At 69.9% G+C, this 111,922-nt stretch carries 111 protein-coding genes and 3 tRNA genes (2 of these 114 cut by a window edge); 51 read left to right on the top strand and 63 right to left on the bottom strand.

The features are described 5' to 3' along the window. The 3 genes from J2X63_RS07800 to J2X63_RS07790 all read right to left on the bottom strand — a co-directional run. Positions 1-514: the 5' end (the start) of a sugar ABC transporter substrate-binding protein gene (locus J2X63_RS07800; RefSeq protein ID WP_309975796.1), read on the bottom strand. 782 nt of this gene lie to the left of the window's left edge; only the first 514 of its 1,296 coding nucleotides appear in the window; the start codon lies at positions 512-514; the stop codon falls past the left edge of the window. A gap of 58 nt (positions 515-572) precedes the next feature. Further along, positions 573-1,379, bottom strand: a complete 807-nt coding sequence (locus J2X63_RS07795; RefSeq protein WP_309975794.1) for a carbohydrate ABC transporter permease — start codon at positions 1,377-1,379, stop codon at positions 573-575. Positions 1,380-1,485: 106 nt separating this feature from the next. Then, positions 1,486-2,436 (bottom strand): sugar ABC transporter permease, encoded by a 951-nt coding sequence (locus tag J2X63_RS07790; RefSeq protein WP_309975791.1) that lies wholly within the window; start codon positions 2,434-2,436, stop codon positions 1,486-1,488. Positions 2,437-2,634: 198 nt separating this feature from the next. Between J2X63_RS07790 and J2X63_RS07785 the strand changes: the two genes are divergently transcribed. After that, positions 2,635-3,408, top strand: a complete 774-nt coding sequence (locus J2X63_RS07785; protein WP_309975789.1) for an IclR family transcriptional regulator — start codon at positions 2,635-2,637, stop codon at positions 3,406-3,408. A 30-nt stretch (positions 3,409-3,438) separates the two neighbouring features. Here J2X63_RS07785 and J2X63_RS07780 read toward each other — a convergent pair whose 3' ends face one another. Both J2X63_RS07780 and J2X63_RS07775 read right to left on the bottom strand, forming a co-directional pair. Next, the gene (locus J2X63_RS07780; RefSeq protein ID WP_309975787.1) at positions 3,439-4,167 is read right to left on the bottom strand and encodes an SDR family oxidoreductase; all 729 of its coding nucleotides are present in this window, start codon (positions 4,165-4,167) and stop codon (positions 3,439-3,441) included. A gap of 67 nt (positions 4,168-4,234) precedes the next feature. Further along, on the bottom strand, positions 4,235-4,936 hold the full coding sequence (locus J2X63_RS07775) for an RraA family protein (protein WP_309975784.1): 702 nt from the start codon (positions 4,934-4,936) through the stop codon (positions 4,235-4,237). A gap of 103 nt (positions 4,937-5,039) precedes the next feature. On the opposite strand from J2X63_RS07775, the gene J2X63_RS07770 reads away from it, so the two are divergent. Then, entirely contained in the window at positions 5,040-6,230 is a 1,191-nt protein-coding gene (locus tag J2X63_RS07770) for an enolase C-terminal domain-like protein (protein WP_309975782.1), read from the top strand. 92 nt (positions 6,231-6,322) lie between these two features. On the opposite strand, the gene J2X63_RS07765 is transcribed toward J2X63_RS07770, so the two are convergent. Genes J2X63_RS07765 through J2X63_RS07750 form a run of 4 tightly spaced genes read right to left on the bottom strand, consistent with a single transcriptional unit; the run spans position 6,323 to position 8,629 of the window. Then, the gene (locus tag J2X63_RS07765; protein WP_309975780.1) at positions 6,323-7,087 is read right to left on the bottom strand and encodes an ABC transporter permease; all 765 of its coding nucleotides are present in this window, start codon (positions 7,085-7,087) and stop codon (positions 6,323-6,325) included. After that, positions 7,084-7,905: an ATP-binding cassette domain-containing protein gene (locus tag J2X63_RS07760; RefSeq protein ID WP_309975778.1), complete on the bottom strand. Its 822-nt coding sequence runs from the start codon at positions 7,903-7,905 to the stop codon at positions 7,084-7,086. Before J2X63_RS07760 ends, J2X63_RS07765 begins: the two co-directional genes overlap by 4 nt. Further along, positions 7,902-8,276: a DUF1048 domain-containing protein gene (locus J2X63_RS07755; protein WP_309975776.1), complete on the bottom strand. Its 375-nt coding sequence runs from the start codon at positions 8,274-8,276 to the stop codon at positions 7,902-7,904. The genes J2X63_RS07760 and J2X63_RS07755 overlap by 4 nt, the downstream gene beginning before the upstream one ends. Before the next feature lie 2 nt (positions 8,277-8,278). Further along, the gene (locus J2X63_RS07750; protein ID WP_309975774.1) at positions 8,279-8,629 is read right to left on the bottom strand and encodes a PadR family transcriptional regulator; all 351 of its coding nucleotides are present in this window, start codon (positions 8,627-8,629) and stop codon (positions 8,279-8,281) included. A gap of 182 nt (positions 8,630-8,811) precedes the next feature. Here J2X63_RS07750 and J2X63_RS07745 point away from each other — a divergent pair, with 182 nt between their 5' ends. Both J2X63_RS07745 and J2X63_RS07740 read left to right on the top strand, forming a co-directional pair. Beyond that, positions 8,812-9,702 (top strand): LysR family transcriptional regulator, encoded by an 891-nt coding sequence (locus J2X63_RS07745; RefSeq protein WP_309975772.1) that lies wholly within the window; start codon positions 8,812-8,814, stop codon positions 9,700-9,702. A gap of 57 nt (positions 9,703-9,759) precedes the next feature. Further along, on the top strand, positions 9,760-10,374 hold the full coding sequence (locus J2X63_RS07740) for a dihydrofolate reductase family protein (RefSeq protein ID WP_309975770.1): 615 nt from the start codon (positions 9,760-9,762) through the stop codon (positions 10,372-10,374). Here the strand turns inward: J2X63_RS07740 and J2X63_RS07735 are convergent. From J2X63_RS07735 to rpsF, 7 genes are all read right to left on the bottom strand, one after another. Then, positions 10,371-12,311 carry a family 43 glycosylhydrolase gene (locus J2X63_RS07735; RefSeq protein WP_309975768.1) on the bottom strand — a complete coding sequence of 647 codons (1,941 nt, stop codon included), beginning with the start codon at positions 12,309-12,311 and terminating at the stop codon, positions 10,371-10,373. The two genes, J2X63_RS07740 and J2X63_RS07735, sit on opposite strands and share 4 nt — an antisense overlap. Positions 12,312-12,453: 142 nt before the next feature. Further along, a complete protein-coding gene (locus tag J2X63_RS07730) occupies positions 12,454-12,900 on the bottom strand; it encodes a YkvA family protein (protein ID WP_309975766.1) in 447 nt (148 codons plus the stop codon). Positions 12,901-12,916: 16 nt separating this feature from the next. Further along, on the bottom strand, positions 12,917-14,287 hold the full coding sequence (dnaB, locus tag J2X63_RS07725) for a replicative DNA helicase (protein WP_309977856.1): 1,371 nt from the start codon (positions 14,285-14,287) through the stop codon (positions 12,917-12,919). Between the two features lie 572 nt (positions 14,288-14,859). After that, the gene (rplI, locus tag J2X63_RS07720; protein WP_159601043.1) at positions 14,860-15,312 is read right to left on the bottom strand and encodes a 50S ribosomal protein L9; all 453 of its coding nucleotides are present in this window, start codon (positions 15,310-15,312) and stop codon (positions 14,860-14,862) included. Positions 15,313-15,323: 11 nt separating this feature from the next. Beyond that, the gene (gene rpsR / locus J2X63_RS07715) at positions 15,324-15,584 is read right to left on the bottom strand and encodes a 30S ribosomal protein S18 (RefSeq protein ID WP_056727560.1); all 261 of its coding nucleotides are present in this window, start codon (positions 15,582-15,584) and stop codon (positions 15,324-15,326) included. 63 nt (positions 15,585-15,647) lie between these two features. Next, positions 15,648-16,166 carry a single-stranded DNA-binding protein gene (locus J2X63_RS07710; protein WP_309975761.1) on the bottom strand — a complete coding sequence of 173 codons (519 nt, stop codon included), beginning with the start codon at positions 16,164-16,166 and terminating at the stop codon, positions 15,648-15,650. A gap of 5 nt (positions 16,167-16,171) precedes the next feature. Further along, entirely contained in the window at positions 16,172-16,585 is a 414-nt protein-coding gene (rpsF, locus tag J2X63_RS07705) for a 30S ribosomal protein S6 (RefSeq protein ID WP_159601047.1), read from the bottom strand. A gap of 187 nt (positions 16,586-16,772) precedes the next feature. Between rpsF and J2X63_RS07700 the strand changes: the two genes are divergently transcribed. After that, positions 16,773-17,411 (top strand): class I SAM-dependent methyltransferase, encoded by a 639-nt coding sequence (locus J2X63_RS07700; protein WP_309975757.1) that lies wholly within the window; start codon positions 16,773-16,775, stop codon positions 17,409-17,411. Between the two features lie 14 nt (positions 17,412-17,425). On the opposite strand, the gene J2X63_RS07695 is transcribed toward J2X63_RS07700, so the two are convergent. Next, positions 17,426-18,856 (bottom strand): CCA tRNA nucleotidyltransferase, encoded by a 1,431-nt coding sequence (locus J2X63_RS07695; RefSeq protein ID WP_309975755.1) that lies wholly within the window; start codon positions 18,854-18,856, stop codon positions 17,426-17,428. 97 nt (positions 18,857-18,953) lie between these two features. Between J2X63_RS07695 and J2X63_RS07690 the strand changes: the two genes are divergently transcribed. The 6 genes from J2X63_RS07690 to J2X63_RS07665 all read left to right on the top strand — a co-directional run bounded on the left by J2X63_RS07690 (position 18,954) and on the right by J2X63_RS07665 (position 27,027). Next, positions 18,954-21,425, top strand: coding sequence for a DUF6049 family protein (locus J2X63_RS07690; protein WP_309975753.1), 2,472 nt, complete (start codon positions 18,954-18,956; stop codon positions 21,423-21,425). Then, positions 21,418-23,046 carry a murein biosynthesis integral membrane protein MurJ gene (murJ, locus tag J2X63_RS07685; protein WP_309975750.1) on the top strand — a complete coding sequence of 543 codons (1,629 nt, stop codon included), beginning with the start codon at positions 21,418-21,420 and terminating at the stop codon, positions 23,044-23,046. Before J2X63_RS07690 ends, murJ begins: the two co-directional genes overlap by 8 nt. 129 nt (positions 23,047-23,175) lie before the next feature. After that, on the top strand, positions 23,176-24,150 hold the full coding sequence (gene trxB, locus J2X63_RS07680; protein WP_309975748.1) for a thioredoxin-disulfide reductase: 975 nt from the start codon (positions 23,176-23,178) through the stop codon (positions 24,148-24,150). 37 nt (positions 24,151-24,187) lie between these two features. Beyond that, positions 24,188-24,511 (top strand): thioredoxin, encoded by a 324-nt coding sequence (gene trxA / locus J2X63_RS07675; protein ID WP_309975746.1) that lies wholly within the window; start codon positions 24,188-24,190, stop codon positions 24,509-24,511. Positions 24,512-24,703: 192 nt separating this feature from the next. Continuing rightward, the gene (locus J2X63_RS07670; RefSeq protein WP_309975744.1) at positions 24,704-26,026 is read left to right on the top strand and encodes a PLP-dependent aminotransferase family protein; all 1,323 of its coding nucleotides are present in this window, start codon (positions 24,704-24,706) and stop codon (positions 26,024-26,026) included. A gap of 17 nt (positions 26,027-26,043) precedes the next feature. Then, the gene (locus J2X63_RS07665) at positions 26,044-27,027 is read left to right on the top strand and encodes a D-alanine--D-alanine ligase (RefSeq protein ID WP_309975742.1); all 984 of its coding nucleotides are present in this window, start codon (positions 26,044-26,046) and stop codon (positions 27,025-27,027) included. Between the two features lie 48 nt (positions 27,028-27,075). On the opposite strand, the gene J2X63_RS07660 is transcribed toward J2X63_RS07665, so the two are convergent. The 8 genes from J2X63_RS07660 to rpmH form a co-directional block, all read right to left on the bottom strand. After that, entirely contained in the window at positions 27,076-28,059 is a 984-nt protein-coding gene (locus J2X63_RS07660; protein WP_309975740.1) for a ParB/RepB/Spo0J family partition protein, read from the bottom strand. Beyond that, positions 28,059-28,985, bottom strand: a complete 927-nt coding sequence (locus J2X63_RS07655; protein WP_309977855.1) for a ParA family protein — start codon at positions 28,983-28,985, stop codon at positions 28,059-28,061. Before J2X63_RS07655 ends, J2X63_RS07660 begins: the two co-directional genes overlap by 1 nt. A 3,370-nt stretch (positions 28,986-32,355) precedes the next feature. Beyond that, the gene (gene rsmG / locus J2X63_RS07650; protein ID WP_309975738.1) at positions 32,356-32,985 is read right to left on the bottom strand and encodes a 16S rRNA (guanine(527)-N(7))-methyltransferase RsmG; all 630 of its coding nucleotides are present in this window, start codon (positions 32,983-32,985) and stop codon (positions 32,356-32,358) included. A 16-nt stretch (positions 32,986-33,001) separates the two neighbouring features. Beyond that, a complete protein-coding gene (locus tag J2X63_RS07645) occupies positions 33,002-33,499 on the bottom strand; it encodes a R3H domain-containing nucleic acid-binding protein (RefSeq protein WP_309975736.1) in 498 nt (165 codons plus the stop codon). Positions 33,500-33,502: 3 nt separating this feature from the next. Next, positions 33,503-34,471, bottom strand: coding sequence for a membrane protein insertase YidC (yidC, locus tag J2X63_RS07640; RefSeq protein WP_309975734.1), 969 nt, complete (start codon positions 34,469-34,471; stop codon positions 33,503-33,505). Positions 34,472-34,479: 8 nt separating this feature from the next. Beyond that, positions 34,480-34,935 carry a membrane protein insertion efficiency factor YidD gene (gene yidD / locus J2X63_RS07635; RefSeq protein ID WP_309975732.1) on the bottom strand — a complete coding sequence of 152 codons (456 nt, stop codon included), beginning with the start codon at positions 34,933-34,935 and terminating at the stop codon, positions 34,480-34,482. Position 34,936: 1 nt separating this feature from the next. After that, positions 34,937-35,317 (bottom strand): ribonuclease P protein component, encoded by a 381-nt coding sequence (gene rnpA / locus J2X63_RS07630; protein WP_309975729.1) that lies wholly within the window; start codon positions 35,315-35,317, stop codon positions 34,937-34,939. Positions 35,318-35,325: 8 nt separating this feature from the next. Further along, positions 35,326-35,463: a 50S ribosomal protein L34 gene (rpmH, locus tag J2X63_RS07625; RefSeq protein WP_022889115.1), complete on the bottom strand. Its 138-nt coding sequence runs from the start codon at positions 35,461-35,463 to the stop codon at positions 35,326-35,328. Between the two features lie 416 nt (positions 35,464-35,879). On the opposite strand from rpmH, the gene dnaA reads away from it, so the two are divergent. From dnaA to J2X63_RS07570, 11 genes are all read left to right on the top strand, one after another. Next, on the top strand, positions 35,880-37,313 hold the full coding sequence (dnaA, locus tag J2X63_RS07620; RefSeq protein WP_396133120.1) for a chromosomal replication initiator protein DnaA: 1,434 nt from the start codon (positions 35,880-35,882) through the stop codon (positions 37,311-37,313). 475 nt (positions 37,314-37,788) lie between these two features. Beyond that, positions 37,789-38,940, top strand: a complete 1,152-nt coding sequence (gene dnaN / locus J2X63_RS07615) for a DNA polymerase III subunit beta (RefSeq protein WP_309975714.1) — start codon at positions 37,789-37,791, stop codon at positions 38,938-38,940. An 88-nt stretch (positions 38,941-39,028) separates the two neighbouring features. Then, complete coding sequence (gene recF, locus J2X63_RS07610) at positions 39,029-40,252, top strand: DNA replication/repair protein RecF (RefSeq protein WP_309975712.1); 1,224 nt, start codon at positions 39,029-39,031, stop codon at positions 40,250-40,252. Next, entirely contained in the window at positions 40,245-40,736 is a 492-nt protein-coding gene (locus tag J2X63_RS07605) for a DciA family protein (RefSeq protein ID WP_309975710.1), read from the top strand. The genes recF and J2X63_RS07605 overlap by 8 nt, the downstream gene beginning before the upstream one ends. Before the next feature lie 123 nt (positions 40,737-40,859). Beyond that, positions 40,860-42,872 (top strand): DNA topoisomerase (ATP-hydrolyzing) subunit B, encoded by a 2,013-nt coding sequence (gyrB, locus tag J2X63_RS07600; protein ID WP_309975708.1) that lies wholly within the window; start codon positions 40,860-40,862, stop codon positions 42,870-42,872. Positions 42,873-42,954: 82 nt separating this feature from the next. Then, entirely contained in the window at positions 42,955-45,477 is a 2,523-nt protein-coding gene (gene gyrA / locus J2X63_RS07595; protein WP_396133147.1) for a DNA gyrase subunit A, read from the top strand. Between the two features lie 6 nt (positions 45,478-45,483). Further along, positions 45,484-45,888, top strand: coding sequence for a DUF3566 domain-containing protein (locus J2X63_RS07590; protein WP_159601224.1), 405 nt, complete (start codon positions 45,484-45,486; stop codon positions 45,886-45,888). A gap of 65 nt (positions 45,889-45,953) precedes the next feature. Then, positions 45,954-46,027: transfer RNA gene (locus J2X63_RS07585), tRNA-Ile, on the top strand. Positions 46,028-46,069: 42 nt separating this feature from the next. Then, positions 46,070-46,142: transfer RNA gene (locus J2X63_RS07580), tRNA-Ala, on the top strand. 116 nt (positions 46,143-46,258) lie between these two features. Next, positions 46,259-47,146, top strand: coding sequence for a hypothetical protein (locus J2X63_RS07575; protein ID WP_309975706.1), 888 nt, complete (start codon positions 46,259-46,261; stop codon positions 47,144-47,146). 39 nt (positions 47,147-47,185) lie between these two features. Next, positions 47,186-47,653 (top strand): NUDIX hydrolase, encoded by a 468-nt coding sequence (locus J2X63_RS07570; RefSeq protein ID WP_309975704.1) that lies wholly within the window; start codon positions 47,186-47,188, stop codon positions 47,651-47,653. 162 nt (positions 47,654-47,815) lie between these two features. Here J2X63_RS07570 and J2X63_RS07565 read toward each other — a convergent pair whose 3' ends face one another. Together J2X63_RS07565 and J2X63_RS07560 are read right to left on the bottom strand one after the other, a co-directional pair. After that, the gene (locus J2X63_RS07565; RefSeq protein ID WP_309975702.1) at positions 47,816-48,064 is read right to left on the bottom strand and encodes a hypothetical protein; all 249 of its coding nucleotides are present in this window, start codon (positions 48,062-48,064) and stop codon (positions 47,816-47,818) included. Positions 48,065-48,675: 611 nt separating this feature from the next. After that, positions 48,676-49,218, bottom strand: a complete 543-nt coding sequence (locus J2X63_RS07560; protein ID WP_309975700.1) for a hypothetical protein — start codon at positions 49,216-49,218, stop codon at positions 48,676-48,678. 119 nt (positions 49,219-49,337) lie between these two features. Here J2X63_RS07560 and J2X63_RS07555 point away from each other — a divergent pair, with 119 nt between their 5' ends. After that, positions 49,338-49,877 (top strand): peptidylprolyl isomerase, encoded by a 540-nt coding sequence (locus J2X63_RS07555; protein ID WP_309975698.1) that lies wholly within the window; start codon positions 49,338-49,340, stop codon positions 49,875-49,877. A gap of 7 nt (positions 49,878-49,884) precedes the next feature. Next, positions 49,885-50,748, top strand: coding sequence for a rhomboid family intramembrane serine protease (locus tag J2X63_RS07550; RefSeq protein WP_309975696.1), 864 nt, complete (start codon positions 49,885-49,887; stop codon positions 50,746-50,748). 157 nt (positions 50,749-50,905) lie between these two features. Here J2X63_RS07550 and J2X63_RS07545 read toward each other — a convergent pair whose 3' ends face one another. Continuing rightward, positions 50,906-51,145, bottom strand: coding sequence for a cell division protein CrgA (locus J2X63_RS07545; protein ID WP_148733012.1), 240 nt, complete (start codon positions 51,143-51,145; stop codon positions 50,906-50,908). Positions 51,146-51,216: 71 nt separating this feature from the next. Here J2X63_RS07545 and J2X63_RS07540 point away from each other — a divergent pair, with 71 nt between their 5' ends. Genes J2X63_RS07540 through J2X63_RS07530 form a run of 3 tightly spaced genes read left to right on the top strand, consistent with a single transcriptional unit; the run spans position 51,217 to position 52,817 of the window. Next, positions 51,217-52,020, top strand: a complete 804-nt coding sequence (locus J2X63_RS07540; RefSeq protein WP_309975692.1) for a class E sortase — start codon at positions 51,217-51,219, stop codon at positions 52,018-52,020. Positions 52,021-52,023: 3 nt separating this feature from the next. After that, on the top strand, positions 52,024-52,182 hold the full coding sequence (locus J2X63_RS07535) for a hypothetical protein (protein ID WP_309975690.1): 159 nt from the start codon (positions 52,024-52,026) through the stop codon (positions 52,180-52,182). Next, positions 52,179-52,817 carry a glutamine amidotransferase-related protein gene (locus J2X63_RS07530; protein ID WP_309975688.1) on the top strand — a complete coding sequence of 213 codons (639 nt, stop codon included), beginning with the start codon at positions 52,179-52,181 and terminating at the stop codon, positions 52,815-52,817. The genes J2X63_RS07535 and J2X63_RS07530 overlap by 4 nt, the downstream gene beginning before the upstream one ends. 69 nt (positions 52,818-52,886) lie before the next feature. Here the strand turns inward: J2X63_RS07530 and pknB are convergent, their stop codons facing one another. The 9 genes from pknB to J2X63_RS07485 all read right to left on the bottom strand — a co-directional run bounded on the left by pknB (position 52,887) and on the right by J2X63_RS07485 (position 65,126). After that, positions 52,887-54,581 (bottom strand): Stk1 family PASTA domain-containing Ser/Thr kinase, encoded by a 1,695-nt coding sequence (gene pknB / locus J2X63_RS07525; RefSeq protein WP_309975686.1) that lies wholly within the window; start codon positions 54,579-54,581, stop codon positions 52,887-52,889. Positions 54,582-54,634: 53 nt separating this feature from the next. Continuing rightward, the gene (locus J2X63_RS07520; RefSeq protein ID WP_309975684.1) at positions 54,635-56,332 is read right to left on the bottom strand and encodes a protein kinase domain-containing protein; all 1,698 of its coding nucleotides are present in this window, start codon (positions 56,330-56,332) and stop codon (positions 54,635-54,637) included. Beyond that, positions 56,329-57,783 carry a penicillin-binding protein 2 gene (locus J2X63_RS07515; RefSeq protein WP_309975681.1) on the bottom strand — a complete coding sequence of 485 codons (1,455 nt, stop codon included), beginning with the start codon at positions 57,781-57,783 and terminating at the stop codon, positions 56,329-56,331. The genes J2X63_RS07520 and J2X63_RS07515 overlap by 4 nt, the downstream gene beginning before the upstream one ends. Continuing rightward, positions 57,780-59,114, bottom strand: coding sequence for an FtsW/RodA/SpoVE family cell cycle protein (locus J2X63_RS07510; protein ID WP_309977851.1), 1,335 nt, complete (start codon positions 59,112-59,114; stop codon positions 57,780-57,782). Before J2X63_RS07510 ends, J2X63_RS07515 begins: the two co-directional genes overlap by 4 nt. 70 nt (positions 59,115-59,184) lie before the next feature. After that, a complete protein-coding gene (locus tag J2X63_RS07505) occupies positions 59,185-60,417 on the bottom strand; it encodes a protein phosphatase 2C domain-containing protein (RefSeq protein WP_309975680.1) in 1,233 nt (410 codons plus the stop codon). A 5-nt stretch (positions 60,418-60,422) separates the two neighbouring features. After that, positions 60,423-60,995 carry an FHA domain-containing protein gene (locus J2X63_RS07500; RefSeq protein WP_309975678.1) on the bottom strand — a complete coding sequence of 191 codons (573 nt, stop codon included), beginning with the start codon at positions 60,993-60,995 and terminating at the stop codon, positions 60,423-60,425. Next, positions 60,992-61,738: a DUF3662 and FHA domain-containing protein gene (locus J2X63_RS07495; RefSeq protein WP_309975676.1), complete on the bottom strand. Its 747-nt coding sequence runs from the start codon at positions 61,736-61,738 to the stop codon at positions 60,992-60,994. Before J2X63_RS07495 ends, J2X63_RS07500 begins: the two co-directional genes overlap by 4 nt. 65 nt (positions 61,739-61,803) lie before the next feature. Then, positions 61,804-64,320 (bottom strand): glycosyl hydrolase family 65 protein, encoded by a 2,517-nt coding sequence (locus J2X63_RS07490; RefSeq protein ID WP_309975675.1) that lies wholly within the window; start codon positions 64,318-64,320, stop codon positions 61,804-61,806. Continuing rightward, positions 64,317-65,126 carry a beta-phosphoglucomutase family hydrolase gene (locus J2X63_RS07485; protein ID WP_309977850.1) on the bottom strand — a complete coding sequence of 270 codons (810 nt, stop codon included), beginning with the start codon at positions 65,124-65,126 and terminating at the stop codon, positions 64,317-64,319. Before J2X63_RS07485 ends, J2X63_RS07490 begins: the two co-directional genes overlap by 4 nt. Before the next feature lie 413 nt (positions 65,127-65,539). On the opposite strand from J2X63_RS07485, the gene J2X63_RS07480 reads away from it, so the two are divergent. The 3 genes from J2X63_RS07480 to J2X63_RS07470 all read left to right on the top strand — a co-directional run bounded on the left by J2X63_RS07480 (position 65,540) and on the right by J2X63_RS07470 (position 67,291). Further along, positions 65,540-65,626: transfer RNA gene (locus tag J2X63_RS07480), tRNA-Leu, on the top strand. Between the two features lie 135 nt (positions 65,627-65,761). Next, positions 65,762-66,208, top strand: a complete 447-nt coding sequence (locus J2X63_RS07475) for a DUF3237 family protein (RefSeq protein ID WP_309975673.1) — start codon at positions 65,762-65,764, stop codon at positions 66,206-66,208. A gap of 39 nt (positions 66,209-66,247) precedes the next feature. After that, a complete protein-coding gene (locus J2X63_RS07470) occupies positions 66,248-67,291 on the top strand; it encodes a LacI family DNA-binding transcriptional regulator (RefSeq protein WP_309975671.1) in 1,044 nt (347 codons plus the stop codon). Between the two features lie 8 nt (positions 67,292-67,299). On the opposite strand, the gene J2X63_RS07465 is transcribed toward J2X63_RS07470, so the two are convergent. Then, positions 67,300-68,307, bottom strand: coding sequence for a LacI family DNA-binding transcriptional regulator (locus J2X63_RS07465; RefSeq protein WP_309975669.1), 1,008 nt, complete (start codon positions 68,305-68,307; stop codon positions 67,300-67,302). A gap of 287 nt (positions 68,308-68,594) precedes the next feature. On the opposite strand from J2X63_RS07465, the gene J2X63_RS07460 reads away from it, so the two are divergent. From J2X63_RS07460 to J2X63_RS07435, 6 genes are all read left to right on the top strand, one after another. Continuing rightward, positions 68,595-69,911 carry an extracellular solute-binding protein gene (locus J2X63_RS07460; RefSeq protein ID WP_309975667.1) on the top strand — a complete coding sequence of 439 codons (1,317 nt, stop codon included), beginning with the start codon at positions 68,595-68,597 and terminating at the stop codon, positions 69,909-69,911. A gap of 79 nt (positions 69,912-69,990) precedes the next feature. After that, positions 69,991-71,034 carry a sugar ABC transporter permease gene (locus J2X63_RS07455; RefSeq protein WP_309975665.1) on the top strand — a complete coding sequence of 348 codons (1,044 nt, stop codon included), beginning with the start codon at positions 69,991-69,993 and terminating at the stop codon, positions 71,032-71,034. After that, a complete protein-coding gene (locus J2X63_RS07450) occupies positions 71,031-71,849 on the top strand; it encodes a carbohydrate ABC transporter permease (protein ID WP_309975663.1) in 819 nt (272 codons plus the stop codon). The genes J2X63_RS07455 and J2X63_RS07450 overlap by 4 nt, the downstream gene beginning before the upstream one ends. A gap of 35 nt (positions 71,850-71,884) precedes the next feature. Beyond that, complete coding sequence (locus J2X63_RS07445) at positions 71,885-74,401, top strand: glycosyl hydrolase 2 galactose-binding domain-containing protein (RefSeq protein WP_396133119.1); 2,517 nt, start codon at positions 71,885-71,887, stop codon at positions 74,399-74,401. Then, positions 74,398-74,562 (top strand): hypothetical protein, encoded by a 165-nt coding sequence (locus J2X63_RS07440; protein ID WP_309975659.1) that lies wholly within the window; start codon positions 74,398-74,400, stop codon positions 74,560-74,562. Before J2X63_RS07445 ends, J2X63_RS07440 begins: the two co-directional genes overlap by 4 nt. Beyond that, the gene (locus tag J2X63_RS07435) at positions 74,559-75,548 is read left to right on the top strand and encodes a BadF/BadG/BcrA/BcrD ATPase family protein (protein ID WP_309975657.1); all 990 of its coding nucleotides are present in this window, start codon (positions 74,559-74,561) and stop codon (positions 75,546-75,548) included. The genes J2X63_RS07440 and J2X63_RS07435 overlap by 4 nt, the downstream gene beginning before the upstream one ends. Before the next feature lie 51 nt (positions 75,549-75,599). On the opposite strand, the gene J2X63_RS07430 is transcribed toward J2X63_RS07435, so the two are convergent. Together J2X63_RS07430 and J2X63_RS07425 are read right to left on the bottom strand one after the other, a co-directional pair. After that, a complete protein-coding gene (locus J2X63_RS07430; RefSeq protein WP_309975654.1) occupies positions 75,600-76,022 on the bottom strand; it encodes an arsenate reductase ArsC in 423 nt (140 codons plus the stop codon). Positions 76,023-76,082: 60 nt separating this feature from the next. Continuing rightward, positions 76,083-77,429, bottom strand: a complete 1,347-nt coding sequence (locus J2X63_RS07425) for an NAD(P)-binding domain-containing protein (protein WP_309975652.1) — start codon at positions 77,427-77,429, stop codon at positions 76,083-76,085. An 88-nt stretch (positions 77,430-77,517) separates the two neighbouring features. Between J2X63_RS07425 and J2X63_RS07420 the strand changes: the two genes are divergently transcribed. Then, positions 77,518-77,889 (top strand): metalloregulator ArsR/SmtB family transcription factor, encoded by a 372-nt coding sequence (locus tag J2X63_RS07420; RefSeq protein WP_309975650.1) that lies wholly within the window; start codon positions 77,518-77,520, stop codon positions 77,887-77,889. Positions 77,890-77,911: 22 nt separating this feature from the next. Here J2X63_RS07420 and J2X63_RS07415 read toward each other — a convergent pair whose 3' ends face one another. Then, positions 77,912-80,302 (bottom strand): cellulase family glycosylhydrolase, encoded by a 2,391-nt coding sequence (locus J2X63_RS07415; RefSeq protein ID WP_309975648.1) that lies wholly within the window; start codon positions 80,300-80,302, stop codon positions 77,912-77,914. A 136-nt stretch (positions 80,303-80,438) separates the two neighbouring features. Between J2X63_RS07415 and J2X63_RS07410 the strand changes: the two genes are divergently transcribed. Further along, the gene (locus J2X63_RS07410; RefSeq protein WP_309975646.1) at positions 80,439-80,681 is read left to right on the top strand and encodes a DUF1653 domain-containing protein; all 243 of its coding nucleotides are present in this window, start codon (positions 80,439-80,441) and stop codon (positions 80,679-80,681) included. Positions 80,682-80,700: 19 nt separating this feature from the next. On the opposite strand, the gene J2X63_RS07405 is transcribed toward J2X63_RS07410, so the two are convergent. After that, positions 80,701-80,913, bottom strand: a complete 213-nt coding sequence (locus J2X63_RS07405) for an SCO4848 family membrane protein (RefSeq protein ID WP_309975645.1) — start codon at positions 80,911-80,913, stop codon at positions 80,701-80,703. A 55-nt stretch (positions 80,914-80,968) separates the two neighbouring features. Then, on the bottom strand, positions 80,969-81,526 hold the full coding sequence (locus tag J2X63_RS07400; RefSeq protein WP_309975643.1) for a TetR/AcrR family transcriptional regulator: 558 nt from the start codon (positions 81,524-81,526) through the stop codon (positions 80,969-80,971). Between the two features lie 134 nt (positions 81,527-81,660). Here J2X63_RS07400 and J2X63_RS07395 point away from each other — a divergent pair, with 134 nt between their 5' ends. Both J2X63_RS07395 and J2X63_RS07390 read left to right on the top strand, forming a co-directional pair. Then, positions 81,661-84,234, top strand: a complete 2,574-nt coding sequence (locus tag J2X63_RS07395; protein ID WP_309975642.1) for an MMPL family transporter — start codon at positions 81,661-81,663, stop codon at positions 84,232-84,234. Between the two features lie 57 nt (positions 84,235-84,291). Continuing rightward, complete coding sequence (locus tag J2X63_RS07390) at positions 84,292-84,642, top strand: three-helix bundle dimerization domain-containing protein (protein WP_309975640.1); 351 nt, start codon at positions 84,292-84,294, stop codon at positions 84,640-84,642. A 19-nt stretch (positions 84,643-84,661) separates the two neighbouring features. Here the strand turns inward: J2X63_RS07390 and J2X63_RS07385 are convergent, their stop codons facing one another. Next, complete coding sequence (locus J2X63_RS07385) at positions 84,662-85,039, bottom strand: DUF2255 family protein (RefSeq protein WP_309975638.1); 378 nt, start codon at positions 85,037-85,039, stop codon at positions 84,662-84,664. 138 nt (positions 85,040-85,177) lie between these two features. Here J2X63_RS07385 and J2X63_RS07380 point away from each other — a divergent pair, with 138 nt between their 5' ends. Together J2X63_RS07380 and J2X63_RS07375 are read left to right on the top strand one after the other, a co-directional pair. After that, positions 85,178-85,579, top strand: a complete 402-nt coding sequence (locus J2X63_RS07380; RefSeq protein WP_309975636.1) for a cupin domain-containing protein — start codon at positions 85,178-85,180, stop codon at positions 85,577-85,579. Between the two features lie 2 nt (positions 85,580-85,581). Further along, on the top strand, positions 85,582-86,382 hold the full coding sequence (locus J2X63_RS07375; protein ID WP_309975634.1) for an alpha/beta hydrolase: 801 nt from the start codon (positions 85,582-85,584) through the stop codon (positions 86,380-86,382). Positions 86,383-86,405: 23 nt separating this feature from the next. Here the strand turns inward: J2X63_RS07375 and J2X63_RS07370 are convergent, their stop codons facing one another. Further along, entirely contained in the window at positions 86,406-87,119 is a 714-nt protein-coding gene (locus tag J2X63_RS07370; RefSeq protein WP_309975631.1) for an SOS response-associated peptidase, read from the bottom strand. Between the two features lie 210 nt (positions 87,120-87,329). Between J2X63_RS07370 and J2X63_RS07365 the strand changes: the two genes are divergently transcribed. Beyond that, positions 87,330-88,802: an SPFH domain-containing protein gene (locus J2X63_RS07365; RefSeq protein ID WP_309975629.1), complete on the top strand. Its 1,473-nt coding sequence runs from the start codon at positions 87,330-87,332 to the stop codon at positions 88,800-88,802. Positions 88,803-88,906: 104 nt separating this feature from the next. Here the strand turns inward: J2X63_RS07365 and J2X63_RS07360 are convergent, their stop codons facing one another. Together J2X63_RS07360 and J2X63_RS07355 are read right to left on the bottom strand one after the other, a co-directional pair. Further along, a complete protein-coding gene (locus J2X63_RS07360; RefSeq protein WP_309975627.1) occupies positions 88,907-89,476 on the bottom strand; it encodes a YbaK/EbsC family protein in 570 nt (189 codons plus the stop codon). Positions 89,477-89,731: 255 nt separating this feature from the next. After that, the gene (locus J2X63_RS07355) at positions 89,732-90,796 is read right to left on the bottom strand and encodes an SDR family NAD(P)-dependent oxidoreductase (RefSeq protein ID WP_309975625.1); all 1,065 of its coding nucleotides are present in this window, start codon (positions 90,794-90,796) and stop codon (positions 89,732-89,734) included. Positions 90,797-90,860: 64 nt separating this feature from the next. On the opposite strand from J2X63_RS07355, the gene J2X63_RS07350 reads away from it, so the two are divergent. Together J2X63_RS07350 and J2X63_RS07345 are read left to right on the top strand one after the other, a co-directional pair. Then, positions 90,861-91,439 carry a helix-turn-helix domain-containing protein gene (locus J2X63_RS07350; RefSeq protein WP_309975623.1) on the top strand — a complete coding sequence of 193 codons (579 nt, stop codon included), beginning with the start codon at positions 90,861-90,863 and terminating at the stop codon, positions 91,437-91,439. Positions 91,440-91,514: 75 nt separating this feature from the next. After that, positions 91,515-91,919: a pyridoxamine 5'-phosphate oxidase family protein gene (locus J2X63_RS07345; RefSeq protein ID WP_309975621.1), complete on the top strand. Its 405-nt coding sequence runs from the start codon at positions 91,515-91,517 to the stop codon at positions 91,917-91,919. Positions 91,920-91,943: 24 nt separating this feature from the next. Here the strand turns inward: J2X63_RS07345 and J2X63_RS07340 are convergent, their stop codons facing one another. From J2X63_RS07340 to J2X63_RS07310, 7 genes are all read right to left on the bottom strand, one after another. Beyond that, positions 91,944-92,117 carry a hypothetical protein gene (locus J2X63_RS07340; RefSeq protein ID WP_309975619.1) on the bottom strand — a complete coding sequence of 58 codons (174 nt, stop codon included), beginning with the start codon at positions 92,115-92,117 and terminating at the stop codon, positions 91,944-91,946. Then, a complete protein-coding gene (locus J2X63_RS07335; protein WP_309975617.1) occupies positions 92,110-92,298 on the bottom strand; it encodes a hypothetical protein in 189 nt (62 codons plus the stop codon). Before J2X63_RS07335 ends, J2X63_RS07340 begins: the two co-directional genes overlap by 8 nt. A 114-nt stretch (positions 92,299-92,412) precedes the next feature. Further along, entirely contained in the window at positions 92,413-93,483 is a 1,071-nt protein-coding gene (locus J2X63_RS07330) for a diacylglycerol kinase family protein (RefSeq protein WP_309975614.1), read from the bottom strand. Between the two features lie 129 nt (positions 93,484-93,612). Beyond that, entirely contained in the window at positions 93,613-94,629 is a 1,017-nt protein-coding gene (locus J2X63_RS07325; protein ID WP_309975612.1) for a manganese catalase family protein, read from the bottom strand. Between the two features lie 139 nt (positions 94,630-94,768). Next, positions 94,769-95,971 carry a low temperature requirement protein A gene (locus J2X63_RS07320; RefSeq protein ID WP_309975610.1) on the bottom strand — a complete coding sequence of 401 codons (1,203 nt, stop codon included), beginning with the start codon at positions 95,969-95,971 and terminating at the stop codon, positions 94,769-94,771. Positions 95,972-96,072: 101 nt separating this feature from the next. Then, on the bottom strand, positions 96,073-96,984 hold the full coding sequence (locus J2X63_RS07315) for an NAD(P)H-hydrate dehydratase (RefSeq protein ID WP_309975608.1): 912 nt from the start codon (positions 96,982-96,984) through the stop codon (positions 96,073-96,075). Then, positions 96,968-97,699, bottom strand: coding sequence for a histidine phosphatase family protein (locus tag J2X63_RS07310; protein ID WP_309975606.1), 732 nt, complete (start codon positions 97,697-97,699; stop codon positions 96,968-96,970). The genes J2X63_RS07315 and J2X63_RS07310 overlap by 17 nt, the downstream gene beginning before the upstream one ends. Positions 97,700-97,823: 124 nt before the next feature. Between J2X63_RS07310 and J2X63_RS07305 the strand changes: the two genes are divergently transcribed. After that, on the top strand, positions 97,824-98,741 hold the full coding sequence (locus tag J2X63_RS07305; protein ID WP_309975604.1) for a DNA-3-methyladenine glycosylase 2 family protein: 918 nt from the start codon (positions 97,824-97,826) through the stop codon (positions 98,739-98,741). A gap of 54 nt (positions 98,742-98,795) precedes the next feature. Here the strand turns inward: J2X63_RS07305 and J2X63_RS07300 are convergent, their stop codons facing one another. After that, positions 98,796-99,194 (bottom strand): helix-turn-helix domain-containing protein, encoded by a 399-nt coding sequence (locus tag J2X63_RS07300; protein WP_309975602.1) that lies wholly within the window; start codon positions 99,192-99,194, stop codon positions 98,796-98,798. Positions 99,195-99,301: 107 nt separating this feature from the next. On the opposite strand from J2X63_RS07300, the gene J2X63_RS07295 reads away from it, so the two are divergent. Then, positions 99,302-101,608 (top strand): LLM class flavin-dependent oxidoreductase, encoded by a 2,307-nt coding sequence (locus J2X63_RS07295; RefSeq protein WP_309975600.1) that lies wholly within the window; start codon positions 99,302-99,304, stop codon positions 101,606-101,608. A gap of 5 nt (positions 101,609-101,613) precedes the next feature. On the opposite strand, the gene J2X63_RS07290 is transcribed toward J2X63_RS07295, so the two are convergent. Then, entirely contained in the window at positions 101,614-102,477 is an 864-nt protein-coding gene (locus tag J2X63_RS07290; RefSeq protein WP_309975599.1) for a carbohydrate kinase family protein, read from the bottom strand. Between the two features lie 55 nt (positions 102,478-102,532). Then, positions 102,533-102,877, bottom strand: a complete 345-nt coding sequence (locus J2X63_RS07285) for a cupin domain-containing protein (RefSeq protein ID WP_309975597.1) — start codon at positions 102,875-102,877, stop codon at positions 102,533-102,535. A 260-nt stretch (positions 102,878-103,137) separates the two neighbouring features. On the opposite strand from J2X63_RS07285, the gene J2X63_RS07280 reads away from it, so the two are divergent. The 3 genes from J2X63_RS07280 to J2X63_RS07270 all read left to right on the top strand — a co-directional run bounded on the left by J2X63_RS07280 (position 103,138) and on the right by J2X63_RS07270 (position 106,352). After that, positions 103,138-104,220, top strand: coding sequence for a ThuA domain-containing protein (locus tag J2X63_RS07280; RefSeq protein WP_309975595.1), 1,083 nt, complete (start codon positions 103,138-103,140; stop codon positions 104,218-104,220). A gap of 222 nt (positions 104,221-104,442) precedes the next feature. Then, positions 104,443-105,423 carry an acetylxylan esterase gene (locus tag J2X63_RS07275; RefSeq protein WP_309975593.1) on the top strand — a complete coding sequence of 327 codons (981 nt, stop codon included), beginning with the start codon at positions 104,443-104,445 and terminating at the stop codon, positions 105,421-105,423. A gap of 5 nt (positions 105,424-105,428) precedes the next feature. Beyond that, positions 105,429-106,352, top strand: a complete 924-nt coding sequence (locus J2X63_RS07270; RefSeq protein WP_309975591.1) for a BadF/BadG/BcrA/BcrD ATPase family protein — start codon at positions 105,429-105,431, stop codon at positions 106,350-106,352. Positions 106,353-106,499: 147 nt separating this feature from the next. On the opposite strand, the gene J2X63_RS07265 is transcribed toward J2X63_RS07270, so the two are convergent. The 6 genes from J2X63_RS07265 to J2X63_RS07240 form a co-directional block, all read right to left on the bottom strand. Next, positions 106,500-106,964, bottom strand: a complete 465-nt coding sequence (locus tag J2X63_RS07265; RefSeq protein WP_309975589.1) for an SRPBCC domain-containing protein — start codon at positions 106,962-106,964, stop codon at positions 106,500-106,502. Beyond that, positions 106,961-107,317: a metalloregulator ArsR/SmtB family transcription factor gene (locus J2X63_RS07260; RefSeq protein ID WP_159606068.1), complete on the bottom strand. Its 357-nt coding sequence runs from the start codon at positions 107,315-107,317 to the stop codon at positions 106,961-106,963. Before J2X63_RS07260 ends, J2X63_RS07265 begins: the two co-directional genes overlap by 4 nt. Before the next feature lie 134 nt (positions 107,318-107,451). Continuing rightward, positions 107,452-107,625 carry a ricin-type beta-trefoil lectin domain protein gene (locus J2X63_RS07255; RefSeq protein ID WP_309975586.1) on the bottom strand — a complete coding sequence of 58 codons (174 nt, stop codon included), beginning with the start codon at positions 107,623-107,625 and terminating at the stop codon, positions 107,452-107,454. Next, on the bottom strand, positions 107,625-108,851 hold the full coding sequence (locus J2X63_RS07250; protein ID WP_309975584.1) for a cellulase family glycosylhydrolase: 1,227 nt from the start codon (positions 108,849-108,851) through the stop codon (positions 107,625-107,627). The genes J2X63_RS07255 and J2X63_RS07250 overlap by 1 nt, the downstream gene beginning before the upstream one ends. A 178-nt stretch (positions 108,852-109,029) precedes the next feature. Further along, positions 109,030-109,893: an SDR family oxidoreductase gene (locus J2X63_RS07245; protein ID WP_309975582.1), complete on the bottom strand. Its 864-nt coding sequence runs from the start codon at positions 109,891-109,893 to the stop codon at positions 109,030-109,032. A gap of 146 nt (positions 109,894-110,039) precedes the next feature. After that, positions 110,040-111,425: an aminotransferase class V-fold PLP-dependent enzyme gene (locus J2X63_RS07240; RefSeq protein WP_309975580.1), complete on the bottom strand. Its 1,386-nt coding sequence runs from the start codon at positions 111,423-111,425 to the stop codon at positions 110,040-110,042. Between the two features lie 264 nt (positions 111,426-111,689). Between J2X63_RS07240 and J2X63_RS07235 the strand changes: the two genes are divergently transcribed. Continuing rightward, a protein-coding gene (locus J2X63_RS07235) for a DNA/RNA non-specific endonuclease (RefSeq protein ID WP_309975579.1) crosses the window boundary here: on the top strand, positions 111,690-111,922 show its 5' portion. It continues 610 nt past the right edge of the window; only the first 233 of its 843 coding nucleotides appear in the window; the start codon lies at positions 111,690-111,692; its stop codon lies beyond the right edge, outside the window.

Genomic DNA, 111,922 nt, shown 5'->3' with positions numbered 1-111,922 from the left:
CGGCGGTCTCGAAAGCGGTCGTGTTGTAGATGATCGGATGCGTCGTGCCGGCGAACGGGTAGCCGTAGAGTTCTCCGTCCTCGCCCTCCAGCGCGCTGAGGAGGTTGGGGATGATGTCGCCGTACGCCCAGTCCTCGTCGTCCTCGAGCGAGCTGACGTCGGCGAGCGCACCCGAGTCGACCCAGGCCGGCGTCGCGGACTCGACGATCCAGCCGAGGTCGGGCGCCTCGCCGCCGCTGAGCCGGATCGCGAGCTGGGAGTTGTACTCCGCGAACGGGATGGTCTCGATGGTGAGCTCGCCGAGCTCGGGGTTGTCATCGCGGAACTCGTCGGCGAGCGCCTGGAACTGCCCGATGATCTTCTCGTCGGCCGTCCAGACCGTCATGGTGAGGTCGACGGGCTCGTCGTACTCGACTTCCGTCGGTGTGGGGGTGTCGGCGCTCGGCGAGCAGCCGACGAGCAACAGTGCTGCGGCGGATGCCGCGGCGATGCCCGCTCGCTGTGTGCTTCTCATGGGTGGTGCCTCTCTCTTCATCGAGGGTGCGGGCGCCTCTGCGGCCGCGAGGACGGGGTCACTTGATGCCGGTGCCGGCGATGCCCTGGACGAACTGGCGCTGCGCGACGAAGAACACCGCGAGCACGGGCAGGACGCTCAGGGTGGTGGCCGCCATCTGGATGTTCCAGATGGGGATGCCCGTGATCGGATCCGTGAACGACTGCAGCGCGATCGGCACCGTCCAGAGCTCCCGGGTCCGGAGGAAGACGAGCGGCTCGAGGAAGTCGTTCCAGCTGTTCAGGAACGTCAGGATCGCGAGGGCCGCGAGCGGAGCCTTGGCGAGCGGGAGGGCGACGCGCGTGAACAGGCCGAAGCGGCCGAGTCCGTCGACGCGACCGGCCTGTTCGAGCTCGATCGGCAGGGCGAGGAAGAACTGGCGCATCAGGAAGACGCCGAGGACGGCGGGCACGCCGAAGATCGCCGGCACGATGAGCGCGAGGTGGGTGTCGATCCAGCCGAACGCCGAGACGATGCGGAAGAGCGGGATGATCGTCACCTCCGGCGGTATCAGCAGCGCGCTCAGCAGCATGACGAAGAGCACCGACCGTCCGCGGAACTCGATGCGGGCGAACGCGTACCCGGCCAGTGAGGCGACGGCGAGCACGCCGATCGTCGTCACCGATGCGATGTAGATGCTGTTGAGGAACTGCTGCAGGAACGGTCCCGTGATGAAGGGCACGAGGTAGTTGCCCCATCGCGGGTCCTCGGGCCAGAGCACCGGCGGGTTCTCGAACACGTCGCCGTAGGTCTTGAGCCCGGTGGAGAACATCCAGAAGACGGGGAACACGAATGGCACCGCGACGAGTGCGAGCAGCAGGTACATGCCGACGGTGCCGAGGCGACCTCGCCCGCCCGCCCCACCTGATCGTGGGAGGCGGCGGCGAGGGGCCCGTGTGCGGGGCGATGCGGCGACCGCGGCCGTGGTCAGCTCAGGACTCATTGAAGACCCACCGCTTCCGCGACCACCACTGCAGCAGTGTCAGCACCAGCACGATGAGGAAGAGGAACACCGCAGCGGTGCTCGCGAAGCCCACCTGGAACGCCTTGAACGCCTGCTCGTAGATGAAATAGCCGAGGATGTTCGTCGACAGCCCCGGACCACCCTCGGTGAGCAGGAACACCTGCGCGAAGGCTTTCAGCGAGTTGATGGTGGCGAGGATGGCGACCATCATGATCGTCGGCGTGATCAGGGGCACGACCACGCTGCGGAACGATTGCCAGGGGCCCGCGCCGTCGATCCTCGCGGCTTCGAGCAGTTCACCGGGCACCTCCTGGAGCGCCGCGAGGAACAGCACCATGCTCACGCCGACTCCCTTGAGCACCTGGACGAAGATGATCGAGGTCATCGCCCAGTCGGGGTCGGCGAGCCAGTTCGGGCCCTCGATACCGATCATCGCGAGCCATCCGTTGATCCCGCCGGAATCCTGGAGCATGACGTCCCAGACGAGCGACCACGCCACGAGGGAGATGACCACCGGCACGAAGTAGGCGGTGCGGAAGACGGAGATCGCGCGGATCCGCTGGTTGACCAGCACGGCCATCAGGAGGCCGATGACCAGGTTGGCCGGGATCACGAAGGCGGAGAACACCGCCGTGTTGCGGAGCACGGTGCCGAACACGTCGCTCGTGAGCAGCCGCTCGTAGTTCTCCATGCCGACGTAGGTCGAGCGGCCGGACAGGCTGTTGTAGTCCTGGAAGCTGAAGAGGAAGACCCCGGCGATCGGCAGGGCGACGAACACGAGGAATCCGAGGACGGCGGGGGCGATGAAGGCGTACCCGTATGCCGCGTCGACGCGACGCAGGTGGCCGCGACGCGGGGGCCGGCCCGCGGCCGGCCGCGTGGACCGACGCCCGGAGAGCTGCGATCGTGGATCCGGCACTCCCGGATCCACTGTCGAGTCCATGAGAATCGCCATGACCCCTTGTCTCTCATCGTCGAGCCGGCCATCCGTACGTTGCATTTGCTAAAACAACGTTGTGTAGAATGAATCAAGGATGAGTCGTGACGCCAGCAAAGTCAAGAGACGGGGCCGAGTAGTCTCGGTTGCATTCCCATTCATCGACGAAGGGAGAGCGTGGTGACGCTCGCAGAACCACCGGCGGTCGCGGCCACCTCACGAACGCTCGTGCGCGGCCTCTCGATCCTCGAGATCGTGGCCGAAGCGGGCGGCGGCATCGGCGTCACCGAGATCGCATCGGCGGCGGGCCTCGACAAGGGCACCGTCTCCCGCCTGCTCTCGACCCTGCGGCAGATGGGGTACGTGCAGCAGCGTGCCGGCGACCGGCGCTTCGTCCTCGGCAGTCGGTGCCTGTGGCTCGCTCGCGAGTACGGTTCGCGTCAGGAGGACCTCAGCAGCCGTGCCAGGCCGTTCCTCGCAGCGCTTCGCGACGTCACGCACGAGACCGTCCACCTCGCCATCCGCGAGGGCAGCTTCGTGGTCTTCATCGCCCAGGAGCAGCCCGACCGATCGATCCGGGTGCGATCCGCGGTCGGCTCCCGGCTCCCGCTGCATCGCACCGCGATGGGGCGGGCCATCCTCGCAGCCCTCGAACCGGCCGAACGCGAGATCCTGCTCACCTCGCTGCACGACGAAGCCGCCGCCGCCGGCGACGAGTTCGACCTCTCCCTCATCCGCTCCGATGTCGAGATGGCCGTGGCGAGGGGCTGGGCGGCGGTCGACCGCCACGACGACGTCACCCGACTGGCGGCGGCGATCGTCGACGCGGCCGGCGAGCCGATCGCGGCCATCACGCTCTCCGGGCCGACCTACCGCGTCGAGCCCGACATCGATCGGCTCGGGCACGAGGTCATCGCGGCCGCGGCCGCGGTCAGCGAGTCGCTGGGGCACTGACCGCCGCCGTCTCCGCGGGAGGTCGCGCCGCTAGAGCAGGTAGCCGCCGTCGACCACGAGGTCGCGGCCGGTGATGTACCCGCCGTCATCGGAGCAGAGCAGAAGCGCGAGCGGCACGCAGTCGGCCGGCGTCCCGATGCGCCCGAGGGGGATCTGGCCGACCACCCGGCGGTGGTACTCGTCGGATGCGAGCGCGTCGCGGTTGCGGGGGGTGTCGATCACGCCCGGCGAGAGGCTGTTGACGGTCACGCCCCGCGGCGCCAACTGCTTGGCGAGGTTCGACACGAGATTCGCCTGCGCGGCCTTCGAGGCCGCGTATGCCGCCATCTCGGGATGGGGTCGCGCCTGCTGCACGCTGCCGATGGCCAGGATGCGACCCCAGCGACGCTCGGCCATGTCGGGCGCGAGGCCCTGCACCAGTTCGAGGAATGCGACGAGGTTCACCCGGAGTTGCCGTTCCATCTGCTCGGCGGTGATCGAGTGCCACGGCTCCCGGATCTGCACCGACGCGGAGTGCACGAGGATGTCCACCGGCCCGAGGTCGCGCGCCGCGCTCGCGAGCCGCGCACCCGCCCCGGCGACGGCGAGGTCCTCGGCGAGCGACGGCGGACCGGCATGGTCGACGGGTTCCAGTCCGTGACGGATGACCCGCGCCCCGGCTCGCTCGAGCGCGTCGGCGATCGCGGCGCCGATGCCGCTCGTCGACCCGGTGACGAGCGCGGTACGGCCGTCGACAGGCGGCTTCGACGCGGCATCCATCTCGGCTCCCTCCACGGTGCGCTCGGCGCGATCGACGCCAGCCTAGAGCGGATGCGGCGCCGTCCGGCTAGAGCCGGCCGTGACGCCGGTAGACCCCGACCGGGTCGTCGCTCACGAGGAACTCGGCCCGCACCACGTCCTCGTGGGCGATCAGTTCCTCGGTGCGCTGCAGCACCTCGACGACGAGCTCGCGCGGCACGACCACCACCCCGTCGAGGTCGCCGACGAGGAAGTCGCCGGGTGAGACGGAGACCGTCGTGGTCAGTGCCCCACGCAAGGACACGGTGTTCTGCCAGTCGTAGTAGCTCCACCGCTTGACCGCCTCAACCGGGGAGAGGTAGCGGCAGAACAGGGGGAAGCCGCGCTCGAGGAGGAAGCGGGTGTCGCGGGATCCGCCGTCCACGACGGCTCCGATCACTCCGCACGCGGATCCGACCGTGGCATTCATCTCGCCGTAGTGCGCGACCTGGGTGTCGAAGCTGCAATCGCGCACGTCGATGATCGGGACGCCCGTGGCCTTCATCGCCTCGAACATGTGGATGCGGCGCGCCCGCAGGTCGGGGTCGCCGGTGGGTTCGGGGATGCCCTTCATGGTGAAGGCCGGGCCGGCGATCGTCCACTCGGGGTCGACCGGCTTGATGTCGGGCGCGAGCGCCTGGTTCGGGAACCCCAGTTCATCCAGCACGTCGTACACCGCGCCCGAGTAGGTGTCGCGGAAGCGCGCGATGAGCTCGGGCACCGGAAGCGGATAGGCATAGGGGTTCGGCATGAGCATCCTCGATCATCGCGGCCGCGGAGGTCCGAAGCGTTGCACTTGATGCTACTAGCGTTGCAACTGACAAAACAAGTATGCTCGGCCGCGGAGGAACAGCATGAAGATCGTCGACCTGCGCGTGCGTACCGTCGCCATCCCGACCGACGCGAAGCTTCGGCACAGCAGCGGCGTGCACCCTGGGTACTTCATCCGCACGATCCTCGAGCTCATCACGGACGAAGGCCTGATCGGGCTCGGCGAAGTGGGTGGCGGCGACCAGCGCGGTGCCCTGCTCAAGCTGAAGCCGCGCATCCTCGGGCTGGATCCGTTCCATCTCGAGGTGATCAAGCTCAAGGTCCTCCGCTCCATCTACTACCTTTCGAATGCGCGGCTCTACGCCGCCATCGAGATGGCCTGCCTCGACATCCAGGGCAAGGCCGCCGGGAGGCCGCTGAGCGACCTGCTCGGCGGGGCGGTGCGCGCCGAGATCCCCTTCATCGCCTACTTGTTCTGGCGCTACGACCGACCGGGCGGCGGTGATGACACCAGGGCCGAGGACCTCGCCGACGAGTCCGAGGCGCTGCACGAACGCCTCGGCGTCAACGCCATGAAGATGAAGGCCGGCGTCGAGCGCCCCGAGGAGGAAGCCCGCGTCCTGGAGCTGTGCCGCGACCGGCTCGGCGACGGGTTCGGCCTCCGCATCGATCCGAACGGGGTGTGGTCGGTTCCGACCGCGGTGCGGATCGGACGCCGGCTCGAGGCCATTGCGCCGGAGTACTTCGAGGATCCCGCCTGGGGTCTCGTCGGCAACGCCGCGGTCCGCGAACAGGTGCGCATCCCCATCGCGACGAACATGTACCCGGCGAAGTTCGACGACCTCGGCCCCGCGATTCGCCTGGGGGCCGTCGACGTCGTGCTGACCGACCTGCACTACTGGGAGGGACCGCGCGGCGTCAAGGATCTCACGGCCGTCTGCCGCACCTTCGGACTCGGCGTCGCGATGCACTCGGGCACCGAGTTCGGCATTGAGCTGGCCGCCATGCTGCACACGGCGAGCACCATTCCCGAGATGATCACCGCCGGAGACGCGCACTACCACTACCTCACCGACGACATCATCGCCGGCGGCCTCATGGAGTATCGCGACGGATCCATCGCCGTTCCGACCGGCGCGGGGCTCGGGGTGGAGCTCGACCCCGAGAAGATGGACAAGTACGAGCGGTACTTCGAGGAGCACGGCGACTACTACGCCCGGTTCCATGTCGACGACCGAAAGCCCGACTGGGTTCCCACGGTCGGCGGATTCTAGTCCTCGCTGCACCACGACGAATGCCGCCCGCATCCCCAGGGGGAGGCGGGCGGCATCCGTCACTCGGTGTGTGGTTCGCGAACGATCGCGGCTCAGCTGAACTTGCGGCGGTAGATGGAAACCGCCCAGATGTAGGCGATGACCAGGATGCCGACGAGCCAGGCGAGCGCGACCCAGATGTCGCTGCCGACGGGCTGGCCGGCGAACAGGGCACGGGTCGTGTCGACGATCGAGGTCACGGGCTGGTTCTCGGCGAACCAGGCCACCGGCGCCGGCATCGACTCGGTCGGCACGAATGCCGAGCTGATGAACGGCAGGAAGATCAGCGGGTAGCTGAACGCACTCGCCCCGTCGACGGTCTTCGCCGAGAGTCCGGCGACCACGGCGAGCCAGGTCAGCGCGAGCGTGAACAGCACCATGATCCCCACGACCGCGAGCCAGGCACCCACGGATGCCCCGGTGCGGAACCCCATGATCAGGGCGACGCCGATCACGATCGCGATCGAGATGAGGTTCGCGACGAGCGAGGTGAGCACGTGCGCCCAGAGCACGCTCGACCTGGCGATCGGCATGGACTGGAACCGCTCGAAGATGCCGCCCTGCAGGTCGAGGAACAGCCGGTACGAGGTGTACGCGACGCCCGACGCGATCGTGATCAGCAGGATGCCGGGGAGCATGTAATTGATGTACGACTCGTCGGACCCCGTGTTGATCGCACCGCCGAGCACGTACACGAACAGGAGCATCAGCGCGATCGGCGTGACCGCGGTGGTGATGATCGTGTCGGGACTGCGGAGGATGTGGGTCAGCGACCGGCCGGTGAGCACCCGGGTGTCGCCGAGGACGTGCGTGGTCATCGGGGTTCCTTTCCTGCCGGAACCGTGCCGTCGGCGCGGTCGGTGTCTGCGTTGTCGGTCTCGCCGGTGTCGCCGACGAGGGCGAGGAAGACCTCCTCGAGGGTGGGCTGCTTCTCGACGTACTCGACGGTCGTCGCCGGGAGAAGCTGCTTGAGCTCGGCCAGGGTCCCGTTCTGGATGATCGTGCCCTTGTGCAGGATCGCGATGCGATCCGCCAGCTGCTCGGCCTCGTCGAGGTACTGCGTCGTGAGCAGCACGGTCGTGCCACCGTCCGCCAGCTCCTTCACCGTCTGCCACACCTCGATGCGCGCCTGCGGATCCAGGCCGGTGGTCGGCTCGTCGAGGAAGATGATCGGCGGGTTGCCGATCAGGCTCATCGCGATGTCGAGCCGGCGTCGCATGCCACCCGAGTACGTCCCCGCGCGCCGGCCACCGGCATCCGTGAGGGAGAATCGGGCCAGCAGGTCGTCGGCGATCGCCCCGGGATTCTTCAGGTGGCGGAGCTTCGCGACCAGCGCCAGGTTCTCCCGGCCGGTCAGCACTTCATCGACCGCCGCGAACTGGCCGGTCAGGCTGATCGACTCGCGGACGTCGCCAGGCGCGCCGGCCACGTCGAAGCCGTGGACGGTGGCCGTGCCGGCGTCGGCCTGGAGCAGCGTCGACAGGATCCGCACGAGGGTGGTCTTCCCTGCGCCGTTCGAGCCGAGCAGCGCGAAGATGCTGCCCGCCTGGACGTCGAAGTCGACGCCTCGCAGCACGTGCAAGTCCTTGAACGACTTCTCGATGCCCTGTACCCGAATCGCTGTTTCGGTCGTCATCGCTCTTCCTTTCCTTCGAGGTTCTGGATGGTCTCGGTGAGGCGGTTGCGCTCCTTGTCGATCCAGCGCTTGCCGGCGTAGGCCGAGGCGAATGCCTCGGCGAACTCGACCGGGTCGTCGCCGACGATGTCCTCGACCGGCGTCCCGTCGACGGCGGCCCGCTCCCACAGATCGGCGGAGTCGTTCAGCATCGTGATCATCACCGTGGAGTCGCCGTCGGTGATGCCGCCGTTGTACATGAAGTACCGCTCGAAGGCCTTCGCGGCGGTGCCGTAGGGCTCGGGCAGGGCCGCGATGCGGGCCTTGTACTGGCGGTACGCCTTCTTGTCGTCGAGCGATCCGGTGATCATCTCGTACCACTTCGCGGCCATGACTACTCTCCTTCTTCCTTCACTGATTCGATGCGGTGGTGGAGCTGTTCGATCCGTTCGGCGAGGAAGCTCCACGTCCTCCAGAACTCGTCGAGGTACTCGCCGCCCTGTGCGTTGAGCGAGTACACCTTGCGCGGCGGCCCCTTCTCGGACGGCACCTTCTCGACGTCCACGAGGCCGCGCTGCTCGATCCTGACCAGGAGCGCGTACACGGTGCCTTCGACGATGTCGGTGAAGCCCTCGTCGCGCAGGCGCGCGGTGATCTCATACCCGTACGCCGGCCGGACGGCCAGGATCGCGAGGACGATGCCTTCGAGCGTGCCCTTCAGCATCTCGGTCGACTGCTTGCCCATGAACCCCTCCTTCAACTACTCGGTGTTGCTGACTACCGGTACATAGTAAGCACAAGTACCGGTAGATAGCAACACTGAATACCGATCGGCGGCCACGTCCAGCCTGATCGGCGTCGAGACGCGGATCAACGAGCGATCGCGGTACGCTCGTTGACCTCTGGGTTCACGATGGAGGGAGGGCGATGGAGCTTCGCGAGATCGAGATCTTCCTCACGCTCGCCGACGAACTGCATTTCGGTCGCACCGCCGAGCGCCTGCACGTCTCGGTGTCGCGCGTCAGTCACGCCATCCGCGTCCAGGAGACCGCCATCGGCGCGCCGCTGTTCACCCGCACGAGCCGGCGTGTCGAGCTCACCCAGGTGGGGGAGGTCCTGCTCGAGGGCCTCCGGCCGGCTTTCGACGGCATCCAGCACTCCGTCGCTGCTGCCACGGCACTCGCTCGTCAATCGGTGGGCACCGTCACGATCGGCGCCATGGGCGCACAGGTGCACGACCTCGCGCCCGTGCTCGACACGTTCCGGGCGTCGCATCCGTTCGCCGAGGTCCGCTTCCGCGAGGTGTTCTTCACCGACCCGTTCGACCTGCTCCGCCGGGGCGAGGTGGATCTCGTGACCGCATGGCTGCCTGTCGACGAACCCGACCTGGCCGTGGCCTGCGTGCTGCGCGAGGAGCCGCTCAACCTGATCGTCTCCTCGCGAGGACCGCTCGCGGGTCGTTCCTCGGTCGACTTGGAGGAGCTCGCCGACTTCGCGGTGCCGGCCATCGCGGGGTCGGCGGACTGGTTGTCGGGCGTCGTCCCCTTCTCCACTCCTTCGGGGCGGCCGATCCCACGTGCGGGGCAGGTCTCGACGTACCCGGAACTCCTCGCCCTCGTGGCCTCCGGCCACGTCGTCTGTCCCGTCCCCGACGAGGGACGGCGCTACTTCCCGTGGCCGGGCGTGGAGTACATCCCCTTCGGCGATGCCGCGCCGGTGCGGTGGGCGCTGATCCGTCGGCGCGGTCGAACTGCCCCGATCGTCCGCGCGTTCACCGACGCGGCGCAGGCAACGGGTGCGTCAGCGGACACCGTCTGATCGAACGCGAGGAACCTGCGTCGCACCCGGTGATGGGCCACCGCTAGCGTTGCCCTCATGCGCACGCTGACCGTCTGCAATTTCGTCACCGTCGACGGACGGTACGAGGACGACGACCACGACATCGTCTCGTTCTTCGAGCACCAGCACCCCGACTACCACGGGGTCGACACGTTCGATCACCACACCACGAGCCTGCTCGCCGCCGCGGACACGCTCCTGCTCTCGGGACGGCGGTCGTCGCTCGGCAACCTCGAGTACTGGGCCGGCGTTCGCCGGGACCCCGACGCCACCGCGATCCGGCGACGGTTCGCCGAGCTGTTCGACCGGGTGGAGAAGGTCATCGTGTCCGACACCGTCACCTCGGCCGACCTAGAGCCGTACGAGCGGACGCGGATCGTCGCGGTCGCCGATGCGCGCCAGGAGGTCGCGTCACTCAAGCAGGCGGACGGACGTGGCATCCTGATCCTGCTCGGCCGCGTCCTGTGGAACGACCTGATGCGGGCCGGGCTCGTCGACGAGTTGCAGCTCGTCACCTTCCCGCTGATCGGCGGCGGCGGCGTCTCCCTCTTCGACTCGCGGCCCCCGATCGCGCTGAAGCTCCTGGAGACCCGTGCGTGGCAGGAATCGGGGAACGTGCTGATGCGCTGGAGGGTCGACCCGGTGTCCTAGCCCCGCGGGCGCTCCTTCACCGTGGACACTCGCACGTAGTCGAATTCGGCCGTCAGCTGCAGCGATGCATCCTGGAGACCGTAGGCGACCAGGGCGATCTGCATGTCGTCACCGAGCGAGTGGGTCCACGTGCCGCCCTTCACCCACGTCTGACCGTCCCGACTCGTGTACGCCGTGTACTCGTGGGTGTCGCCGCCCGCCTCTGGTCGCTCGGTGCCCGAGAGGCGTTGCACGACGATCCGCAGGTAGGTCCAGTCGTCGCCCGGAGGGCCCACCACAGTATTGCCGTAGCGTGCCCAGCCTTCCGGTGCCACGGGGATCTCCTTCGCGAACTCGGTCTGCCGGGTGTTCCAGATGGCCGTCTCGGTGAGCTTGATGTAGGCGTCGTCGCTCGCATACACCAGCATTCCTGCCTGCGCGTAGTTGAAGCAGCATCCGCCGGGCACGTCCATGCGCACCTTCGTCTCGACGACGAAGTCGCCCTTCGGGGCCTCGCGGAGGAGGACCGCCGCGGTGTCGACGTCGACGTAGAGGTCGGCTGCCTGAATGGGAAGGCGCAGCACGCCGCCGGACACCGTCGCCGTCGGCGCGACGTCGGCGCGCTGCCAGGTCCACGCGTCGTCGAGCGTGTCTCCGTCGAACTCGTCGGAGTACTCGGGCAGCTCGCGCTTCGGCTCCTGCGTGGCGACGGGCTGGTAGCGATGGCGGGAGTCCTGGCCCGGTTGCCCGGCGGGGGCCGGTTGCCGGTCGTCGGATGCCCCTGCACCACCGTTCACCGTGGGCCATCCGTCGACCCAGTCGATCGCGTCGAGCAACGCGGGACGCTTGGTGAACCCGGGATCGAAGGCGAAGAACGGGTCCTGCTGGTCGACGGCGTGGTAGATCGTCCACCAATCGCCGTTCGCGTCCTGGAACACGGTGTTGTGGCCGGTTCCGACCCAACGGTTGCCGTTCATCGTGAGGAACGGCGTGCCGCCGGTGTTCTCGGCGAGGAGCGAGACGCCCTCTCGGTCCACGAACGGGCCGAACGGGCCGGTCGATCGGCCCACGAACACGCTGTAGCCGGTCAATGCGCCGTTGCAGCAGTTGGTCGCCGAGACGAACAGGTAGTAGTAGCCGTCCTTCTCGATGACGTTCGCGCCCTCGTACTTGTTGTCGATCGCCACCATGGTGGCGCCGGCGGTGTCGGCCGTCGCGCCGTCCTCCGTGAGCTGGAGCGACGTGCCGAAGATTCCGCCGTAGTAGCTGCCGTAGTAAAGGATGCCCGAGTCGGTGATGGTGTCGCCGAGCACATCGGGATCGTAGGTCCACAGGAAGTTGCAGCCATCGCCGTTCTGGCGCGGTGCCACGACCGGCGTGTTGGAGAAGGTCCACGGGCCGGTCGGATCCGCGCTCGTCGCAACGCCGATGGCGCTGTCGCTTGCGCACCCGTCGACGCCGCTCACCGCGCTCGTCGTATTCGTCACCACGACGAACATGTAGTACTGGTCGAAGGTGCTCGAGTAGACGACCTCGGGCGCCCAGAGCGCCGCTCCAGGCTCCGCCCAGCTCGGGAGGTCCGTGAACGACTCGCCCACGTAGGTCCAATCGACGAGGTTCTCCGAGGTCATGACCGGCACGCGACGGAAGATCGGGGCGCCGTTCGCGTCGACGTCCTCGTCGTTCAGGGGATCCGTCGTGCAGTACAGGTACCAGGTGGTGTCACCCGGGCGCTGGCCGTGCAGCACCGTCGGGTCGGCGCAGCTCTCGACGACTCCGTCCCCGGGAATCTGCGGCGTGAGCGGATTCGTGTAGCTGCCGGGGTTGCCACCTCGGCGCTCGATGGTCGGCGGAGCCTGGGCCGTGCCGGCTGCGGCGATCCCGGCGGGAGCGGCAATCGCGAGCAGCGATGTGAACACGGCCAGGGCGATCATCCGGATTCCACGGGACTTCTTCATCGAAGGCTCCTCTACCTCGCACGGCGCGCGGCGGTGCCCTATTCCAGCGAAGGACGCGGCGCCTCGTGCCACGCTATTCGCAGCATTCGGATGCACGACAGGGGGTTGCGCACGCGCTCGGACGCGATCGGGGCACGTCGACTCAGGCGCCCGCTGACCCGCCTCGGGGCTTGGCTCCCGTGATGGCGAGCAGCCCGGCAAGCCCGGCAGGCGTGCCGGGCCAGTTCCGCTGCAGCGCCTCCACGCCGGCGTGCTTGACCGCGAAGCGGAGGGCGACGGCGACGATGATGGCGTCGTCGAGGTACCCGATCACCGGAATGAAGTCGGGGACCAGGTCGATCGGCATCAACAGGTAGGCGAGCAACCCGATGAGCCACCAGCGAGTACCGCGTGGCACCGTCCGGTCCTTGGCGAGGCGGGTGATGAGTCGCACGACATCGGGGGCGAGACGGGCCACCTCGCGCCAGTCGATGCTTCGGCCGGTGCGTCGGTACTGGATGACGAGCGCGATGATGAGCGCGCCCCAGAGCAGCACCAGCCCCCCGACGACGCCGAGCAGGATCTCGAGCCAGGTCGGCATGGCGCTCATGCACCCTGCTCGGGAGCTAGACCTGCACCATGTCGGTGAACCGCGAGAAGTGCCCGTGGAACGCCACGGTGATGGTGCGGGTGGGACCGTTCCGGTGCTTCGCCACGATGAGGTCGGCCTCGCCTGCGCGAGGGCTGTCGCGCTCGTAGGCCGACTCGCGGTGCAGCAGGATCACCATGTCGGCGTCCTGCTCGATCGAGCCCGACTCTCGCAGGTCGGAGAGCGCCGGCATCTTGTCGGCGCGCTGCTCGGGGCCGCGGTTCAGCTGGGAGAGCGCCAGCACCGGCACCTGCAGCTCCTTGGCGAGCAGCTTCAGCGCACGCGAGAACTCCGACACCTCCTGCTGACGGCTCTCGACGCGCTTTCCGCTCGTCATGAGCTGCAGGTAGTCGATGATGACCATCTTCAGGCCCACGCGCTGCTTGAGCCGCCGGCACTTCGCCCGGATCTCGACGAGGGTCATGTTGGGCGAGTCGTCGATGTAGAGCGGCGCGTCGTTGATGCGGCCACGGGTCGCCGCGATGGTCGTCCAGTCGCGGGAGTCGACGGTGCCCTTGCGCATCATCTGGAGGGGCACGGATGCCTCGGCCGAGAGCAGGCGCATCGCGATCTCGCTCTTGCCCATCTCCAGCGAGAAGAAGATCGACGGCAGGTCGTGGCCGATGGAGGCGGCGCGCGCGAAGTCGAGCGCGAGCGTGGACTTTCCCATCGCGGGACGCGCCGCGACGATGATCATCTGCCCGGGATGGAAGCCGTTGGTCAAGTCGTCGAGGTCGGCGAAGCCGGTGGGCACCCCGGTGAACTTGCCGTCGGTGTGCTTGGCGGCCTCGATCTCGTCGATGGCCGCGGTGACGGCCTCGGTGAGCGGCACGTAGTCTTCGCTCTCGGTGGAGCCGGTGACGCCGTAGATCTCGGCTTGGGCGTGGTTGACGAGCTCGGTGACCTCGCCCTCGCCGGCGTAGCCCATCTGCACGATGCGGGTGCCCGCCTCCACCAGGCGTCGCAGCAGTGCGCGCTCGGCGACGATGGAGGCGTAGTACCCCGCGTTGGCGGCGGTCGGCACGAGGCTGGTGAGGGTGTGCAGGTACTCGACGCCGCCGGCGCGCTGCAGTTCGCCGGTCTTCGTGAGCTCGTCGGTGACGGCGATCACATCGGTCGGTTCGCCGTGCGAGTACAGCGTGAGGATGGCGTTGAAGACGACCTCGTGCTTCGGCACGTAGAAGTCGACGCCGCGCACGGTCTCGATGACGTCGGCCACCGCGTCCTTCGAGAGCATCATGCCGCCGAGGGCGCTCTGCTCGGCCAGGAGGTCGTGCGGCGGTGTGCGTTCACCCCGGCGGTCACCGTCGTCGTGCGGCTCGGCGAGTCCGATGTGCGCGATCGACAACTCAATGACCTCCCAGTGGTCTTCGGGCATGCAAAGCGCCCACTCCTCAGTGTGATGGGAGGAGCCGACATTGTGATCGCGGGCCGGGTAACACCCGCTGATTCGGACGCTGCTTCACGATATGGAAGCCCCGCCCACAGCACAACCCAGCCTGTGGATAAGTCTGGGGACAATCTGGGCGAAACGCCGCGGAAGCTGTGCACCCAGCCTGTGGAGAACTGTGGAATTCTTGTGAATTACACGAGTTGAATTCCGCATCGATCAGGCATTCCCTGTTTCCACACCTGTGGGGGAAAACTTCTTCAGAAGTCCACGGATGCCGCATGCACACCTGTGCACAACCATCTCAGGAAACTCCGAAGCTCAGCTTGCGGGCGAGTGCTCCGGAGTGGTAGACCGGTGCGGGCAGTACCTGGGGGAACCCGGTCGTCGAGGGGGACGGTCGGGCGTCGGACGACGCTCCGAACGCGGGCACCGGCGGCCCGACCGTGCCGCCCGCGCGACGGTCCTCCGGAAGACGAGAACGGCGGCCCGAGCCGAAGCCCGAGCCGCCGTCTGCGTGCCGATGCGAACTACTTCGCGGCGACCACCTGGAGGGTGATCGTGGCGGAGAGCTCGTCGCGGAGGCGAACCGTCGCCTCGTGCTCGCCGATCGACTTGATCGGCGTCGAGATCTCGATCTTGCGCTTGTCGACCTCGCCGAGGCCGGCGGCCTGCACCGCAGCCGCGACATCCGCCGTCTTGACCGAGCCGAAGAGGCGGCCGCCGTTGCCGGCCTTGACCGTCAGCTTCACCTTGGTCGACTCGAGCTTGGCCTTGAGGGCCTGCGCGTCCTCGAGGGAGTGCAGCTCGCGAGCCGTGCGGGCGGCCTTGATCTGCTCGACCTGCTTTTCGCCGCCACGGGTCCACGGCGTCGCGAAGCCCTGGGGAACCAGGTAGTTGCGTGCGTAGCCGTTCTTGACCTCGACCACGTCGCCGGCGGTGCCGAGGCCGGTGACCTCGTGCGTGAGAATTACCTTTGCCATTGTCGTGCTCCTTAGCGGCCGGAGCCCGAGTAGGGGAGGAGCGCCATCTCACGTGCGTTCTTCACGGCACGGGCGATGAGGCGCTGCTCCTGCACGGAGACACCGGTGATGCGACGGGCACGGATCTTCCCGCGCTCCGAGATGAACTTGCGAAGGGTCGCAACGTCCTTGTAGTCGATGACGCCGACCTTGATCGACTTCGCCGGGGCGGCGTTCTTCGCGCCCTTCCCGCGGCTCGGCTTGCGGCGGTCGCCGCTGCTCTTTCCAGCCATTGGTTTTCCTGTCTTGTGGATGCGAGTCGGTCGTGCTCGAGGCGTGGACCGGCCCGCTGAATATTAGAAGGGGGTCTCGTCGCCGTAGCTCGTGCCCGGCGTGTTCCAGACGTCGCCGCCGCCGCCCGACTGGGCTGCGGGAGCGCTGGGCGCCCACGCGTCGTCGGACTGGCCGCCCCCGAAGGAGCCGCCCGCGCCGCCGACCGCACCGCGGCTCGACTGCGCACGCGTGACCGAGGCGGTCGCGTACCGGAGCGAGGGGCCGATCTCGTCGACCTCCAGCTCGATGCTGGTGCGCTTCTCGCCTTCCTTGGTCTCGTAGGAACGCTGCTTGAGACGCCCGGAAGCGATGACCCGGGAACCCTTGGTGAGTGAACCGGCGACGTGCTCGGCGAATTCACGCCAGCAGCTCGCGCGCAGGAACAGCGCTTCACCGTCCTTCCAGTCGTTCGCCTGACGGTCGAACGTGCGAGGAGTGGACGCGATGGTGAAGTTGGCAACCGCGAGGCCGTTCTGCGTGTAGCGCAGCTCGGGATCTGCAGTGAGGTTGCCCACCACGGTGATGATGGTCTCGCCGGCCATGAGGACTAGGCGTCCTTCGAGGCGGGGGCCTTCGCGGCGGCAGCAGCCTTCGCGCCGGCCTTGGCGGAAGCGGCGGCCTTCTTGGCAGCCTTCTCCTCCTGGGCCTTCGCGTGAGCGGCGACCTGGGCGATGGCCTCTTCGGCGCGGAGCACCTTGGTGCGCATGACGGCCTCGCTGAGGTTCAGCTGGCGGTCGAGCTCATTGGTGGTCTTGGACTCGGCGGTGAAGTCGACGACGGCGTAGATGCCCTCGTTCTTCTTGTTGATCTCGTAGGCCAGGCGACGACGTCCCCAGATGTCGACCTTGTCGACAGTGCCGCCATCGTTTCGGATGACGTTGAGGAACTTGTCAAGGCTGGGAGCAACGGTGCGCTCGTCGATCTCGGGATCGAGGATGACCATCAGCTCGTACTGGTGCATGACTAACCCACCTCCTTTGGACTCAAACGGCTGCAGTATTTCTGCAGCAGGAGGGTTGTGCATACGTCGCTCCGAGGAGGCCGCACAATCGCGGCGCACGGGCAACCTTGAAAGTCTAACGGATTCCTCACGTTCTTCGCGAACCGGGCCTTGACCCGAGATCGGGCGCCGGGCCTACGCTGGCCTCGTGGAGACGCCTGCAGAGCTGGCCGACCGGTTCGACCGTCGTGCACCCGAGTACGACGGGTCGGCGATGCACCGCGGGCTCGCCCAAGCGGTCGCCGACTTCGTGCGACTGGGCGGGGTGCGCGATGTCCTCGACGTCGGCACGGGCACCGGCCTGGTGCTCCGCTCCTTGCCGGCGGGGCCGTGGCGCCTCAGGGGCGTCGACCTGTCGCCCGGCATGGTCGACGTCGCACGCGCGGCCCTGCCCGACGCGGAGTTCGCGGTCGCGGATGCCACGAGCCTCGACCTTCCCGACGCATCGGTGGATCTCGTCACCTGCGTCACGATGCTGCACCTCGTGCCCGATGCTCCGGCCGCGATGCGCGAGTGGCGGCGGGTGCTCAGGCCGGGCGGATGCCTCGTACTGGCGACCTTCGCCGACGACAGCCCCTCGTGGCACGGCCCGGCACCCGAACCCGGGCACTCGCCGGCCGAGGCGCACGCGCCACTCGGGTCGTCGGAGGCACTCGAGCGGCTCGCCGCGGCATCCGGATTCGTCGTGAGCCGCATCGCCGAGTGGGAGCTCCGCTCGAACGGCGGCGCACCCGAGTACCGCTGCCTGATCACCGAGTTCGCGCCCGTCGACGACCGACGGGCCTGAAGCGCGGGGCGACGTCAGGCGTCGCGCGCCGCCCACCAGTCGAGCAGGCGCTCGCGGGCGGCATCCGGACCGATGGGTCCCTCGTCGAGCCGCACCTCGAGCAGGTAGCGGTAGGCCTCGCCCACGACCGGACCCGGCTTCACGTCGAGGAGCCGCATGATCTGCTCGCCGTCGAGCTCGGGCCGCACGGCCGCGAGCTCCTCCTCCTCGGCGAGCACGGCGATGCGCTCCTCGAGGTCGTCGTAGGCGAAGCCCAGGCGGTCGGCCTTGCGCCGGTTGCGCGTCGTGACATCGGCCCTCGTGAGGATGTGCAGGCGTTCGAGCTGGTCGCCGGCGTCGCGAACGTAGCGGCGCACCGCCGAGTCGCTCCACGCGGCATCCGCGTACCCGAAGAACCGCAGGTGCAGCTCGATCAGCCGGGAGACCGCGGCGATCGTGTCGTTGTCGAAACGCAGCGCGCGCAGGCGCCTGCGGGCGAGCTTGGCACCGACCACGTCGTGGTGGTGGAACGACACGAGGCCGCCCGCCTCGAGCTTGCGCGTCGCCGGCTTGCCGATGTCGTGCAGCAGCGCCGCGAGGCGCATGACCAGGTCGGGGGAGTCCAGGTTGCCGCGCGAGACCTCGTAGTCGATCGCCTGGTCGAGCACCGTCAGCGAGTGCTCGTACACGTCCTTGTGGTGGTGGTGCTCGTCGACCTCGAGCCGCAACGCCGCGATCTCGGGCAGCACCCGGTCGGCCAGGCCCGAATCCACCAGCAGACGGATGCCGCCGCGGGGCGACGCCGTCAGGAGGAGCTTCGACAGCTCGTCGCGGACCCGCTCCGCGGAGATGCGGTCGATCTCAGGGGCGAGCGCGGACATCGCGTCGCGGGTGCCCTCCTCGACGTCGAAGCCGAGCTGCGCCGAGAAGCGTGCCGCACGCAGCATCCGCAGCGGATCGTCGCCGAACGACTGCTCGGGAGCCGCCGGGGTCCGCAGCGTCTTCGCGATCAGGTCCTCGACCCCGCCCGACGGGTCGACGAGCGCGAGCTGGGGGAGCCGGAGGGCGAGCGCGTTCACGGTGAAGTCGCGCCGGGCCAGGTCGTCCTCGAGGCTGGAGCCGAACACCACCTCGGGCTTGCGCGACTCGCCGTCGTAGGCGTCGGCGCGGTACGTCGTGATTTCGACCGTCTCGCCGGCGATCTTCGCGCCGATCGTGCCGAACGCCCGGCCGATGTCCCAGTGGGCGTCGGCGATCGGCTTCACGATGGCGAGGATCTCGTCGGGCGTGGCATCCGTCGTGAAATCGAGGTCGTTCGTGGCCCGGCCGAGGAACGCGTCGCGCACCGGGCCGCCGACGAGGGCCAGCTCGTGGCCCGCCGCATCGAACGCCGCCGCCAGCTTCGACACGGTCGGCGAAGCAGCCAGCTCGCCCAATCGGTCGAGGGCCGCCGCGACACTCTGCATGCCCCTATGTTAAGGGGACCCGTCGAGCGCGTCCGTGCGCGGCCCCGCCTGTGGAGGCCGAGCGGATGCCCCGGGGCCACGCCGTAGAATCGCCTGCATGGTGGACGAGTCGATCCCTGCGCGCCCGCGCGCCGACTCTCCCACCCGACGCACTCGCCCGCTCTCCCGGCCGGCCCGATTCGCCCTCGGCGGCGCCGCGTTCGTGGCCGTCGCCACCATGGTCGGCGCGCCGATCGCCGCCAACGCCGGCGTCGACCCGGCGGCCGCCTTGCAGGCCGTGCTGCCCGTTCCGGCCGCCGAGGCCGCCTCCCCGCACTCGGATGCCGCTCGCGGCATACGACCAGCCGGCCCGTCGCGGGCCGTCGCCGACGACAGTGGACTGCGCGTGAGCGTGTCGCCCACCATCTCGAGCACCGTCTCGCTCGGCGGACCCGTCGCGATCTCCGTCGAGATCGAGAACGCCACGGGCGAGGCCCTCGCTCCCGGGGTCGTGCGCCTCGTGCGCGCCGACGCCGACATCGACGACGCCGGCGAGCTCGACGAGTGGCTCGCGGCCGAGCAGGGCGGCGACCAGGCCGCCGAGTCGGATGCCGCCGGCATGGTGCCGATCGCCGACGGCGAGGCGCGGGGGCTGCCGGCAGGGGCAGCCACCGTCGTGTCGTTCACGGTCGCCGCCGACGCCTTCGCCGAGCTCGCGGACTCGCCGGTGATCGGACTGGGCGCCGAGCTCCTCGTGGGCGATACGGTCGTCGCCTCGGGCACGTCGGCATACGCCAACGCCGACGTGCCGGCATCGGGCTCGGTCGCGGTGGCCCTCGCCGCACCCGTCACGACGCCCACCACCGGCGGCGCCGCGGGCCTGATCGACGTCGACCAGCTCACGAATTGGACGAGCCCCACCGGGCTCCTCACCCGACAGCTCGACGCACTCGCCGGCCGACGCGTGGCCATCGGCATCGACCCGCGCATCATCGCGTCGATCCGGGTGCTCGGAACGACCGCGCCGCCCAGCGCGACCGCGTGGCTGCAGCGCCTCGCCGAGCTGCCCAACGAGATCTTCCCGCTGGCCTACTCCGATGCCGACGTCGCGGTGCAGGCGCAGGTCGGACTCCCCGCGTTGCTCGGCCCGACCTCGTTCGCCGATGCGATGGATCCGGCGAACTTCCCGGCGGGGGGGAGCTCGATCGGCGTCGGCGCCGAAGCCGAGCAGGACGCGACCGGCACGCCCACGGCCTCGGCGACGGATGCGCCCACGCCCCAGCCGACCCCGGGCACCCTGCCCACGAACGAACAGCTCCTGTCGTGGCCGTACACGCGCACCGACCTCGCGTGGCCGGGCGACGACACGGTGGCCACCGGCGACCTCGGCTTCTTCGCGGCATCCGGGCTCACCACCTCGATCCTGGCCCCCGGCAACGTCGAGCCCGTGGGCGGCGTCGCCCCGTCCTCGGCGACCATCGACGGCTCGACCGCTCTCGTCGCCGACGGCGCGCTCACGGAGCCGTTGCGAGCGGCGGCCACCGCCTCGACCGACACCGAGTGGCGCGAGGCGAGCGGCCAGGTGCTCGCCTCGCTCGCGCTCGACGCGGGCACGGCGCGCACGACCGTGTTCGCGACGTTCGACCGTGGCTCGGTCTCGCAGGTCGCCCGCGTCTCCGCGCTCATCGACGAGATCGGCAACTCGCCGTGGTCCACCCTGGCCGGGCTCTCCGAGGCGATCGGGGCACCCCCAGAGGCGCGCACCCTGATCGATGAGCCCGAGTCGGATGAGCGCCGGGCGCAGGTCTCGCGGCTGACCGAGGTCGAGGCACAGGTCACCGAGTTCTCCACGGTCCTCACGGATCCGGCGCTGCTGACCGGCCCGGTGCGACGCGAGCTGCTCTCACTGCTCGACGTGGCGTGGCTCGATGACCTCGAGGCGTGGAACGGCGTCGCCACCGAATGGCTCGTCGCCCAGCGAGGCGTGCTCGCGTCCATCTCCGTCGTGCCGAGCAGCACCATCAACGTCGTCTCGACCGAGACCGGCGTGCCCACGACCATCGAGAACACGCTGCCGTATCCCGTCACCGTCGTGGTCGACGTCAGCCCGTCCAACGGGCGCCTCATCGTCGAGGAGCAGGTCGAGCAGACCGTGGAGCCGCAGTCCCGCTCCACGGTACGCGTGCCCGTCGCCGCCGGCGTCGGCAACGGCGAGGTCACGCTGACGGTGTCGCTCGCCTCGACGTCCGGTGTCCCGATCGGCACGCCGGTCGACATTCCCGTCAACGTGCAGGCCGACTGGGAGGGGCTCGGCGCAGCGATCCTCGCGGCGATCGCGGTCGTCGTGTTCGGCCTCGGCGTCTGGCGCAACATCCGGCGGCGACGCCGTGACCGGTCCGCGGCTGCCGAAGCTGCCGGTCTGGAGGCCGCCCGTCCTGAGAGCGAGGCTCCCGAGACCGCCCGTCCTGAGAGCGAGGCTCCCGAGACCGCCGAACCCGAGACCGAGGCGATCACCGATGCCGACCCCAGCCAGTCCGCCCGAGTCGCACCCGACGCCGGCGACGACCCGACCGGCAGCTCCCGTGGCTGACGACGACCGTATCGGCCGAGCCAGCGCGTTCCTGGCATCGGGCACCATCGTCTCGCGCGTGCTGGGGTTCGTGAAGGCGATCATCGTCGCCGCCACCATCGGCGTGGTCGGGTCCGCAGGGGCTGACGCGTTCGCGGTCGCCAATGGGCTTCCCAACACCGTCTACGTCATCGTCGCGGGCGGCGTGCTGAGCGCCGTGCTCGTGCCCCAGATCGTGCGTGCCGGCTCGCACGCCGACGGCGGCGGCGCCTACATCAACAAGCTGCTCACGGTCGCGCTCGTGATCCTCGCGGGCGCCACGATCATCGCCACCGCGCTCGCACCCCTCCTGGCCCTGCTGTACGGGGCGACCCTGCCGCCCGCCACCCTCGACCTCGCCATCGCGTTCGCGTGGTGGTGCCTTCCCCAGATCTTCTTCTACGGCCTCTACACGCTCCTCGGCGAGGTACTCAACGCCCGCCGGAGTTTCGGGCCGTTCACCTGGGTTCCGGTGCTCAACAACATCGTGGCGATCGCGGGACTCCTCGTGTTCGCGACGCTCTTCGGGGTCGATCCCGACGGCACGAGGTCGGCCGACGCCTGGACGCCCGGCATGGTCGCCGTGCTGGCGGGCTCGGCGACCGCCGGCATCGCGGCGCAGGCGCTCATCCTCTTCTGGTTCTGGCGCCGCATCGGCCTGCGCTACCGCCCCGACTTCGCGTGGCGCGGTGTTGGCCTCGGCACCGCCGGCCGCATGGCGGGTTGGACGTTCGGCATGCTGCTGCTCACGACGCTCGCGGGCATCGTGCAGTCGCTCGTGCTGGGCACGGCCTCCGGAAGCGACAACGCGTCGGTCGCCGCGGTCGACTACGCGTGGCTCATCTTCATGCTCCCGCACTCCGTGATCACCGTGTCGATCGCCACCGCGTACTTCACTCGCATGAGCGAGCACGCCGCGCGCGACGACCACGACAAGGTGCGCGACGACGTGTCCAGCGCGATCCGGGGCATCACGCTCATCATCAACCTCGCCGCCGCGGTGCTGCTCGTCATCGCCTATCCGTTCGCCGCCGTGTTCGAGACCGGCAGCTTCCCGGACACCGCGGCCCTCGGCAACGTCGTCATCGCGTTCACCCTCGGCTTGGTGCCGTTCTCGATGCTGTTCGTCGTGCAACGCACGTTCTACGCACTCGGCGACACCCGAACGCCGTTCCGCTTCACGCTCTTCCAGGTCATCGTGTTCACGGCAGGTGCGTTCTCATGTCTCCTGCTCCCCAAGGATCTGCTGGCTGCCGGCATCGCCCTGGTCACGACGATCGCGTGCATGGCTCAGCTCACCGTTGCCGCATGGCTGCTGCGGCGTCGCCTCGACACGCTCGACGGGCGGCGCATCCTCGGCGGCTTCGCTCGCTCGCTCGCAGCGCTCGTGCTGCCTCTCCTCGCGGGTGTCGGGCTCCTGATCCTGCTCGGCGGCACCGTGGAAGGCGGGTTCGCCGTCTCCGGCATCTTCGGCGCCGTCGTCTCGATGGCCGTCATCGGCACGGTCATGGCCGTGCTCTACTTCGGCGGCCTGTGGTTGCTGCGGTCGCCCGAGCTTCGTGGGTTCGCCACGCCGCTGGTCGCGCGTCTCCGCCGAGGCTGAGCCCGCGGCATCCGACCCTCGCCGTCGCACCGCGGGCGAAGGAATACGCGCCGCCTAGACTGTGTTCACCATGACGGTGGCTCTCGGCTCGCCCGATCCACCGGAGCACATGCGACGACAGGAGTGGAAGTGCGCGACATCATCATCATCGGCTCTGGGCCGGCCGGATTCACGGCCGCGATCTACGCCGCGCGCGCCGAGTTGAAGCCCCTCCTCATCGCCAGCTCGGTCGAGATCGGCGGCGAGCTGATGAACACGACCGAGGTCGAGAACTATCCCGGGTTCCCCGACGGCATCATGGGCCCCGACCTGATGGCGAAGTTCCAGGCGCAGGCCGAGCGGTTCGGCACCGAGGTCGTCTACGACGACGTGGTCGAGCTCGAGCTCGACGGGCCGGTCAAGCGCGTCAAGCTCGGCAACGGCGAGACCCACGAGGCCACGACGCTCATCTACGCGACCGGTTCGGCCTATCGCAAGCTCGGCCTTCCCGAGGAGGAGATCCTCTCGGGCCACGGCCTCTCGTGGTGCGCCACCTGTGATGGATTCTTCTTCCGTCAGAAGACCATCGCGGTGATCGGCGGCGGCGACTCCGCGATGGAGGAGGCGACCTTCCTCACGCGGTTCGCCGACAAGGTCTACGTCATCCACCGTCGCGACTCCCTCAAGGCGTCGAAGATCATGCAGCAGCGCGCGTTCGACAACGAGAAGATCGAGTTCGTGTGGAACGCCGAGATCGCGGCGATCCACGGCACCACGGCGGTCACCGGCGTGACGCTTCGCGACACCGTCACCGGCGACCAGCGCGCACTCGACCTCGACGGCCTGTTCGTCGCCATCGGCAACGACCCGCGCACGCACCTCGTGCACGGCAAGCTCGATCTCACGCCCGAGGGCACCATCTGGGTCGACGGTCGCACGTCGAAGACCTCGGTGCCGGGTGTCTTCGCGGCCGGCGACGTGATCGACCCGCACTACCGGCAGGCGATCACCGCCGCCGGTTCGGGCACGGTCGCCGCGCTCGACGCGGAGCACTACCTCGCCGCCCTGGGCAACGAGCAGGCCGCCGAGGCGCTGCTCGAGAACGAATTCGTCGCGGTCGACTGACCCGACGCGACATCCGCTTCACCAAAAGGAGAACGCAATGACTGCACGCGCAGTGACCGAGGCCACCTTCGAGCAGGAGGTCCTCAACAGTGAGAAGGCCGTCCTGGTCGACTTCTGGGCCGAGTGGTGCGGCCCGTGTCGCATGGTGAGCCCGATCCTCGACCAGATCGCGACCGAGCACGCCGACAAGCTCGACATCGTGAAGCTGAACGTCGACGAGAACCCGCAGCTCGCGATGAAGTACCAGATCACCGCGATTCCCGCGTTCAAGGTCTTCGAGAAGGGCGAGGTCGTCAAGACCGTCATCGGCGCCAAGCCGAAGCCCGCACTCGAGGCCGACCTCGCCGCCTACATCTCGTAGTCGGCCGCCTCGCATACGCAGAGACCCGCCCGGCACACGCCGGGCGGGTCTCTCGCGTTTCCAGGGCTCGATCCGTCGATCCTCGATCGCGATCGGGGCTCCGGATGCCGCCGGCCGCACGTGTCGTCATCTCGAACGGGCCACCCGAACCCAGCAACTAGCATGAATATCCTGAGCAGAAACGGAAGTGACGTGACCTCTGACGGCGTCCCCCAGCGGACCGGCAACAACCTCGACCCTTGGTACGCGAACTACGCCGAGCGAGCTGCCGGCCTGGCCGCCTCCGAGGTCCGAGCCCTGTTCGCCGTCGCCTCACGCCCCGAGGTGGTCTCGCTCGCCGGCGGCATGCCCTTCGTCTCCGCCCTCCCGCAGGAGCTCATCGTCTCGTCGATGGAGCGCGTCATGCGCACCCAGGGTCCGACGGCGCTGCAGTACGGCTCAGGCCAGGGCATCCCCGAGCTCCGCGAACACATCCTCGATGTCATGTCACTCGAGGGCATCCGCGGGTCGGTGGACAACGTCGTGACGGCGACCGGATCCCAGCAGGCCCTCGACCTCGTCGCGAAGCTCTTCATCGACCCGGGCGACGTCATTCTCGCCGAGTCGCCGAGCTACGTCGGCGCCCTCGGCGTGTTCCGGTCGTACCAGGCGAGCGTGGTGCACGTCGCGATGGACGAGGACGGCCTCATTCCCGAGGCGCTCCGCCAGACGATCGCCCACCTGCGCGGGCAGGGTCGGCGCATCAAATTCCTCTACACCATTCCGAACTTCCACAACCCGGCCGGCGTCACGCTCGCGGCGTCACGGCGGCCCGAGATCCTCGAGATCTGCCGCCAGAACGAGATCCTCGTGCTCGAGGACAACCCCTACGGGCTGCTGCACTTCGATGAGCCGGCACCGAACGCACTCCGCTCGCTCGATGAGGACGGCGTCATCTACCTGGGCTCGTTCTCGAAGACGCTCGCCCCCGGTTTCCGCGTCGGCTGGGCCCTCGCGCCGCACGCCATCCGCGAGAAGCTCATCCTCGCCGCCGAATCGGCGATCCTCTCCCCGAGCTCGTTCAGCCAGCTCGTCGTGTCGGAGTACCTGTCGAGCACTGACTGGCGCGCGCAGATCGACACGTTCCGAGGTGTGTATCGGGAGCGCAAGGACGCGATGATCGAGGCGCTGGGGGAGTACCTCCCGCAACTCAGCTGGACGAATCCGAACGGCGGCTTCTACGTGTGGGTCACCATGCCGGATGTGCTCGATTCGAAGCAAATGCTGCCTCGGGCGGTGCGAGAGCTGGTCGCCTACACGCCCGGCACCGCGTTCTTCGCCGATGGTCGCGGGCGACACGCCATGCGGCTCTCGTTCTGCTATCCGACGCCCGAAGCCATCCGCGTCGGCATCCGTCGGCTCGCCACGGTCGTCAACGGCGAACTCGACCTCCTCGACACCTTCGCCGGCACGGGCACGCTGCAACTGCCGCCCAGCTCCGGCTACGAATCCGCCCCGCCGTCCGACCTCAAGTAGTGGAGAAACCCCAGATCATGAGCGATTCCAACGGTCTCTACGTGATCGTCCTGGCGGGCGGCATCTCTCACGAGCGCGATGTCTCACTGCGGTCGGGGCGGCGAGTGGCCGACGCGCTGGTGTCAGCCGGGCACCGAGTCGTGCTGCGCGACCCCGATGCGGCATTGCTGCCGTTCCTCGCGACCGAGCAACCCGACGTGGTGTTCCCCGCCCTGCACGGATCAAGCGGTGAGGACGGCTCACTGCTCGAACTGCTGGCCGGCCTCGGTGTCGCCACCGTCGGCTCGACGGGTGCTGCAGCAAGGAGGGCATGGTCCAAGCCCTTGGCGAGCTCAATCGTCGCCCAGGCGGGACTCGCGGTTCCCCAGTCGATCGTGCTGTCACATGAGGCCTTCCGGGAACTCGGTGCGGCCAGCGTGCTCCGGGTCGTGCGCTCGGCCCTCGAGGGCGACCTCGTCGTGAAACCGGGCTCCGGCGGTTCAGCGCAGGGCGTCACCATCGTCGACGACACCGACGCGCTGCCTCGCGCGATGGTGGAGGCCTTCACCTACGACGACGTCGCCGTGGTCGAACGTCGCATCGTCGGCACCGAGATCGCCGTCGCGGTGATCGATGCGGGCGACGGCCCGCAGGCGCTCGTCCCGGTCGAGATCGAGCCGTCGGCGGGGATCTACGGCTTCCAAGCGAGGTACAACGCCGGCGAGACGACGTTCTATGCGCCGTCCCGCCTGAGCGACGAGGTGGCTGCTGCAGTCTCGGATGCCGCGGTGCTCGCGCACCGCACCCTCGGACTCCGCGACCTCTCCCGGGTCGATTTCATCGTCGACGCCGACGGCACGCCGTGGTTCCTCGAGGCGAACGTCATTCCCGGACTCACCGAGACGTCACTGCTGCCACTGGCCATCGAGGCCTCGGGCACGAGTGCGAGCACCGTGTACAGCGGGCTCGTGCGAGCGGCATCCGCCCGCACCCGGTCGGCGCAGTCGCACGAAACCGGGTGAAACAGCCCGGTTCAGGTCACCAGGAACGATCCTGCGGTGGGCGACGCCTTAGACGCCCTCGAGTTCCTCACCGAGGTCGCTGAGAATACGGCGGAGATCCTGCACGGTGGCGAAATCAATGCTGATCTGGCCTTTCCGAGCGCCGAGGGCGATGCGGACGCGGGTATTGAGTCGATCTCCCAGTCGTCCGGCGAGGTCGTCCAGGAAATCCTGGCGCTTCCCTGCAGCGGGCTTCACCCGGGACGGTTTCGCCTCGCTGGTGGCGACGGCCTCCGCAGCACGGACCGAGAGTTCCTCGTTCACGATCTTGTCGGCGAATCGCTGCATCGCCTCCGGGTCGTCGCTGGACGCGAGGATCGCGCGAGCGTGCCCGGCACTGAGAACCCCGGCTGCGACGCGCAGTTGCACCGGTTCGGGGAGCTTCAGCAGGCGAAGCGTGTTCGAGATCTGCGGACGTGAGCGACCAATGCGCGACGCCAGCTCCTCCTGGGTGATTCCGAAGTCGGCCAGCAACTGCTGGTACGCCGACGCCTCCTCCAGCGGATTGAGCTGAGAGCGGTGGAGGTTCTCGAGCAGCGCGTCGCGCAGCATGTCCTCGTTCGCCGTATCCTTCACGACCGCGGGAATGGTGTCGAGGCCGGCCGCCTTCGTGGCACGGAGTCGTCGCTCGCCCATGACCAGCTCGTACTTGCCGGGCTGGTCGGGATGGGGACGCACGACGATCGGCTGCAGCACGCCGAACTCACGCACGCTGTGTACGAGCTCCGCGAGGTCCTCCGGGTCGAAGACGCTGCGCGGCTGGTGCGCATTCGGCACGATGTCGTCGGGATTCAGGCGTGCAAGTCGTGCCCCCGGGACAGCGAGGAGTCCCTCGCTCGCCGCCGCTTGCTCGACCACCGCAACCGCGGTGGGGGACTGGGAGTCGGAGTCGGGGAAGAAGACGTCGACCGGTCGGTTCGGGCGAGGCGTGTCTTCGCCCGTGGGAATCAGTGCGCCGATGCCACGGCCGAGTCCGGTTCGCTTGGTTGCCATCAGTGGTCGTCCTTCTGGTTCACTGCGCCGCGAAGCGCGATCTCTGCCGCTGCTTCGCGGTACGACAAGGATCCGCTCGAGCTGAAGTCGTAGCTGATCACGCTCTGGCCGTAGCTCGGTGCCTCCGACACTCGGACGGACCGCGGAATGATCGTCTCCAGCGTCTGGGCGGGGAAGTGGTCGCGTACTTCTTGCGCGACCTGCTGCGCCAGGTTCGTGCGGGAGTCGTACATCGTGAGCAGGATCGTCGAAAGTCGCAATTCGGGATTGAGGTGCTTCTCGATCAACTCGATGTTGCTCAGCAGTTGGGAGAGTCCCTCGAGAGCGTAGTACTCGCACTGGATGGGAATCAGCACCTCTCGGGCCGCGACGAAGGCATTGATGGTGAGAAGGCCCAGCGACGGAGGGCAGTCGATGAAGACGTAGTCGTACGGACGCTCCATGTCGACGAGGTGTCGATCGAGTGCCCTGCGAAGACGCTGCTCCCTCGCCACGAGAGACACGAGCTCGATCTCGGCGCCGGCGAGGTGGATGGTCGCGGGTACGCAGTCGAGTGATTCGTGTTCGGTCGACGGGCGCACGACGTCGGCAAGCGGGAGGTCCGCGACGAGCACGTCGTACACGCTCTGCTGCTCGGAGCGATGGTCGACGCCGAGCGCGGTCGACGCGTTCCCCTGAGGATCGAGGTCGATGACGAGCACATGGGCGCCGGAGCGGGCGAGTGCGGCGGCGAGGTTCACCGCGCTCGTCGTCTTTCCGACGCCACCCTTCTGGTTCGAAATGGTCAGGACCCTGGTACTCGCTGGCAGTGGAAGCACCGCTTCGTCCAGGGCGATGCGGCGCCGAGTCTCTTCGGCAAGTTGATCGGCCAGGGGAGTTCCTCCGTGTCGGACGTCCGTTTCACGTGAAACGGGAATGGGTGGCAGAGTCGGAACGGGTGTTTCACGTGAAACGGTCGGCGACGCGTTCGTGGACGCGGTGCTATCGGCGGGGACCCCGACCCGGAGATCAAGCGTAGCGGCCACCCGTCCACCATCCGCGTCGACATCTCTCTGGACGCGCTCGACCGAATCCGGTTCCCTTGGATCGACCGCGGGGGACAACCCCGTAGCTGAGGCGGTCGCGACCCGGGCGGTCGTGCCCCGGGCGGACGGCGCATCGGCGCTGTCGTGGTCACTGGGTCCGATCGCCGCAACGCCTCGATCGGTGAGCGGCGCTGCGCCGGAAACCTCGTCGGAGCGCTGTTCCACAGGGGGCCTCGTGACCGTGGTCGTCGGCGATCCATCGCGGACGAGCGTGGACTCGGCCGAGTTCAGGGAGGTCGAAGGGGACGGAAACGGTGTCGACGGGGCCGGGGCAGGAGGAGCCGCGGTCGACGCGGTCGTGCTGGAAGCACCGGAAGCAGCGGCTGCGGAAGCTGTCCGGGTGGGCTGCAGCGATGAAACGGTGTCGGCGGCGGCGTCGCCGACGATCTCGCGGATCAGGTCTTCGAGCAAGCGGTCGGCGGACGCAGTGCTGCCAGCATGCGGCGTCGCCGCCGCCGTGGCCTCGGGGTCATCAGCCAGCGCTGCCGCGGTCGCGACATCCCAGTCGATACTCGGCGCCGCCCGAGCGGTGCGATCCACCTCGACGGGGTCCGCGGGTCGCCCGGCATCCCCGCGCGCCGTCCGGGGCGACGACTCCGTCATCGGTGCGGGGCCTGCCGGCTCCACTCGCGTGACGGACTCATCTGGCACATCAGGCACACGTTGGCCCCTGTTTTCGTCAATCGTCCGCGCGGATTCGACGGCGGACGCCGCGGTCAGCGGGTCGGTGAGTGGGGATGCGGCCTGCCCGGTTTCCGGCTGAGCGGGCGTCGTCGGTGACTCGAGCATGCCCGGGAGTGTCGTCGAATCATCGGAGTTGCCGGGCGTGAATGGAGTGGTGGAGACGGCTGGCGACGCCGGCGTCGGTGAGAGCGGCGGCGTCGCGCGCGCCTCAGGACTCCATCGCGCCTGGTCGTCACGATCATTGCCGAACGGCACCGCGATCGGCTCAGCGGCCGCGGAACTGGAGGCAGCGGACGCGTGAGTGGTGCCGTTCTGCGAGTCGACCTCGGGCTGGTGACGCTTTCGGTGGAACCATCCGCGTCCTCCCCCTTGGGCCATGCTGACTGCTCCAAACGTCATGCGGTGCGCGGTGCTCACGGATCCCGGTCGCCGTCGACGACCTGCATTTCCAGCCTAACCGCCACCACCCTTCTTCCTGTCTTCGCGGCGCGCCATTCACTCCACTGAAACGGACTCCGGCGCGGGGAAGACAGCCTGAAGCGGATTCGGCTCACCCCAACCCAGCATGCGTGAAGAGGGCCGGAGGGGGGCTCGGTTCATCTGGGACTTCCACGCCCTGCGTATCGGCTGAGGCACGCCACCGTACGGGACCTGTGATGGACCGGACGGCGAATCTTGAGCCCCAGCACCGTCACGGATCGGAGAGTGAGTGTGCGGCCCATCCCCACTGCACCCGACCATTGATGGAAAGGACGGCGCGGAGGGGGGCCTCAATCGTGATGTTTCACGTGAAACAGGGATAACGCGCCTGGCATGATCAAGCCGGTTCCGGGCGCTCAGCAGGGCTTGACGCGAGGTGGGACGGGACCAGCCCCGAAAAGTAGCCTCATCGCGATGGCCGGAAGCCCGCGAGTGATGACCCCCGGGCCACCCACCGAGCCTGAATCGAGCCTCCCTGGCCAGCCACATCACGGATGTTTCACGTGAAACGGCGGCCATCCGCCCGTCACTCGGCGGGAGGGATTGTGCGCTCGCGCAGGGCCGGTGTAGACGAGAAGAGTCGTCTGATGCACTTCGGGCCTTGGAAGCGATCGGTGGTCCGCGGCGGCGCAGTTCGGACCGGACGCGAGGCCAGCGCGAGGCCGGCGCGAGGCCGGCGCGGGCGAGTGTCCCGGCGCGGGGCGGGCGCGGGCGAGTGGCCGGTGGCGTGCGGGTTCAGGGGAGGAGCCAGACCCGGCCAGTTCGCTCGCTGCATCGGATCGCCCGTGGGCTCACGGATCGCGCGGGAGGACGGAGGTTCCCCGGACTCGGTCGCGCACACCTGGTAGGCATCCTCGCGCCCGCGTGAAAGTGGAGGCAGGGCGTGAACCGGAACCGCGAGGGGGAGCGACGTTTCACGTGAAACGGCACCCAGTACCGGACGTGCACGACGGCATCACGACGGCGCCCGTTGTGCACGAGGACGGGAACGCACTGATCCCGCCCGTTGACATTCGGGCGCCCGCTGGTACGAATGGTGGCCTTCACTCCGGGGTGGGCACAGTGGACGGGTTGGCACGTCATCCGGCAGAGCGGGGCCGACGGATCAGGAAGCCGACCTGCACCTCGGCAGAGCTCAGACAACCGACCATGGGACCGGAACCCGTCCGCTGTGGCACAGCCAGTAGGCTTCGGACGCCGACGTCTCGCGTCCAGGTGCCACGACCCAGACTCACACCAGCGGCATCCCACCGGCCATCCCTACGCGACGCCTCGGGCCCGCAGCCTCCCGCGCTCCGGCTGCATACCGACGGGCAACTGCGACCTGTGGTCCGGAGGGGATCTCTCCGCGGTTCAGGCAGACCGCGGGATCTGCAACGCGAGCTCGGGGCGGGCGTAGTGGATGGCGTTCACACCGGGATCGCGGAGTGGATTCCAGCCGGTTCGGTGGACGACCAGTCGAGAGATGAGTCCCGCTGAGCTTGCCGCGTTGACCGGCATCGTCCGGACTATCCGCCTCGGTCGGAGAACGCACCCGCCTGATCACAGCCGGCGACCGGGGCACCCCTGTCATGCAAGCTGGTTCTGGCGAGGGGATACCCAGACGGCCTCGCGCTAGTCCACGAGCTGAGCACAGGCGGCAGCGCAGCCGCGTGCCGGCCTGCGATCCCCGCCTTGCACCCAGTCGAAGAGCACGCCGGAAGCGGCGTAGTGCTGGCCGAGGTGACGCCCAATGGGCCGGAGACCACGAGGTTGGCATGTGACCGTTTCACGTGAAACCCGTGTGGGGAAGCGGAGCGCCACCTGAGATCCGTGGTTCCTGGCAGAGCAAGCGGCAATCGGTGCGAGGAGCATCACGAGTGGCAGCCGCTGACGGATCTCCGAGCGGGAGTGGATGCCGTCCATTCACGCGAGTCGGGTGACCCGCCGGCCCCCAGTCGCGCGCGGGTGCGACATCGCGACAGATCGGGGTCTGCGGACGCCATGGTTCACGAACCCGTTGTGGGAGGCATGCCCAACGGCACCGAGCGCGCGAGGTGCGCCCTGACTAGCGGACAGTCGCCCGGAACACGCGGGTGACTTCCGACACCACGCCTTCGCCGAGTACCAGCACCTCAGCGCTCCGAACACCGAACTTGCGGATGACCTTCTCGGCCGCCGCGATCTCACCGTCGACTCCTGCGCCCTTCATGAGCACGAGCTCACCGCCCGGCTTGAGCAGGGGAGCGGTGACGGGGATCAGAGTGCGGAGCGCGCTCACGGCCCTCGCGGTCACCTGGTCGAGGCTCCCGTTGAGCTTCGACTCTTCGGCGCGCGCGCGAACCACCTCGACGTTCGCGAGCTCGAGTTCGTCGGCCTGCCGCCGCAACCATGCCACACGTCGTTCCATCGGCTCGATGAGCGTGAATGCGACATCCGGTCGCATGATCGCCAGTACGAGGCCTGGGAGCCCAGCTCCTGAACCGACATCACCGACGCGGCCGGGGCGGAGGAGCGGAGCGACCAGCGCACTGTTGAGGATGTGGCGGGTCCAGAGGCGCGGCAGCTCCAGCGGCCCGATGAGTCCCAGCTCTTCACCGTGACGTGCGAGCGACTCGGTGAAGCGGCGGCCCATGTCGAGGTGCTCGCCGAAGATCGCGGCCGCGGCCGCCGGCTCGGGCTCGAGTCCGTCGGTCATCGTTTCACGTGAAACGTCAGGCACCGCGGGTGATGATGGTGTGACGCTCGGCGCCTTCACCGCGGGACTCGGAGTGGAATCCCTGCTCGCTCACCAGGTCGTGCACGAGCTTGCGCTCGTACGACGACATCGGAGGCAGGGCCGCCTCGGCCGCGCCGGCCTCGATGCGCTCGATCGCACGACTGACGAGGCCGCCGAGCTCACTCCGGCGGATGTCGCGCGAGCCGCCGATGTCGAGGATGAGACGGGAGAACGCACCGGTCTTGGTCTGCACGGCGAGCCGGGTGAGCTCCTGGAGGGCGCTCACCGTGTCGGGCTTCGAGAGCAGATTGAGGTTGGCGCCCTCGCCGGCATTCACCGAGACGTACGCCCGGCCGTTGCGTGCGTCGATGTCGATGTCGCCATCGAGGTCGCAGATGTCGAGGAGTTCCTCGATGTAGTCGGCGGCGATGTCGCCTTCTTCTTCGAGCTGGGCGATCGAGCGGTCGTCCGTCTCGTGCTGCACGTTGGTCATGGTCTACTTTCCACCCTGCTTCTTCGCACGCGTCTTGCCGACTGGCTGCTGACGCTGCGTGGTCTTCTTCTCTTCGACGACGATCGTCTCGGGCTTGTCCTCGACGACGAGCTTGCCCTTCTTCGCCAAGCGCGCCTCACGGGCCCGGGCCGCCTCGCTGCCCGGCGTCGGCATGTTGCGGATGACGAGGAACTGCTGCCCCATGGTCCAGAAGTTGGAGATCAGCCAGTAGAACATCACGCCGAGGGGGAAGGCGACACCCGAGAACGCGAAGACGAGGGGGAGCAGGTACAGGAGGATGCGCTGCTGACGGAACATCGGGCTCGCCTTGGTCTCAGGCGACATGTTCTTCGAGACGATCTGCAGCTGCGTGATGAACTGCGACGCCGTCATGAGCACGATCATCGTGAGCGCGATGACCATGACGTTGATGCTGAACGGCTCGCTGGCCGTCATGAGGTTCCACTGCTCGATGAACGTGGCCTTCAGCGGTGCGCCGAGGAACTCGGCGTTCGCGAACGAGTTGGCGAGCTCCTGCGTAAAGAGGCCGACACCGGCCTTGTCGTGCTGCGCGTCCTGGAGCACCGAGAACAGTGCGAAGAACACCGGCATCTGCAGCAGGAGCGGTAGGCAGGAGGAGAGCGGGTTGGTGCCGGTCTTCTTGTACAGCTCCATCGTCTCGCGCGACATCGCCTCGCGGGAGAACTGGTCCTTCTTGCCCTTGTACTTGTCCTGGATCTTCTTGAGCTGCGGCGCGACCTCGAGCATGCGGCGCTGGCTCTTGATCTGGCGGACGAAGATCGGGATCAGCGCGGCACGCACCACGATGACCAGGCCGACGATCGACAGCACCCAGGTGACGCCCGCGTTGGGGTCGAGCCCGAAGAACGTCCACATCGAGTGGAACGCGACGAGGATCAACTCGATGACCCACTTGATGGGCCAGAGGATCAAGCCGATGAGATCAGGCATGTGCGGGGTCAGTCCTTTCGGGACAGTGCGGGGGTCGAGGTCATGTTCGCCGGCTCGGCGGTGAGCGGGCGGAGCGTGGAGTGGCGGGCGATGCCGTCGTCAGCCCGATGAGCGAGTTCGTGGGCGCGGCGCGCGGCCGCGGCATCCGCTTCCGCCTTCGGGAACATGCCCTTCGGCACCACCCATCCGAACGAGGTGGTGCGGTACCGGTCGTGACCCGCCGGCCGGACGTCGTCGATGCCGCCGGCCGTCCAGGGATTGCAGCGGATGATGCGCCATGCCGTCAGCGCGGTGCCCACGACCAGTCCGCGCTGCTGCACCGAGCCGAGCCCGTAGGCCGAGCAGGACGGGTAGTAGCGGCAGACGTCGCCGTAGAGGGGTGAGATCGCGGCGCGATATCCACGGAGCAGCAGCACGCCCAGGTTGCGGGGGAGGAGCACGACGAAGAGGGCGAGGTCGCGCATGTCAGCCCACCCGGGAGTCGATGAGGGGGGCATGATCGGAGGCCGACGGTCGAGCACGACGGGCCAACGCGTCGAGCACCTCGATGCGAAGGGTGCCGAACTCGGCATCCGCGGCACCGGGCAGTGCGCGGACCACGACGTCGACACCGCGAACGCCGCCGACCAGGGCGTCATGACAGACGGCCTTGAGTCGACGGCGCACGAGATTGCGGCGAACCGCGTTGCCGACCTTCTTCGAGACGATGAAGCCGAAGCGTGCGTCGGCACCCGACTCCCGTGAGCGCACATAGCTCACGGTGTGGGCACCGGCGACCTTCGCACCGCGGCGCACGATGACTCGATAGTCGTCGGCGCTCGTGATGCGATTGGCTTTGGCGAGCACCGCAGCGGCTACGCGGAGAGTTCGGTGCGACCCTTGGCGCGGCGTGCCGACAGGATGGCACGGCCTGCGCGGGTGCGCATGCGAAGGCGGAAGCCGTGCTTCTTGGCGCGACGACGGTTGTTCGGCTGGAACGTACGCTTGCTCATTCTTCTTCTCCGACTGTCGGATCTCCGCGCCGTGCTGATGATGCGATGGTGCGGCGGGAAAACTGGGTGCCCAAAGGGCTGGGGTCAACCTATTAAAACTACGGCCTCGAAGGGCCGTGGTCAAACCGGGCACGACTCGATCACGCCGGAGTGCAAACGACACAGTATCCCGCGTTCCTCGGGAAAGCCTGTGGAACGACACGCCAGGGCGGTCGAATCCCTGCACGGGCATTTGTCCCCGGGGGCGACATTCGCTACCGTTTGAGACCAGTTATCCCCAGCCTCGCACGCGGAATCCCGGGCGTCGTCGCAATTCTGCCCACAGGCGGTGGATAACGCTGTGAACACTTCGCCTCGCGCCGCTTGCATCGTCGATCGGGGGATCGATCAGCGGCACACACAACGGCACCGAACGAATGCGGGGAACGATGACAGAGCAGCCCATCTCGGACACATGGGCCACCGTCCTCGACCGCCTCTCCCATGACGATGCGATCACCCCGATGCTGCAGGGCTTCCTGAACCTCGTCGAGCCGAAGGGCATCGCGGCCGGCACCTTCTACCTCGAGGTTCCGAACGACTTCACGGCGAGCATGCTCAACCAGCGCATGCGGGTGTCGCTCCTCACGGCGATGAGCGCGATCGACTCGCCGTCCTCGGTCACGTCGTTCTACGTGGTCGTGAACCCCGAGCTCGAAGAGGCGCGCGCTCCCGAGCCGCAGTCGCCGGCCCTCGACGACTACCCGAACCCGGTGGAGCTGCACGCCTCTCCGCAGTCGGTGTTCGAGAACACGAGCCCCGATCGGCCACGTGATTCGCGCCTGAACCCCAAGTACTCGTTCGACAGCTTCGTGATCGGGCAGTCGAACCGGTTCGCGCACGCCGCGGCCGTCGCCGTGGCCGAGGCGCCGGCGAAGGCCTACAACCCGCTCTTCATCTACGGCGACTCGGGCCTGGGCAAGACCCACCTCCTGCACGCCATCGGCCACTACGCGATGAGCCTGTATCCCGGCATCCGCGTTCGGTACGTCAGTTCCGAGGAGTTCACGAACGACTTCATCAACTCGATCGCGAACAACCGCGGTTCGCTGTTCCAGCAGCGGTACCGCAACATCGACATCCTGTTGATCGACGACATCCAGTTCCTGCAGGGCAAGGCCGAGACGCAGGAGGCGTTCTTCCACACCTTCAACACCCTGCACGACCACAACAAGCAGGTCGTGATCACGAGCGACGTGCCGCCGAAGCACCTCACCGGCTTCGAGGACCGCATGCGCAGCCGCTTCGAGTGGGGCCTCATCACCGACGTGCAGGCGCCCGACCTCGAGACGCGCATCGCGATCCTGCGCAAGAAGGCGCAGTCCGAGCGGCTCCAGGTGCCCGACGAGATCCTCGAGTACATGGCGTCGAAGGTCTCGAGCAACATCCGCGAGCTCGAGGGCACGCTCATCCGGGTCACCGCGTTCGCGAGCCTGAACCGCACGCCGGTCGACATGCCCCTCGTGCAGACCGTGCTGAAGGACCTGATCACGGATGACACGGACAACGTCGTGGCTCCGGTCGACATCATCACCGCGACGGCCGACTACTTCAAGCTCACCGTCGACGACCTCTACGGCTCGAGTCGCTCGCAGGCCGTCGCCACCGCCCGCCAGATCGCGATGTACCTGTGCCGTGAGCTGACGAGCCTCTCACTCCCCAAGATCGGGCAGCTCTTCGGCAACCGCGATCACACGACCGTGATGTACGCGAACAAGAAGATCTCCGAGCTCATGAAGGAGCGGCGGTCGATCTACAACCAGGTCACCGAGCTCACGGCGCGCATCAAGCAGGTCAGCCGCTACCGCTGATCTCGACTTCGATTCCGGATGCCGCGAGCCGCCGCCGCGGCATCCGCTCGGCTCGATCGGGGGGCTCAGACGCCGCCTCAGCGCCCTGTGGCGACCGTTCGGCGACGATTCCCACAGCTGTGGAGAAGTTGTGGATTGTTAACGAGCAACCCCGCCACGCCTGTTGAGACGGACGGTGAGCCTGTGCACAACCACCGGATCGTCGGATGGCCGGCCAACGGCATCGGCCCCCAAACCCACACGCTGTGCACAGATCGAATGGGTCGACTCGGGCGTCGTTCCGCGGATCACTGAACACCATCCACAGTTTCCACAGCGGTTAACACCGTTAAGAGAGAACTGGTTAATCGGGGGATCCCGACAACATCGAGATCGGGGGAGCGCTCGGCGCTCTGCGCGGCGGAATGTCCCCGCGCCGCGCGAAGCAGGCCCGCTAGCATGGGAGCCACCCAGCGACATCCACGACGGGAGAACCGTGAAGTTCCAGGTCAATCGCGACGTCTTCAGTGAGGCCGTCTCCTTCGCCGTCAAACTCCTGCCCCAGCGCACCACGCTCCCGATCCTCTCCGGCGTCCTCATCCGGGCGAACGCCGACGGCCTGGTCCTCTCCTCCTTCGATTACGAGGTCTCGTCGCAGACCGAGATCCAGGCCGATGTGGAGGAGCCCGGCACCGTGCTCGTCTCCGGTCGGCTGCTCGCCGAGATCGCGGGTCGCCTTCCCAACGCGCCGGTGCGCGTGGCGACCGAGGAGTCGCGCATCCAGGTGAGCTGCGGCTCCGCGAGCTTCACCCTCCTCTCGATGCCCGTCGAGGAATACCCGTCGATTCCCGAGATCGGCGCCGAGTCCGGCGTCGTACCCGCCGAGGAGTTCGCCTCGGCCGTCGCGCAGGTCGCGGTCGCCGCATCCCGCGACGACGTCACCCCGGTCATCACCGGCGTGCAGCTCGAGGTCCGTGAGAACAACCTCAGCCTCGTCGCCACCGACCGCTACCGCGTCGCCGTCCGCGAGATCGACTGGGACGGCGGCAGCGTCGGCGGCAGCGAGGACGCCGTGACCGCGCTCGTTCCCGCCCGCACCCTCCAGGAGGTCGGCAAGACCTTCGGACACTCCGGCACGATCTCGGTCGCGATCACGAGCCGCGACGATCGCGAGCTCATCGCGTTCAGCGCCGAGAAGAAGACCGTCACGTCACTGCTGATCAAGGGCAACTTCCCGCCGGTGCGCCGGCTGTTCCCCGAGACGGTCGACAACTACGCGGTGATGAACACCGCCGACCTCATCGAGGCGACTCGCCGTGTCGCGCTCGTCCTCGAGCGCGAAGCCGCCCTTCGGTACAGCTTCTCGGCCGACGGCCTCACCCTCGAGGCGATCGGGAGCGAGCAGGCCCAGGCGTCCGAGACGATCGACGCGATCCTCACGGGCGACGACACCGTGGTGTCGCTGAAGCCGCAGTTCCTCCTCGACGGCCTCGGCGCCGTGCACTCGGAGTTCGTGCGCATCTCGTTCACCAAGACCGAGAACCCGAACAAGCCGGGCCCAGTGCTGATCACGAGCCAGACCTCGCGCGAGCAGGCCGGCGCCGACACCTACCGCTACCTGCTGCAGCCCAACCTGCTGCTGCGCTGAGTCCGGTCGGGGTGCCCCGGGGCGACCCCGCCTCACCGTCGGTGGCGCGGGGTAGCGTTGGTTCGTTCGGATTCGAAGGGAGCCCCGCGTGCATGTCGCCCGCCTCTCCCTCACCGACTACCGCAACTACGAGCGCGCCGAGCTCGAGCTCGGGCCGGGTGCCACGGTGCTCGTGGGCCGGAACGGCCAGGGCAAGACCAACCTGGTCGAGTCGATCGGCTACCTCTCGACGCTCGGCTCGCACCGGGTGTCGAGCGACCAGCCGCTGATCCGGGCCGGGGCGGATGCCGCGATCGTGCGGGCGCTGCTCGCCCACGGCGAGCGGGAGCTGCTCGTCGAATTGCAGCTCAACCGGCAGGGCGCCAATCGCGCGCAGCTCAACCGTTCTCCCGTGAAGACGCGCGAGCTGCCGCGCTACGCGCACAGCGTGCTGTTCGCGCCTGAGGACCTCGCGATCGTCCGAGGTGAGCCCTCGGTTCGCCGCCGCATGCTCGACGAGCTGCTCGTGCAGCGCACACCGCGGCTCTCGGGCGTCATGGCCGATTACGAACGCGTGCTCAAGCAACGCAACTCGCTCCTCAAGAGCGCCCGGGCGCGAGGCCTCTCGGCCGAACGGCTGCCCACGCTCGACATCTGGGACGAACGGCTCGTCGACCTCGGCTCGGAGCTGATCGACCAGCGCCTCACGCTCATCGACGAGCTGGCCGGGCCGCTCGCCGCCGCGTACCGCTCGATCGTCGACGCCGACCACGCTCCGTCGTTGCAACCGTCGCTGTCGATCGACGGTGCCGATCCCGACGACGACGCCCCCGCGGCGTCCGGTTCGGCCTCGGCGTCAGCATCGGCACCCGACGACCACAACGCGCCCGCGGCATCCGACACCCGCTCGAGGTTCGCCTCGGCGTTGCAGGTGCTGCGGGCGAAGGAGCTCGAGCGCGGGATCACCCTGGCTGGTCCGCACCGCGACGACGTGCTGCTGCTACTCAACGGGCTGCCGGCCAAGGGATACGCGAGTCACGGTGAATCGTGGTCGTTCGCGCTCGCCCTTCGCCTCGCGTCCGCCGAGCTCCTGCGCCGGGACTCGTCGACCGGTGATCCCGTGCTCGTGCTCGACGACGTCTTCGCCGAGCTAGACCGGTTGCGCCGTCAGCGACTGGCCGAGGCGATCGTCGGCTTCGAGCAGGTGCTGGTCACCGCCGCGGTGCTCGAGGACGTGCCCGAGCCGCTCACGGCGCGCATCGTGCACATCGAGTCCGGCCGCATCGTCGAGTCGGCCGGCGTCGTCGAGTCCGAGGCGACGACCGATGTCTGACGCCTCCCGGTCGGAGGCCGCCCGGGTGTACCAGCACTTCCGCGAGATCTTCGGCGACGCCCGTCCGCGACCCGGCCGGACCAGAGCCCGCACCCGCGAGGTATCCGGCAGCGAGCCGTTCACCCCCGGCCGCGACCCGAAGCCGCTCGCGGCCGCGATCGACGGACTCACGACGCAGCTCGGATGGTCGGCACCGCTCTCCCAGCACGAGGTGCTCGCCTCGTGGGCCGAGGTCGCGGGCGACGAGATCGCGAAGCACTCCGACGCGATCGCCATCGAGGGCGGGGTGCTGCAGGTGCGGTGCGAGTCCACCGCCTGGGCCACGCAGCTGCGGCTGATGCGCACCGACCTGCTCACGCGCATCCTCGACAGGTACCCCGGCGCGGGGGTCGAGATGATCCGCTTCCAAGGGCCGGATGCCCCCACCTGGAAAAGGGGCCCCAGATCGGTTCCAGGGCGTGGTCCACGCGATACCTACGGCTGACACGGCAAATTCGGTCACTTCGCCTGTTCGATCGCCTCAGATCGGCGCTTCCGGGTCGGTGAGCACCCTCCGTTTGATAGGATGAAGGGTCGCCAGAATGACGGTCAGGAGCCCGATTCACACATGACAGCCGAACCCACGAAGGCCCAGCAGTCGCCGGCATACGGTGCTGATGAGATCCAGGTACTCGAGGGCCTCGAAGCGGTTCGCAAGCGGCCGGGTATGTACATCGGCTCGACGGGTCCCCGAGGCCTGCACCATCTCGTCTCCGAGATCGTCGACAACTCGGTCGACGAAGCGCTTGCGGGCCATGCCACGACCATCGACGTCACGATCCTGGCCGACGGCGGCGTTCGCGTCATCGACGACGGCCGCGGCATCCCGGTCGACGTCCACAAGACCGAGGGTCGTTCCACGGTCGAGGTCGTGCACACCGTGCTGCACGCCGGCGGCAAGTTCGGCGGTGGCGGATACGCGGTCTCCGGCGGCCTTCACGGCGTCGGGGCATCCGTCGTCAACGCGCTCTCGACCAAGTTCGACGTGGCCGTCCGCCGTCAGGGCCACGTCTGGCGCCAGTCCTTCACCGTCGGCGTGCCAGACGCCCCGCTCTCGAAGGACGAGCCGAGCGACGAGACCGGCACCATGACGACGTTCTGGCCGAGCCCCGACATCTTCGAGACCGTCGAGTTCGACTACGAGACGCTGCGAGCACGGTTCCAGCAGATGGCGTTCCTCAACAAGGGCCTGCGCATCACCCTGACGGACGAGCGCGTCGGCCACGTCGACATCGACCCCGACGACACGGCAGAGACCGAGGGGGAGGCCGCTGCCCCGCGCACCGACACCTTCCTCTACGAGCGCGGCCTGGTCGACTACGTCGAGTACCTGAACCGCTCGAAGAAGTCCGACCTCGTGAACGAGGAGATCATCTCCTTCGAGACCGAGGACACGGAGCGCAAGATCGCCCTCGAGGTCGCGATGCAGTGGACGACGGCCTACACCGAGTCGGTCCACACCTATGCGAACACCATCAACACGCACGAGGGCGGCACGCACGAAGAGGGGTTCCGGGCGGCGCTCACCACGCTCATCAACCGCTACGCGCGTGAGAAGGGCATCCTCAAGGAGAAGGACGACAACCTCTCCGGCGACGACGTGCGCGAAGGCCTCACCGCGGTCATCTCGGTGAAGCTCTCCGAGCCGCAGTTCGAGGGCCAGACCAAGACGAAGCTCGGCAACACCGAGGCGAAGTCGTTCGTGCAGAAGGTCACGGGCGACCAGCTCACCGACTGGTTCGAGCGCAACCCCGGCCCGGCGCGCGACATCATCCGCAAGGCGATCCAGGCGGCGACCGCGCGCCTCGCGGCGCGCAAGGCCCGCGAGGCCACGCGGCGCAAGGGCCTGCTCGAGTCGGGCGGCATGCCCGGCAAGCTGAAGGACTGCTCGTCGAAGGACCCCTCGGTCTCCGAGATCTTCATCGTCGAGGGCGACTCGGCCGGCGGCTCGGCCGTGCAGGGGCGCAACCCCGAGACGCAGGCGATCCTGCCGCTGCGCGGCAAGATCCTCAACGTCGAGAAGGCGCGCCTCGACCGTGCCCTCGCGAACAACGAGGTGCAGGCGATGATCACGGCGTTCGGCGCCGGCATCGGCGAGGACTTCAACACCGAGAAGGCCAGGTACCACAAGATCGTGCTCATGGCCGACGCCGACGTCGACGGCCAGCACATCACGACACTGCTGCTGACGCTGGTGTTCCGCTACATGCGACCGCTCATCGAGCTCGGGTACGTCTACCTCGCGCAGCCGCCGCTGTACCGCCTCAAGTGGACGAACGCCGAGCACCAGTTCGTGTACTCCGACAAGGAGCGCGACGCCCTGCTCGCCGACGGCACGGCGAAGGGCTGGCGCATCCCCAAGGACAACGGCATCCAGCGCTACAAGGGTCTCGGCGAGATGAACCACCAGGAGCTCTGGGAGACCACGATGAATCCCGAGACCCGCACCCTGCTCCAGGTGACCATGGACGACGCGGCCGCTGCCGACGAGATCTTCTCGACCCTGATGGGCGAGGACGTCGAGAGCCGCCGCAACTTCATCCAGAAGAACGCGAAGGACGTGCGCTTCCTTGACATCTGACACCGTGAACCCCGGCACCGACGCGAACGACGAGGGCCCCGGCATCCACGGCCGGATCGACCAGGTCGACCTGCAGCTCGAGATGCAGCGGTCGTACCTCGACTACGCGATGAGCGTGATCGTCGGGCGCGCGCTGCCCGACGTGCGCGACGGCCTGAAGCCCGTGCACCGCCGCGTGATCTACGCGATGTACGACGGCGGATACCGCCCCGACAAGTCGTTCTCGAAGTGCGCCCGCGTGGTCGGCGACGTCATGGGGCAGTTCCACCCGCACGGCGACACCGCGATCTACGACGCGCTCGTGCGCCTCGTGCAGCCGTGGAGCCTGCGGTACCCGCTCGCGCTCGGGCAGGGCAACTTCGGCTCGCCGGGCAACGACGGCGCGGCCGCCCCCCGGTACACCGAGACGAAGATGGCTCCGCTCGCGCTCGAGATGGTGCGCGACATCGAGAAGGACACCGTCGACTTCCAGGACAACTACGACGGCCACACGCAGGAGCCGTCGATCCTGCCCTCGCGGTTCCCGAACCTCCTCGTCAACGGCTCCGTCGGCATCGCCGTCGGCATGGCGACGAACATCCCGCCGCACAACCTGCGCGAAGTGGCATCCGGCGCCCAGTGGTACCTCGAGCACCCCGAGGCCTCGCGCGAGGAGCTGCAGGAAGCGCTCATGCAGCGCATCAAGGGGCCTGACTTCCCGACCGGCGCCCAGATCCTCGGCGTCAAGGGCATCACCGACGCGTACCGCACCGGCCGCGGTTCGATCACGATGCGCGCCGTCGTCTCGGTCGAGGAGCTGCAGGGTCGCACCTGCCTCGTCGTCACCGAACTGCCGTACCAGGTGAACCCCGACAACCTCGCCATCAAGATCGCCGACCTCGTGAAGGACGGCAAGATCGGCGGCATCGCCGACATCCGGGACGAGACCTCGGGCCGCACCGGTCAGCGCCTCGTCATCGTGCTGAAGCGCGACGCGGTGGCGAAGGTCGTGCTGAACAACCTGTACAAGCACACCCAGCTGCAGGACAACTTCGGCGCGAACATGCTGGCGATCGTCGACGGCGTGCCCCGCACGCTCTCGATCGACGGCTTCATCGCGCACTGGGTCGACCACCAGATCGATGTCATCGTGCGGCGCACCCAGTTCCTCCTCCGCGAGGCCGAGGCGCGCATGCACATCCTGCGCGGCTACCTCAAGGCCCTCGACGCGCTCGACGAGGTCATCGCGCTCATCCGTCGCTCGCCCACCGTCGAGGAGGCCCGCGACGGCCTGATCGACCTGCTCGACATCGACGAACTCCAGGCCCGCGCCATCCTCGAGCTGCAGCTCCGCCGCCTCGCCGCGCTCGAGCGCCAGAAGATCATCGAGGAGGCCGAGAAGCTCGAGGCCGAGATCGCGGACTACCGCGAGATCATCGCCTCGCCGGCCCGCCAGCGCACGATCGTCTCCGACGAGCTCGCCGAGATCGTCGCGAAGTTCGGCGATGAGCGACGCACGCACATCCTGCCGGGCTACGACGGCGACATGTCGGTCGAGGATCTCATCCCCGAAGAGGAGATGGTCGTCACCGTCACGCGCGGCGGCTACGTCAAGCGCACCCGCAGCGACAACTACCGCTCGCAGCACCGCGGCGGCAAGGGCGTGAAGGGCGCGCAGCTTCGCGCCGACGACGTGGTCGAGCACTTCTTCGTGACCACCACGCACCACTGGCTCCTCTTCTTCACGAACATGGGCCGCGTCTACCGCGCGAAGGCGTACGAGATCGCCGAGGGCGGCCGCGACGCGAAGGGCCAGCACGTCGCCAACCTGCTCGAGATGCAGCCCGACGAGCAGATCGCCGAGATCCTCGACATCCGCGACTACGAGGTGGCGAAGTACCTGGTGCTCGCCACGCACGACGGCCTCGTGAAGAAGACCGAGCTCACCGCCTACGACACGAACCGCTCGCGGGGGGTCATCGCGATCAACCTGCGCGAGGGCGACGAGCTCGTCTCGGCGATGCTCGCCGACGAGGACGACGAGATCCTGCTCGTGTCGAAGAAGGGCATGTCGCTCCGCTTCGAGGCGACCGACGAGGCGCTGCGGCCCATGGGCCGTTCGACGTCGGGCGTGAAGGGCATGAGCTTCCGCGACGGTGACAGCCTGCTGGAGGCATCCGTCGTCGCCCATTCGAACGGTGACACCGAGGTCGAGACTCCGGAATCCGGCCCCGACGACGCCGGCCAGAAGCTCAGCCCATCCGACACCTACGTGTTCGTCGTCACCGAGGGCGGCTTCGCGAAGCGCACGCGCGTCGAGGACTACCGCAAGCAGCAGCGCGGCGGACTCGGCATCAAGGTGGCCAAGCTGAGCGACGATCGCGGCGATCTCGCTGGCGCGCTCATCGCCTCCCGGGCCGACGAGGTGCTGGTGGTTCTTGCCAGCGGCAAGGTGGTACGCTCTGACGTCGCCGAGGTTCCCGCCAAGGGCAGGGACACGATGGGCGTCGTCTTCGCGAAGTTCGCGGAAGACGACCGGATCATCGCCATCGCGAAGAATTCCGAACGGAATCTCGTGGAGGAGGCCGCAGAGTCCGAAGCGGCCGAGCCCGCGGGAGAGGAGTAACCGTCTATGAGTAGCGTCGCCGAGAAGCTGGCCCGCAAGTCCAACCGCCGGCCCCCGGCAAAGCAGGTGCGCCTGCGCCTGGTCTACATCGACTTCTGGTCGGCGGTGAAGCTCTCGTTCCTCGTGGCCGTCTGCTTCGCGGTGATCAGCATCGTCGTGACGTTCCTCATCCATACGGTGCTGAGCTCCACCGGCATCTTCGAGCAGGTCAACTCCCTGGTGCAGGATGTCGCGGGCTCGAGCGGCGACCTCACGTCGGTGCTCTCACTCGGCAACGTCATGGGCTTCGCGGTCGTCGCGGCCCTGCTCAACCTCGTCGTGACCACCGCGCTCGGCGCGATCATCGCCGTGCTCTACAACCTCAGCGTCAAGATCACCGGCGGCCTGCTCGTCGGGTTCACCAACAACTGACGCGAGGCTCGGCTCGATTCGGAGATTCCTGCAGCGTCAGGTAGTCTTTCCTTCGGCCGAAATTCGGGGATATAGCTCAGGCGGTTAGAGCGCTTCGCTGATAACGAAGAGGTCCGAGGTTCAAGTCCTCGTATCCCCACTCCGATAATTCCAAAGCCGCGGATGTCACGGCATCCGCTCCGGGGCCTTAGCTCAGTTGGTAGAGCGCCTGCTTTGCAAGCAGGATGTCAGGAGTTCGAATCTCCTAGGCTCCACAGTATTCACGGCATGCCGGCCGCCTCACGCTCAGCACCCCGTCCGATCGTTCGGTCGTGGTTCACATCTGTTGGTGCTACTGATGAAGAGACTTCATCAGTTGGAGCAGGCGACGATGATCACCGCTGAACCACCGAGACCACCGGGGCGAGCCCGGTTGGCGTGGATCGCCGCGGCCTCGGCGCTCGCGTTGGCAGCAGGTGCGATCGCGATCGTCGCGGGGCAGGCCGGCCCTCCGGCGGATGGGCCCGACGTGCCCGGCGACGGGACATCCGCGGCTCGCACGACCATGGCCACACCCGACGTCGTCGCCGTGCACGACGGGATACCCGCGGCTCCCGTAACCGCGGACACGCCCCAAGTCGTCGCCGTGTGGGCCAGGATCCACGAGGGCTGGATCTTCGTGTACGACGACGGACGGGTGCTCTCCCATCGCGATGTCGGCCCCATCCTCGAACGCCATCTCAGCCTCCACGGCGTGGACCTCATTCGCCGCGGGATCCTCGCGCCGCAGGATCTGGAGCTCTACCTGAGCATGAGCGTGCCTGCCTCGGCGTGGTCCGACCCCATCCCCGATGTCGTCCGGCCCGAGCGGTACGCCGTGTGCAAGATCGACGCGGACGGCACTTCCCGACACGGGGAGGTGCTGGGAGACGTGGGATCGATCTGGCGTCGTCTGCCTCCCGAGCAGCAGGCGCTCTTCCGTGCCGGCCGCGTCCTCAGCTTCGCGGTCGATGCGGTCGACGACATCAGCCCCTACCTCGGGCAGGACGGTCATCACATCGAACGAGGTCCCGGGACGGCCTGCTTCGTGCTGAGTCCAGCCCAGGCGCGCGCGGTCTGGTCGCAGACGCGGGCGCCTGGGGACTCCGCATGGGACGCCGGTGAGCTGCTGCCGAGCGACTCGAGCGTCGCCGAACCGCTCGGGGTCGCCCACGCGGACTTCCGGTTCCTCGCCGTGCCATTGCTGCCGCACGGCGGCGGGATCTTCTGGGGCGGGTGACGCAGACCGGCTGCGAGGGGCCACGGGTACAGTGTCGGGATGGACATCCGCATCGCCGCGTATGGCGTGATCATCCGCGACGGGCAGATCCTGCTGTCGCACTGGAACGAGCACGGACGGTCGGGCTGGACCCTGCCCGGGGGTGGCATCGAGGAGGCGGAGCATCCCGTCGCCGCGGCGAAGCGCGAGATCTTCGAGGAGACCGGCTACGAGGCATCCATCGACCAACTGCTCGGCATCGACACCATGGTCGTGCCCGCGGCCAGACGCCACTCGGGCACCGATCCGCTCTACGCCATGCGCATCGTGTACCGCGCGACGGTGGTCGCCGGCGAACTCCGCAATGAGGTGGGCGGCTCGAGCGATGAGGCGCGTTGGTTCCCGGTCGCCGAGGTGCCCCGGTTGCACCGGGTGAGCCTGCTCGACATCGGGCTTCGCCTCAACGAAGCCGAGCCCGCCGACGGCGTGGCGCCGCCAGCCCCTCCGGCGACTCCGGCCGAGGACTGACGAGCGACGGGTCGCATCACGCGCGCAGGCCGGCGGCGACGACGCAGCGGCGAGGGCCGCTGATGCGCTCTCGACGCCGGCCTGTGCAGCCGAGGCCCCCGCGGATCCTGTCCTCGAGACGAGGTCGCTCCGCGGGGGGCTCGGTGATTCCGCTACCCATGATCAGGCGAGCGGGGTGGCGAGGGTGACCAGACGGTACTGGTCCTGGTGTGCACGCTCGGCTGCCCGAGCGGTGTGACGGCGCAGGTGCACCGCGTCATGCGCACGGCGCTCGTCCTGTCGGCGGGTCCACGCGAGCAGCGCGAGACCCGCACGACGCGCGAGTCGCTCGTGCAGTTGGCGTGCCTGGGCACGCAGTTCGGTGGCTTGGCCCTGGTGAGCCGAACCGGCGGTGAGAGAACTCGTGTTCACGGTGATTCCTTCGTTGGATGGTGGTGCGGGAGATGAAGCCCGTCGACACGGTGCCGAGCGAGCGAGTGGTCCGTCGGTGGTGCGGTGTGCGGTGGTACCGGCGGCTCGCGGACGGACCGGGCGCGAGCAACGCACGTCGAAGACTCCGGGCACGCGAGGCGCGATGGCGGAGTGGGGAGTGGGAATCGGAGGATCCCGATTCGCGGTGGCGACCGTGGGCCCGACGATCGAACAGATCGCGAGGCGACGGATGCCGCGGCACGAATGCCGCGCGGTCACGCCGTGTGGGGCGCGGTGCCGGTCAGGCGCAGGAGCGCGTGACGACGGGGCGAACTAGCAGGCCGGCTGCGTGAGGAGGACTCCCGTGCGCCGCGCCGTGAAGATGGGCTGCTGTGACTGCATCATGGGTATCAACTCCTCTCGGTTCTGCGTGTGTCTGACCGAGAGTTGAGACTAGCGGGGAATTCAGGCCCGACGCAAGGCGATTTCCCAGATTCGTCGGAAATCAGTGCCAGCCCTGAGCGTGGGCGCCGGCACGGCGCTCCCGTGAGAGGCATCCGGGCATGACGAAGGCCCCGCCTGTGTCACAGGCGGGGCCTTCGAAATTCAGCTCAGATCGACGGGGTCGTCGAGCTGCTCGTCGTCGCACTCGTCGACGGCGTCGGCTCATCGTCGGCGACCCACAGCTCGTCGTCGGCGCGGAACGTCTGCCAGACGGCGTACGCGACGCCGGCCGCGGCGATGATGCCCGCGCCGATCGCCAGGTAGGTGCCGACCCCGGTGCCCTTCTTCTCCTTGACGACCGCAGCGGCCCGCGGCGAGATGCGCTCGACGGCACGGCGAACGCGCGCGTCGTTGGCGATGTCGCCGATGGAGAGCACCGAGCCGAGTGCGTTGCCCAGCGTGCGCTCGGCAGAGCTGCCGGCGACGCGTACGTAGCCCTTGGCCTGCTCCACTCCGGGACGCACGTAGCTCTCGTAGCCGGTGCGCACGCGCGGAACGACCTCCTCGCGCGTCAGATGGCCGAGCTGACGCTTGGCCTCCTGTGCGACGTCATTGGCGCGCTCCAGCACATCCTGCTGGACCCCCCAAAGTTCCTCCGCACTGCTGCGCAGCCGCTTGAGTTCCTTCCGGCGCTTGCGTGACAGGCTCATCTCGACCTCCATCGTTGTGCAGCGAACCCCTCCATCTTGCCACCGAAACGGCTGGAAACGGGGTGGGAGTCGGAATCCTTCATGCCGCTTGACGAATCCACGCGTGACAGAATAAGGGCATGCCGATTCCCACCGCAGTCGCGACCCTCAACACCAACCTCGGACCCATCAAGGTCGACCTGTACGGGCACCAGGCCCCGAAGACCGTCAAGAACTTCGTCGGCCTCGCCACCGGTGAGATCGAGTGGACCCACCCCGCCACGGGCGAGAAGTCGAACGACCCGCTGTACGACGGCGTCGTGTTCCACCGCATCATCCCCGGCTTCATGATCCAGGGCGGCGACCCGCTGGGCCAGGGCGTGGGCGGCCCCGGCTACCAGTTCGACGACGAGATCAACTCCGAGCTCGACTTCACCGAGCCCTACGTGCTCGCGATGGCCAACGCCGGCATCCAGGGCGGGCGCGGCACGAACGGCTCGCAGTTCTTCATCACCGTCGGCCCCACCACGTGGCTGCAGGGCAAGCACTCCATCTTCGGCAAGGTGACGGATGCCGCGAGCCAGGCCGTCGTCGACAAGCTGGCCTCGGTGCCCACCGACGGTCGCGACCGCCCGCTCGAGGACGTCGTCATCGAGAGCATCACGATCGAGCAGGCCTGACGCTCCGGTGAGTGACGCGGGCGCCGATCGCACGAACTTCTGCTACCGGCATCCCGACCGGCAGAGCTACATCCTCTGCCAGCGGTGCGGGCGCACCATCTGCCCCGAGTGCCAGACCCAGGCGCCCGTCGGCGTGATCTGCCCCGAGTGCATGCGGGAGCAGCGGGCGACGGCTCCCCGCACCAAGCCTGCGGCATGGACGCGCGTCCGCTCGGCCGCCGGGCGCGGCGCGCCGGTGGTGACGTATTCCCTCATCGGCATCACCGCGCTGGTGTACCTGCTGCAGTGGATCCCCGGGCTCGGCGTGACGAACGCGCTGTTCTTCAGTCCGGTCTTCATGACCGAGGTACTGCCCGAGCCGTGGCGGGCGATCACGTCGGTGTTCCTGCACTCGACGTCGCTGTTCGTGCACATCATCCTGAACATGTACACGCTGTGGATCTTCGGGCGACTGCTCGAACCGATGCTCGGCCGCGTGCGATTCCTGGCGCTCTACCTCATCAGCGGGCTGGCCGGTTCGGTCGGGGTCGTCGTGTTCGCTGCGCCGACGACGCAGGTGCTCGGGGCGTCCGGAGCGATCTTCGGCCTCATGGGCGCGTTCGTCGTCATCCAGCGTCGCCTCGGCGGCAACATGACGCAGCTGTACATCCTGCTGGCCATCAACCTCGCCATCGGGTTCATCCCGGGCGCCAATATCTCGTGGCAGGCACACCTCGGAGGCCTGATCGGTGGCGCGCTCGTGGGGCTGATCCTCCTCGAGACCCGCAGCCGATCGCGGCGCGGCCTGCAGATCGGCCTGCTCATCGGGCTCACCGTCGTGCTCTTCGTCATCGGCACGGTCGTCGCCCGGTGGAAGATCGGCGCCTTCTAGTTATCCACAGCCGCATCCACAGCTGGGGAGAATTACACGGCTGTAGTTGACGCCAATACAGGGGACACGGGCACATTCATGGGTGTGCATAACCTGTGGAGAACACGCACAGAGCGGGCGGATGCCGCAGCATCCGCCCGCTCTCGGTGCTCGTGCGTCAGCGCCAGCGCGTCGTCATGAGGAACCCGACGAACGCGATGCCGAAGCCGATGAGGATGTTCCATGAACCGAGGTCGGCGATCGGCAGCCGGCCCTGGCTCACGTAGAAGACGATGATCCAGGCGAGCCCGAGCAGCATGAAGCCGAACATGACGGGCTTGAACCAGACGGGATTGGGGGCTTCTTCGCCGCTCGCCTGCTCCGCGCGCGCGGGCTTCGATGATTTCGTACGTGCCATGCGGGCGATTCTAGCCGAGCCGGACGGGTACTCCCAGCCGAGGGTCGCCCGCGACGAATAGAATCGTCCTCATGTCCGCCGAACCGCCGCCGCGCCACGCGTCGCGCGCGGCCGCGCGCGCAGAGCGCGCAGCTCGCCCTCGGCGGGTGAGCGTCGTCGGCGTCCTCGGCGAACTGCTGCTCACGGCCGGCGCGCTGATCCTCCTCTTCCTCGGCTGGCAGTTGTGGTGGAACGACGCGATCATGGCGAGCCAGCAGTCGGCCGCGGCATCCGACCTCGGCGCGGAATGGCTCGAGGAGGGCAGGGCGGCACGCGGGGACGCCCCTGCCCCAGACCCCGCGGCGTACGGCGACCCGGTCGTCGGGCCCGCCACCTACGACGACGGCGAGGCGTTCGCGGTGATGTACGTGCCCCGCTTCGGCGAGGACTCGCAGCGACGCGTGGCCGAGGGCACGGGCCTGAACGTGCTGAACAGCACCGAGCTCGGCATCGGACACTACCCCGGCACGCAGATGCCCGGCCAGGTGGGCAACTTCGCGATCGCCTCGCACCGCAGCGCCTACGGCGGCGGCATGCACGAGATCGAACAGCTGCAGCTGGGCGACGCGATCTACATCCAGACCGCCGACGGCTGGTACACCTACCGCTTCCGCGACTTCGAGTACGTGACCCCCTCGACCGTCGACGTGCTCGCGCCGGTGCCGCACCATCCCGACCTGCAGCCGACCGATCGCATCGTGACCCTCACGAGCTGCAACCCGCTCTACTCCACGGCGGAGCGCATCATCGCCTACGGCGTGCTCGAATCGTGGCAGCCGAGCACCGCCGGTCCGCCGGCCGAGATCGCCGACGTCGTCGCCACCTGGGGGTCCTGAGCCATGTACGGTGCACTGTGGCGTGTGCTTCCCGGACCGGTGTGGGTGCGGATCCTCCTCGTGCTCATCCTCCTCGTCGCCGTCGTCTTCGTCCTCTTCACCTGGGTGTTCCCCTGGGTCGACGCCATCATCAACCCGATCGAAGTCACGGTGGATACATGACCCGAGTACTCGTCGTCGACAACTACGACAGCTTCGTCTACACCTTGAACGGCTACCTGCAAGAGCTCGGTGCCGAGACCGAGGTGGTGCGCAACGACGACATCGCCCTGACCGACGTGCCCGAGCGGATCGCGGAGTACGACGCGGTGCTCATCTCGCCCGGGCCCGGCAAGCCGTCGGACGCCGGCGTCTCGATCCCGGTGGTGAACGCGGCGCTCGCCTCGGGGCAGCCGATCCTCGGGGTCTGCCTCGGACACCAGGCGATCGCCGAGGCCTTCGGTGCGACGGTCACCAACGCCGAGGAGCTCATGCACGGCAAGACCTCGCGCATCACGCACGACGACAGCGCCTTCTACGACGGGGTCCCCCAGCCGTTCACGGCGACGCGGTACCACTCGCTCGCCGTCGTCGACGGCACCGTGCCGAACGACCTCGTCATCACCAGCCGCACGCAGGGTGGGGTGATCATGGGCCTGCGCCACGAGAGCGCACCCATCTTCGGGGTGCAGTTCCACCCCGAGTCGGTGCTCACCGAGGGCGGCTATCGGATGCTCGGCAACTGGCTGGCCGTCGCCGGACTGCCCTCGGCGCGAGAGCGCGCAGCGCACCTCAACCCGCTGATGCGGGCGAGCTGACCGATTCCGAGCAGATCAGACCGAGCCGAGCGAGCTCGGTCAGCCCGCGGTGGGTCGGCCCGCGATCGTTCAGCCCGCGCAGTAGGTGAGCTCGACCGACGACTTCTGCGGCACGTCCCCGGGCGCGAGTGACTGCTGTGTCACCGGCGAGCCCGGCTGCGACTTGCACGACGCGTCGGGCTTGGGCACCGGCGTGAGCTGCAGGTTCTCGGCGGACAGGTAGGACGACGCCGCTGACAGGGTCTGGCCCGTCAGGTCGGTGAGTGTCACGAGTCCGCTCGAGATGCGGAAGTCGACCGACGACCCCGACTCGGCGGAGGTGCCCGCCTCGGGCGTCGTGCCGAGCACGGTGTCGGCCGGTACCGTGGGGGAGTTCTCCCGATTCTCGGTGCCCGGAGTCAGCCCCGCCGCCTGCACGTCGGCCTTCGCCTGATCGAGCGGCTTGTTGCGCACATCGGGAACCGTCACGGGCTCCTTGCCGGTGGACACGTAGACCGTGACGGCCGTGCCGGTGTCGACGATCTCGCCGCTCGGTGGATCGGTGCGGATGACCTGATCGGCCGGCACGGTGTCGTTGGACTCGTCGATGCGGGTCGCCGGCAGTCCCAGTTCTTGGAGCTGCTGCACCGCCTGCTCGTAGGTGCTGCCGGTGAGCACCGGGATCTCACGCGCGTTCGACGGCAGATCGTCGGTCGGCTGGAGGTTGAACGCCCAGTACATGACCGCCACGACGATCACGACGACGCCGATGATGCCCGACCAGATCCAGATGGCCGGCGGACGGCGCTGGGTGCGGGTCATCGTCTCGTCCTCGGTGAGCTGGCGCAGTGCCAGTTCCGAGCTGGAGAGGGAGCCGGTGGGTGCGCCGAAGAGCATCGTCGCCTCATCGGGCTGGCGGTGCACAGGAACACGACCGGATGCCGCGGTGTCGACGTCGGCCCGGAACTCGGCCGCGCTCTGATAGCGCTGCTCCCGGTTCTTCGAGAGGGCGTGCAGCACGACGGCGTCGAGTGCCGGCGAGACCTTGGGGTTGATCACGCTCGGCTTGACCGGACGCTCGCTCACGTGCTGGTACGCGACCGCGACCGGGGTGTCGCCCCGGAACGGCGGGCGACCGGTGAGCATCTCGAAGAGCACCACACCCGTCGAGTAGAGGTCGGTGCGGGCGTCGACGGTCTCGCCCTTCGCCTGCTCGGGCGAGAAGTAGGACGCCGTGCCGAGGATCGCCGTGGTCTGCGCGACGGTGGTCGCCGAGTCGGACACCGCTCGCGCGATGCCGAAGTCCATCACCTTCACCTGGCCGGTGGTGGTGATCATGATGTTGCCCGGCTTGATGTCGCGGTGGACGACGCCGGCACGGTGCGAGTACTCGAGCGCGGTCAGGACCCCGTCGATGACGCGAACTGCCGCAACGGGCTCGAGCGGACCGTCGTGGATGATGTCCTTGAGGAGGCGTCCTTCGACGCACTCCATCACGATGAACGGCAGCTGCACCTCGTGCCCGCGGCCGTCGATCACGGTCTCCTCGCCCGCGTCGAACACGCGCACGATGGTCGGGTGCGCCATGCGGGCTGCCGACTGCGCCTCCTGACGGAAGCGCATGCGGAAGGCCGGATCGGTCGCGAGCTGCGGCTTCAGCAGCTTGATGGCGACCTGGCGGCCCAGCCGGGTGTCGCTTCCGACGTGGACGTCGGACATCCCGCCGCGACCGATGAGCGCGCCCACGCGGTAGCGCCCCGCGAGCACGCGTCCCTCATCGCTCACCGTGCAGCTCCGTCCTTGTCGTCTCGTGGGCCCGTCAGGGTCGAACGCCGATGCTATTCGATCTCGACCGTGAGGGCAGGGGAGAACGGCGAGTCGAGCTGGCCGCAGAAGTAGCGGTAGGTCACGTCGAACGACCCGCCCGGGGTGTTGTTGACGTTGACCTGGGCGCTGGTGGTGCCCGGACCGAAGACCGGATTGTTCGGCACGGTGGCGTCGCCGGTGACCGCGACCTCGTAGCCGCTCAGCGTCTGCCCGGCCGGGCACGACTGGGTCGTCCAGTTGACCGTGATCTGGCCGACGTTGGCCTTGACCGGGTTGGTGGCCGTGGTCGGTGGGGCCGTCGGTGCGCTCGGGGCCTCGGGCTCGGTGAGGTACGTCAGCGTGATGGTCGTGCCGGGCTGCACGGGGCCGCTCGGGTTGACCTCGGAGACGGTGTTCGCGAGTCCGGGCTCGGTCGCAGCACCGCCGGCCTCGCGGACGACGGGCAGGCCGAGCGCCTCGATCTGCGCGGCTGCATCGTCGACGTTCATGCCGATGTAGGAGTTGCGGTCGATCTGGATGGTCTGCGGCGCCTCGGTCGTGGGCGGCGCGCTCGTCGGCGGGGTCGTCGTCGTCGTCGTGCTCGCCGTCGGGCGGCTCGACGTGGATGCGGGGTCCTTGCCGCCGTTGTTGTTCATGGCAAGGGCGATGATGGTGCCGATGAGCACGATCGCGAGGATCGCGATGAGCACGATCAGGGGCCACGTCCACGGGCTGCGCTTCTTCTTCGCGGGCTCGTCCTCGATGACCTCGGCGTCGACCACCCCGCCGGCGGCGGCAGACGGCAACACGGTGGTCGCGGCGGTCGCGCCCGACTGGGGCATGAGCATCGTCGCGGCGGTGAGCCCGGCCGCGCCGAGCACCGCGGGCACCGCGGCCGCAGCGCCCTGCACGTCGCCACGCCGCAGGGCGGTGGCCGCGCGTGCGAGGTGCGCCGCCGACTGCGGACGGTCGGCGGGGTTCTTGGCGATGCAGGCGTAGACGAGGTTGCGCACCGGCTCGGACACGGTGACGGGGAGGTCGGGCGGCGTCTCGTTGATCTGCGCCATCGCGATGGCGACCTGGGACTCGCCCGTGAAGGGGCGACGGCCAGCGAGGGCCTCGTACGCGACGATGCCGAGCGAGTAGATGTCGGTGGTCGGCGAGGCAGGGTGACCCGAGGCCTGCTCGGGCGAGAGGTACTGCACGGTGCCCATGACCTGGCCGGTGGCGGTGAGCGGCACCTGGTCGGCGATGCGGGCGATGCCGAAGTCGGTGATCTTCACCCGCCCGTCGGGCGTGATGAGGAGGTTGCCGGGCTTGATGTCCCGGTGCACGAGGCCGGCTGCGTGCGCGGCCTGAAGCGCCGCCGCCGTCTGCGCGACGATGTCGAGCACCTTGTCGGTGGAGAGCACGTGCTCGCGCTCGAGGATGGTCGAGAGCGCCTCGCCGGGCACGAGTTCCATCACGAGGTAGGCGCTGCCGTCCTCCTCGCCGTAGTCGAAGACGTTCGCGATGCCCTCGTGGTTGACGAGTGCGGCGTGCCGGGCCTCGGCGCGGAAGCGCTCGAGGAATCCGGGGTCGCCGAGGTACTCATCCTTCAGGATCTTGATCGCCACCTGGCGGCCGATCACGAGGTCGGTGGCCTGCCACACTTCGCCCATACCGCCGATGGCGATCCGGGACTGCAGCTCGTAGCGCCCTCCGAAGGTGAGCCCTGCGCTCGGTCTCATTTGTTCAGCACCGCCTCTAGTACCTGCTTTGCGATGGGTGCGGCGATGAGATTGCCGTACCCCTCCTGACCAAGTCCCCCGCCATCCTCCACGAGTACCGTGATCGCATACTGAGGGTCGTCGGCGGGGGCAAAACCCGTGAACCAGAGAGTGTAGGGGTCACTCTCTCCGTTCTCTGCGGTACCGGTCTTACCGGCCACGCTGACGCCGTCTATTCTTGCATTACTCGCAGCCCCGTTTTCGACGCCGTTGGTCATCATCTGCACCATGGTGGCAGCCGTCTCCTGGCTGATCGCACGGCCGTATTCGACCGGCTCGAACTCCTGCAGCGGCGAGAAGTCGGGCGCCGTGATCGCGTCGACCAGATCGGGCTCCATGACGATGCCGCCGTTGGCGATCGCGGCCGACACCATCGCCATCTGCAGGGGAGTCGCACGCACGTCGCCCTGGCCGAACGCGGTGAGTGCCGTCTGCGGCTCGTCGAGCGCGCGCGGGTAGACGCTGGGCTCGGTCGCCGTGGGGATCTCGAACTCGTGGTTGAACCCGAACTTCTCGGCCTGCTCGCGGATCGCGGCGTCGCCGAGCTCCATGCCGAGCTCGGCCATGGGGATGTTGCACGACAGCCGGAGCGCGTCGGCGAGGGTCACCTCGGCGCCGGGACCGCACGTGCCGCCGCCGGAGTTGCGGACGACTGCGTCGGTGCCGGGCAGGGTCAGCGACGCCGGGTTGGGGAACGTCGACTCGGGCGTGTACTTGCCCGACTCCAAGGCGGCCGCCACGACGACGAGCTTGAACGTGGATCCGGGCGGGTTCATGTCGCCGCCCGTCGCGCGGTTGGTCAGCGGGTCGCTCGGGTCGGCGAGGAGCGCGTCGTACGTGGCCTGCACCTGCTCGCTGTCGTGCACGACGAGGGTGTTGGGGTCGTACGTCGGCTTCGTGACCATGGCGAGGATTCGCCCCGTGGACGGTTCGGTGACCACGACCGAGCCGGTGTAGTCGCCCAGGGCGTCCCACGCGGCCTGCTGGGCGACCGGGTCGATGGCCACCTCGACGGATGCCCCCATCGGGTCCTGCCCGGAGATGATGCGGTTCAGCGAGTCGAAGAACTGGCTGGACGACTGGCCGCTCAGGTAGGAGTTGAGCGATCGCTCGAGGCCGGTGGCCTCACCGTTGACCGGGATGTAGCCCGTGACGGCCGCGTAGAGCGCGCCCGGGGTGTAGACGCGCTGGAACTTGTAGTTGTCGTCGGTGGGAGTCGAGTAGGCGATGGGCTCGCCGCCCACGAGGATCGGCCCGCGCTCCACGGAGTAGCTCTCGTACAGCGTGCGCGAGTTGCGAGGGTCGGCCGCGAGGGCGTCGGCCTGCACGTACTGGATGATCGTCGACGAGACGAACAGGGCGAGGAACATGAGGAGCGCGACGATCGTCACGCGCTTGAGCTCACGATTCATCCGTCGATCACCAGCCTCGGATGGTTGCGAACGGTGTCGGACAGCCGCAGCAGCAGCGCCACGATGATCCAGTTGGCGACGAGCGACGAGCCGCCCGCCGCGAGGAAGGGCGTGGTGAGGCCCGTCAGCGGGATCACGCGGGTGACGCCGCCGACCACGATGAACACCTGCAGCGCCAGCACGAAGGCGAGGCCCACGCCGAGGAGCTTGCCGAAGTCGTCCTGCCCGGCGAACCCGATGCGGAAGCCGCGGGCGACGAAGAGCACGTAGAGCGCGAGGATCGCGAACACGCCCGCGAGGCCGAGCTCCTCGCCGAGGCTGGCGATGATGTAGTCGCTCTGCGGCACGGGCGTGATGTCGGGCCGGCCCTCGCCCCATCCGGTGCCGATGAGACCGCCGTTCGCCAGGCCGAACAGGCCCTGCACGAGCTGGTAGCTGCCGCCGAACTCCTGGTCGAAGCGCTCGGGGCTGAACGGATCGAGCCAGTTCGCGAAGCGGTTGCCCACGTAGTCGAGCGTCTGGCTGGCCACGAGGGCGCCGCCGATGAACAGGCTCAGCCCGAGCACGACCCACGAGAGCCGGCTGGTGGCCACGTAGAGCATGACGAGGAACAGCCCGAAGTAGAGGAGCGCCGTTCCGAGGTCGCGTTGGAAGACGATGACCGCCATCGACAGCGCCCACACCACGAGCAGCGGTCCGAGGTCGCGAGCACGCGGGAACCGCATGCCGAGGAACTTCCGCCCGACCATCGAGAGCGAGTCGCGGTTGCGCACGAGGTAGCCCGCGAAGAACACGGCGAGGGCGATCTTCGCGATCTCACCGGGCTGGAAGGTCGCGATGTCGCCGAACCCGATCCAGACCCTCGCCCCGCTCACCTCGCGGCCGATGCCGGGCACGAGGGGGAGCAGCAGCAGCACGATCGCGAGGAGCCCCGAGAGGTAGGTGTAGCGGAACAGCACCCGGTGGTTGCGGATGACGAGGATGGTCACGATGGCGGCGATGATCGCGATCGCGCTCCAGGCGATCTGCCGCACCGAGGCGCTCTCCCACCCGGTCTCGCCGTCGGCGATGTCGATGCGATAGATCATCGCGATGCCGAGCCCGTTGAGCACGGTCGCGATCGGCAGCAGGAAGGGGTCGGCGTCGCGCGCGACGAAGCGCATGGCGATATGCAATCCGAAGACGAGGGCCGACAGCCCCGCGCCGAGCAGCACGAGCTGCGTGTCCACGTGCCCCATCGCACCGAGCTGCACGAGCACGATCGCCGAGGCGTTGATGAAGCAGGCGACGATGAGCAGCCAGAGCTCCATGTTGCGCAGCTTCTGCGGCATGCGGATGCGGCGCACGGGAGTCGTGGGCGGCCCTCCGGCGGGCGACGCCTCGGCGGTGCGGCCGGCACGGTCAGTCAACGGAGTCCTCCAGTCGCTGCACGATGCGGTACGCCTCGGAGAACGAGCCGGCGCTGATGGTCTGCTCCACGCGCTGCTGGTCGTAGGTGCGCAGATCGGCGACGTCGACCGTGGTCTCGGTGTGGAGCTCGTGCAGCGAGATGGGGCCGAGGTCTTGCTGGATGCCCTGGAAGATCGCGACCCGGCCGTTGGACTCGCCCACGTAGTACCGGGTCTGGGTCCACTGGTAGCCGAGCACGAACACCGCCACGATCGCCGCGACGAGCAGCACGATCCAGAAGCTCCAGACCAGGCGGCGTCGGCGGCGGCGGCGGGCGTCCTCTTCGATGAGCTCGTCGAAGTAGTCGGCCGAGTCGGGCTCGAAGTGGGTCTCCTGCACGGGGTGCGGGCGGAACGGCGCGAGACGGATGCCGCGGGCACGCGCCGGCTCGGCGGCCGCACCGAACGCGAGTGGGGCCGCCGCCGAGCCGACCACGAGCGGCGGGGTCGCGGGAGCGGGCGGATCGCCGATGTCCACGACGACGACGGTGACGTTGTCGGGGGCGCCGCCGTCGAGCGATGCCTTCACGAGGCGATCGGCGACCTGCTTGGCACCGGCGTCGGACGCCATGATCTCGAGGATCTCGTCGAACGACACGACACCCGAAAGACCGTCGGAGCAAAGCATCCACCGGTCGCCGGCGCGCGTGTCGAGCACCATCGAGTCGATCTCGGGGGAGGCCTCGACGTCGCCCAGCACGCGCATGAGCACCGACCGGCGGGGGTGGACCATCGCCTCCTCGGCCGTGATGCGGCCGGCGTCGACGAGTCGCTGCACGAAGGTGTGGTCGATCGAGATCTGGCTGAGCTCGCCCGAGCGAAGGAGGTAGATGCGCGAGTCGCCGATGTGGGAGATGACCACGCGGTCGCCGTCGAGCAGCAGGGCGCTGACGGTCGTGCCCATGCCGGTGAGCTCGGAGTGCTCGGCGACGGTCTCGGCGAGCTGGCGGTTCGCCGCGATCAGGGCCCCCTCGAGCGCGGCCGCCGCGACCGGTGCGGACTCGTAGTCGTCGTCGGCCTCCGCGATGCGCCGCGTGGCGATCGCGCTCGCGACGTCGCCGCCGGCGTGCCCGCCCATCCCGTCGGCGACGAGGAACAGCTTGCGCCCGGCGTAGCCGGAGTCCTGGTTGTTCGCGCGGATCCGTCCGACGTGCGAGACCGCAGCGCTCGCCTTGACCGTGGCCATGGGCGCTACCGCCGCAGCTCGAACGTCGTCGCTCCGACCTTGACGGTGGCTCCGAGCGGGATGGGCGTCGGCACGGTCACTCGGGAGCCGTTGAGGAAGGTGCCGTTCGTGGAGTCGAGGTCCTGGATCATCCAGCGGCCGTTCCACAGCATGAGTCGGGCGTGGTGCGTGGAGGTGTAGTCATCGCGGATGATGATCGCCGAGTCGCTGGAGCGGCCGATGGTGATCTCGTCGCGTCCAAGCGGGAACTCGGCGCCGGCCTTCTGCCCGCTCGTGATCACCAGGCGGGTGGCGTTCTCGGTGGAGGCGGTCTCGTTGCCTCCGACGGATGCCGGCGCGGCCGGATGCGACACGGCCGCGGTCGGGGCGGACGGCGATGCGCCTGCGGCGACCGGCGCCGCGGCGGCCACGGGGAACGCCGCAGCGGGCGCAGGTGACGCGGCCGCGGCATCCGGCTGCAGCTTGCGCACGCGCTGGCCGAACAGGTCGCTGCGCAGCGAGTAGACGATCGCGAAGATGAAGACCCAGAGCAGCAGCAGGAATCCGAGCTGGAGGACCAGGAGGGTGAGTTCGCTCATTCGCCGGGCCCCCAGAACCCGCCCATGTCGTGGCGCTGGGTGGCGGGGTCGGCGGCGGGGCGACCCGCGGCGGGACCGGAGGCCTGCGCGAGGACGCGGAAGACGATGCGGGAGCGGCCGATCGTGATCACCGAATCGGGCTCGAGCACCGAGTCCTTCACGGGAGCGCCGTTCAGCTGGGTGCCGTTCGTGGACCCGAGGTCGCGGACGCGCGCCCGGGTGCCGTCCCACTGCACCTCGACGTGCCGCCGCGAGGCGCCCGAGTCGTCGAGCGTGACGTCGGCCTCGCTGCCGCGCCCGATCACCGTGCGGCCCTTCAGGATCGGGTAGCGCTTGCCGGCGACGTCGAGCACGGGCGTCCACGCGACCTGGCCCTTCACGTTGCTCGAGTCGACCTGCACCATGCCCTCGGCGAGGCTCTCGTCGGGCCGGAGGCTGATCGAGATGCCGCCGGCGAACTGGAAGCGCTGGCTGGCAGCGTGCTTCTGCACGAGATCGGTGAGCTCGTCGATGAGGGCGGGGCCGAGGCCGGCCATGCGGTCGTGGTCGGTCGGCGACATCCGCACGGTGAACATGTTCGGCACGAGCACGCGGTCGCGTGACACCACTGCGGCCTTCGTGTCGATCTCGCGCTTCAACGCCGCGGTGATCTCGACGGGTTGCAGCCCCGAGCGGAAGGTCTTCGCGAAGGCGCCGTTGACCGCGCGTTCGAGACCCTTCTCGAAGTTGTCCAGTAGGCCCACAGGTCTCCCGATCCCGTTCCGTGATTGTGTGACATGCTAGCCGCAGCGGCTGAGAACCCCCTCGTTCAGTCGACCGGAATCGCCGTTTCCTCCTCGTCGACGTCGAGCGAGAGCGTCGGGATCGACGCGGTGAGATACGTGCCGTCGGCGCGTCGCGAGCCGGTGACGTCGCGCATCGTCGGGGCGCCGTAGAGCCGCGGCCCCTGGCCCTCGAGCGGCACCGCGACCGGGCCGCCCTCGGCGGTCACCAGCACCTCGGCGCCGCGCACCCGCACCCGTGCCTCGTCGCCGACCTCGACGGTGAACTCGATCGACTGCGGATGCAGCGTCACGCGCAGCCGGGTGCCGCGCAGGGTGATGCGGAACACCAGCTCCGTCCACTCGTCGGGCAGGCGCGGGTCGAACGTGAAGACGCCGTTGTGGTCGCGGAATCCCCCGAACCCCGACACCAGGGCGCTCCACACGCCGCCGGTCGAGGCGACGTGCACGCCGTCGGAGGCGTTGTGGTGCAGGTCGGCGAGGTCGACGTAGAGCGCGGAACGGAAGTACCGGATCGCCAGCTCGTGGTACCCGACCTCGGCGGCCATGATCGACTGCACGACCGCCGAGAGCGTGGAGTCGCCCGTGGTCAGCGGGTCGTAGTACTCGAAGTCGGCGCGCTTCATCTCGGTCGTGAACCGGTCGCCTTGGAGGTAGAGCGCGAGCACCACGTCGGCCTGCTTCAGCACCTGGAAGCGGTAGATGACGAGGGGGTGGTAGTGCAGCAGCAACGGCCGCCGGTCTTCGGGCGTGTTCTCGAGGTCCCACAGCTCCTTCTGGAGGAACGCCGAGTCCTGCGGGTGGATGCCGAGCTGCTCGTCGTAGGGGATGTGCATGTGGGCCGCAGCGCGCCGCCAGCTCGCGACCTCCGCGGGGGTGACCCCGAGCCGCGCGACCATCTTGTGGTAGGCCAGCGGATCGTTCACCTGCAGGTTGTCGACCGCGGATGCCGCCGAGGCGAGGTTGAACCGCGCCATGACGTTCGTGTACAGGTTGTCGTTGACGACGGTCGTGTACTCGTCGGGCCCGGTCACCCCGTGGATGTGGAACACGTCGTCGGCGTTGGTGGACCTCCAGAAGCCGAGGTCCTCCCACATGCGTGCGGTCTCGACCAGGATGTCGATCGCGCCGCGGGCGAGGAAGTCCACGTCGCCGGTGGCCGCCACGTACTGGCACAGCGCATAGGAGATGTCCGCGTCGATGTGGTACTGCGCGGTGCCCGCCGCGTAGTAGGCCGACGACTCCTGGCCGTTGATGGTGCGCCAGGGGAACAGGGCTCCGAGCTGGTTCAGTTCCATCGCGCGGGCGCGGGCGGCGTCGAGCATCCGCTGCCGGAAGCGCAGCACGTTGCGTGCGACGATCGGCGCCGTGTAGCTGAGGAACGGGAGGACGTAGACCTCGCTGTCCCAGAAGTAGTGGCCGCCGTAGCCCGACCCCGACACGCCCTTCGCCGCGACGCCGTCGCCGTCGGTGCGCGCGGTGGCCTGCGCGAGCTGGAAGAGGTTCCACCTCGTGGCCTGCTGCAGCTCGGGCTGGTCGGTGATCTGCACGTCGGAGCGCGCCCAGAAGTCGTCGAGCCAGGCACGCTGCTGCGCGAAGATCTCGGCGACGCCGAGCTCGGCCGCGCGGTCGAGCGTGCGGTCGCTGCGGTCGGCGAGCTCGCGCGCGGGCACGGTGCGCGCGGTGTGGTAGCTGATCGTCTTCGTGATGCGGATCGGCTTGCCCTGCCGGGCGTGCACCCGGTAGATGTGCTTGGCGAGGTCGTCGCCGATGGAGCCGGATTCGGAGTAGTCGTTCTCGGTCGTGATCGAGTGCTCGGCACCGACCGCGATCGTCATGCCCGAGTTGGTCGTCTGGTAGCCGAGCATGTAGCGGGAGCCCTCGGCACGCTTGACCCGCGGCTGCATCACGCGGTCGATGAACTGCTCCGCCTTGCGGGGGTCGAAGCCGGCCGGGGCCTCGCTCACGCCCGAACGGTACTCGTCGCGCCCGTCCTGGCGGTTCAGGATCTGGCTCGAGATGGTGATCGCCGCGTCGGCGTCGAGCATCTCGACCTCGTAGTCGATGAGCGCGAGGTGCCGGTCGGTGAACGACGCCATGCGACGGCTGGTGATGAGCACTCGCTTGCCCGACGGGGTGCGCCATTCGATCGAGCGCTGCAGGGAGCCGAGGCGGAAGTCGAGCCGGCGCTCGTACGCGAGGATCTCGGCGATGGTCAGCACGAGCGGCTCGTCGTCGACGTAGAGGCGGATGACCTTCGCGTCGGGCGCGTTCACGATGGTCTGCCCGACCCGCGCGAACCCGAACGCCTCCTCGGCGTGGCGGATGGGCCACGTCTCGTGGAAGCCGTTCACGAACGTGCCGTGCATGTGGCCGTCGCGCCCCTCCTCCACGTTGCCGCGGAGGCCGAGGTACCCGTTGCCGACGGCGAACAGCGTCTCGGTGCGGCCCATGTCGGCGACGCCGAACTCGGTCTCGATCAGCGCCCACTCGTCGATGGGGAACCGGTTCCGGTTCAGCGGGTCGTGGTCGGCGAACCTCATGGACGGTCCTCTCGGGTGGAGCCTGGGGCGGGGGTGGGGGTGGTGTCGTCGGTTCCGGATGCCGCTGCGGCGCGCTCCACCGCGGGGATCAGCTCGTCGAGCTCGTCGACGATCACGTCGGCGCCGAGCTCCTCGAGCGCCTCACGGCCGACGCCGCGATCGACGCCGATGACGATACCGAACTCTCCGGCCGCGCCGGCCTTCACGCCCGATTCCGCGTCCTCGACGACCACGCACGCCTCGGTCGGCAGGCCGAGCAGTTCGGCCGCTCGCTCGAACGTGTCGGGCTCGGGCTTGCCCGGCAGGCCCTCGCGAGCCGCGACCGCGCCGTCGACGACGACCTCGAAGCGGTCGGCGAGCCCGGCGGCCGCGAGCACGAGGGGCGCGTTCTTCGAGCTCGAGACGACGGCGACCTGTGCGCCGGACGCGATGACGGCGTCGAGCAGGGCGACGCTCGTGGCGTACGGCTCGACGCCCTCCTCGGCGAGGGTGGCGTTGAAGGCGTCGTTCTTGCGATTGCCGAGCCCGTGCACGGTGTCGAGCGTCGCGGCATCCGTCACGTCGCCCTCGTCGACCACGATGCCGCGGCTCTCGAGCAGCGAACGCACGCCGTCGTAGCGCGGCTTGCCGTCGATGTAGGCGAAGTAGTCGTCGTCGGAGTAGGGGGCGGCGTCGTGCGCCTCGAGGAACGGCGTGAACAGGCGCGACCAGGCGTGCATGTGCACCACGGCGGTGGGCGTGAGCACGCCGTCGAGGTCGAAGAGCCAGCCGCGGATGCCGCCGAGATCGACGTCGGCCGGATGGATCGGGCCGCGTCGGGGGGACTGGCCTTCGGGCGAGGAGGGAATGGGGGAGGAGTCTGGCGAGGTCACCGCCGTCCTTTCGTCGAATCGGTCAGGGCACCGGTACCGCAGATCGATGCTATTCCCGGCGGCGGGGGAGCGCGAGGCCGGAGTCGGACTCTGAGGAATCACGGAGGGTCCTCGCGGCATCCGCTCGATGCGCGCGCGCCGAGATGGAGGAAAATCTGCGCGAAACGCCGCGCCGCGGCATCCGTCACCCGGCGTGTCGCCCGGTTCTTCCTGCATTTCGGATGCCGGGACCACCCGGCCGCGTGGCGCACGACACGGTGTCCGCGGTGCCGAGGGCCTCGAATGGTGCTGCGCGCCCCGAGATGTTAGGCTCTCGTGGCTGGACGCACTTCGGTGCATCCGCACGTGCGCGAGTGGCGGAATTGGCAGACGCGCTGGCTTCAGGTGCCAGTACTCGCAAGGGTGTGGGGGTTCAAGTCCCCCCTCGCGCACCACCGGAACGAAACGGCCCGGACCTCATCGAGGTGCCGGGCCGTTGTCGCGTCCGCGGGGGGACCGCTACCGTGTGAGCCGGACACGCGCAACGGACGGCGAAGGCGCGCGGGCGCGCGACGGGGAGGCGGACGACGATGAGACTCGAGCCGCTGTATCGCCTGACCTTCACCTATCCAGCCGGATGGCAGGTCGAGCTCGAGGGTGGATGGCAGCAGCACTTCTACCTGGCCGAAGGGCGTTGCGAGGGCGGGGTGAGCGGCCGGCTCCACGGCGCCAACTTCCCCCTGCGCCGTACCGAGGAGGGGCCGTTCCGCCCTGACCTGCGGGGCGTCATCGAGACGGATGACGCGGCGACGATCATGTTCGAGTTGCACGGCTATGGTCGCGCCCACCCCGCGGGCCGGCGGCAGGTGGTGGGCTCGGTGTTCCACACGAGCGACCACCCCGACTACCGGCGGCTGAATGACGTCGTCTGCGTCTGCGTCGGCGAGGTGCGGTCTCCCGTCGATGGAGCATCGGGTCCGGAGCTCGTGCTGGATGTCGCCGAGCTGGTGTGGGAGCCCATCGCGCCGGAGCGTTAGGGTGCAGGGGTGAGCAGGACCGGCCGGAAGCACCCGCGCGTGACCATCACGGACATCGCCGAGCGGGCCGGGGTGTCGATCGGGGCGGTGTCGTTCGCGCTGAACGGGCGACCCGGGGTGTCGGAGGCCACGCGGGAGCGGGTGCTCGGCGTCGCCGATGAGCTCGGCTGGGCGCCGTCGACCGCCGCGCGATCGCTCGCCGTGTCGACGACCGAGACGTTCGGGCTGGTGCTCGCCCGCGACCCCCGCATGCTCGGCGTCGAGACCTTCTACATGCGCTTCATCGCCGGGATGGAGGCCGAGCTCGCCCGACGCGGGTACGGACTGCTGCTGCAGGTCGTGCCGTCGGGAGCCGACGAGCTCGCCACGATCGGCAAGTGGCGTGCCGCGCGGCGCGTCGACGGGATCCTGCTCGTCGACCTGGCGGTCGACGACCCTCGGGTGGCGCTGTGCTCGGAGCCCGGGGCGCTGCCCACCGTGGTGGTCGGCGATGCCGCCGTCGCCAACGGGCTCACGAGCGTGTCGACCGACGACGACGCGGCGATGCGGGAGGCGGTGCGCCACCTCGCGAACCTCGGTCACCGCCGCATCGCCCGAGTGGCGGGCGTCGATCGGTTCGCGCACACGCAGTCGCGAGACGCGGCGTTCCTCGACGAGATGGGAACGCTCGGCCTGGAGCCGCTGCTCGCTCGCACGGACTACCGCCCCGAGTCGGGCGCCGTGGCCACGCGTTCGGTGCTCGAGCACGCGGAGCGGGCGACGGCGATCATCTACGACAACGACGTGATGGCCGTCGCCGGCCTGAGCACGGCCATGGAGCTCGGCCTCTCGGTGCCGCAGGACGTGTCGATCATCGCGTGGGACGACTCGGTGCTCTGCGAGCACACGTTCCCGAAGCTCACGGCGCTCAGCCGCGACGTCGGCGCCTACGGCTCGCACGTCGCGCGGCGGCTGTTCGACCTCGTCGACGGCGCCGAGCCCGGCGCATTCCTCGACGCCACGCCCCGGCTCGTGGAACGCGCGTCGACCGGGCCGGCTCCGGCCGCGGCATCCGCAGGCCGCCCACCGGCCGCCCACGCGTAACCGGCCGATCAGGTCACAGGTGGGCGCTCGCCGCTGCCGCGCGGGACGAGGTGCGTGGGCAGCTCGAGCTGCACGGTGAATCCGGTGGGCTGCTGCATCCGCTCGATGGTCAGGCGCGCCGCCTGCCGCCCCATCTCGAGCGGATCGTGGCCCACGACGGTGACTCCGAGGATGTCGGCGGTGTCGAAGTCGTCGAAGCCGATGAGGGCGGGCGGATCATCGAGGTCGCGGATGGCGCGCAGGGCGCCGATGCACATGCGGTTGTTGCCCGCGATGATCGCCGTCGGCGGCTCGGGCCGGGTGAGCAGCTCCCGCACGACCTCGTCGGGCGGGGTCGCCGGGTCGTCGAGCAGCCGCTCGCACCGTTCGGATCCGCTGAGTCCCGCCTCGTCGAGGGCGGCCCGGTAGCCGGCCACCCGCTCCGACTGCGTGTAGGCGGATGCCGGATTGCAGACGTAGGCGATGCGCCGGTGCCCGTGCCCGACGAGCGCCGAGGTCGCGGCGTGGGCGCCCTGCCGGTTGGCGAGCACGACGGAGTCGGCGACGAGGTTGCGAGCCGGACGGTCGATCGCGATCACCGGGGTGCCGAGCTGCCGCTCGCCTTCGAGGTAGGACTGGTCCTCGCCGACCGGGATGAGCAGCAGCGCGCCGACGCGCTGGGCGAGCAGGGTGTCGGCCACGCGCTCCTCGCCCTCGACCGAGTCGTCGGTGGTGGCCACGATCAGCGTGAACCCGTGCTCCGAGAGCTCGCGCTCGATGCCGGCCGCCACCGTGGAGTAGAAGGGGTTGAGCATCTCGCCCATGATGAAGCCGACGGTGGAGGAGCCGCCACCGCGTCGGAGGTTCTGCGCGAGGGTGTTCGGCCGGAACCGCAGGCGCTTCGCGGCGCTCAACACCCGGTCGGCGGTGTCGGGCGCCACCTGGTCGCGGTGGGAGTACACCCGCGAGACGGTCTTGGCGCTGACCCCGGCCAGGCGCGCGACGTCGTCGAGCGTGGCCCGCTGTTGGATCGTCATGGTCGGCCTCTCTCGTGCTCGCGGCGCGCTCCGTCGGAGATACGGCGATGTCCGACGACGGACATTCGACGGGACATCCGGAGTCGCATTGGTGATGATCCACGGCTGGAACCCCTGTTCATCGTCGAGATCTGCTCGCACTCTACGCGTGGGACAGAACAAGACAACGCTGACATCCAGGCTTGCTAAAGCGCTTAAGTTCATCCTATGGTGTCCCTGCCACCCCGCCGTTGAGGGCACCCTCACCGGTCCACACCGAGGGTGACCACACACAAGGGAGAGTTCACATGGCATCACGCAAGGCGATCGTCGGCCTCGCCGCCGTGGCCGCAGCGACGTTGTTGTTGACGTCGTGCACCGCGAGCGGATCCGGCGACGGCGGAGATTCCGGCGAGGTCGAAGGCGACATCACGTTCCTCACCAACCGCACCGACCTGCAGACCGACGGCACCTGGGACGAGTACATCGCCGAGTTCCAGAAGGAGTACCCCGACGTCAACGTCAAGGTCGAGGCGATCACGAACTACGAGGACGACGTCACGACGCGCCTCAGCACCCCCAACGGCTACGGCGACGTGCTGCTGATCCCCAACAGCGTGACGCCCTCGCAGTATCCCGACTTCTTCGAGGCCCTCGGCGACGCCGACGACCTCGCCGACACGTACCGCTTCCTCGCGCCGAAGACGGTCGACGGCGTGCAGTACGGCATCGCGCTCGGCGGCAACGCCAACGGCGTGCTCTACAACACCGAGGTGTTCGCCGACGCCGGCGTCACCGAGACGCCCGCTACCGAGGAGGACTTCCTCGCCGCCCTGGAGGCCGTGAAGGGCACCGGCGCCGTGCCCCTCTACACGAACTACAAGGACGGCTGGCCACTCGGCGGCCAGTGGACCAACATCGTCGGCGCCGTGAGCGGCGACCCCGACGCGCAGACCGCGATGGCACACGACGAGGAGCCGTGGACCGAGGGCACCGACATCTACGCCCTCGACTCGCTGCTCTTCGACGCCGTGCACGAGGGACTCACCGAGGAGGACCCGCTCACCACCAACTGGGAGCAGTCGAAGGGCGACTTCGCCACCGGCAAGATCGGCAGCATGGTGCTCGGCTCCTGGGCGATCTCGCAGTTCCAGGCCGCGGCCGAGGACGCCGGCGTCTCGAAGGACGTCGTCGGATTCATGCCCTTCCCGACCAACGTGGGCGGCCAGCAGTACGCCACCATCGCCGGCGACTACTACCTCGGCGTCAACAAGAACTCCAGCCACACGGCCGCCGCGAAGGCGTGGCTCGACTGGCTGATCGAGGAGTCGGGCTTCACCGACACGCAGGGCATGATCTCGGCCGTGAAGTCGGCCGCGCTGCCGGAGAACCTCGGCACGCTCGAGGAGAGCGGCGTCGAGCTCGTCGAGCTCAGCCCCGCGCCCGCGGGTGAGGAGTCGCTGTTCAGCGACACCGCCGACCTCTCGCAGGTCGACGTCTGGGGCAACATCTACCGCCAGAAGCTGATCGACATCGCGCGCGGCGAGGCCGACGGCGACAAGGACTCGTACTTCGCCCAGCTCAACGAGCAGTGGGGCTCGGCCGTGTCCGAACTGGCCGGCTAGCAGCCGCCGATCCACCCCACCCGCACCACCAGCACCGCAACGACCCCGTGAGGGGCCGGAGATCCACGAAGGAGCACTCATGTCCGTCTCGACGACCGGACCGGATCCGGTCGGCATCTCCGGCCCCCTCCACGGGGTCGCCGTGCTCGACGAGGGCGGGCGACGAGGAGCCGACGGCGGCCCCGGCGGCCGTCGCGGTCCCGGTCGCTCGCCTCGACGAGCCGGCCGACAGGGACGCCGCGACGGGCCGGCGGGTCGCCGCGTCCTCTCGCGGCTCACGCCCTACCTCTTCGTGGCCGCGGCGGTCGGCCTGCTCCTCCTGCTGACCTACCTGCCCGCCGCGAACATGCTCTGGTACAGCATCACCGACTGGAACGGCCTCGGACCGGTCGAGAATGTGGTCGGCCTCGACAACTACGTCGAGGTGTTCACGAACCCGCGGATCCTCTCGGTCTTCGGCGTCAGCCTGTACTACTTCGTCGGGGCGTTCATCCAGATGGCGCTTGCGCTCTACTTCGCCACGCTGCTCAGCTTCAGCACCCGGTTCTCGAACTTCTTCCGCGGGGTCATCTTCTTTCCGTACCTCATCAACGGCGTCGCCATCGGCTTCGTCTTCCTCTACCTCTTCCAGCCCGGCGGCACCCTCGACACGGTGCTCGGCTGGTTCGGCATGACCGACCCGCCGCAGTGGCTGGGCGACGCCGACATCGCGAACTACTCACTCGCCGGCACGTCGGTGTGGCGCTACACCGGGCTCAACTTCGTGCTGTTCCTCGGTGCGATCCAGTCGATCCCGAACGACCTCTACGAGGCGGCCGAGCTCGACGGCGCGAATCGCTGGCAGCAGTTCACGAACATCATCTTCCCGGGCATCCGTCGCATCATCGGGCTCTCGTTCATCCTCGCGGTGTCGGGCAGCCTGTCGGTCTTCGAGATCCCGTTCATCATGACCGGCGGCGCCAACGGCACCGCGACGTTCGTCATCCAGACGCTGCAGACGGCGTTCAGCTACCGGCAGGTCGGGCTCGCCTCGGCGATGGCCGTCGTGCTGCTCGGGATCGTGCTCGTCGTCACCTGGATCCAACGCAAGCTGTTCCCCGACGAGAAGGTGGACCTCACGTGACCCGCGTCGCCCCTGGCGTGCTCAAGTACGCCTCGCTCATCATCGCCGCCGTCGTGGTGCTGCTCCCGCTCTCGGTCGTGCTGTTCGCCAGCTTCAAGACGAGCGGGGAGTACAGCACGACCGGCCCGCTCGCGCCACCGTCGAACTGGTTCAACCTCGAGAACTTCTCGATCGCGTTCCGCCAGGGAGGCATGGTCGAGGGCTTCGTCAACACGACGATCGTGCTCGTCGTCTCCCTCGTCGGCACCATCCTCATCGGCACGATGGCCGCCTACGCCATCGACCGGTTCGCGTTCCGGGGCCGCAGGCTGATCATGGGCCTGTTCCTCGTGGCCACGCTCATCCCGAGCGTCACGAGCCAGGTCGCGACGTTCCAGATCATCAGCGGGCTCGGCCTCTTCAACACCAAGGCGGCACTGGTGCTGCTCTTCCTCGGCACCGACATCATCGCGATCTACATCTTCATGCAGTTCATGGCGGGCATTCCGGTGTCGCTCGACGAGGCGGCCATGATCGACGGCGCCAACCGCTGGACGATCTACTGGCGGGTCATCCTGCCGCTGCTGAAGCCGGCGATCGCGACCGTGGTCATCATCAAGGGCATCGCCATCTACAACGAGTTCTACCTGCCCTTCCTCTACCTGCCGTCGGAGGGCATGATCTCGACCTCGCTCTTCAACTTCAAGGGCCCGTTCGGGGCCCAGTGGGAGGTGATCGCCGCCGGGACCATCCTCGTGATCCTGCCCACCCTGGTGGCGTTCCTCTTCCTGCAGCGCTGGATCTACAAGGGCCTCACCGCGGGAGCAGTCAAGTGACGCAGACGATCGAACCGACCACAATGGAGCACATCATGCACACGGTGCGGCGCCCCCTCCACTCGGGGTGGCGGGTCCGGGCGGGATCCGGGCCCGTGCCCGACGCTGTCGCGGCCGGTATCACGGGGGGGACGGATGCCGCCGGCGGCGCCGGCCAGGGCATTCCGGCGGTCGTGCCCGGGGTCGTGCACCTCGACCTCATGCGCGCGGGGCTGATCCCCGATCCGTACCTCGACGACAACGAGTCGGCGCTCAACTGGATCGGGCTCGTCGACTGGACGTACGAGACGGCGTTCGCGCTTCGCGCCGACGAGCTCGCCGCGGCATCCGTGCACGACCTCGTCTTCGACGGCCTCGACACCGTGGCGACGGTGTCGCTGAACGACACCGTGATCGCCGAGGTCGCGAACCAGCACCGCGGCTACCGCTTCGACGTGACCCGGCTGCTGCGCGAGGGCGAGAACCGCCTGGTCGTGGCGTTCCGCAGCCCGGTGAAGTACGCCGACGCCCAGAGCCTCGCGCTCGGCGCGCGCCCGCGTCCGTACCCGACGCCGTTCGACGCGATCCGCAAGTCGGCGTGCAGCTTCGGATGGGACTGGGGCATCGCGACGTCGACGAGCGGCATCTGGCGGCCGGTGCGGCTCGAGTCGTGGTCCGTCGCCCGGCTCGATGAGGTGCGGGTGCGGGCCGAGGCCGACGGACCGGGCGGGTTCGTCGTCGCCGACGTCGCGGTTGCGAACGCCCCAGGGGTCATCGAGGCACCACCGTTGCTCGTGTCCGTCGCCGTGGCCGGCCCGGGCCTCCAGGAGACTCCCTCGGCCGTCGTCGAGGTGGTGGGCGGCCGGGCGCGCGTGCGCCTCGATCTTCGGAACGCCGAGCGCTGGTGGCCCGCCGGCTACGGTGATCAGCCCCTGTACGTCGTGGACGTGCGGCTCCATTCGGACGAGGTGATCGATGCGACCCATCGCACCGTGGGCTTCCGCGACCTGCGCTGGAACACCGAGACCGACGCCGACGGCACGCCGTTCCAGCTGATCGTGAACGACCAGCCGGTGTTCGTGAAGGGCGCCAACTGGATCCCCGACGACGCGTTCCCGGTGCGGGTCGACCGCGCCCGCTACCGCCAGCGGCTCGAGCAGGCGCGCACCGCCGGGCTGAACCTCATCCGGGTCTGGGGCGGCGGCATCTACGAGGCCGACGCGTTCTACGAGCTCTGCGACGAGCTCGGACTGCTGACCTGGCAGGACTTCCTCTTCGCGTGCTCGGCGTACGCCGAGGAGGAGCCGCTGCGCTCGGAGGTCGCGGCGGAGGCCCGCGAGAACATCGTGCGCCTCGCCCACCACGCCTCGCTGTGCCTGCTCACCGGCAACAACGAGAACCTGTGGGGCTATGAGGACTGGGGCTGGAAGCTCCGGCTCGACGGGAAGACGTGGGGCGCCTACTACTATCACGAGCTGTTCCCGAGCCTCATCGAGGAGCTCGCGCCGCACGTGCCGTACGCGCCCGGCAGCCCGTTCAGCCCCGGCGGCGAGCACCCGAACGACGAACGCCACGGCACCATGCACGTCTGGGACCTCTGGAACCAGAAGGACTGGCCGCACTACCGCGACATCGCACCGCGGTTCGTCGCCGAGTTCGGGTGGCAGGGCCCGCCGGCCTGGTCGACGCTCACCCGTGCGATCAGCGACGACCCGCTCACCCCCGAGTCGCCCGGCATGATCGTGCACCAGAAGGCGATCGACGGCAACGTGAAGCTCACCGACGGGCTCGTGCGCCACTTCCGGGTGCCCGGCGACATGGAGACCTGGCACTGGGCGATGCAGCTGAACCAGGCCGCTGCGATCTCGTGCGCGCTCGAGCACTACCGCTCGCACGCCCCGCGCACCGCGGGGGCCGTGGTGTGGCAGCTGAACGACTGCTGGCCGGTCACGTCGTGGGCCGCGATCGACGGCGACGGCCGTGAGAAGCCGCTGTTCCACGCCATCCGCAACGCGTTCGCGCCGCGTGTCGTCACCGTGCAGCCGCGGAGCGACGGCCTGTCCGCGGTGATCGGCAACGACACGGACGACGAATGGCAGGGCCGGCTCGACTTCGAGCTGCGCGGCTTCGACGGCTCGGTCCGTCGACGCGCGTTCGCTGCCGTCGCGGTCGCACCTCGGTCGTCCGAGACGGTGGAGGTGCCCGATGGGCTCGCCGAGGCGACGGATGCCGCGAGCGAGCTGCTCATCGCCGAACTGAGCGGCGTGCGCGGCCTCTGGTACTTCGCCGAGCCGCGCGACAGCGCCCTCGCCGATCCGCAGCTCGAGGTGGAGGTCAGTGTCGAGGAGGGCGGCTTCGCCGTCACGGTCACCGCGGGCGCGACGCTCGTGCGCGACGTGACGCTGCTCATCGACAAGGTCGACCCGGCGGCATCCGTCGACTCGGGGCTCGTCACCCTGCTGCCGGGGGAGTCGTGGACGTTCCACGTGAGCGGTGTGGACTCGCTCGACGCGGCGGCCGTGCGGGACCCGCGGGTGCTGCGGAGCGCCAACCAGCTGGTCGTCGCCGCGTGAGCGCGGTCGACGCGGCGGAGCTGCTCCGCCGCGAACCGGTCTGCGGCATGACCTGGGGGTGGGTCGGCACGCGCGGCACGTGGGCGACACCGGGATGCCGCAGCCGGCCGTGGGTGCGCGGGCTCATGCTGTGGGACTGGCCCGCCGAGGCGCGCCCGTGACGGCCGCCGGAGCCGGCGCCCGCGCCGTGCTCGCGATCGACGCCGGACAGACCGGGACCAAGGTGCGCGTAGCGCGCGCCGGCACGGTTGCGATCGACACGGTGCTGCCCGGCGTGCGCACCGACGAGTCGCTGCTGCCACAGCTCGCGGCCACGGTCGAGCAGGTCATCGGGCGGCTCGACTCGGGGGCCGCCTCACAGGGTGCGTGGCCGATCGACGCGGTCGCCGCCGGGGTGTCGGGGCTCACGCGGGCCGACGCCGACCCCGACGCGCTGCTGGGCGCGCTGCATCCGCTCGGCGTGCGGCTCGTGCTGCTCGCGCACGACTCCGTCACCTCGTTCCTCGGCACCCTGGGCGACGCCCGCGGGGCGGTCGTCGCCGCGGGGACCGGCGTGGTGACCATGGCCGTGGGACGCACGTCGGTGAGTCGCGTCGACGGCTGGGGCAACATCATGGGCGACGCGGGCAGCGCCTACTGGATCGGCCGCGCGGCGCTCGAGGCGGGCATGCGAGCCTACGACGGCCGGGCGCCCGCGACGCGCCTCCTCGACCTCATCGCCGCGCGCTGGCCCGACGTGGAGGCGGCCTACATGGAGCTGCAGGGCGATCCCGATCGCGTCCGCGTCGTGGCCTCGCTCGCCGAGGAGGTATCGGCGCTCGCCGAAGTGGACGCGGCCGCCGCGCGGATCTGCCGCGACGCGGGCGGCGAGCTCGCCGCATCCGTCGTCGCCGCGCTCACCCGCGTCGGCGAGACGAGCGCCTCCGCTGCTCCGCGGGTCGGAGCCACCGGCGGCGTGCTCGTGTCTCCGCTCATCCGCTCGACGTTCGAGCACGTCGTGCGGCGAGCCGTGCCGAACGCGGTGATCACCGCCCCGCGCGGGAACGGGCTCGACGGCGCGGCGGCGCTTCCCGCGCTGGCCGAGGCCCATCCGCTGCGGGCACTCGTCGCGGTCGCCGCCGCGGCGGAGCGCCAGGCGACGGCGTGACGTCGTGCCGCGGCATCCGCTGGGGGCGCAGCCGCCCTCGACGGCATCGCGTCAGGCGGACGCGGCCTCGGGGAACAGCTCGCGCAGGAGCTGCTCGATGCGACGCCTGATCTCGTCGCGGATCGGCCGCACGGCGTCGATGCCTTGGCCCGCCGGGTCGTCGAGCTCCCAGTCCTCGTAGCGCTTGCCGGGGAAGATGGGGCAGGTGTCGCCGCAGCCCATGGTGATCACGACGTCGGATTCCTTGACCGCGTCGACGGTGAGGATCTCCGGCGTGTTGCCGGCGATATCGATGCCCTCCTCGGCCATCGCCTCGACCGCCACCGGGTTGATCTCGTCCTTCGGCTCTGAGCCGGCCGAGAGCACCTCGACGCGGTCGCCGCCGAGCGCCTTCAGGTAGCCGGCGGCCATCTGCGATCGGCCGGCGTTGTGCACGCAGACGAAGAGGACGGTGGGGGTGTCGGTCGGAGTCATGAGTCCTCGTGATCGCTGGAGGCGGGTTCGGGGGAGGCGGTGCGCGGGTTCGCGGGCATCTTACGAGCAGCAGGTGAACGCGGCGGTCACGTCGGTGCTGCAGGACGCACCGTCGACGGGGAGGCTCGTCGAGCACACGCCCGTGGCGGGCAGCTCGAGCTCGACCCGAGAGGCCGCCGCCGTGTCCCCGGCGAGCCAGGCGGTGATCGAGCGCACCTGCTCGTACCCGGTGGCGAGCAGGAACGTCGGCGCGCGCCCGTAGCTCTTCATGCCGGCCAGGAAGAAGTTCGGCTCGGGATGCTGCAGCTCGGCGAAGCCGTGCGGTTCGACGGTGCCGCACGTGTGCACGTTCGGGTCGATGAGGGGCGCGAGACGCCTGGGTGCCTCGACGATGTCGTCGAGGTCGAGGCGGATCTCGCGGAGCATGTCGAGGTTCGGCCGGAAGCCGGTGGCGTTCACCAGGAGGTCGGTGTCGTGCTCGACGAGCTCCTCGTCGCGAGCGCCGACGAGACGCACGCCGTCGTCGGTGCGGCCGAGTCGCACGATCTCGAAGCGGTCGACGACCGTGATGCGCCCGGATGCCACGAGCGCGTCGACGCGGCGGCCGATGTTCGCACGAGCGGCGAGCCCGTCGTCGTCGGAGGTCGTGACGCGCACCGCGCTCGCGTTGCGGATGAGCCAGGTGACGCGCGTGCCCGGCTCGCGCTCGGCGAGCTCGGCCAGTGCGAGCAGGGTGTTGGCAGCGGAGTGGCCCGCGCCGACGACGGTCGTGTGACGGCCGGCGAACCGCGCGCGGTCGCGGCCGAGCACGTCGGGCAGCGCGTGGCTGACTCGGTCGGCGACGTCGGACAGCCCGAGCGGCTCGAGGCCGGAGGAGCCGAGGCTGTTCGGGTGGTCGTAGGTGCCCGATGCGTCGACGACGGCGCGAGCGGTGAGCTCCTCCACGCCGTCGGCGGTGTGCACGCGCAGCAGGAACGGCGTCTGCTCACGGCGCGCGGTACGGGTGCGGTCCATGCCCTGCCGGCTGACCGCCTCCACCGCGACGCCGGTGCGGATGCGGGAGGCGATCGGCTCCAGGGCGGCGAGGGGCTCGAGGTACCGTTCCACGAGCTCGTCGCCCGTGGGGAGGGACTCGGGCGACGGCAACTCCCAACCGGCCGCCTCGAGCAATCGGCGCGAGGCCGGGTCGACGACGTGCTTCCACGGGGAGAAGAGTCGCGTGTGGCCCCACTGGTGGATGCTCGACGCGATCCGGTCGCCCGATTCGTAGACCACGAAGTCGATGCCCCGCTCGACGAGGTTGGCCGCAGCGGCCAAGCCGACCGGACCGGCGCCGATGATGGCGACGGGCAGGGTGTCGAGCCGGCGCGGCCGGAGGCTCGGGGCGGTGAGGTCGATCAGGGTCATGATCCGGGCTCTCCAAGGCATCGATGAACTTCGATATCGAGTGTGGCCACTATATCGATGGTTGTCAATATTCGGCTAGCATGGCGGAATGGCCACGACGCTGCTGCAGATCACGGATGTCTCCGACACCACCGGCGCGGCCTGCTGCACCCCGCTGACCCGCGAGACGATCGACGCCGGCCGTGCCCAGGCGCTCGCCCGCAAGCTCAAGGCCCTCGCCGACCCGACGCGGCTCCGGCTCGTGTCGATCGTCGCGGCATCCGTCGGCGAAGAGGCGTGCGTCTGCGACCTCATCGAACCCGTCGGGCTCAGCCAGCCCACCGTGTCGCACCACCTGAAGGTGCTCATGGACGCAGGCTTCCTCACCCGCAGCAAGCGCGGCACCTGGGCCTACTACCGGCTCGTGCCCGGCGCCCTGGGCGAGCTCTCGCAACTGCTCGACGTCACTGCCTCCCGCTGAGACCGTTGGTGCGCGGCACGCCTCAGTCGGTCGACAGCGTGTAGTCGCCCTCGACGCAGCCGGTGATGCGCCAGCCGCCGGGCACGGCGGTCGTCGCGGCATCCGTGACCCCGGTGCTGGTGAGCTCGGGCTCGGCGTCGCCGGGCACCCACACCTCGAGGCCGCAGCTGCGGCCGCTGACCGAGCCGGCGAGCGACACGTGCGTCCCGTCGGCGTCGAGCGCGGTGAGCATGCCGGGCGCGGACCTCGGGTAGGCACGGCTCAGGATGGCGAGCAGGTCGTCGCGCGGCGGTGCGTCGTCGCCGGTCTCGCAGTCCTGCACCATCAGGCCGTTGCCGGTCGGGCCGATGCCGTTCTGCGGGTCGCCGCAGGCCTGCTTCCACACCCAGTACGCGCTGCCGAGCCGGTTGGCGTCCTCGGCGTCGGCATAGCGGCCGAGCCGGTCGACCACGTCGGCGTCGTCGCCCCAGTACCCGTACTCGCCCGACCAGAGCGGGGCGCCGTACTCGTCGGCGACGCGCTGGGCGAGCACGAACTGGCGGTCCATCCCGACGATCGGGGGAATGCCCAGCGAGCGGTCCATGGTGAGCGACTCGGCGTACAGGTGGGGCGAGAACACGATGTTGCGGTCGTCGGTGAAGCCCGGGGTCGGGCCGCTGTCGAAGCCGAGGCCCGACCAGAAGATGCTCGGCTCCACGAACACGATCTGCGGTGCGCCCGCCGCGCGGATCGCCTCGATGGCACGGGCGTAGTAGCGGCCGAGCAGCAGCGACGTGGTGACCGGTGCGGTCTCGCCGAAACCGGGCTCGTTGAGCAGGTCGTAGCCGGCGACGGCCGGCTCGTCGGCGAACTCCGCGGCGAGCCTGCCCCACGTGTCGACGAGCGCGCCCTGCACGCCGTCGGTCTCGAAGTAGAAGTGCTGGAACGCGCGATTGCCGGCGGGCGAGATGTCGCGGCCCTGGAACTGGCAGCGCGGCGCCTCGTCGGTGATGGTCGCCCAGTCGGGCGCCCCGTCGTAGCCCCACATCGGGTCGGTGCCCGGGCGGCAGGCGGTGCCCTCCGCGGTGGCGCCGTCGAACCACGAGTCCTGGTGCATGTCGAGCACGATGCGCACGTCATGCTGCTTCGCCCACTCGACCGCGTCGGCCACCTGTGCCAGGTAGGCGTCGTCGAACTCGCCGCGCTCGGGCTCGAGCGCCGACCACGAGAGGTTCAGCCGCACCACGTTGAAGCCCTGCGCGGCGATGCCCGCGAAGTCCTCCTCGGTGAGCGGCCTCGTCGCCGCGACGTCGGCCTGCGGCTGGTAGAAGTCGACGAGCTGGTTCACGTTCACCCCGCGCAGCAGCACCTGGTTGCCGTCGCCGTCGGTGATGAGGCGCCCCTCGGCCCGCAGGAACCCGTCGGGCACGGATGCCGCGGTGCGCGAGGCATCCGTCGACCCACCGTTCGGCTCGGCCGCCGAGGCCGGCGCCCCCGCGCCCGTCGCGGGCAGCACCAGCGCCGCGGTCACGGCGATCAGGGCGACGGATGCCGCGGCGAGCTGCAGCACGCGGGCAGGCCCGCCCGCGTGCACCCGCTCGGCGACCACGGCGATCACACCCGCGATCCAGCCGACGCACGCGCCGAACGAGAGGCCGTCGGCGACCGTGAGGTAGGCCGTCATCAGCGGCCACAGGTCACCGGTGAGCCCGCCGTCGACCGTGAACGCGACCACCGCCTGCACCAGCCCGACCATGCCGCCGGCGACCAGCGCCGCCAGCCATCCGCCGAGCACACCGGGCACTCGGGCTCGCATCCACCGCAGGCACACCGCGGTCGCGACGGCGATGAGCACGATCGCCACGAGCATCGACACCGGGCCGCGGTCGGGGCGGGCGGCCGGGATGCCGGGACCGTACGCCGCGCCCGTCCACCACAGACCCGACAGCAGGGGGGCCACGGCCGCGAGGAGCACCGCTGGCAGCCAGACCGGCATGGCGGGCGGCCAGGGCGCGCTCCGCTCGACCGTGGTGCGGCTCGTCGGACCGCCGAACCATCGCGCCAGCGCCGCCACGACGAGCGCCGCGGGAACCGCCTTGGCCGTCACATACCCGGCCGCCCATGCGGCGGCCGCGACATCCCAGGTCATCACCAGGCAGGTCGCGGCCTGCGCGAGCATGACGGCCAGCACCACGCCGGCGACCAGGGTCCAGAACCGATCGCCCGCCCGGACGGCGACCCACCAGGTCACGCCCAGCACCACGGGCACGAACATCGCGTACGGCGCGAGCGGCCAGGCGCCGACGTCGAACCGCGGCTGCGCCCCGGACCAGCCGACGAGCGCGAGCAGCCCGGTGGGATCGGCGACCGCCTGGACGGCGACCAGCACGAGCATGGCCGACAGCGCGACGGCCGGGCGGCGAACCGACTTCATGACACTCCATCGTGACGAGCTCGCGGGGGGACGAGCCTGCACAGCATCCGACATCGGCAGCGGCAAGTCAAACCCGAACGACGCTCGGCCCCCGGAGGAGGGTCACCCGTTCCGCGGCATCCGTAGCATTGGAGCGGTGAGCGAAGCGAGCGAGCCCGCGGTCGTCCAGCCGGGCATCTACGAGCACTTCAAGGGCGCCAGGTACGAGGCGCTCTTCGTCGCGCGGCACAGCGAGACCGAGGAGGAGTTCGTGGTCTACCGCCAGCTCTACGGCGACCATGCCCACTGGGTGCGGCCGCTCGCGATGTTCACCGAGATGGTGGTGCGTGACGGCCGCAGCGTGCCGCGCTTCGCGCCCGTCGAGGCCGACCCGGTGTGACGGAGTCGGGGGAGGGGCGTCAGAACAGGACGACGAGCGCGGTGATGGCGGATGCCGCGGCGAGCACCAGCGCGAGGGCGATCAGCACGACGTGCACGGTGTAGAACGTGGTGCGGCGGCCATCGGCATCGCGCGCCCGAGGGTCCGCGGCGATGCGCGGGTAGAACCGAGGCCACACGATGACGTTGAAGAGGGCGTTGGCGAGCAGCAGGACGACGGCGAGAACGAGCACCGTCCGATCGTAGACGCGTCGGCTGCGCCTGCTCGTGCGCGCACCACGCTGGGACTCAGTCCCAGGCGCCACCGGGCCCGATGAGCACCCGCCACACCCAGTCCGCGGCGGTCGCCGCTGGGGGTCGCTCCTCGCGGGCGAGCCACGCCTCGATGACGCCGAGGGCCGAGCCGGCGATGCCCGCCGCCACGACGTCGAGCGGCAGCCCCTCGAACGCCCGGGTGCCGGACCGCACGACGGCGTCGCCGACGATGAGCTCGATGCGACCGCGCAGGCGCGCAGTGACCACGGCCGAACCGGGAGAGCCGAACACCCGCTGGTAGAGTCCGGCGTTCGCCTCGATGTGCTCGAGGAACGAGAACAGCGCCTGCGGCGGCTCCAAGGGGGGCTCGACCAGCTCGGGCAGCGCCGCCCCGGTCGCCTCGGCCGTGGCGTCGAGCGCGTCGGCGAGCAGCGTCTCCTTGTCGGAGTAGTGCTGGTAGAAGGTGCTGCGGTTCACGCCCGCACGAGCCGCGATGTCCGCGATGGTGAGCTCGTCGAGCGAACGTTCGCGGGCGAGCTCGAACAGCGCCTCCTGCAGGGCACGGCGCGTGCGCTCGACTCGGACGTCCATACGAGGATTCTGCCAGCGGTCGGATGCTTCCTGTGGAGTTCATCCACATATGTCGGATATCCGACACATGTCGGTATTCTTGTCGTTGGCTCGATGGCGTGCCCCGAACCCATGCTCCCGAAAGGCACCCGGCAATGGCTGAACTCCTGTACCGTCTCGGTCGCTTCTCCGCGCGCCGACCCTGGACCGTGCTCGTCGCCTGGCTCGCCGCGCTCGCACTCGCCGTCGGCGGGTTCCTGGCCTTCGGCGGCACCGTCACCTCGAGCATGAGCATTCCCGGCACCGAGACCGAACGCGTCAACGCACAGCTCAACGACCGTCTCTCGGGTCTCGGCGGCGCCACCGGCACGGTCGTCTTCCAGACCGAGGACGGGTCGGCGTTCACCACCGAGCAGCAGGAGGAGATCAGCGCCCTCCTCACCGACGTCGGCGAGCTCGACGGCGTCTCGGACACGGTCGACCCGTTCGCCGCGGCATCCGACCGCGCCGACCAGGAGCAGCAGCTCGTCGACGGCCAGGCGCAGCTCGACACGGCCGCCCAGCAGCTCGACGACGGCCAGGCCCAGCTCGATGCGGCCAAGGCGCAACTCGACGCCGGCCAGGCGCAGCTCGACGCCGCGATCGCCCAGGCGCAGGCGGCCGGCGCCTACGACCAGGCGGCCGAGCAGTTGGCGGCGCAGCAGGCGCAGCTCGACGCCGGCGCCGAGCAGCTCGCCGCCCAGCAGACGCAGCTCGACGACGGTGCGGCCGAGCTCGCGACCCAGCAGTCGCAGCTCGACGACGCCACCCGCCTCATGACGGCCGCGGCCGAGATCCGCACCGTCTCGACCGACGAGAGCACCGCCATCGGCGTCGTGATGTTCGACGACGATCTCTTCTCGCTGTCGTCGGAGGTCAAGGCATCGGTCGCCGGCGAGCTCGACGCCGCGGGCATCGACGGCGTCACCGTGGACTACTCGTCGGCCATCGCCGCGTCGATCGACGGGCTCATCGGGCCGGGTGAGATCGTGGGCGTGATCGTCGCCATGCTCGTCCTCATCATCGTCTTCCGGGCGCTGCTGCCTGCGGTGCTGCCGCTCATCACGTCGCTCATCGGCGTGGGCGTGGGCGTCGCCGGCTCGCTCGCGTTCTCGGGGGTCGTCGAGATGACGTCGGTCACGCCGGTGCTCGGCGTGATGCTCGGCCTCGCCGTCGGCATCGACTACGCCCTCTTCATCATCAACCGGCACCGACGACAGGTGCTCTCGGGAATGGAGCTGCACGAGTCCATCGGTCTCGCGAACGGCACGTCGGGCAACGCCGTCGTGTTCGCCGGCTCGACCGTGCTCATCGCGCTGCTCGCGCTCAACGTCACCGGCATCCCGTTCCTCGGCGTCATGGGCACCGTCGGCGCCGTCTGCGTGCTCATCGCGGTGCTCGTCGCCGTGAGCCTGACCCCGGCACTCCTCGGCCTCCTCGGCCAGCGAGTGCTCTCGCGCCGCGCCCGGGGCGAGATCGGGCACGAGGTGCACGCCAGCCCCGAGCTGCGGCCGATGAAGACCTCGCGGGCGATCCTGCGCGCCGTGCTCTCGATCGTCGTGCTGCTCGTCATCGCCATCCCGGCCCTCTCGATGCGCCTCGGCCTGCCCGACGGCTCGTCCGAGGCCGAGGAGTCGACGCAGTACCGCGCCTACACGGCGGTCGCCGACGCGTTCGGTGCGGGCCAGAACGGGCCGCTCCTCGTGGTGGCCGAGCTGCCCGACGGCGTCGACGACGACGACGTGGTGGCGACGCAGGCCGACCTCGCCGACACCCTGATGGCGCAGAACGACGTCGTCGCCGTCGCCCCGGTCGGCGTCTCCGACGAGAACGACTACTTCGCCTTCCAGGTGGTGCCCGCCGACGGCCCGTCGAGCGAGTCGACCGAGCAGCTCGTGCACGACCTGCGCGACCTCTCACCGCTCGAGGGCGACATCACCCTCGGCGTCGCCGGCCAGGCCAGCGGCAACATCGACATCTCCGACAAGCTGGCCGGCGTGCTGCCGCTCTACCTCAGCGTCGTCGTGGGCCTCTCGCTGATCATCCTGATCCTCGTGTTCCGTTCGATCCTCGTGCCGCTCATCGCGACCGCCGGGTTCGTGCTGACCCTGTTCGCCGCCTTCGGCGCGGTCGTCGCCATCTTCCAGTGGGGCTGGCTCGGCGGGGTGTTCGGCGTGCACGATCCCGGGCCCGTGCTGAACTTCGCCCCGATCATCATCATGGGCGTGCTGTTCGGCCTCGCGATGGACTACCAGCTCTTCCTCGTGTCGGGCATGCGGGAGGCCTACGTGCACGGCGTGCCCGCTCGCACCGCGGTGGTCGCGGGCCTGCGCAACGGCCGGGCGGTGGTCACCGCGGCCGCGATCATCATGGCCGCGGTGTTCGGCGGGTTCGTGTTCTCGCACCTCACGATGGTGCGGCCGCTCGGCTTCGGCCTCGCGATCGGCGTGCTGATCGACGCCTTCATCGTGCGGATGCTCCTGATCCCGGCCGTGATGCACCTGCTCGGCGAATCGGCGTGGTGGCTGCCGAGGTGGCTCGACCGCATCCTGCCGAACGTCGACGTGGAGGGCGCGGCGCTCGAGCGGAGCCACCCCGTGCACGGCGCGGAGCCGTCGGACCGCTCGTCGCACGAGGCATCCGCCGCGCCCGGCGCCGACGAGCCCGTCGAGCCCGCCGGGACGCGCTGACCTGCACGTCGTCCGGGTTCGGTTGCCCGCCCGATGGTCGCCATGCAGAATGCTCACATGAGCCAGAAGCCCGATGAGGACCGCGCCATCGACGAGGTCGTCTCCCGACTCTCGGAGAGGTTCCCGACGGTCAGCCCCGAGCACATCGAGGCCGTCGTCGACGAGGAGCTGCACAAGTTCGACGGCGGGCGGGTGCGCGACTTCGTGCCCGTGCTCGTCGAGCGCGCCGCGAAGAAGCGGCTGAAGGCGGAGGGGGCGGCGGTCGACGTGCCGACGGATGCCGCCGCGGCATCCGTGAGCGCGACCGAACCCGTCGATGAGCCGCTCGAGCTCGACCCGATGGAGCTCGAGCGTCGCTCGCGCGAGTCGGGCCTGCTGCTCGGCGACCTCGGCGGCGGTCCGAACTGACGAGGCGCCGCGGGGCTGCTCAGTCCGCTGCGGGATCCAACCGGAACGTCGTCGGGATCACCTGGTCGCCGACGACGGTGTTCACGATGCGGGCACCGTAGCGGTCGTACTTCGCGTGGTAGGCGCCGTCGATGGCCCCGTGCACGTCGGGTGCGGCATCCGCGAAGGCGACGTCGCGCTCGACCCCGCCCGCCCTGATGCGACCGCGCCGGCTCGCCTTCGCGCGGCGGAACCAGCCGTTGTCGGGTCCGTACGCCGAGCGCACGTACAGGTCGTCGCCCGAGCGCACCACCCAGATGGTCACGAACGGGCGCAGCGATCCGTCGGCCCGATAGGACGCGACCTGCAGTTCGTCGGCCGCGCCCACACGGGCGAGTTCGTCATCGGTCCAGCTCATCGTTCCATGCAACACCATGGCCGTCGGCGGTGGGAGGCCCTTGCGGGACGTGTACCGCCAGTGCCTTCCTCGGCCCCCGCCGCAGGCGTACGTTCGATGACGTGTGCGGGCGACCGGGCCCGGCACGGAAGGAATCCGATGCAGTTCCAACCCAAGCAGCCCACCACGAAGGGGCCCGCAGAGCTCTTCACCGGCGACGTGCACTTCGATGTCATCGCCCGCGGCGAGGAGCCGTCGCGGCTGCGCGTCAACCTCGTGCGATTCGCGCCCGGCGCCCGCACGGCCTGGCACCGCCACTCCCTCGGGCAGACGCTGCAGGTCATCGACGGGATCGGCCTCGTGCAGGCGCGCGGCGGCGTGGTGCGGGTGATGCGACCCGGCGACACCGTGCACACGCCGCCCGGCGAATGGCACTGGCACGGGGCATCCGCCGACTCGTTCATGTGCCACCTCGCCATGTGGGAGGACGACGACGCGACCTGGGGCGAGCACGTCACCGGCGAGGAGTACGGCGCCGTGGCGATCGACCGGCGCGACTGACCATGCGCGACGTCGTGTACGCGGAGCGTGACGGATTCCGGCCGCTCGCGCTCGACCTGCACCTGCCCGCGGGGCCGTCGGGGTCGGATGCCTCGGCGGCGCGCCCGCCCGCTGACACGGCCCTGCCCGTCGTGCTCTTCCTGCACGGCGGCGGTTGGCAGGTCGGAAGCCGCCGCGAGTTCGGGCCCGACATCGCCGACGCATTCGAGCGGATCGTCGAGGCCGGGTTCGCCGTGGCATCCGTCGACTACCGGCTGAGCGCCGAGGCGGTCTTCCCGGCCCAGGTCGACGACGTGCTCGCGGCCATCGGCTGGCTGCGAGCGAACGGACCGGGCCTCGGGCTCGACGCCTCGCGACTGGTGCTCTGGGGCGAGTCGGCGGGTGCGACGCTCGCCATGCTCGTCGGCCTGCGAGCGGATGCCGCGGCGCGCGCCGTCATCGACTGGTACGGGCCGACCGACTTCATCGAGCACGCCCGCGCCCTCGGTCGCGAGCACGACCCCGGCTGCAGCGAGGCGAAGTGGTTCGGCGCCACCGTCGGGTCGGACCCCGCCACCGCCGCGGCCGCGAGCCCCGCGCGACGGGCGCACGGGGATGCGCCGCCGTTCCTCATCGTGAACGGCACCGCCGACACGTCGGTGCCCGCGTCGCAGGCGGTGCTGCTCGCCGACGCGCTCGCCGCGGCCGGCGCCGAGGCGACGCTCGTGCTCGTCGAGGGCGCCGGTCACCGCTGGGAGGGCGACGTCGATCGCGACGCGCTGCTCGACGACGCCATCGCCTTCGCGCGTCGGGCGGTCGCGTGAGCCGATGCGTGTGAGCGGCGCGATCAGCCGGCGGCGTCGAGCGGTTCGATGAGGGCCGGGTCACCGGGATCGACCGTGCGCGAGTTGTTCACGCGGCGGTCGACCTCGTAGTTCGAGATCGTGGCGGCGACCTTCTCGGACTCGGCCGTGAGCAGCGCCACCATCTCCTGCTTGCCCTCGTCGTCGAGCTTGACAGGGGCGAGGTACTCGTCCCAGACCTCCCGCTCGAGGAACACCGGCATGCGGTCGTGGATCTCGCCCGAGGCATCCCGAGCCTCGCGCGTGATGATCGACGTCGACACCTCCCACTCGTCGCCCACCTTGCGCGCCGTGTAGATGCCGGCGGCGGCGAGCAGCGGCTGCTCACCGTGCAGGAACCATGCCTGCTTGCTGCCGGGCTCGCCCGTCCACTCGTAGTAGCCGCGCATCGGCACGAGGCAGCGCGACGACGCGAACGCGCCCTTCCACAGGCCGTTGGTGGCGACGGTCTCGATGCGCGTGTTGAACTGCGGACGCTTCGAGTCCTTCATGAACGACGGATGGAAGTTCCACACCGCGGCGTCCACCGACCGAGCGACCTCACCCGTGTCGTTGTTCTTGCGCTCGCGCACGATGGGCACGACCTGGGTGGGCGCGATGGAGTACTGGGGCACCCAGTCGCGGAAGTCGCCGCCCTCGGCGACGAACTCCTGGATCATCTCGTCGACCTTGGCGTCGTTCGCGAATCGTCCGCACATACCGCCAGTCTGCACCCGTCCGCCGACACCGCGCACGGGGGTTTCGCCCCGCACGTTCGGGGTTTCCCGTCATCGCGCGCGCGGTGACGCGGCATCCGTGCACGGCGACTCGCGGCTTCCGTCGACGGGGTGGAGGCCGACCCATTGCGCTCCCGGTCGCCTCCCGACAGTCTTGTCCGGAACCCCCGCACACCCCCTCGGAAGGACCCCGTGTTCGACTTCGCCCTCACCCCCGTCATCGGGATCATCGCCCTCGTCATCGTCGCCGTCGTCATCCTGTGGATCTGGGCGAAGGTGCTCTACCGCAACGTGTCACCCGATGAGGCGATCGTCGTCACCGGCAAGCGCTCGAAGCGCAAGGTCGTCGACGGCATCGACACCGAGGAATCCGGCCAGCGCGTCGTGCACGGGCAGGGCGTCTGGATCATGCCGTTCTTCCAGAAGGCGCACAAGATCTCGCTGCGCTCGCGGGCGATCGAGATCCGCGCCGAGGCGCAGACGAACAACGGCATCACCGTGCATGTCGACGCCGTCGCGATCGTCAAGGTCGGCGACAGCGCGTCCGCCATCCGTGCAGCGGCCCAGCGGTTCCTGGGGCAGGACAAGAACATCGACATCTTCGCCCAGGAGGTGCTGTCGGGCTCGCTCCGCGCGTCGATCGGTGCGACGGATGTCACCACGATCATCAACCGGCGCGACGAGCTCTCGGCGTCCGTGCTCGGCGTCGCCCGCGAGTCGCTCGCCAACCAGGGCCTCGACGTCGACTCGTTCGAGATCAAGGGCATCTCCGACAACAACGGCTACATCGACGACCTCGGCCGCGCCGAGCAGGCCAAGGTGCGCAAGCAGGCCGAGATCGCCGAGGCCGAGGCGCAGCGCGAGGCCCGCGAGGCCGTGATCGCCGCCGAGCAGACCGTCGCCGAGCGCGAGGCCGGCCTGGCCCAGCGCAAGGCCGCGCTCCAGCGCGAGACCGACAAGGCCACCGCCGAGGCCGCAGCGGCCCGACCGCTCGCCGAGGCACTGTCGCAGCAGGAGGTCGTGGCGCAGCAGGAGATCACCGCCCAGAAGCGCGCCGCGCTGCGCGCCGCCGAGCTCGACTCCGAGGTCAAGGCCGTCGCCGACGCCCAGGCCTACAAGGTCAAGGTGGAGGCCGAGGCCGCCGCCGAGGCGGTGCGCATCGCCGCCGAGGCCGACCGGGTCGCCCGCACCGCCTCGGCGGAGGCGCTGAGGGCCGAGGGCCTTGCCGAGGCCGACGCCATCCAGGCCCGTGGTGCGGCCGAGGCCGCCGCGACCAAGGCCGCCGCAGAGGCCGTCGCCCAGCAGTCCGAGGCGCTGCTGCAGATGCGGGTCATCGACGCGCTGCCCCTCATCGCCCGCGAACTCGCCGCCCCCATGTCGAACATCGACCAGCTCACCGTCGTCTCGACCGACGGCGCCTCGCAGCTCGCGAAGAACGCGGTCTCGGGCCTCACCGAGGTCGACGCGATGCTGAGCTCGACGATGGGCGTCGGGCTGCGGGAGCTCATCGGCGGGCTGGTCGGCGGCACCGCGGCCGGCGCGGCGGCCGGAAGCGCCATCGCCCGGAACGGCGACGCGCACGGCGCGGTCGGCGCCGCGGCCGAGCGCCGCGACGCGGTCGCAGTCGCAGAGCGCGAGGCGAGCGCGCCGGCCCTGGTGGAGTAGCCGGGCGCTCCGCCCAGGCACCCATTTCCGGCGAGGAGATGCCGAACCCGCGCCCTCGAGCGGGAATCCGCGGGTTCGGCATCCACTCGTCGCCGTCGGTCCGGTCAGCCCTGCGCGATCCGCAGCACCTCGGCGTTCGGCAGGCCCGCGAGGAACGCGCCCGTCACGAGCAGCTTCGAGCCACGGACGCCGCTGCCGACGATGAGCCGCTCATGGCCGGCGACTGACTCGTCGACGAGGATCGGCCAGTCGGCGGGAAGCCCCACGGGCGTGATCCCGCCGTACTCCATGCCGCTCAGCGCGACCGCGTCGTCCATCGGCGCGAACGACAGCTTGCGCGCGTCGAGGTGGCGACGCACGACCCCGTTGACGTCGGCCCGATCGGAGCCGCGCACGAGGCACGCGGCGTACCAGGTGCGCTCGCCGCGGCGGGCTTGCACGATCACGCAGTTCGCGCCGTCCTCCATCGAGATCTCGTAGTGGGCGCAGAAGGCGGCGGTGTCGGCGAGGCCGGGGTCGATCGCGACGACCAGCACCTCACCGGCGGGTGGGGCCGGGCTCGCGGCATCCGATGCGCCCGCGGCATCCGCTCGCTGCAGGGCCGCGGCCGTCGGCGGCGCGAGCAGCCCGGGGGAGTCGAGGGCCGGCGTGAAGTCCAGCGTTCCGAAGCGCATGACGAGCAGCGTACGACGGATGCCGCGCCGCCGCCCCGGACCCGGACGCGGCCCCGCGAAACGCAGGAGAATCCGCTCCATGAGCGCCCTGGGCGGGCCATCGACCGGATTCTCCTGCATTCCGGCACGCGCGGCCGCGTCGAGCACCGAAGCCGGCCGCACCCAGCACGGCGAGCGAAGCCACGGCGTGGCACGACGAAGGGCGCCGGCCGGCATCGCGGTCGGCGCCCTCGTCGCTTCAGTCGGGCGAGCGGATCAGGCCGCCGACCAGCCGCCGTCGGATGCCAGCACGACGCCGTTGATGTTCACGCCGTCGTCGCTCAGGAGGAAGGTGATCGACGCGGCGAGGGCCTCCGCCTCGGCGGCATCCGGGAGGATCGTCATCGCGAGCTGCACGCGCTCCGCGCCGAGCGGCGACGCGAACTTCGCCTCGATGTTCGTGATGGTCGGGCCCGGAGCGACGGCGTTCACGCGGAGGCCGCTGGGTCCGTACATGAACGCGGTCGACTTCGTGAGGCCGACGACGGCGTGCTTCGACGCGGTGTAGGCCACACCCGCGGCCGAACCGCGCAGTGCTGCCTCGGAGGCCGTGTTCACGATCGAGCCCGAGCCCTGGGCGACCATGAGCGGCGCGACCGCGCGCATGAGCTTCATGGTGCCGTCGACGTTGACCGCGAACACGCGCTGCCACACGGCGTCGGTGAGCTCGCCGATGGGCGTCATGTCGTCCATGATCCCGGCGATGTTCGCGAGGCCGTCGATGCGCTCACCGGCTGCGCCGACGATCTCGGCGATCTTCGCGTCGTCGGTGATGTCGGCGACCAGGGTCACGATGTCGGCGCCGTCGTGCTCGGCGGCGAACTCGTCGAGACGCTCCTGCGACACATCGACGGCCACGACCCGGCCGCCTTCGCGGGCGATGCGGGATGCGGTCGCGCGGCCGATGCCCGATCCGGCGCCGGTCACGATCACGGTCTTGCCGGAGAAGCGGCCCTGGTCGAGTCGCTCGACCCACTCGGGGCGCTCCACGACGGGGGCGGATGCCTCGGCGGCGGCGCTCGGGGCATCCGCGACGCCGCTCGAGCCGGCCGGCACCTCGCCCGCCGCGGCGCGAGCGACCAGGTCGTCGACCATCTGCTGGCTGAACTGGCCCTTGCTGAGCTTGATGAGGCGCTTGATCGCGAGTCGACTCACGGGCTTCAGCACGTCGGCGTCCTGGCCGGACTGCGCCAGCAGCTCTCGGAGGATGGGGCCGCCGACGGGGTGGGCGAGCCAGGTCTTGATGGAGTCGTCGCCGGTGAGGGTGTCAGGGGTGCTCATGGGGTGTTCCTTACTCTGCTTCGGGTATACCGGACATCCTTGTCCGGTAGGTAAGGTAGCACCCGTGCCTGAACGTGAGACGGGAACTTCGCGGCCGACGAAGGCGAACCGCGGACCGGCTGCCGGGCCCGAGAACCGGCGGGCGCTCATCGCCGCGGCCCGCGAGGTCTTCGCCGTCGACGGGCTGCAGGCGCCGTTCAGCGCCGTCGCCAAGCGGGCGGGCGTCGGACAGGGCAGCCTCTACCGGCACTTCCCCGACAAGCTCTCCCTCGCGATCGCGGTGTTCGACGAGAACCTCGACGCGCTCGAGGCATCCGTCGCACCGCCCGAGGCCACGCTCGATGACCTGCTCGACACGATCATCGAGCAGGCCGTGGCCTCGACCGCCCTCATCGACCTGATCTGGAGCAACCGGCACGACCGCCAGGTGGCGCACCTCGGGGACCGGCTGGCAGCGGTCGCCGAGACCGTGCTCGTGCGGGAACGGGCGGCCGGGCGCATCGGCGACCACGTCGAGACCGAGGACGTGCTGCTCGCCGTCACCATGCTGACCGACGTGGTGGCGCGCACCGACGCCGAGGATCGGCGCGCCGTCTCGCGCCGCGCGTGGGCGATCTTCCACGCCGCGTTCGCGCCGCACTGAGTGGTCGTCTGCTGGGGCCGATCGTCGGCCGGGTCCGCCCTTGTACGGGCTCGCCATCCGCGCGAGACTCGGAGCATGGACGAGGAGCGCACGCCGACCCGGGAGCTGTCCGAGGACGAATGCTGGCAGCGGCTGCGCGATGCTCCGTACGGGCGCATCGCCGCCGCGGCTGCGGGCGAGGTGGACATCTTCCCCGTCAACCACGTCGTGGACGGCTCGACGATCGTCTTCCGCACCTCGCCCGGCACGAAACTGCTCGAGCTGACGATCCATCACGGTGTGGCCTTCGAGATCGACGGCTTCACCGAGACCGACGCGTTCAGCGTGGTCGTCAAGGGCTCCGCCGAGGAGTTCGATCGCCAGAGCGAGGTCGAGGCTGCGGAGCGGCTCGGTGCCACGCCCTGGGCGCCCGAGGAGAAGGACCGGTGGGTGCGGATCACGCCCACCGCGGTGCACGGCCGCACATTCCGGCGCCCCTGACCGCGAGAGCAGGCCGAGGGCGCCCTAGCGCGAGCCGGCCTCGCGGGAGCCGGGTTCGTCGACCGGACCCGGCCGTGTCTCGGCGTCGTTCGCGATGTCGATGCGGGTGACGCCCTCGTGCTCGCTCACCTCGACCTGCGCGGGCAGGTCCTCGGGGCTCACGACCTCGCCGATCCGGTCCTCGGAGGCGTCACCCATCCGACGACTCGCCCGCCGGATCGGGAGCCCCACCCGAGGCGGTGTCCTCGGCGACGGTCTCGCCGCCATCCTCGAACTCCTCGGGCAGGCGGGCGCCGTCGCCGCGATCCTTGGTCGCGCGAGCCGGCGGCGGCGTCTGCTCGTCATCCTGCTCGGACGGGGTGATCTCAGCGTCGGTCATCACAGCTCCTCATCGGTCGTGCGGTGGTCGGACTGCTTCCAGCAGGAAACACCGGCGGGCCCGCCCGCGGGAAGCGCCTTGACAAACGGATGCCGCGCCATCCGCTGCCCGGAATCACGTGGCAGCAGGCTCCGAGTCCGACTCCGAGGCGGGCTCGGACTCGGACTCGCCCTCGGTCACCGGGACGCGCACGGTCAGGCCGCCGGCGTCGATCCACGTGCGGAACGCCTCGGCGCGTCCGAAGGTGTCGCCGTCGAGCTCGACCTCCTCGGGATGACTGAGCACGACGTCGAGCCGGCGCCCACGGACGTATCGCACCGCGTCGACGTCGCGCGAGGCGAGCTTGCGGCCCCACTTCGTGCGGCGAAGGACGCCGTTCTCCCAGATCACCTTCACGAAGATCTGCACCCAGCCCCACGCGCTCTCGGGACGGAGGAACACCGCCTCGAAGCGCCCGTCGTCGATCGCCGCCTGGGGGAGCAGCAGGATGTTGGCCGGCAGCGACCCGCAGTTGCCGATGATCAGGGTGTGCGCCGACACGGCGCGCGCGCCGTGGCCGTCGAGGCGGTAGCGCATGCGCATGTGGTTCTTGTCGCGCAGGGCCTTGCGCATGGCATCGACGTAGGCGAGCCAGCCGACCTTCGCCTTCAGCTCCTCGTCGGTGTTCGAGAGCATCTTCGCGTCGAGCCCGAACCCGGCCATCACCAGATAGGCGGCCCGCTCGACGGTGCCGCCCTCGCGGCGGATGGAGGCCCACGCGAGATCGATCTGCCGGTCGACGCCGTCGTAGGCGACGCGGATGGAGTTCTCGAGGTCGTCGAGCGTCAGCTCCAGGTTTCGGGCGAGCAGGTTGCCGGTGCCCGACGGCAGCAGGGCAAGCGACGTCGAGGTGCCGCCGAGTTCCTGGGCGACCGATCGGATGGTGCCGTCGCCGCCGGCCGCGATCACCATGTCGGCGCCGGCCTCGAGTGCCTGCTTCGCCTGGCCGGTGCCGGGGTCCTCCTCGGTGGTCTCGAACCAAAGGGTCTCCGCCCAGTCGGCGGCGGCCGGCTCGGCGGCGATGGCCGCCCGCAGTTCGTCGATGTCGACCTTCACCGGGTTGTAGATGACGGCGGCGAGGCGCTGCTTCGAGGGGCTGGAATCGGACGCGGAGGCGGGCTCGGACGTGCTGGGGGCCGTGGGCATGCAGCGAGCCTAGGGTCGATGGGCCGCCTTCGCAGCCCCTTGACGACCCGGCGGCGGCGTGCAGCGCGCCGCCGCCGGGTCGCCGAAACCGCCGGTCAGGCGGTCAGGCGCTCACGCGGCCGGTCGCGGTCAGGAGCCCTTCGCCGCCGCCGCATCGGCCGGTTCCGCGCCGCCCCTCGACGAGGATGCGGCATCCGCGGGGATCGGACCGAACAGGGCCTGGACGTCGGCGAGCTCCATCTCGGCCGTCGCCTGCACGAGGGCGAGCAGTTCGGGGTCGAGCCCCGGTGAGAACTCCTCGTAGCGCTCGGGTGCGATGGTCGAGGGGAATCCGCCGGGCGCCTGCTCCTGCGCCTGCAGGTTCGTGCCGTCGCCGGAGGGTGACAGGCCCTGGAAGATCCGGCCCGCCTCCGACTGCCCCATGAGGTCGAAGGTGTACTGCTTGCTCTGCAGCCCTTCGTCGAGCAGCTTCTTGACCTCGGGGAACTTCGAGGCATCCGTCTTGGGGATCGGCAGCAGCGCCCTCCAGTTCACCCCCAGCGTCTCGAGCGCCTTGGCATAGGCGTTCTCGTGGGCCTGGTCGCGCACGATGAGGTAGGCGATGGTCGCGCGCGCCGTGGCGTTCGCGGTCATCTCGTAGATGCGGCACTTCTGCAGCCGACCGGTCGACTCCAGCATCAGGTTGTAGAGCAGGTCGAGCGGCAGGTTGCCCGAGTTGTAGACGTAGCTGCCGCTCCACGGGTTGCCCGCCGCATCCACGGGGAGCGCCCCCTGCGCGCCGACCAGGTAGTGGTGGATGTTGCCCTCGTCGAGCGCGATGCTCAGCGGCGTCGCACCCTTCGCGCCTGGCTCGTCGAGGGGATCCGTCTGCTTGCCCTGGTAGCGCGGCGAGCCGTCGAGCAGCCGGGAGATGGTCGTGCCGATGAGCTCGACGTGGCTGATCTCCTCAGTGCCGATGCCCTGCAGCAGGTCGCGGTAGGGCTTGCCCGCCGGGCCACGGAAGTTCATGGCCTGGAAGAGGTACTGCATCATGGTGCGCATCTCGCCGAACTGGCCGCCCAGGCCCTCCTGCAGGGCGTTGGCCGCGGCGGGGTCGGGCTCGTCTGGGACGATCTCGTTGATCAGGCGCTGGACGTGGAAGAACATTTCGGACGTACCCCCTGTGTTCATTCGCAACGACCACGCGCGTCGGATCAGGCTACGTGGCGGCATCCGTCCTGGGAGCGGGCTTGACTCGGGCACCGAACGTCCGGATCATCCTGCGCTCAGACCGATCATGCCGCTCTCAGCGGAGCCCGGCGATCCGGCGTCGTTCCGACAGCTCGGCCGAGCCGACGATGACCGCGAGCACCACGACCGCGCAGAGGATGACCGCCCCTGCCGGCAGCAGTGCGGCCGCGACGCCGAGCGCTGCGGTGAGCACCAGGGCGGGCACGGCCCAGCGCAGCACGGCAGCGATCGGCCGGCCGAACCGCACCGAGATGATGGCGTTGGTGAGGTAGAACACCGCGATGCCGCCGCAGAGCGCGAGGCCCGACGCGAGCGGGAGCGGCTCGCCGGGATCGTGGATCGCGTTGCCGAGTGCTCCCGACACGGCGGTCACCCCGACCACCACGAGGAACGGCAGGAACCCCACGGTGTCGCGGATGGCCGGGTAATCGCCGGCCGCACGCAGCGCCTCGAGCCCGTCGCGCATCGCCTCGGTGCCGTACATGAAGAAGGACCAGGCGAGCAGGGCGATGGCGGCGAGGCCGAGCGCCGCCGTCAGGCCGGCCTCGATCGTCCAGGCCTCGTCGAGCGCGGCCACGATGGAGAGCACCGACTCGCCGAGCACGATCACGACGAGCAGTCCGAAGCGCTCGGCGAGGTGCTCCACGTTGAGGTTGGCGATCACCCGGTCGGCCCAGCTCGCACTGCTCGTCACGAGCAGCACCACCTCGATGACGATGGCCGCGCCCCACAGCAGGAAGTTCCACGGCTGCGGGACCCAGATCGACGCGAGCCAGATCGCCGCGGTCACGCCGTTGTAGGCCAGCACCCGGATCCGCGACGCCGTGCCTCCGGTCGCCCAGGACTGCGAGATCCACAGCGCGAGCAGCACGATGCGCAGCGCGGCGTTGCCAGCGGCGAACAGCCAGGCGCGCTCGGTGGTGGCCTCGGGGGCCGCGACCGCGATCGCGCCGAGCGCGAACATGGCGGCGAGCATCACGAACGCGAGCTGGCGCCGGGTGAGCCACGGCATGATGTTCACCGCGAACGTCAGGTTCACCCACGACCACCACACCGAGGCGAACAGCGCGACGAAGAGCAGGAGGTTCGCGACCGTCGGCTCCTCGTGGAGCCCGTGCGCGAGCTGGCCGACGAGCGCCACGAAGATGAGGTCGAAGAAGAGCTCCATCCAGTGCGCCCGTGAGGGGTCGCGATCGACGGCCGGGCGCCGGTCGGGTGCACGGCCCGCTGCCCGTGGGTTCGCCCTGTCGCCGGCCACGTCGCGAGAGTACTCCTGGGCGACGCCCGCGATCCAGCGATGGGTGACGGATGCCGCGTTCGGCCCTCCATCGCTGGGTGACGGATGCCGCGGGCCGGCGTTCAGCCCGTCGCGGCCAGCGCCCGGGGCAGCTCCTCGCAGAGCTCCCGGGCGAGGAACCCCACCTGCCCGACCCGTTCGGCGAGGCGATCGCCGGCGAGGGCGTGCAGGTGCGTCGCCCACACCGCCGCGCGCGCGGCATCCGCCCCTCGAGCCAGAAGGCCCGCGATCGCGCCGGCGAGCACGTCGCCGCTGCCCGAGGTGCCGAGGCCGGGACCGCCTCCCTCGACCCGCCAGGCGCCGCCAGGGCCCGCGACCTCGCCGTAGCAGGTGACCGCAGCGCGGTACCGGTCGGCGACGCGCGCCACGACCGCGGCGAGCCGGCCGGGGTCGCCCTCCAGGGCCCCGTCCACGTCGGCGTCGCCCTGCGCGGGCTCGCCGTCGCCGTCGCCGAGCAGCAGGGCGGCCTCCTCCGCGTTGGGGCTCAGCACGGCCCGCGCGGGCAGCGCCACGTCGAGCCCGGGCAGCACCCCGAGGGCGAAGGCGTCGAGCGCGAGCGCGGTCGGCATCACGTCGGCGGAGCACACCGCTTCGACGAGTCGTCTGGTGAGGTCGAGGTCGTCGAGCCCTGGGCCGACGAGCACGGCGTCGGCGCCGGCCAGCTCAGACCGCACCTCGTCGCCGAGCGGGTCGCCCGCGGCATCCGCCCCGCCCCCGGGAAGGCTCAGCACGCCCGCCTCGGGCACCGCGATCGCCACGGGCAGGGCGATCGATGCCGGCGTGACCAGAGTGAGCCTTCCGGCACCGACGCGCAAGGCGGCGACGCCCGCGAGCAGTACCCCGCCCGGGGAGTGCGCCGAGCCGCCCACGACGACCACGCGCCCGCGGGCGTCCTTCGATCCGCCCGGTGCGGGCAGCGGCCACGACCGGAGCATCCACTGGTCGACCCGGACCGGCTCAGCGGGGCGTGACATCGTCCGCTCCCGGGTGGGCGGTGACGGGGGCGCCCTCGACGCGCAGGTGCCCGACGTCGCCGAACTCGACGAGGCGCCACCGGCCGTCGACGCGCTCCAGGTGCGTGACCGACGCGTTGCCGACGACCTTCGCGCGGGCGAACTCGAGCAGCTCGGTCTCGCTCAGGCCGAGCAGCACGTAGAGCGAGACCATGACGATCGCGTCGTGGGCCATGACGAAGGCGCGCTCGCCGGCGGCCGCCTCGAAGTCGCCGAAGAAGGAGCGCAGCCGCAGCGCGATGTCGGCCCATGACTCGCCGCCCGGCGGCCGGTGGTAGAACTTGCCCAGGTGCCGTCGGCGGGCGACCTCGCCCGGGAACCGCGCCGCGACGCCGGTGTGGGTGAGCAGGTCGAGCACCCCGAGCTCACGGTCGCGGAGGCGTTCGTCGGCGAGGACCACCCGCTCGCCACGCTCTTCGCCGAGTTCTTCACCCAGCGCGATGGCCAGCGTGCGTCGCGCGCGGGCGTACGGCGAGCTCCAGAGGGAGTCGAACCCGGCGACGCGCGGCTGCAGCCAATCGCCGAGGGCACGCGCCTGTTCGACGCCAGTCGGCGAGAGGTCCACGTCGGCATCGCGCACGTCGAGGGGGATCACCTCGAGTCGTTCGACCTCCGCCCGGGTCGCCGCGACGTTGCCGACGCTCTCGGCGTGCCTCGCCAGCCACAGTTCGCGCATGCGCACAGCCAACCACCGCCCGGTGCCTCGCGGGAACACGTTGACAGGCGGCGCGGCGGCGACTACCGGAGGGCGACGACCCGCGGGGGATGCCGCTGTCAGGAGCGTGGTGCACACTGGACCCGTGATCGCGGAGCACGAGCTGACCTGGAGCCCGCGGCATCCGACCGACCTGCTCCAGACCATCTCCGCACTGCGCCGCGGGCCGGCCGACCCGACCTACCAGCGCGACGCGAGCGGCGGGGTCTGGCGCACGACCCGCACCGCCGACGGGGTCGCGACGCTGCGCTACACGCAGCCGGCCCCCGACACGTTGCGCTGCGAAGGCTGGGGCCCGGGCGCCGCATCCGGGGTCGCGGCGGCACCCGACCTGCTCGGCGACCGCGATGACCCCACGGGGTTCGTGCCCGGCATCCGCCTGCTCGACGACGCCCACCGTCGCAATCCCGGCCTGCGCATCCCGCGCACGGGCGCCGTGTTCGAGGCGCTCGCGCCGGCCATCCTCGAGCAGAAGGTGATCACGCTGCAGGCGCACGACTCGTGGCGCCGGCTCGTGTGGCGGTTCGGCGACGAGGCGCCCGGTCCGACGCCCCGTACGATGCGGGTCGCGCCATCCCCCGAGCGATGGATGTCCATACCCACCTGGGAGTGGCACAAGGCCGGCGTCGATCCGCGCCGGGCCCGCACCATCGCGAACGCCGCCCGCTACGCGGCGCGCCTCGAGCAGGCCGTCGGGATGAGCCCGGCGGATGCCGCGGCGCGCCTCACCCTCATGCCGGGCGTCGGCGCGTGGACCGCCGCCGAGGTGGCGCAACGAGCCCTCGGCGACGCCGACGCGCTCTCGGTGGGCGACTACCACCTGTCGAACTACCTCGGCCACGCACTGTGGGGCCGCGACATGGACGACGACGAGATGCTCGTGGCCATGGCGCCGTGGGCCGGGCACCGGTACCGGGTGGTGCGGCTGCTCGGCGCGGAGGGCGTTCGAGGCCGTCCGCGCCGAGGCCCGCGCATGTCGTTCGTCGACCACCGCGCGATCTGAGCGCGTCGACGCGGGGTCGGCTCGCGGCATCCGCCCGATGCATCGGCTACGGCGTCAGCGCGCCGCTCGGTCGAGCCCCCACTCGGTGAGCGGCTGCAGCAGCTCGATGAGCCGCAGGCCGTCGGTGCTCGGGGTGTAGCTGATCGTCACGGGTGTGGTCGCGCGCACGTGCCGCTCGACGAGGCCCTCGGCCTCGAGCTCGCGCAGGCGGGTGGCGAGCAGGCGGTCGGAGATGCCGGTGACCGTGGACCGGTACTCGGAGAACCGCCGGGCACCCCGCACGCCGGCGAGCAGGATGGCCGCGTTCCACTTGCGGCCGGCGAACTCGACGGTCGACTGGAACCGGCGGCACGCGGCCTCGTCGATGTGCCCGAGCTCCTCGAGCCGCTCGGTGCGTGCCAGCCGCTCAGTGCCGTCGGGCGACTCGATCCGCTCGTCCAGGGTTGTGCGCATGAGACCTCCATCACTCACTCGAAGTAAGCGACTTACCCGCCCCGTGCATTCCCGATCTGGCTGGGCCAGCATGGAGGCATCCGCCCGCACCGAAGGATCGGAGCACGATGCACTACGGCCACGAGCTGCAGTTCGGCACCTTCATCACCCCGACGAACGACCCGCCGCAGGCGGCCGTGCGCCTCGCCCAGCTCGCCGAGGCATCCGGCTACGACCTCGTCACGTTCCAGGACCACCCCTACCAGCCGCGATTCCACGACACGTCGACCCTGCTCACGTGGGTCGCGGCGCGCACCGAGCGCGTGCATGTGGCGGCGAACGTCACCAACGTGCCGCTCCGGCCACCGGCCGTGCTGGCCCGGGCGGCCGCGAGCCTCGACCTGCTCAGCGGCGGCCGCTTCGAGCTGGGGCTCGGCGCCGGCGGCTTCTGGGACGCGATCGACGCCATGGGCGGCCGCAGGCTCACGCCCGGTCAGGCCGTGGACGCGCTCTCGGAGGCCATCGACATCATCCGCGGCATCTGGGACCAGGGCGAGCGCGCCCGGTTCGAGGTCGACGGCAGGTACCACCGTGTCGACGGCGCCAAGCGCGGGCCGGCGCCGGCGCACAACATCCCCATCTGGATCGGCGCCCTGAAGCCGCGGATGCTGCGCCTCATCGGTCGCAAGGGCGACGGGTGGCTGCCGTCACTGGCCTACCTGCAACCCGGCGACCTCGCGCGCGGCAACGCGACGATCGACGAGGCGGCGCTCGCCGCCGGGCGCGACCCCCGCGAGATCCGCCGGCTCGTGAACATCGGCGGGCGGTTCTCGGCGGGCGCGGCGGCAGGCGCGGCGGCGAGCGCGGGCGGCGGCGGATTCCTCGACGGGCCTGCCGCGCAGTGGGTCGAGCAGCTGCTTCCGCTGGTCGTCGACGACGGCATCGGAACGTTCATCCTCGCGAGCGACGACCCCGCCACCATGCAGCATTTCGCCGAGGAGGTCGCGCCCGCGCTGCGCGAGGCGGTCGCGCGCGAGCTGCGGTCAGCGGATGCCGCGACCGTCGCCGAAGCCACCTGGATCGGTCGCAGCACGGCCGTGCGCGCGAAGCGCCGCCCCGGCATCGACTACGACGCGCTGCCGGCCTTGCTCGCCGCCCACGCCGTCGAGCCGGGCGACGCGGGGTATGCGCGCGTCAAGTCCACCTACATGCGCGGCGGGGCGCCCGGCCTCGTGCTCCGGCCGGGCGACTCCTCCGAGGTCGCCGAGGCCGTGGCCTTCGCGAGCGCCAATCCCGACGTGCCGCTCGGCGTGCGCAGTGGCGGCCACGGCATCAGCGGACGCTCCACGAACGACGGCGGCATCGTGATCGACCTCGGCCGCCTCGATGCCATGGAGGTGCTCGACGAGGCCGCACGGCTCGTGCGCATCGGCGCGGGCGCACGTTGGAAGGACGTCGCGGCGTTCCTCGCCCCGCACGGCTGGGCGCTGAGCTCGGGCGACTACGGGGGCGTCGGGGTCGGCGGACTCGCCACGGCGGGCGGCATCGGCTGGCTCGTGCGCGAGCACGGCCTCACGATCGATCACGTGCGGGCCGTCGAAGTCGTGCTGGCCGACGGTTCGGTGGTGCGGGCGGATGCCACGCGGCATCCGGAGCTGTTCTGGGCCGTTCGCGGCGCCGGCGCCAACATGGGCATCGTGACGGCCTTCGACTTCGAGGTCGACGAGGTCGGCGACGTCGGCTTCGCGCAGCTCGCGTTCGACGCGAGCGACACGGCCGGGTTCCTGCAGGCGTGGGGCGACTGGGTCGTCGACGCGCCGCGCGACCTCACGAGCTTCCTGATCCTCGGCGGCGCGCGGCCGGGGGAGCCGCGGGTCGCCCAGGTGATGGCGGTGATCGACTCGGACGACCCCGACACGGTGCTCGCCCGGCTGCAGCCGCTCGCCGAGGCGGCGCCGCTCGTCGGGCAAGACGTTCGCATCACGAGCTACCGGGCGGTCATCTCGAACGCGTCCGACGAGGCGCACGCCGCCGAGGGCGAGCCGACTGCGCGCACCGGCCTCATCGGCCGCATCACGCCCGAGTTCGCCCGCGATGCCGCCCGGTTCCTCGACCGCGGCGCGACGTACTTCTTCCAGCTGCGCGCGGTCGGCGGCGCGGTGCACGACGTGGCGGCGGATGCCACGGCCTTCGCCCACCGATCGTCGGAGTTCTCCGTGGTCGCGTTCGGGTCGGGCCGGCAGGGGACCTCCGCGCAGTGGGACGAGCTCATCGGCCCGCACCTCGACGGCGCCTACGTGAGCTTCGAGACCGAGCAGGGCGATGCGGCGGTCGAGGCGGCCTACCCGCCGGCGACGCTCGCGCGGCTGCGGGGGATAAAGGCGCAGGTCGATCCCGGGAACCTGTTCCGCGACAACGCGAACGTGCGGCCGTAGGCGCGCTACGCGCCGAGCAGCGTGTCGAGCACCGGGTGCAGGTGCCGGGTCGCGAGCACGGTTGCCGCGTGCTGCGAGCCCGCGCGCAGCGCATCCGGCAGCGGCGATCCCGCGAGCGTCGCGTCGAGCACGCCTGACATGAAGGCGTCGCCCGCGCCGTTCGTGTCGACCACCTCGACCGGGACCGCGGCGACCGCGTGCCGTGTCATCCGCTCGTCGACCGCGACCGCCCCCTCGGCGCCGAGCGTGCACACGACGAGCTTCGCGCCGCCCTCGATGCACTGCTGCATGAACGGGAACGGGTCGTCGCCGATGCGGTCGGCATTCATGAAGATCGCGTCGGCGGCCTCGATGAACGGGCGGTGGAAGTCCGCCTCGCCGTCGTAGTCGTGGATGTCGGTCCAGATCGGGCGCCCGGTCGCGCGGGCCGCGTCGATGAGCTCGAGGGAGACCGGGGCGAGGTCGAGCACGATCGCCGCGGCATCCGACATCGCGGCGATCGCCTCGGGCGACGGCTCGTCGTCCTGCGGCTGCGGTGTCGCGAGGTAGAGCGACACCCGGGCGCCCGCCGGCGTCATGAGGTTGAGGTGGCGCTCGGTCGTGCCGCCGTCGCCCTCGACGAGCTCCACGCCCGCCTCGGTGAGCAGCCGTCGAACGCGCTCGCCCTCGACGTCGCCGCCGAGCAGCGTGTGCAGCACCGTGCGCCGGCCGAGCCCGACGAATCCGAGCGCCTTGCCCGCCGACGTCGCGCCGAGCGTCTCGTACTCGTCGAGCGCGAACTGCATGTGCGGCACCGGCTCGGGCAGGCGGTCGAGCATGACGATGCGGTTCCACGAGGCTGGCCCGGCGATGAAGACGTGATCGGTCATCCGCTCATTCTGGCGGATGCCGCAGCGGTCGTTTGCGGTCGCCCGGCCCCTCGGCCTACTCGAGCCACTCCGTCTCGAACGTCGGGCTGGCGTGGATGTTCGTCGACACGAACGGCTCGCCCCCGATCACGGCGAACTTGTGCGGCGTGAACGCGGGGACCACGAGCACCTGGCCGCCGGATGCCTCGAGCCGCTCGTCGCCCACGGTGAAGAGCGCCCGCCCGTGGCGCACCACGAACGTCTCGGTGTACGGATGCCGGTGCAGCCGTGGCCCCGCTCCGTCACGCGACTCGTACTCGAGGATCAGCGACACCTGCGAGCCGATCGACGCGCCCTCGATGTTGTCGTTCCAGCCAAGGTCGTCGGCCGCGGCATCCGCCCGCTGATAGATGAGCACCACCGGCCTCTCCTCTCCGTCGAGTCGAACGCGCGCCACGATAACGCGAGGTTCCGGATGCCGCCACCGGGCAGCGACTTCCGACGACCATCACGCAAAAGACGTTCATGGAATGCGCGGCTAAGGAACATGGGGCCATTGACATACGGATTCGGCCAGCGTTAGTGTCGGCACCACACCATATGTCGTCTGCGGCAACATATAGCGCCACGGCGTGGCAGGCGGCCTTCCGCACGGTCCAACTCGAAGGGGAGAACGACCAGATGAAGCAACTCGTCCGAAACGTGATGACCGGGGCATGCGCCATCGGAATCACCGCAACCGTCGGCATCGTCGCAGCCCCCGCCTTCGCCGAGAGCCCCGACGAGTACAAGGTGCTCGTCGTCGGGCAGACGCTCGGCTTCCGCCACTCGCACATCGACGACACGACCCTCGCCGTGATCCGACTGGGCGAGGAGCACGGGTTCGACGTGGACGTCTGGGACTCGCGCCAGCCCGATCTCACGCTCCCGACGACCCCGTTCACGTCCGCCGCCGACCTCTCGCAGTACGCGTCGATCATCTTCGCGTCGCCCGTCGACGCCACGAACAACCTCGACCCCGCGCGTCCCCGGCTGCTGAACGACACTGAGCTCGCGGCCCTCCAGGGCTACATCCACGACGGCGGCGGCTACGTGGGACTGCACGCCGCGACCGACTCGATGCACACGGTCCCCTGGTACAGCGAACTCACTGGCGGCGGAGCGCGATTCCGCAACCACCCCGCGCAGCAGATGGCCACGATGCGCGTCGAGAGCCCCGGCCATCCGTCGACGGCGATGCTGCCGGCCGAGTGGGTGCGGTTCGATGAGTGGTACAACTTCACGACGAACCCGCGAGATGACGTGCACGTGCTGATCACGCTCGACGAGTCGACCTACAGCCCGGGCAGCGGCGCCATGGGCGCCGACCATCCGATCGCATGGTGCCAGAACTTCGAGGGCGGTCGTTCCTGGTACGAGGGCGCCGGGCACACGGATGCCTCGTGGGCTGACCCGCTCTTCCTCGAGCACATCCTCGCGGGCATCGAATGGACCGCGGGTGTCGTGACCGGCGGCGGCGACTGCGTGACCTTCAGCGAGGTGAACGAGCTCCTCGACGGCATTCCCGCCTCCGTGAAGAACGCGAAGCTCGGCGCCGACGTCGCCGGCTCGCTTGCCGACGCGGAGGAGTCTGCGGATTCCGGTGACCACGCGGCGGCGATCGCCACGCTGCGGCAGGCCTGGGCGAAGGCCCACGGCATCCAGGACGACGTCCTCGTCGCCAAGATCGCCGACCTGATCGAGTGGCAGGAGGCCCTGCGCTGACGTCGTCACGATCACCGGTCCCGGCCGGGATTCAGGCGAACGACCGGGATTCAGGCCGCAATGGGCCGGGGCGGCCTGACGGGCGCACGATCGCCTGAACCGACGCGGACGACGCGCCGCCGCCGTGCGGCGCGTCGTCCGCGATTCGCTACGCTGAGCGGCATCGCGCCAGCAGGAGCCCGGCGCGAGACCTGCGACGACGTCGACCCTGAAGGATGAGCCGTGCCCCGTTTCGACCTGCCCGTTGACGAGCTGCGCGCCTACCGCCCGGTCGTGGCCGAGCCAGACGACTTCGACGCGTTCTGGACGTCGACCCTCGCCGAGTCTCGCGCGCTCGCCGAGGCGCCGCTGCTCACGCGCGTCGAGTCTCCGCTCACCGTCGTCGACGTGTTCGACGTCTCGTTCAGCGGGTTCGGCGGCGACCCGGTGCGCGGGTGGTTCACGGTCCCGGCCGGCGCGACGGGTCCACTGCCCACGGTCGTCGAGTACAACGGCTACAACGGCGGACGCGGCCTGCCGCACGAGCGACTCGCGTGGGCGGCATCCGGATACGCGCACTTCTTCATGGACACCCGCGGCCAGGGCAGCGGTTGGGGCACGGGTGGCGGCACGCCCGACCCGCACGGCACCGGCCCGTCGGCACCCGGGTTCATGACACGCGGCATCGAGAGCCCGGCCACCTACTTCTACCGCCGGGTCTTCACCGACGCGGTGCTCGCGATCGACGCCGTGCGGTCGCTCGACGTGGTCGACGCCGAGCGCGTCGCCGTCGCGGGCGGCAGCCAGGGCGGCGGCATCGCGATCGCCGTGGCCGGCCTGTCGCAGGGGCTCGTGGGCGCCATGCCCGAGGTGCCGTTCCTCTGCCACTTCGAACGCGCCGTCGGCCTTACCGACCGCGACCCTTACCACGAGATCGTGCGCTACCTCTCGGTGCACCGCGACGCGTGGCCCACGGCGTTCGAGACGCTGTCGTACTTCGACGGCGTCAACTTCGCCAAGCGGGCGACGGCCCCCGCCCTGTTCTCGGTCGGCCTGCTCGACCCCGTGTGCCCGCCGTCGACGGTATACGCGGCGCGCAACCACTGGGGTGCGGGCGCGGCCGTCGAGGCCGACCTCGTCGAGTACCCGTTCAACGAGCACGAGGGCGGCGCGGCCGCGCACTGGCCCCGCCAGGTCGCCTGGCTCGCCGAGCGGCTGGCGTGAGCGCCATGAGCCACGGGACGCTGGCGATCGACGCCGGGCAGTCGGGCATCAAGGTGCGCCACGCGGATGCCGCGGGCTCGAGCGAATGGGCCGGGCCCGGCATCCGCACCGACTTGCCGCTGCTGCCGCAACTCGTGCAGGTCGTCGACCAGGCCGTCGAGGCGGGCCACGCGTTCGACGAGGTCGGATTCGGGGTCTCTGGACTCACGTCGGAGGAGTCCGACGCCGGCTACCTGCTTGCGTCCGCGTCGCAGCACGGGGTGCGCGCCGTGCGCCTCGCCCACGACTCGATCACCGCCTACCTCGGCGCACTCGGCGACAAGCGGGGCGCCGTCGTGGCATCCGGCACCGGCGTCGTCACCCTCGCCGTCGGACGCAGCGACATCGCCCGCGTCGACGGCTGGGGCTACCTGATGGGCGACGCGGGCAGCGGATACTGGCTCGGGCGCGCTGCACTCGACGCGGTCATGCGCGCGCACGACGGCCGGGGCGGGCCCACCGCGTTGACCGAGGTCGTGCGGGCGGACTTCCCCGACCTGGAACGCGCGTACATCGAGCTGCAGTCCGACCCCGAGCGCGTCGGGCGCATCGCCGCCTACGCCCGTCCCGTGGCCGAGGCGGCGGAGGCGGGCGACGTGGTCGCGCTGGAGATCGTGTCGGCCGGGGCTCGTGAGCTCGCGGCATCCGTCATCGCGGGTCTGCGACGGGTGGGCGAAGCGGATGCCGCGGCGCCCCGTATCCGAGCGGTCGGCGGGGTGTTCGGGGGAGCCGTGCTCGCCGAGGCGTTCTCGGCGGCGGTGCACGAGGCACTGCCCGGGGCCGACGTGCGGGTGGCGGAGGCGCATCCGCTCGACGGGGCCGCCGCGCTCGCCGCCGTCGCCCCCACGAGCGCGCTCGCCGCCCACATCACCACCGCGACGACCGACTAGACCCAGCCGCGCCGCCCCCGCCCGCACCCGTGCGCCCGCGCCCGCGCCCGCGAGGTGACGCGAATCGACCCTCCGAAGGCTCGGAAAGGTCGATTCGCGTCATCTCGGCGACCGGCGACCGGCGACCGGCGACCGGGAACCGGGCGGCTACCGCCGCGTGAGGTACGCCTCGATGCGGTCGAATGCGCCGACCCAGGCCATGGTCTCGAAGAAGTCGCGCATCTCGGGCGTGGGGAAGCCGGTCTGCTCGACCGTCACCAGGGTGCCGCCGTCGTGCGGCTCGAACGTGACGACGATGTGCGTGGTCATGGTCTGGCCGCTCGGGTCGTTGCCCGTCGACTCGGTGACGAGCCGGCGCGGCCGGTCGATCTCGAGGAACGTCTGCACCTCGGTGAAGAGGGTGTCGCGGTCGGGCCCCCACACGGCCTTCTGCGTGCCGCCGACCCGCAGGTCGACCTCGATCTCCACGATGCCGGGCTCCTCGTCGAGGATGGAGAACCAGATCTTCTGCTGCTCGGCGTCGGTGTAGGCGTCGAACACCTCCTCGGGCGTCGCGGGCAGCTGCCGCGTCATCCGCAGGCCGATGGTCTCGCTCGTGTCCAGTTCCGTCATGATTCCGTTCCCTTCGTTCCGTCGGATGCGCCATTGCGCAACGTGAAATAGGCCTCGAGGCCGTCGAGTCGGCGCTCCCAGAGTCGCTGGTAGAAGCTGATCCATGCCATGGCGTCGTCCAACCGCTCGGTGCCGAGCCGGACCTGCCGCACGCGGCCGACCTTCTCGGTGGTGACGAGCCCTGCCGCCTCGAGCACGTCGACGTGCTTCCGGATGCCGGTGAGCGTCATGTCCGCCGGCGTGGCGAGCTCGGTGATGGTGGCGGGCCCGTCGCCGAGGCGGGTGAGGATGCCGCGGCGTGTCTCATCGGCCAGGGCGCCGAACGCCCGATCGAGTCCCTGTTGCTGAACCATGTGGTTCAGTGTACGTCACTGAACCGGAAAGTTCAATGTGCCCGGTGCGGCCACGGCCACGGCCACGCCGCCGCCCCGCACGCGAACGCGCCCGCCTCCGAAGGGAGACGGGCGCGCTCTCGACTGCTCGAGCGTTAGCCGCGCGTCCACTGCTGGCTGGTCGACGACGCGTCGCACGGTGCGAGCGCCACGCCCCACTCGCTCTCGGGAGTGGCGAGGCACAGCGAGGCATCCGCGACGCTGCTGATCGTCTGGTCGGCGTTGAGCTGCCACTGCTGCTCGACGGCTCCAGTGCAGTCGGCGATCATCACGGCGCTCCCGGCGACGGCGCCGGCTCGACGCACATGTCGCCGTAGATCGCGAGCTCCTGCTCGGCCGTCCAGTCGAACGACTGGTTGCCGCCTCCGTTGCAGTACCAGAGGCCCAGCGTCGTGCCCGCCGTGGTCGAGAAGCCGGGCACGTCGACGCAGACGCCGTGCCGCACGCTCACGAGCGGCTCGCCGGGAGGGGCTGGCGGCAGGTCGTTGAGCTGCTCCTGCTTGAGGAGTCCCCAGCCCCACTGCAGCTGGGCGAGCCCCGACTCGTTCGTCACCTCGAGGTCGCCGTCGCCGACGAGCTGGGTGAGCGTGTAGGCGTCGTTCGTGCGCAGGCCCGGCCAGTACACGATGCCGATGCCCTGGTCTCGTGCCACCTCCGTGAGCGCGCCGAGGTACGAGGTGTAGACGTCGCCTTCGTGGTTGCCGTAGTTGAGGCCCGTCGTCATGGGTGATCCCGCCTCGGAGACGACGGTGCGCCAGCCGTACTCGCCGATGCGCGGCAGCAGGTTCGCCTTCCACTCCTGCTCGGTGGTGTGGTCGGCCCAGAACCCGTAGAAGTGCAGCGACAGCAGCGTGCCGTCGAGCTCTTCGGCCGCACCGACGCCCGTCACATCGTCGTTGTAGCCCGTGCCCGAGATGATGACGCGCTTGCGCGGCACGTCGGCGTGGTCGTCGAGCCAGCCCGAGGTGAGCGACACCCACTCGTCGAGCGTGTAGCCGAACGGCTCGTTCATGGGTTCGTAGTACACGTGGGGATTCTTGCCGTACTCGTCGACCACGGTGTCCCACATGGCGTCGAACGCGGCCTGGTCGTCGACGCGCCCGTCCTTCGCGTCATCGCCCTCCCAGTAGCTGAGGATCACCTTGAACCCGTGCCGGGTGGCCGCGTCGATGGCGCCCTGATACGACTCCCACCAGTCGGTGCCGACGCTCGACGGGTTGATCGGCAGCCGCACCGTATTGGCCCCGACCTCGTGGCGGAACTCGAGCACGAGGTCGGACGCCTTGCGGTACGTGGTGCGGTAGTCGTCGTCGGTGCTCAGCCCCGAGGGCACGACCTCGTCGTCGGCGTAGTTGTCGCGCGGATCCGCCCAGTTGACCCCGCGGAACTCACTCGTACCGGTAGGGCCGGTCGAGGGAGCGGCGACGGCCGGCAGCGGTGCCGCGCCTGCCAGCAGTAGGGCTGCCCCGAGGGCGATCCCGAGTGCGTTTCTCATCGGTCTCCAATCCTCCGCGACGCGTCGATGCGCCGCGGGCTCGTGATGTTGACGTCAACATCGCCTCGAAACTCTCACACGACCCCGGTCGACCGCAAGGGGTTCCGAACGGGTGGCAGGGATGCCGCCGGCTCGCCAACCAAGGCCGGCTCGCGGCATCCGTCGGGGTCATCCTCGTTCACCAGGTGAGGCCGACGAGCTCCTCGCTGACCCGCCAGAGCCGCTTCGCGGCGGTCTCGTCGATCGCGCGCGGCGACGGGCGCTTCGCGCGGCGGTCATGGAAGTACTGCCCGCTCGTCCCGTCGAGCTCGGGCGACGACGCCGCCCAGACGACCGTATCGGCGCCGCGCTCAGGGGAGCGCATGAACGGGCGCGCGAGGCCGCCCATCGAGGCGTAGAGCCGTGCCTGGTCCTCGGCGCCGAAGGCCGTGCGGGTCACGCCCGGGTGCACGGCGTTCGCGGTGACGGTGGTCCCGCGAAGCCGACGCGCCAGCTCGAAGGTGAACAGCAGGTCGGCGAGCTTGGCCTGGTTGTACGCCCGCTGGCCGGAGTAGCGCTGCGTGCCCTGGAGGTCGTCGAAGTCGATCCGGCCGAGCGACTCGGCGCTCGACGCCACGGCGACGACCCGGGCATCGCCGTGCGCCCGCATGCGGTCGATGAGGAGGCCGGTGAGCAGGAACGGCGCGAGGTGGTTCAGGGCGAACGTCAGCTCGAGGCCGTCGGCCGTGACATGGCGGTGGGCCCAGAACCCCCCGACGTTGTTGACCAGCGCGTCGATGCGCGGGTAGCGCTCCTCGAGTTCGGCGGCCAGTCGGCGCACCTGCTCCTGCGACGACAGGTCGGCCGCGAACACGTCGATCGGGCCGGACCCGGCCAGGCCGCCGAGTTCGGCGGCGGTGGCCGCGAGCCGGTCGGGACTCCTCCCGACGATGCCGACGCGAGCTCCAAGGGCGGCGAGGCCGGCCGCGGTGGCCTTCCCGATCCCACCGGTCGCGCCGGTGACGACGGCGATCCGACCCGACATGGGCTGTGACGCGTTCATCGGTCCTCCGCCCCGCGGCAGCGACCCTCAGCCGGGGGCGCTGCCGACCTGGCTCGCCGCCAGTCTCGTCTTCGGCGGCGCCGGCGGCAAGCGCCGGGGAACGCCCGGGCGTCGCCCGGGCGGCGGCGCCCGGCGCGTTCCCCGGCTCAGGCCATCGAGTCGAGGATCTCCACGAGCCGCTCGAACGTCGTCGTCGGGTTCACGATCGCGAAGCGCGTGTTCGGCCGGCCGCCGTGCGAGCTCGGCGTGACGAAGGCGCGCTGCTCGTCGAGGAGGCGGGCCGACCAGGCGTCGTAGTCGGCCTTCGACCAGCCCTCGCGCTCGAAGACCACGACGGACAACTGCGGGTCGCGCACCAGGCGCAGCCCGTCGCGCGACTCGATCTCGCGGGCGATGTCCTGGGCCAGCTGGATCGAGCTCGAGATCGCCTCGCGGTAGGCGCTGCCCCCGTGCGTGGCGAGTGAGAACCACAGCGGCAGGCCGCGGGCGCGGCGGGTGAGGTGCGCGGCATAGTCGGACGGGCTCCACTCGCTGGTCTCGGTGAGGGTGTCGAGGTACTCCGCATGCTGCGTGTGCGCGCGGCGGCCGGTCTCGGGATCGCGGTAGATGAGGGCGCACGCGTCGAACGGGGCGAAGAGCCACTTGTGCGGATCGACGATGACCGAGTCCGCGTGCTCGACGCCCGCGAACCGGTGCCGCGCGAGCGGCGACAGCATGGCGGCGAGGCCGTAGGCGCCGTCGACATGCAGCCAGAACTCGAAGTCGCGCTTGAGCGCTGCGATCGACGCCACGTCGTCGACGATGCCGAAGTTCGTGGAGCCGGCGGTGGCGACCACGGCGAAGACGGATGCCCCGTGCTCCTCGAGTGCGGCACGCACGGCGTCGCCCCGCAGCATCCCGTCGTCGCCCGGGCGCACCGGCAGGACGTCGACGTCCATGACCCGGGCGGCCGAGGCGATGGAGGAGTGCGCCTCGGCGCTGCACACGATCTTCCACCGCGAGGGCATCTCCGCGCCGGCGTCGTGCACGGCGAGCCGTGCGTGTTCACGCGCGGCGACGAGCGCCGAGAGGTTGCCGAGGGTGCCGCCCTGCACGAAGACGCCGCCGGCGGTGGCCGGGAGCCCGAACTCGTTCGCGAGCCAGGCGAGGACCTCGTTCTCGGCGTGCACGGCACCGGCGCCCTCGAGCCAGGAGCCGCCGTAGAGGGCACTGGCCGACACGACGAGGTCGAACGCGATGGCCGCCTTCGTCGGGGCGGTCGGGATGAACGACAGGTAACCGGGGTGATCGGTGGTGATGCAGGCCGGCGCCAGCACGTGCTCGAACAGCGACAGGGCGCGGGTCGCGCCGATGCCGTGCTCGTCGATGGTGCGCCCGGCGAGCCGGTTGAGCTCGAAGGCCGAGATCGGCTTGTCGAGCGGGGTGTCGGTGGCGAGCATGCGCCGGCGGGAGTAGTCGAGCACGAGGTCGACGAGGCGCGTGGTCTCCTCGGAGGTCGCGTGCATGCGCGCCTCGGGCAGGTCTACGGTCATGGTGAGGGGTTCCTCTCGGAGAATCGGCACGATGAGGCCGCTGAAAAGCGTTGCACACGATGAGGCCGATTCGCAAAATCGCGCAATGAAACCGACCACGTGTGCACAACTGATGCGTCGAAGCGGCCGGCAACGCAGGAAGTCATCAATGGATCGATCCGGGCGCTCCAGCGGCTCGGGGCGGTCCCTGATGCCGCGCGCCCTCTGGGAGGGTATACCGGGAGCGAGGAACCCTCACGAACGGAGGGGAACGAGGAGGATGCCATGAACCCCGAGCCCGTGATCCCGAACGCTCCGGTCGCGGCGGCGACGGCGTCCGGCTTCGACGCGGCGTTCCTGGGCGTGCCGGCGAACATGCCGCGTCTCGGCGACGTGCAGGCCGCGGCATCCGTCGAACTCGCCTACGAGCACTTCTCCGTGGTGCTCGACACGACCCGGCGGCTCGCGGCGGTGACCGCGGTGAACATCGACGGCGCGCGCCTGGCGAAGGTGCCGCG

It is taken from the genome of Agromyces sp. 3263, from assembly GCF_031456545.1.
Lineage (GTDB): Bacteria > Actinomycetota > Actinomycetes > Actinomycetales > Microbacteriaceae > Agromyces.
The sequence above is the reverse complement of the archived record's forward strand: the minus strand, read 5'-3'. Positions and strand labels throughout refer to the sequence as shown.

Bases quoted from the DNA above. Each gene is read 5' to 3' on its own strand.
- J2X63_RS07795 (WP_309975794.1), bottom strand. From the start codon at position 1,379: ATGTACCTGCTGCTCGCACTCGTCGCGGTGCCATTCGTGTTCCCCGTC.
- J2X63_RS07780 (WP_309975787.1), bottom strand. From the start codon at position 4,167: ATGGATGCCGCGTCGAAGCCGCCTGTCGACGGCCGTACCGCGCTCGTC.
- J2X63_RS07775 (WP_309975784.1), bottom strand. From the start codon at position 4,936: ATGCCGAACCCCTATGCCTATCCGCTTCCGGTGCCCGAGCTCATCGCG.
- J2X63_RS07770 (WP_309975782.1), top strand. From the start codon at position 5,040: ATGAAGATCGTCGACCTGCGCGTGCGTACCGTCGCCATCCCGACCGAC.
- J2X63_RS07765 (WP_309975780.1), bottom strand. From the start codon at position 7,087: ATGACCACGCACGTCCTCGGCGACACCCGGGTGCTCACCGGCCGGTCG.
- J2X63_RS07760 (WP_309975778.1), bottom strand. From the start codon at position 7,905: ATGACGACCGAAACAGCGATTCGGGTACAGGGCATCGAGAAGTCGTTC.
- J2X63_RS07755 (WP_309975776.1), bottom strand. From the start codon at position 8,276: ATGGCCGCGAAGTGGTACGAGATGATCACCGGATCGCTCGACGACAAG.
- J2X63_RS07750 (WP_309975774.1), bottom strand. From the start codon at position 8,629: ATGGGCAAGCAGTCGACCGAGATGCTGAAGGGCACGCTCGAAGGCATC.
- J2X63_RS07745 (WP_309975772.1), top strand. From the start codon at position 8,812: ATGGAGCTTCGCGAGATCGAGATCTTCCTCACGCTCGCCGACGAACTG.
- J2X63_RS07740 (WP_309975770.1), top strand. From the start codon at position 9,760: ATGCGCACGCTGACCGTCTGCAATTTCGTCACCGTCGACGGACGGTAC.
- J2X63_RS07735 (WP_309975768.1), bottom strand. From the start codon at position 12,311: ATGAAGAAGTCCCGTGGAATCCGGATGATCGCCCTGGCCGTGTTCACA.
- J2X63_RS07730 (WP_309975766.1), bottom strand. From the start codon at position 12,900: ATGAGCGCCATGCCGACCTGGCTCGAGATCCTGCTCGGCGTCGTCGGG.
- rplI (WP_159601043.1), bottom strand. From the start codon at position 15,312: ATGGCAAAGGTAATTCTCACGCACGAGGTCACCGGCCTCGGCACCGCC.
- rpsR (WP_056727560.1), bottom strand. From the start codon at position 15,584: ATGGCTGGAAAGAGCAGCGGCGACCGCCGCAAGCCGAGCCGCGGGAAG.
- J2X63_RS07710 (WP_309975761.1), bottom strand. From the start codon at position 16,166: ATGGCCGGCGAGACCATCATCACCGTGGTGGGCAACCTCACTGCAGAT.
- rpsF (WP_159601047.1), bottom strand. From the start codon at position 16,585: ATGCACCAGTACGAGCTGATGGTCATCCTCGATCCCGAGATCGACGAG.
- J2X63_RS07695 (WP_309975755.1), bottom strand. From the start codon at position 18,856: ATGCAGAGTGTCGCGGCGGCCCTCGACCGATTGGGCGAGCTGGCTGCT.
- J2X63_RS07690 (WP_309975753.1), top strand. From the start codon at position 18,954: ATGGTGGACGAGTCGATCCCTGCGCGCCCGCGCGCCGACTCTCCCACC.
- trxA (WP_309975746.1), top strand. From the start codon at position 24,188: ATGACTGCACGCGCAGTGACCGAGGCCACCTTCGAGCAGGAGGTCCTC.
- J2X63_RS07665 (WP_309975742.1), top strand. From the start codon at position 26,044: ATGAGCGATTCCAACGGTCTCTACGTGATCGTCCTGGCGGGCGGCATC.
- J2X63_RS07660 (WP_309975740.1), bottom strand. From the start codon at position 28,059: ATGGCAACCAAGCGAACCGGACTCGGCCGTGGCATCGGCGCACTGATT.
- rsmG (WP_309975738.1), bottom strand. From the start codon at position 32,985: ATGACCGACGGACTCGAGCCCGAGCCGGCGGCCGCGGCCGCGATCTTC.
- J2X63_RS07645 (WP_309975736.1), bottom strand. From the start codon at position 33,499: ATGACCAACGTGCAGCACGAGACGGACGACCGCTCGATCGCCCAGCTC.
- yidC (WP_309975734.1), bottom strand. From the start codon at position 34,471: ATGCCTGATCTCATCGGCTTGATCCTCTGGCCCATCAAGTGGGTCATC.
- yidD (WP_309975732.1), bottom strand. From the start codon at position 34,935: ATGCGCGACCTCGCCCTCTTCGTCGTGCTCCTCCCCCGCAACCTGGGC.
- rpmH (WP_022889115.1), bottom strand. From the start codon at position 35,463: ATGAGCAAGCGTACGTTCCAGCCGAACAACCGTCGTCGCGCCAAGAAG.
- dnaA (WP_396133120.1), top strand. From the start codon at position 35,880: ATGCGGGGAACGATGACAGAGCAGCCCATCTCGGACACATGGGCCACC.
- J2X63_RS07605 (WP_309975710.1), top strand. From the start codon at position 40,245: ATGTCTGACGCCTCCCGGTCGGAGGCCGCCCGGGTGTACCAGCACTTC.
- gyrB (WP_309975708.1), top strand. From the start codon at position 40,860: ATGACAGCCGAACCCACGAAGGCCCAGCAGTCGCCGGCATACGGTGCT.
- gyrA (WP_396133147.1), top strand. From the start codon at position 42,955: ATGCAGCGGTCGTACCTCGACTACGCGATGAGCGTGATCGTCGGGCGC.
- J2X63_RS07590 (WP_159601224.1), top strand. From the start codon at position 45,484: ATGAGTAGCGTCGCCGAGAAGCTGGCCCGCAAGTCCAACCGCCGGCCC.
- J2X63_RS07575 (WP_309975706.1), top strand. From the start codon at position 46,259: ATGATCACCGCTGAACCACCGAGACCACCGGGGCGAGCCCGGTTGGCG.
- J2X63_RS07570 (WP_309975704.1), top strand. From the start codon at position 47,186: ATGGACATCCGCATCGCCGCGTATGGCGTGATCATCCGCGACGGGCAG.
- J2X63_RS07560 (WP_309975700.1), bottom strand. From the start codon at position 49,218: ATGAGCCTGTCACGCAAGCGCCGGAAGGAACTCAAGCGGCTGCGCAGC.
- J2X63_RS07555 (WP_309975698.1), top strand. From the start codon at position 49,338: ATGCCGATTCCCACCGCAGTCGCGACCCTCAACACCAACCTCGGACCC.
- J2X63_RS07545 (WP_148733012.1), bottom strand. From the start codon at position 51,145: ATGGCACGTACGAAATCATCGAAGCCCGCGCGCGCGGAGCAGGCGAGC.
- J2X63_RS07540 (WP_309975692.1), top strand. From the start codon at position 51,217: ATGTCCGCCGAACCGCCGCCGCGCCACGCGTCGCGCGCGGCCGCGCGC.
- J2X63_RS07535 (WP_309975690.1), top strand. From the start codon at position 52,024: ATGTACGGTGCACTGTGGCGTGTGCTTCCCGGACCGGTGTGGGTGCGG.
- J2X63_RS07530 (WP_309975688.1), top strand. From the start codon at position 52,179: ATGACCCGAGTACTCGTCGTCGACAACTACGACAGCTTCGTCTACACC.
- J2X63_RS07520 (WP_309975684.1), bottom strand. From the start codon at position 56,332: ATGAGACCGAGCGCAGGGCTCACCTTCGGAGGGCGCTACGAGCTGCAG.
- J2X63_RS07515 (WP_309975681.1), bottom strand. From the start codon at position 57,783: ATGAATCGTGAGCTCAAGCGCGTGACGATCGTCGCGCTCCTCATGTTC.
- J2X63_RS07510 (WP_309977851.1), bottom strand. From the start codon at position 59,114: ATGCCGCAGAAGCTGCGCAACATGGAGCTCTGGCTGCTCATCGTCGCC.
- J2X63_RS07505 (WP_309975680.1), bottom strand. From the start codon at position 60,417: ATGGCCACGGTCAAGGCGAGCGCTGCGGTCTCGCACGTCGGACGGATC.
- J2X63_RS07500 (WP_309975678.1), bottom strand. From the start codon at position 60,995: ATGAGCGAACTCACCCTCCTGGTCCTCCAGCTCGGATTCCTGCTGCTG.
- J2X63_RS07490 (WP_309975675.1), bottom strand. From the start codon at position 64,320: ATGAGGTTCGCCGACCACGACCCGCTGAACCGGAACCGGTTCCCCATC.
- J2X63_RS07475 (WP_309975673.1), top strand. From the start codon at position 65,762: ATGAGACTCGAGCCGCTGTATCGCCTGACCTTCACCTATCCAGCCGGA.
- J2X63_RS07465 (WP_309975669.1), bottom strand. From the start codon at position 68,307: ATGACGATCCAACAGCGGGCCACGCTCGACGACGTCGCGCGCCTGGCC.
- J2X63_RS07460 (WP_309975667.1), top strand. From the start codon at position 68,595: ATGGCATCACGCAAGGCGATCGTCGGCCTCGCCGCCGTGGCCGCAGCG.
- J2X63_RS07455 (WP_309975665.1), top strand. From the start codon at position 69,991: ATGTCCGTCTCGACGACCGGACCGGATCCGGTCGGCATCTCCGGCCCC.
- J2X63_RS07445 (WP_396133119.1), top strand. From the start codon at position 71,885: ATGCACACGGTGCGGCGCCCCCTCCACTCGGGGTGGCGGGTCCGGGCG.
- J2X63_RS07430 (WP_309975654.1), bottom strand. From the start codon at position 76,022: ATGACTCCGACCGACACCCCCACCGTCCTCTTCGTCTGCGTGCACAAC.
- J2X63_RS07425 (WP_309975652.1), bottom strand. From the start codon at position 77,429: ATGACCCTGATCGACCTCACCGCCCCGAGCCTCCGGCCGCGCCGGCTC.
- J2X63_RS07420 (WP_309975650.1), top strand. From the start codon at position 77,518: ATGGCCACGACGCTGCTGCAGATCACGGATGTCTCCGACACCACCGGC.
- J2X63_RS07415 (WP_309975648.1), bottom strand. From the start codon at position 80,302: ATGAAGTCGGTTCGCCGCCCGGCCGTCGCGCTGTCGGCCATGCTCGTG.
- J2X63_RS07400 (WP_309975643.1), bottom strand. From the start codon at position 81,526: ATGGACGTCCGAGTCGAGCGCACGCGCCGTGCCCTGCAGGAGGCGCTG.
- J2X63_RS07395 (WP_309975642.1), top strand. From the start codon at position 81,661: ATGGCTGAACTCCTGTACCGTCTCGGTCGCTTCTCCGCGCGCCGACCC.
- J2X63_RS07390 (WP_309975640.1), top strand. From the start codon at position 84,292: ATGAGCCAGAAGCCCGATGAGGACCGCGCCATCGACGAGGTCGTCTCC.
- J2X63_RS07385 (WP_309975638.1), bottom strand. From the start codon at position 85,039: ATGAGCTGGACCGATGACGAACTCGCCCGTGTGGGCGCGGCCGACGAA.
- J2X63_RS07380 (WP_309975636.1), top strand. From the start codon at position 85,178: ATGCAGTTCCAACCCAAGCAGCCCACCACGAAGGGGCCCGCAGAGCTC.
- J2X63_RS07375 (WP_309975634.1), top strand. From the start codon at position 85,582: ATGCGCGACGTCGTGTACGCGGAGCGTGACGGATTCCGGCCGCTCGCG.
- J2X63_RS07370 (WP_309975631.1), bottom strand. From the start codon at position 87,119: ATGTGCGGACGATTCGCGAACGACGCCAAGGTCGACGAGATGATCCAG.
- J2X63_RS07360 (WP_309975627.1), bottom strand. From the start codon at position 89,476: ATGCGCTTCGGAACGCTGGACTTCACGCCGGCCCTCGACTCCCCCGGG.
- J2X63_RS07355 (WP_309975625.1), bottom strand. From the start codon at position 90,796: ATGAGCACCCCTGACACCCTCACCGGCGACGACTCCATCAAGACCTGG.
- J2X63_RS07345 (WP_309975621.1), top strand. From the start codon at position 91,515: ATGGACGAGGAGCGCACGCCGACCCGGGAGCTGTCCGAGGACGAATGC.
- J2X63_RS07340 (WP_309975619.1), bottom strand. From the start codon at position 92,117: ATGGGTGACGCCTCCGAGGACCGGATCGGCGAGGTCGTGAGCCCCGAG.
- J2X63_RS07335 (WP_309975617.1), bottom strand. From the start codon at position 92,298: ATGACCGACGCTGAGATCACCCCGTCCGAGCAGGATGACGAGCAGACG.
- J2X63_RS07330 (WP_309975614.1), bottom strand. From the start codon at position 93,483: ATGCCCACGGCCCCCAGCACGTCCGAGCCCGCCTCCGCGTCCGATTCC.
- J2X63_RS07325 (WP_309975612.1), bottom strand. From the start codon at position 94,629: ATGTTCTTCCACGTCCAGCGCCTGATCAACGAGATCGTCCCAGACGAG.
- J2X63_RS07315 (WP_309975608.1), bottom strand. From the start codon at position 96,984: ATGTCACGCCCCGCTGAGCCGGTCCGGGTCGACCAGTGGATGCTCCGG.
- J2X63_RS07310 (WP_309975606.1), bottom strand. From the start codon at position 97,699: ATGCGCGAACTGTGGCTGGCGAGGCACGCCGAGAGCGTCGGCAACGTC.
- J2X63_RS07300 (WP_309975602.1), bottom strand. From the start codon at position 99,194: ATGCGCACAACCCTGGACGAGCGGATCGAGTCGCCCGACGGCACTGAG.
- J2X63_RS07295 (WP_309975600.1), top strand. From the start codon at position 99,302: ATGCACTACGGCCACGAGCTGCAGTTCGGCACCTTCATCACCCCGACG.
- J2X63_RS07290 (WP_309975599.1), bottom strand. From the start codon at position 102,477: ATGACCGATCACGTCTTCATCGCCGGGCCAGCCTCGTGGAACCGCATC.
- J2X63_RS07280 (WP_309975595.1), top strand. From the start codon at position 103,138: ATGAAGCAACTCGTCCGAAACGTGATGACCGGGGCATGCGCCATCGGA.
- J2X63_RS07270 (WP_309975591.1), top strand. From the start codon at position 105,429: ATGAGCCACGGGACGCTGGCGATCGACGCCGGGCAGTCGGGCATCAAG.
- J2X63_RS07265 (WP_309975589.1), bottom strand. From the start codon at position 106,964: ATGACGGAACTGGACACGAGCGAGACCATCGGCCTGCGGATGACGCGG.
- J2X63_RS07260 (WP_159606068.1), bottom strand. From the start codon at position 107,317: ATGGTTCAGCAACAGGGACTCGATCGGGCGTTCGGCGCCCTGGCCGAT.
- J2X63_RS07255 (WP_309975586.1), bottom strand. From the start codon at position 107,625: ATGATCGCCGACTGCACTGGAGCCGTCGAGCAGCAGTGGCAGCTCAAC.
- J2X63_RS07250 (WP_309975584.1), bottom strand. From the start codon at position 108,851: ATGAGAAACGCACTCGGGATCGCCCTCGGGGCAGCCCTACTGCTGGCA.
- J2X63_RS07245 (WP_309975582.1), bottom strand. From the start codon at position 109,893: ATGAACGCGTCACAGCCCATGTCGGGTCGGATCGCCGTCGTCACCGGC.
- J2X63_RS07240 (WP_309975580.1), bottom strand. From the start codon at position 111,425: ATGACCGTAGACCTGCCCGAGGCGCGCATGCACGCGACCTCCGAGGAG.